Genomic DNA, 91512 nt, shown 5'->3' on the forward strand with positions numbered 1-91512 from the left:
ACAACCATTACTGGCAAACACATCCGCCCGCACCACCAGGCACATCACCGACACACCTACCGCCCCAATCCACAACAGGGGTCGATCGGCTACGCCGATCAACCCCTGTTTAACACCAGTCACCTAGGCCGGCCACGCCTCGACGATTAGCTTGCGGGTGTCGTCGAGCAACTGGGGCAGCACCTTGGTGCGGCTCACCACCGACATGAAGTTGGCGTCGCCGCCCCACCGGGGCACCACGTGCTGGTGCAGGTGGGCGGCGATGCCCGCACCGGCCACGGCGCCCTGGTTCATCCCCAGGTTGAAGCCGTGCGGGCTGCTCACCGAGCGGATCACCCGCATCGCCGTCCGGGTGAAGGCGGCGACCTCGGCGGTCTCGTCGTCGGTGAGGTCGGTGTAGTCGGCGACGTGCCGGTAGGGGCAGACCATCAGGTGCCCCGGGTTGTACGGATAGAGGTTGAGCACCGCGAACACCAGCTCACCACGCGCGACGACGAGCGTGCCGTTCCCGGGCGCCTGGCAGAACGGGCAGCCCGACGGCTTCTCGTACCCGCCCTCGGGCTGCTCCTCGCCGGTGACGTAGCCCAGCCGGTGCGGTGTCCACAGCCGATCCAGCCCGTCGGGGTCCCCGGTGCCGGCGTACCGGTCGTCGTCGCTCACAGGCCGAGCTTAGGGGGCGGACGGGAAGGCGGCACCGATCATCCGGCGGTGGCTGCGGCCAGCCAGGCGGGCAGCGGCTCGCGGGCCGACCGCCAGGCCGCGGGGATGCCGTCGGCGCCGGTGTAGGCCGCGACGATGCCGCCGGCGATCGCGCAGGTGGTGTCCACGTCGCCGCCGGCCCGTACGCAGGCCCGGATCGCGGCCGGATAGTCGTCGAGGAACCGATCGGCCACCCAGACGGCGAACGGCACGGTGTCGCGGGCCAGCGCCCGGGCGCCGGTGCCCAGCTCACGGGCCGCCTCGATCGGATCGGTCAACCGGCCGGCCACCCGCAGACCGTCGCGGACGCGGCCCTCGGGCGTGTGGGTGGTCACCGCGCGCAGCAGAGCGGGCCGGCGCCCGTCGAGCCGGCCGGCGGTCGCGACGGCCGCGGCCACCGTGACCGCCACTCCCCCGGCGATGCCCTCGGGGTGGGCGTGGGTGACCTCGGCGGCGCGGACGCCCTGGGCCGCCGCGTGCGCGATCGAGTCGGCGTGCCAGGCGCCGAGCGGGGCGGCCCGCATGGCGGCGCCGTTGCCGGCCGAGCCCTGCCCGTCGAAGGCCGCGGCCGCCGCGATCGGCCAGGGCAGCCCGTCGCGGATCTCGCGGAGCAGCCCGGCGGCGCCGGAGCCGTAGCCCCGGGCGGGATCGTGCCGGCGGCCCAGCTCGTCGGCGAACGCGTCGCGATCGAAGTCACCCTCAGCGAGCACGGTGATCAGGCAGCACGCCTGTTCGGTGTCGTCGGTCCACGACCACGGCGCGGGCGGGACGCCGGCCGGATCGCCCGCGTCCGCGAACGAGCCGAGCGGGCCGGCCGAGCTGAGCTGTGCGCCCAGCGCGTCACCGACGCTCAGGCCGGTCAGGCTCTCGAGCGCCAGCGCCAGGCGCGTACCGGGAAAAAGTATGAATGACATCGGCACAACGGATGGTAATCGGTTACCCATAGTGATCGAAGGGTGTCCCTGCATCACCGGTTAGGCCCTGCTTGCCAAGGGCAGTACCTTCTTCGCATGGCCACGGTGTTGCTCGTCGAAGACGATCACGTCGTGCGTGGCGCCATGCTCCGCTCGCTCGCCGACCGGGGGCATGCCGTGCACGCCGTCGGCACGGCGCTGGACGCGCTGCGCCGGGTCGCCGCCGAGACCCCCGACCTGGTCGTGCTCGACCTCGGGCTGCCCGACCTCGACGGCTCCGACGCGCTGCGCATGCTGCGGGGCATCACCGACGTGCCCATCATCATCGCCACCGCGCGGGACGACGAGCAGACCGTCGTCCGGCTGCTGCGGGCCGGCGCCGACGACTACATGGTCAAGCCGTTCACCGGCGCCCACCTCGACGCCCGCATCTCCACCGTGCTGCGCCGGGTGGGCCGGGCCAGCCGCACGGCCCAGCCGGCCGTGCACGAGGTCGGCGAGCTGCGGGTCGACGTCGGTGAGCGCAGCGCCACCCTGGCCGATCAGCCGCTCGCGCTGACCCGCAAGGAGTTCGACCTGCTGGCCTACCTGGCGGCACGCCCGGGCCGGGTGGTGTCGCGACGCGAGCTGTTGGAGGAGGTATGGCGACAGCCATCGGTCGGCGAGGACCAGACGATCGACGTGCATCTGTACTGGCTACGCCGGAAACTGGGCGAGTCCGCGGCGAAACCTCGCTACCTGCGCACCGTGCGGGGGGTCGGATTCCGGTTGGTGGCGCCGGACTGAGAGGCCGCCTGGCCTACATCACCGCCGCGACCACCGCCGTCGCCGCTCTCGCGTTCCTCGTCCCGCTCGGCTTCGAGCTGCGCCACGACCACCGCGAACAGGTGATCGGCGCGGCCGAGCGGCAGAGCTCGCGCATCGTCGGCGCGCTCTCGGCCGGGGCCGGCGCCAAGGGGCTGGCCGCGGCCCGGGCCGGCGTCAGCGACCGGGTCACCGTGTACGCCCCGGGTGCGACCGCGGCGGCCGGCGGCCGGGCCCCGGGCGACGAGGTGCGGCACGCCGCGAGCAGCGGCTCGACCGTGACCGAGGACGTCGACGGCGGCCTGGTCCGGCTCGAGCCCATCACGGTCGCCGGCCGTACGTCGGTGGTCGAGGTCTTCGTCCCGGACAGCGACCTCGAAGGCGCGGGCGGTGACTGGTGGCTGCTCTTCGGCATCGCGCTGGTCCTGGTCGCCGGCAGCGTCATCGTGGTCGACCGGCTCGCCCGCGGCGCCGTCAACTCGGCCCGCAACCTGGTCCACGCGGCGATGGCCGTCGGCGGCGGCGACCTCGGCGTCCGCATCCAGCCGTCCGGCCCCCGCGAGCTGGCCGAGGCCGGGTACGCCTTCAACCGGATGGCCGACCGCCTGGTCACCTCGCGCACCAACGAGCGGGAGATGGTCGCCGACCTGTCCCACCGGCTGCGCACGCCGCTGACCGCGCTGCGCCTCGACGCCGAGGCGCTCGACCCCGACGACACCCAGATCATCAGCCTCAGCCCCGACGAGATCGACCGCCGGCGCGGCATCCGGCGCATCCGCCAGGCCATCGTCACGCTCGAGGGCGAGGTCAACCAACTGATCAACACCACCCGCAAGGCGGTCGCGGCCCAGGTCGCGGCCGCGCCCGAGACCGGGGTGTGCGATGTCAGCGAGATCGTGCGGGAGCGGATGACCTTCTGGTCGGCGCTGGCCGGCGACCAGAACCGCAACTATCGGGTGGTCGGCGCGCAGATGCGCATCCCGGTCCCGGTCGCCCGGGCCGAACTGGCCGCGGCCCTGGACGCGATTCTCGGTAATGTGTTCCGCTACACCCCCCAGGGAACGGCGTTCGAGGTGGGCATCTCACGGCGTGACGGCTGGGTCGCCGTGCGTGTCGACGATGCCGGGCCCGGCATCGAAGATCCGGAGAAGGCAATGCAGCGTGGCCAGAGCGACCAGGGTTCGACGGGGCTCGGGCTCGACATCGCCCGTCGCGCGGCGCAGTCCGCGGGCGGCTCGGTCAGTCTCGACCGCGCGGCCATGGGCGGGGCCAGCGTCGTGATGCTGTTCGCCGACGCCGAGGCGACGCCGAAACAGGCGAGCCGGTTCGGTCTGGTCGGGCGTCTGGCCCGGGAGCGCGCGGGCCGCCCTGCCCGATCCGAGTGAAGCGGGCCGGGTTCTTGCTTAGATCTGTATTAAAGGCGTTCCGCTCGCCGGGCCGGACTGGCAAGGTTCCCACCGATCCCATCCGGCTTCCCGGTTCCCCGCCCGCGAACGTGAACCGGCGAAGCTCCCGCGCCAGGCAAGGAGAGGTCTTGTCCACGCACCGCCGGACGGAACCGCGGGGGCACCGCCGGGCCGTTTCCCGGCAGCCCCACCGGTTGCTGCCGGTCGTCCTCGGGCTGGCGCTGCTCGGCGTCGGCGGCGTGGTCGGCCCGAGCGTGGTGGAGAGCGTCTCGGACGGCCCCGGTTCACGGAGCCTCTCGCTGACCTCCGTGCCGGCCGACAAGCCCGACCAGGGTCTGGTCTACGACGGGCTCAAGCCGGCCAAGGCGGGCACGCTGTGCGCGGGATCGTACGAACTGGACCAGCAGAACTGCACGCACGGCCCGGACAGCGCGCCGGCCGGGCTGCAGGTGCGCCGGGATGTCACCCCGGTCACCGCGAAGGCGCCCGAGCCCCGGCCGCCGGTCCGCGAGAGCGCCGCGGCCACCCCGACCGACGCCGAGATCGCCCGCGACGAGGGCGGCAGCGCGCTGACCGCCGACGCGCCGGCCCTGGTGCCCGACGCGGCCCCCGGCGAGGCCGACTTCATCATGGGCGCGCACGACGTGGCCTGCGAGGGCGACGGGCGCGCGGGCAAGCGCGTCCAGGTGCTCTATCTGCACGAGTTCGGCACTCCCAGCCGCTACACCGACTTCCTCGGGTCGATCCGCACCTGGTCGTCCGGTGTCGACCAGACCTTCGACGAGAGCGCGGGCGAGACCGGCGGCTCACGCCACGTGCGCTTCGTGACCACCCCGCAGTGCCGGGTCGACGTCTCCGAGGTCGAGCTGCCGGCCGGCGGGCTCACCTCGTTCACCCGCAACATCGACGAGCTGCGCAAGCTCGGCTACAACCGCACCGACCGCAAATACCTGATCTTCGCGGACGCGAACGTGTACTGCGGCATCGCGACCTACATCGCCGACCGCCGTCCCGGGCTGGGCAACCGCAACAACGGCGGCCCCTCGTACGGCCGGGTCGACGCCGGCTGCTGGAGCTCGGCGATGGCCGCCCACGAGCTCACCCACACCCTGGGCGCGGCCCTGATCGACTCGCCCAACTCGAGTGGCGCGGGTGGCTGTCTCGACGAGCACGATCTGCTCTGCGGGCCCGACCGCTCGGGCAAGAAGGTGCGCACGGCCTGCCCCAAGAAGCACGAGACGCGGCTCGACTGCAACCACGACGACTACTTCAACACCAACCCGAAGCCCGGCAGCTATCTCGACGAGAACTGGAACGTCGCGAAGAGCGAGTTCCTGCTGCGCGGCGACGGCGGCGACGACATCCCGGACGCCGGTGGCGCCCCTCAGCCGACCACGCCGCCGAGCTCCGCTCCGGCCGAGCCCGCTCCGAGTCCCAGCGTGAGCGCCCAGCCCTCGCCGGCCGTGACCGGGACGGCCCCGGCCGACAGCGGCGAGGTTCCGCCCTCACCCGAGGTGGGCCCGAGCGAGTCGGCCCCGGCCGGCGAGCCGGGCGCCGAGCCCACCGCGCCGGTCGAGACCCCGGCCCCCGAGGTGCCCGAGGTGCCGGTGGCGGCGACCACGGCGCCGCCGGCCAAGCCCGCGAAGAGCGTGACCGCCGAGCCGGTGCAGGCGGTGCTCGAGGTGCGCGACGCGACCAGCGGCTCGGTCCGGCTCACCTGGAGCGCCGCCTCGGCCACGGCCACCTACCAGGTGTCGGTGGAGGGACAGCCGGTCGCCACCACCAAGGCCACCCGGGCCCGGCTGATCGGCCTCAAGCCCGACGCGAAGTACCGGGTGATCATCAAGTCGGGCAGCCGGTACACCGCGCGGGCCACGGCCGAGACGGCGCCCGCGGCCCGTCCGGCCCAGAACTCCTGGTTCACGCTGACCAACGCGCTCACCGGCGGCGCGGCCGACCTCTACGGCGCCCGTACCGCGCTCGGCACCCCGGTGACCCTCGACGGTGGCAGCGACGACGACGCCCAGCAGCAGTGGAAGCTGGTGCCGGCCGGCAAGAAGAGCTACACGCTGGTCTCGCGGGCCACCGGCAAATGCGTCGGCCCGGTCGGCGGCCGGCCCGTCGCCGGTGCGCCGCTGGTGCAGACGGCCTGCGACGGCAGCGCGGCCCGGTGGGTGCTGCAGGCCTCGGCGTACGGCTTCACCCTGCGGACGGCCGAGGGCGACCTCGTGGCCGGCGTGGGCGATCAGCGCTTCGGCGCGCACCGCGTGCTCGTCCTGCAGACGGGCAGCGGTCAGCGTTACCAGAGTTGGACGGCGGTTCCCGACTAGGCGGAAGGCAAGGCTGTGCGTGAGACTTTGGATCGGCCCCTGACCGAGCCCGAGGAGGGCCCGGCCAGGTTCAATCGGCGGCGGCTCGTGCGCTGGGTCTCTGTGCTCACCATCGGCATCGTGGTGGTGCTCGCGATCTGGCAGGACCCGCTCTACGCGCTACGGGCGGTGTAGGCGCGGGCTACGCGTTGCGCGCGGCGTAGGCGTCGATCTCGGCGAGCAACCGGGCCTGACCGGACGAGTCGAGGAAGCTCTGCGAGACGGCCGCGCGGGCCAGATCGGCCACGCCGTCGTCGTCGAGGCCGAGCAGCCGCGCGGCCACCGCGTACTCGTTCTCGAGCGTGGTGCCGAACATCGGCGGATCGTCGGAGTTGATGCTGACCGGCACGCCCGCACCGACCAGCGTGGCCAGCGGGTGCTCGTCGAGCGAGGCGACCGCCCGGGTCCGCAGGTTCGACGTCGGGCTGATCTCGAGCGGGATGCGGTGCTCGGCCAGATAGGCCATGAGCGCCGGGTCCTGGGCGGCCGAGATGCCGTGCCCGATCCGCTCGGCCCCGAGCTCCCGCACCGCGTCCCAGATGGTCTGCGGGCCGGTGGTCTCGCCGGCGTGCGGCACGCTGTGCAGCCCGGCCGCGCGGGCCTGATCGAAGTACGGCTTGAACTGCGGCCGCGGCACCCCGATCTCGGGACCGCCCAACCCGAAACTGATCAGGCCCTCGGGTCGCTCCTCGAGGGCGATCGCCAGGGTCTGCTCGGCGGCGGCCAGACCGGCCTCGCCCGGGATGTCGAAGCACCAGCGCAGGTCGATCCCGAACTCGGTGAAGGCCCCGCGGCGGGCGTCCTCGATCGCCTCGCAGAACGCCTTGGCCGGGATGCCGCGCTTGACGCTCGAGTACGGCGTGATGGTCAGCTCGGCGTAGCGGACCTGTTGCCGGGCCAGTTCGCGGGCGATCTCGAAGGTCAGCATGCGCACGTCCTCGTCGTCCCGGATGAGGTCGACAACGCTGAGGTAGACCTCGATGAAGTGCGCGAAGTCGCGGAACGCGAAGTAGTCGGCCAGCGCGGCCGGGTCGGCCGGCACCGGCGAGGAGCCCTCGTGCCGGGCGGCCAGTTCGGCCACGATGCGCGGCGAGGCCGAGCCCACGTGGTGCACGTGCAGCTCGGCCTTGGGCAGGCCGGCAATGAACGATGTCACCGTACGTCCCCTCCTGATGGGGCGGTCCTGGCCACCACGAAGACGCGGCGGAACGGGAACGCGACGTGTTCCCCGGTCGCCGGGTAGGCGCCGGTCAGCTCCCGCGCGAGGTCGGCGCGGAACGACTGCCAAGCATTGTCGTCCAGCGCGGCCTTGACGGGACGCAACGCCGTGCCCTCCATCCAGCGCAGCACCGGGTGCTCGGGCCCGTCGACCGGCAGCAGATGCAGGTAGGTGGTCTCCCAGGCGTCGACCTCGGCGCCGGCACCGGTGAGCAACGCCGCATACTCGGCGGGATCGCCGACCGGCGCCTCCCGCAGCACATCGCCGACGCCGTAACGCTTCCCGACCTCGCGCAGCAGCACGTGGGAGGGCGCGCCGAAGTTGCCCGGCACCTGCAGGGCGAGCCACGCCCCGGCCGGCAGGTCCCGGGCCCACCGGGTGAGCAGGTCGCGATGCCCGGGCACCCATTGCAGGGTCGCGTTGGTGACCAGCACGTCGACGTCGGGCTCCGGGTGCCAGTCCCGCACGTCGCCGACCCGGAACTCGGCCGGACCGCCGTGCGCGCGCGCCTTGGCGATCATCTCCGGTGAGGAGTCGACGCCGGTGACGCGTGCGCCGGGCCAGCGCCCGGCCAGGCTCAGGGTCAGCTCGCCGGGGCCGCAGCCCAGATCGACGACGGCCCGCGGCTCGCTCGCGCCGACGCGACCGAGCAGGTCGGCGAACGGGCGCGCGCGCTCGGCGCCGAAACGGCGGTACACGGCCGGATCCCACATGCGAACCTCCCAAACCGTACGTACGTTTTGCATGCAGGTTACCGCAATCCCGGTAGTGTCGTCACTCGTGGAGAAACGCACTTTTGGCAGGTTGGGACGGACGGTCGGCGTGGTCGGCCTCGGCGCGTGGCAGCTGGGCGCGGACTGGGGCGACGTGAGCGAGTCCGACGCGCACGAGACGCTGCAGGCCGCGGTCGATGCCGGCGTCACGTTCATCGACACGGCGGACGTCTACGGCGACGGCCGCAGCGAACAGATCATCGGCTCCTTCCTCAAGGACAAGCCGCAGCTCACCGTGGCCACCAAGATGGGCCGGCGGGTCGACCAGGAGCCCGGCAACTACACCCTCGACAACTTCCGGGCGTGGACCGACCGGTCGCGGGCCAACCTCGGCGTCGACACGCTCGACCTCGTGCAGCTGCACTGCCCGCCGACCCCGGTCTTCTCCTCCGACGCCGTCTACGACGCTCTCGACACGCTCGTCCAGGAGAAGCGCATCCGGGCGTACGGGGTGAGCGTCGAGAAGGTCGACGAGGCGCTCGCCGCGATCGCCCGGCCGGGCACCGCCAGCGTCCAGATCATCCTCAACGCGTTCCGGCTCAAGCCGCTCGAGCGGGTGCTGCCGGCCGCCGCCGAGGCCGGGGTCGGCATCATCGCGCGGGTGCCGCTGGCCAGTGGCCTGCTCTCCGGCCGCTACGACGAGCACACCACCTTCGGCGCCGACGACCACCGCAACTACAACCGGCACGGCGAGGCGTTCGACGTCGGCGAGACGTTCTCCGGCGTGGACTTCGCAACCGGGCTCGAGGCCGTCAAGCGGCTGCGCCCGCTCGTGCCCGAGGGCTTCACCATGGCCCAGTTCGCGCTGCGCTGGGTGCTCGACCAGGCCGGCCTCACCGTCGTGATCCCCGGCGCCCGCAATCCCGAGCAGGCCCGCGGAAATGCCGCTGTGGCCGGGTTGCCGCCGCTGAGCGACGAGGCCAAGGCCGGCGTCCGCAAGGTCTACGACGACCTCGTCCGCCCGCAGGTGCATGACAAATGGTGAATAATCCGGCGGCGGCTCCGAAAAGGCTCCACGGATGGCTACCGATGGCCCTCGGCGTGCTGGCCGTGGTTGTCGGTGCTCTGTGGACACTGCAGGGTCTTGACATTCTGGGCGGCAGCCGGATGAGCGGGACCGGAATCTGGGCGGTCATAGGCCCGATCGTGGCGGTCGGCGGACTGATTTTGATCATTCTTGGAGAGCGGTCCCGGGCCCGGGCCAAACGCGGCGAAGCGCCGACCTCGACCCCGATGGAACCGCCGGCCGGTCACCGGTAAAAGGTAAGACAATAAACGGTTGAACAAAGCCCCCGCATCCCTGAGGGATGCGGGGGCTTTCGCGTCGTAGCCGACCTCCGCCAGGCGATCGGCAGCCGGTCCGAGGACCGGCGTCGCTTGTCAGAGCGGGCGAACCTGTTCCGCCTGCGGGCCCTTCTGGCCCTGGGCGATCTCGAACTCGACCCGCTGGTTCTCCTCCAGCGAGCGGTAACCGCTCGACTGGATGGCCGAGAAGTGGACGAACACGTCAGCACCCCCGCCGTCAACGGTGATGAAGCCGAAGCCCTTGTCTGCGTTGAACCACTTCACGGTTCCTTGCGCCATGCTGAACTCTCCTTCTGAAAATGCCGACCCCGCTACACCCCGGGCCGATGACCGTTTTCGAGCAGCGGCGCCGTGAGGCGGCCTTTCAGAGGACGTCCCATCCGCCTGATCTCCTGACCCCGGCCGGTAGGCCAGTCTCCCTTGATCGGGTGGAAGCAGCGAACCACATACGCAAAAACTGGCCACACTGTACCCGAAAAACGGGCCATAAAGCTGCCCCTCGCGACCACCGAATAAACACCCGTGGATACGGAAAAGGCCCCCCACTTCGCTCTCGCGATGTGGGAGACCCGCTCCTGTCGATCAGGCGTCAGTCAGGCCATTGGCCGGTCAGTTTGCGCACGCCGACAGCGCCACTGCGATCGACCGCCGCCTTCACGATCGCGAAGATTGCGCCTTGCAGAGCGGCAGCCGCGATGATCTCGCCCCAGCCACGATCCTCGTCGGTCGCGTTGGGGGCGTCGTCGTCTCCGGAGGCCAGTTTCCAGATCTCCTTGAAGACGAACCCGGCCACCGTGCCGGCGCCGATGCCGAGCAGCAGACCGACCGGCTTGTAGGCCAGCTTGGAAACCTTGCCGCTCACCGGCGCCTCCCTCGGATGATCAGAATGACCCCGACGATCGCCACCACTCCGGCGACGACGAGGGGGAGCGGCACCGGGCTGTTCCGGACCGTCTCGCGGACATCGACCTCGTCGGCCTTGGCGGCGGTCTGGTCGGCCACCTCGTGGACCTTGCCGCTGACCGCGCCGGCGGCGGCCACGGCCGCGCCGCGGACCCGCTCGGTCGCCTCGACGGCCTGGGCCTTGACCTTGAGCTTGGTCTGCTCGACCTGCTCCTTGGCCCGGGCCTTGACGTCGGCCTTGGCCGCGAGCGCCTGCACGGTCTCGCCCAGCTCGGCCCGCGTCTGCTTGATGTCCGCCCGCAATTCGTCGATCGACGGCTTGTCGGCCGGCGAACCGTTCTTCTCGCTCATGCGCGACCACGCTCCACGGCGTGCTTGACCTCGTCGACGTCGGCTTTGACGCTTTGGATGGCCGCTGAGGGCTCGGGCGGGACCGCCTTGGTCACCTGCTTCTTGCCGATCAGGGCCAGGACGCCGGCGACCGCGAAGAGCACGACCGTGATGATCAGGGCGGCCAGCCACAGCGGCAGGAACAGGTCGAAGATAATGATCAGGGTCGCCACGAGGGCACCGACGCCGTACATGGCGAGAACTCCGCCACCGCCGAAGAGGCCGATGCCGATACCGGCATGCTTGCCCTTCTCGGCGAGCTCGGCCTTGGCCAGCGCGATCTCGTCCCGGACGAGGCGACTGATCTGCTCACTCGCGCGCTGCACCAACTCGGCTGTGGACTGATCGGCGCCTGTGCTCGGCTGGCGGCCGTTCAGAACATCGGCCATGGTGTCCTCCTTTCCATGACCCGGTGTATGCCCTGATCACCCGCGCGTCAATCCTGTTGCCGAAAACCCGCCGGAACGCGTCAGCGGTCGGCCCGGACCGCTACGGGTTCGTCCGGCCCGCCGAACGCCGCGGCGCGCGCGTCCCCGTCCTCACCCGTGAAGAAGCGGCCGTCGTCGGCGTCGGCGCGGGGGGCCGGTCGCGCCGGCTCGCGCTCGATCCGGCGGCCGTCCAGGAGGTCGGCGCGGTATCGCGGCAGGGCGTCGCGCTGGTGCGACCAGATGAACGTCACGAGCCTCTCGCGCACCAGGCACCGCAGGTCCCACAGCGACGGCGCGTCGCTCGCGCTCACCAGGGCCCGCAGGCGGACCGTCCCCTCGATCGCCCCGGTCACCTGGAGCACGCAGACCCGGCCGTCCCACAGCTCGGAGCCTTCGCAGGTGGCCTTCAGCTCCTCGCGCAGCGGCTCGATCTCGGTCGACCAGTCGACGTCCACCTCGGCGGTGCCCAGCACGGCCGAGCTCGACCGGGTCCAGTTCTGGAACGGCTTGGTGGTGAAGTAGGACGTGGGCAGGATGAGCCGGCGGTCGTCCCAGATCTGCACCGCCACGTAGGTGAGGGTGAGCTCCTCGATGCGCCCCCACTCCCCTTCGACCACCACCACGTCGTCGACCCGCACGGCGTCGCTGAAGGCCAGTTGCAGGCCCGCGAACACGTTGCCGAGGGTGCTCTGCGCGGCGAGCGCGGCGATGACGCTGATGATGCCGGCCGAGGCCAGCACGCTGGCGCCGAGCGCCCGGATGCCGGGGAAGGTCATCAGCACCACGCCGAGGGCGAGGACGACGATCGAAGCCACGGTGACCCGCCGCAGGATCACGACCTGGGTCTTGAAGCGGCGGCGGCGCAGGTTGTCGGGAACGTCGGTGCGCCACCGCGACAGCGCCGCGTCCTCCAGGACCAGCAGCAGGGCGGCGACCAGCCAGGCGAACGCGCCGATGAAACCGATGACCAGGGCGTGCAGCACGCCGGCGCGGCCCGGGAAGTCGCCGGCGGCGGCGCGCAGCGACTGCTGGACCGCGAACAGGGTGACCGTGGCCAGGAACGGCTTGTGTGCGGTGCGGGCCAGATCGGCGGCCAGCTCCGACCGGCGTCCGATGCGGCTGAGCAGCCAGTGCAGGACCTCGACGGCCACGAGCGCCGCACCCGTGGAGGCCACGACGACGAGCAGGGATTCCAGAACGCTGGGCACGTCTCTCCTTCCAGCAGAAAGTGCTGATGCCAGCGACCCATCCTGCCCGGGTCACCGGCACCAACGACTTTCCCGTCCGAAGGTCAGACCTTGCTCACACTTTCCGGTACTTGGCCTGGGCGATGCAGTACACCCCGAAGCAGGCGATGCCGAGGGCGATCAGCCCGAGCACCCACACACCCCACGAGTTGCCGGCCAGCGTCTTGAGGGCGGCGTCGAGACCACGGGCCTTCTCGGGGTCGTAGTTGACCGCGGCCACCACCACGAGCACCCCGGCGATCGCGTACGCCGTGCCCTTGGCCATGTAACCGGCCATGCCGAGCCGGATGATCGGCTGGCGGGTCCCCTGCGTCATCTCACCGGTGTTGAGGTGCTTGGTGAACTTCTTCTTGTAGCCGTAGATGAACATCCCGACGCCGACGCCGAGCACCACGAGACCGACGAAGCCGATGAGCCAGCGACCGCCGGTGCTGTCCATCAGGGACGACGTCTTGCTCTCGGAATTGTCGCCCATCGAGGCGTTCGAGCCCTGGATGACCTTGATCGCCGTCCACGCCAGGTAGAGGTAAAGCAGAGCGCGCGCGCCGGAGAGGACCCGCTCGGCGATCGCGGCGCGGTCCTGCTTGCCGCTCTCGCCGATCGCGGCCTCGAAGGCCTGCCAGATCGCCATGGCGATCATGCCGATGGCGATGACGACGAGAAGCGTCTTGCCCAGGCCGTTGCCGGCCAGCGACTGGAGCGCGCCGGACTGGTCGCTCTCCTGCGACGAGCCCTGGAAGGCCACCTGGAAGGCGATCCAGGCGAAGATGAGGTGGATGATGCCGTAACCGATGAAGCCGCCCCGGGCGAGATATTCGAGCGGCTTGCTGTCGGCGGCCCGCGATGCGGAGCTCTTGACGTTCGAGGCGGCGGAATTCATAGGAGGAAAATGACCCGTCCCGGGTTTTCTCAAACCCAGGACGGGAACACCGCCAGGTGCTAGGAGGGGCTAGGCCCGGGCAACCTCGAGGCCGATCTTGTCACTGGTCACGCTGTCCAGCGACACCTGCAGACCGGCCACCTCGACCGCCTGCTGGCCCTTGGTCAGGCTGATCTGCTCGCCGGCCACCTCGAGCGTCACCGTGTCGGCGTCGGCGCTGAGGAACTTGGCCTCCACGCCCAGGAAACTGGCGCTCGCGTTGGTCTGCCGGTCGATCGAGACCGAGCACTGGTCGAGGCCGCAGCTGACGTTGTCGCTGCTGCACCCGGCGAGGAGCGCGCCGAGGAGAGTGGCTGAGCTGAGGGCGACGGCAAGGCGCGAGGTGGGTTTCAACACCCTTCCAGCGTACGGTGCCCGCGCGACCCTAAGCTGAGCCGATGAGCGACGTCGATGTGCGTGACAACCCCGCCGAGAAACGTTTCGAGCTCAGGATCGGCGACGACGTGGCCGGCTTCGCCGCCTACCGGGTGCGCGACGGCATCACCGTCGTGACCCACAGCGAGATCAACCGGCGGTTCCGCGGGCAGGGCCTGGGCTCCGTGCTGGCTGGGCAGACGCTCGACCAGCTGCGGGCCCGGGGCGCGCGGGTCTATCCGGCGTGCCCCTTCTTCGCCAAGTACGTCGCCGAGCACCCCGAGTACGACGACATCATCGAGGACTGAGGCGCCTCACGCGGCCAGGGGTTGCGGAGCGGGCGCGGGGACCCGGGTGCCGGCGATCAGCTCGGCCGCGGCCCGGCCGCAGGCCCGCGTCGCCCCGAAGGTGGAGATGTGCACCGCGCCCAGCACGGTCTCGGGCACACCCATCTCGACGACGACCGCGTCGGGCCGCCGGGCCAGCACACCGTGCAGCACGTCGGCCAGCCAGGCGTGCCGGTGCACGTCGCGCACCACGAGCACCAGCGGGCGTCCGGCCGAACCGTCCAGCACGGTCGCGACCGGGTCGGCGCCCAGGTCGCCCTCGGTCAGCCGCACCGACGTGGTGCCGGGCAGCAGCTCGCCGAGCGGCTCACCCAGGCCCCACGGCGTCTCGGCCCCGATGGCGATGTTGCGCGGCGGGGCGAACTCGACCACGTGGGCCGGCTCGCGGATCGGCAGCTCGGCGGAGCCGCCCGTGACGGTCACCCGGATCGCCCGTCGGGCGGCGTCGAAGCCCACGCTGGTGGTCGAGGCCGGCGCCGGGACCGCGGGGGCGGCGTCGGCGATCGCCCGCGCGCCCGAGGCGGTCTGCGTGGCGGTCGTCCACTCGCTGAGGTGACGCACCCGCGCGGCCGCGGCGCGCAGCCGTTCCTCGGCCAGCTCGCCGGAGCGTACGGCGTCCACAATGGCGTCCCGCAGCAGCGCGGCGGTCTGCTCGTCGGCGTGCTCGCCACCGACGCAGATCGCGTCCACGCCGGCGGCCAGCGCCCGCACGGTCGCGCCGGCCAGCCCGAAACGGCGGCGGACGGCCTGCATCTCGATCGCGTCGGTGACGATCAGGCCGTCGAAGCCCAGCTCCTCGCGCAGCAACCCGGTAAGGATCCGGGGGCTCAGCGTGGCCGGGAGGTCCGGGTCGAACGCGGGCACGAGCAGGTGACCGGTCATGACGACGCGGACGCCGGCCGCGATCGCGGCCCGGAACGGCACGAGCTCACATTCCTCGAGCTGGGCGCGGTCCCGGTCGATCAGCGGCACGTCGTGGTGCGAGTCGACGCTGGTGTCGCCGTGGCCCGGGAAGTGCTTGGCACAGGCCGCGACGCCGGCCGCCTGGAGCCCGCGCACGAAGGCGGCCGACTGCCGGGCGACCAGCTGGGGCTCGGCGCCGAACGAGCGGACCCCGATGACCGGGTTGGCCGCGTTGCTGTTGACGTCGGCGTCGGGCGCGTAGTCGAGCGTGATGCCCGCGTTGGCCAGATCGCAGCCCAGGTCGCGCGCGACCTCTTCGGTCAGCCGGACGTCGTCGATCGCGCCCAGGGCCAGGTTGCCGGGCCGGGAGCTGCCCAGCCGAGACTCGAACCGGGTGACGTCGCCGGCCTCCTCGTCGATCGCGACCAGCACGTCGGGGCGCTCCGCGCGCAACTGCGCGGTCAGCGCGGCCACCTGCGCCGGCGACTCGACGTTGCGGGCGAACAGCGCCACGCCGCCGAGACCCTCGCCGAGCCACCGCCGGACCCAGTCGGGCGCGGTGGTGCCGACGAATCCCGGCTGTAGCACCGCCGCGGCGAGTTCCGGCAATTCGCCATGATTCGGCATAGGCCCCCGTACCTCCGGTGACGTCCGGCGCGCCCTGTGGGAGCGCGCCCCCCGTTTGTGCGGACCAATGGTCACACCCCGGAGCTGTTTCAGTCAACAAACCTTTCTATTAGCTCCGGGTTAAGTCGGGTCGATACCATGCCTGCGTGACCACCACCGTGCTCGCCGCCGCCACCGTCGACTGGTCCGAGGTGCACGCCGTCCGCCTGCTCGGTGTCGCCCTCGCCTTCCTGCTGCTCCTGTGGGCGATCCGCCGCATGTTCGGCGGCAAGAAATAGGGGTACACCAGCGCGTATGCGCATCGGATACTTCTTGTCGTGCGAGGAATACACCCCCGCAGAGCTGCTCGAGCAGGCCCGCGGCGCCGAGCGCGCCGGCTTCACCGGCCTCTGGATCTCCGACCATTACCACCCCTGGGTCGACGCGCAGGGCCAGAGCGCGTTCGTCTGGTCGATGATCGGCGCCCTCAGCGAGGCGACCAGCCTGCCGATCACCACCGCGGTCACCTGTCCCACCGTCCGCATCCACCCCGCCGTCATCGCCCAGGCCGCGGCGACCAGCGCGGTGCTCACCAAGGGCCGCTTCCGGCTCGGCGTCGGCACCGGCGAGGCCCTCAACGAGCACATCTTCGGCGACGCCTGGCCCGAGGCCGACGTACGGCTGGAGATGCTCGAGGAGGCCGTCGAGATCATGCGCGGCCTGTGGCAGGGCGGCAACTACTCGTACCGCGGAAAGCACTACACAGTGGAGAACGCGCGCGTCTACACCCTGCCCGAGACGCCGGTCGAAATTCTCGTGTCCGGGTTCGGGCCCAAGGCGGTCGACGTGGCCGCCCGCATCGGCGACGGCTACGTCAGCACGATGCCCGACAGCGACCTGGTCCAGCGGTTCCGCGACAACGGCGGCGGCAAGCGCGTCGCCCAGGCCGGGTTCAAGGCCGCGTTCGCGCCCACCGAGGAGGAGGGCGCGCGGATCGCGTACGAGAAATGGCCGAACTCGGGTGTGCCCGGCGAGCTGTCCCAGGTGCTGCCCACGCCCAAGCACTTCGAGCAGGCGTCCCAGCTGGTCACCCAGGACATGGTCAAGGAGTCGTTCGTCTGTGGCAACGACCCGGCGGCCCACCTCGAGATGATCGACAAGTACCGGCAGGCCGGCTTCGACGAGGTCTACGTGGCCAACACCGGGCCCAACTATCAGGGCCTGTTCGACCTCTATCAGAACGAGATCCTGCCCAAGGCTTCGTGAGCGTTTGTCTGCCCCGCCGTCCGGGAAATCTGGCCGCTCGATGAAACTTCCCATCTACGGTCCGCGCCTGCGGAGGGTCGCCCGGCACCACTTCGGGTGGCCCTCCCTGCGCCCAGGCCAATTCAAACCCATGCGCGCCGTGCTGCGCCGCCGTGACGCCCTGGTCGTGCTCCCCACCGGAGCCGGCAAGTCGGCGATCTACCAGATCCCGGCGGTGCTGCTGCCCGGCCCGACAGTGGTGATCTCGCCGCTGCTGGCCCTGCAGCAGGACCAGATCGCCGCCCTCAACGAGCGTGACGATCCCCGGATCCGCGCGGTGCGGGTGAGCTCGGCCGAGACGCCGGCCCAGCAGCGCGAGGCGATCCGGGAGATCCGCGAGGGTCGCGCCGAGTTCCTGTTCATCACGCCCGAGCAGCTCAGCGACCCCGAGCGGATGGCCGAGGTCAAGGCGCTCAAGCCGGGCCTGGTCGCCGTCGACGAGGCGCACTGCATCTCGGCCTGGGGCCACGACTTCCGCCCCGAGTTCCTGGCCCTGGGCGACATGATCAAGGGCATCGGCCGCCCGCCGGTGCTCGCGCTGACCGCGACGGCCTCGCCGCCGGTGCGCGACGACATCATCGAGCGTCTGCAGCTCGACAAGCCCGAGATCCACGTCTCGGGCCTCGACCGGGGCAACCTCTTCCTCGAGGCGACGTACTGCCCCGACGAGGCCTACCGCTGGCGCCGGCTCACCGCCCTGCTCGACTCGGCGCCGCGACCGGGCATCATCTACGTCGCCACCCGGCGCTCGGCTGAGGAACTGGCCGAACGCCTGACCGACGCCGGCTACCCGGCCGACTTCTACCACGGCGGCATGGCGGCGGGCGCCCGCGAGCAGAAGCACGAGGCCTTCACGGCCGACAAGGTCGACATCATGGTCGCCACGTCGGCGTTCGGCATGGGCATCGACAAGGCGAACATCCGCTGGGTCGCGCACATGGCCCTGCCCGACTCCCCCGACAGCTACTTCCAGGAGATCGGGCGGGCCGGCCGCGACGACGAGCCGGCGCAGGCGTTGCTGCTGTGGCGGTCCGAGGACGAGGCGATCCAGCGCTTCTTCACCGGCGGCGCCCCCGACGAGATCGAGCTGCGCGAGCTGGCGGCGGCCCTGCGGTCGGGCCCGCAGACCAAGGCCGAGCTCAAGGAGAAGACCGGCCTGGGCCCGCGCAAGCTCGGCTCGTACCTGAACCTGCTGGAACAGGTCGGGGCGATGACCGCCGGCCGAGGCAACAAGCTGACCGTCCCGATCTTCGCCCCGCTGCCCGCGGCCGCGGCGGCCGCCGCGGTCAAGGAGCAGGAGCGCCAGCAGATCGTCTCGCGCTCGCGCACCGACATGATGCGCGGCTTCGCCGAGACGCGGGCCTGCCGCACCCAGACCTTGCTGGCCTACTTCGGCGAAGACCTGTCCAAGCCCTGCGACCACTGCGACAACTGCGCCGAGGGCACCGCCGCCGAGACGATCGAGGCCACCACCGACGAGCCCTTCCCCGTCCACGCCAAGGTCCGCCACGGCGAGTGGGGCGTCGGCACGGTGATGGGCTACGAGGAGGAGCGGATGACCGTCCTGTTCGACGAGGTCGGCTACAAGACCCTTTCCGTCCCGGTCGTGGTCGAGAACGAGCTGTTGACCGTCCAGTAGGGACGCCGCCTTCTCAGACGACGTCCCGCCGGACGGTAGTCAGCGTGGCCGCCACCGTGAAGATCAGGGCATACCCGGCCAGCGCCAGACCGGCCAGCCACTGCGGTGGGCCGTCGGACGCGGTCGGCAGGGTGCCGAGGGCCGAGCCGAGCGCGAACGGGAGCCAGGCGGCAGCGTCGCCGACGAGTTGACCGACGACGCCCTCGACCAGGGCGACCCAGGCCAGCGCGGCGGCGATCGCGCCCATCAGGTTGGTGATCAGGGCGCCGACGCCGACGCCGATGGCGCCGAAAAGGGCGTTCCACAGAATGCCGCCGGCGATGGTCTGCCACAGCTCGCCGGAGGTGACGAGTGGCGACTCGTTCTCTGCGGCCAGCCAGACGGCGGCCGAAGCCAGGGCGGTCACCGCGGCGGCCACGCCGAGGACGAGGCCGGCCATCGCGTGAACGACGAGCTGGGCCAGGACGACGCGGGCGCGGTCGGGGGTGGTGAGGTAGGTGTCGGTGATCGTGCGATGCCGGTACTCGCCGGCCACCGCCAGGATGCCGAGCACGAGCGCGAACAGCGCCACCAGGCCGATGTGGGCGACGGCGGCACGCTGCGTCGCGATCGTGGCGGCGTCGTCCCGCCGGGCCATGGTCCCGGAGATTCCGGCGATGACCAGGAGCTGCGCCGCGGCGAAGAGGAGCAGAGGCGTACGGGTGGTGAGCAGTCTCCGGATCTCGGCGCGGATCGTCATCGCTGAGCCTCCTCGGTGAGCCGGAGGAACGCAGCTTCGAGCCCGTCGGCGGCCAGTCCGTCGAGCGGTCCGGCGTGGCGCAACCGGCCACCGCTGATCACGATCGCGCGGTCGGCGGTCCGGGCCACCTCGGCCAGCACGTGGCTGGAGATCAGGACCGTGCGACCCTGGTCCGCCAGGTCCCGCAGCAGACCCCGCAGCCAGGCCATGCCGGCCGGGTCGAGTCCGTTCGCCGGCTCGTCCAGGATCAGCAGGCCGGGATCACCCAGCAGCGCGCCCGCCAGCCCGAGCCGTTGGCGCATCCCCAGGGAGAAACCGCCGACCCGGCGCCCGGCGGCATCGGCCAGACCGACCCGGCCGAGCACGTCGTCCACACGGGACGACGGCAGCCCCGCCCCGAGGGCCAGGATCTGCAGGTGCCGGCGGGCGGTACGACCAGGGTGGAAGCCGGTCGCTTCGAGGACCGCTCCGACCGTTCGGCGAGGATGGGACAGGGAGGCGTAGGTCCGGCCGTCGATGGTCGCCCGGCCGGCTGTCGGGCGGATCAGCCCGAGCAGCAGACGCAGGGTCGTGGTCTTGCCGGCGCCGTTGGGGCCGAGGAAGGCGGTGATGCCGGGTGTCACCTCGAAGTCGAGGTCCCGGACGGCTTCCACGGCACCGAAGCGTTTGGTCAGGCCGGTCACGTTCACAGTGCTCATGAACCAGCACTGTGTCCGAACCGGCCCGTCGATCGCGTCGCCCAGCGGCGGCATCTTCGGCGTACCGCATCGGCGGTATCGTGCCGAGCCGGTCGCCCGCCTACGGTGAAGCTCATGAAGACCCTCGCGGACGGCGCCGTGGCCGGCGCGGTCTTCCTCGCCACCCTGTTCGGCCGGGCCGGCGGGGAGCATCAGCTGGACGGCCTCTCCGTCCTGCTCGCCGCCGCGGTCGCCGCGCCGTTGCTGCTGCGCCGGCGATTGCCGTACACGGTTCTGATGGTCAGCACCGTCGCGGCCGAGCTCTACATGTTCCGCTACCACGGCGGCAACGGGATCCTCGCGCTGAGCGCCCCGCTGGTCGCGCTGTACACGGCGACCGAGCACTCGGACCGCCGCCTCTCGCTGCTCTTCGGTGGCGTGGTCGTGCTGGCGATCGGCGCCTTCCACACGTTCGGCGCGCCGCAGCGCGTGCTCGGCCCGGAGAATCTGACGCTGGTCGCCCTGGGCGGGCTCGCGGTGGCCGCGGGGACGGCGGCCCGGCATCGCCGCCGCTACCTGGCCGAGGTGGTCCGCCGGGTGCGGGAGACCGAGCACGGCCGCGAGCTCGACGCCCAGCGGCGGGTGGCCGAGGAACGCCTGCGCATCGCCCGCGACCTGCACGACAGCGTCGGCCACCAGCTCGCCCTGGTCACCGTGCAGGCCGGGGTGGCCGCTCACCTGCTCACCGACCCGGCGCCGGAGGTACGCGAGGCGTTGCGGCACGTACGGGCGGGCAGCCGGGCGGCGCTCGAGGAGCTGCGCGACTCGGTGGGTCTGCTGCGCCAGGCCGGCGAGCCGGCCCTGATCGAGCCCACGGTGGGCCTGGACGGGCTGGACGACCTGCTCGCCGCGTACCGGGCACAGGGTCATCAGGTCGATCTGCGCGGGACGCCGATGAGCGTGTCACGGCCCGCGGACCTGACGGCGTACCGGGTGATCCAGGAGGCCCTGACCAACGCCTGCAAACACGCGCCCGGCGAGCCCGTGCGGATCACCGTCGGACGGCACCGGGGCGACCTGACGCTGGCCGTCGAGAACGACGGAGCACCCGCGTCCTGCACCCCCGGTCACGGGATCACCGGGATGCGGGAGCGGGTCGCCGCCGTCGGCGGGTCGCTGCGGGCCGGTCCCCGGCCGACCGGCGGATTCCGGGTGACCGCGACCCTGCCGGGCGGCGCCGGGTGATCCGGGTCGTGATCGCCGACGACCAGCCCGTCGTCCGGGCCGGGTTCGCGACCCTCCTCCGCTCCGCGCCCGACCTGGCCGTGGTCGGCGAGGCCCGCACCGGCGCCGAGGCGGTCGCCCTGGCGCGCACCGAGCGCGCCGACGTCGTGCTGATGGACATCCGGATGCCCGAGCTCGACGGCCTCGGCGCCACCCGCCTGATCACCGCCGACGACGACCTGGCCGGCGTCCACGTGCTCATCCTGACCACCTTCGAGATCGACGAGTACGTGTTCGCGGCGCTGCGCAGCGGGGCCAGCGGCTTCCTCGGCAAGAGCGCCGAACCGGAACAGCTCCTGGACGCCATCCGTACCGTGCACCGCGGCGAGGCCCTGCTGAGCCCGGCCGCCACCCGCAGTCTGATCGCCCGCTTCCTCGCCCGGCCCGACCCCCGGCTCGTGCCACCGGCCCGGCTGGCCGGCCTGACCGACCGCGAACGCGAGGTGCTGTCGCTGGTCGGCGCCGGCCTGCCCAACGACGAGATCGCCGAGCGCCTGGTGGTCAGCCCGCACACGGTCAAGACCCACGTCAACCGGGCGATGGCCAAGCTCGGCGTCCACGACCGCGCCCAGCTGGTCGTCGTCGCCTACGAGAGCGGGCTGGTCACTCCCCCGTCGACCTGAGCCGGGGATCCCGCACAGCGGGTCCGGCACGGGCTCGGGGGAAAGGTCAAGAATCTTGGTGTGCGGACGTCGTTCGGCCGGAGGCTCAGGCTCGTGCTCGCCGGAGCGCTTCTGGCCGGTGGCTGTGTGGCGTGCGATCGGGGCCCCTCGGCGCCGGAGGCGCTGGTTCGCGTCGATCAGGTGGGGTACGCGCCCGGAGAGACCAAGGTGGCCTATCTGCTGTCGCCCCGGGCGGCCGCCGACGTGCGGGTGACCGTCGTGGACGCGTCCGGGAAAGTGGTCCTGTCGCCGGCGGTGGGGGCCGGCCGCGGTCCTTGGAACGCCGGATTTCCCGACGTGCGGCCGATCGACCTGAGCGGGCTTCGCGAGCACGACGTCTACCGGGTGCGGGTCACCGGTGCGGTGCGGGCCGAGTCGCCGCCGTTCCGGGTGGCGCCGGCCGCCGACCTTCTCGGGCCGCTGACCGAGGGGTCGCTGGAGTACTTCCGCAACCACCGGGACGGCGCGGACCAGGTGGCGACGCCCTGGCGCCGCCGGCCCGCGCATCTCGCCGATCGAGTGGCCACTGTGTACGCACGACCGTCGTTCGACGAATCCGGCCGGGTGACTGCCGGCCTGGAGCGCGACGGCGGGCCGGTCGACGCCGAGGGCGGCTGGTTCGACGCCGGCGACTTCCTCAAGTTCACCCACACCACCGCGTACGCCCTCAGCGCGATGCTGATCGCGCAGCGCGACGGCCTCGCCGGGGAGGGCCTGGACGCCGAGACGCGGCACGGCACGACGTGGCTGCACAAGATGTGGGACGCCGACAACCAGGCGCTTTACACGCAGGTCGGCATCGGCAGCGGAAGCCGGGCCGCCGGGTTCCTGGGCGATCACGACAGCTGGCGGCTGCCCGAGACCGACGACCAGCTCGACGTCGAGCCGGGCGACGAGCGCTACTACCAGCGGTACCGGCCCGTGTTCCGCGCCGCGGACCCGGGTGACCCGATCAGCCCCAACCTGGCCGGACGGGTCGCCGCCGCCTTCTCGCTCGCCGCGCAGGTCGAGGCGCGGACCCGGCCCGACGTGGCCCGGACGCATCTGGACGCCGCCGCGAGGGTCTTCGGCCTCGCCCGTACGGAAGATGTCGCCGAACTGGTGACCGCCGAGCCGCGCAGCTTCTATCCCGAGGACCGGTGGACCGACGATCTGGCCTTCGGCGCGGCCGAGCTGGCCCTCGCGGGCCGGGCCCTGGGCGACCCGCGGGCGGCGGAGTGGGCCGGCACTGCGGCGAAGTGGGGCCGGGTGAACGCCGAGCGGGGCGGGACCGAGGCGCTCAGCGTCTACGACGTCAGCGCGCTGGCCGACGCCGAGCTGATCCGGCTGGGCGCCGGCGGCAAGGACGAGCTGCTGCGCGACCTGCGACGGCGGCTCGACGCCGGGCTGAGGAAGGCGGCCGGCGACCCGATGGGCGCGGCGGCCGGCGCCGGCGGCTACGACTACGCGGCCCGTCAGCTGGGCTACGCGGCGACCGCCGAGCTGTACGAGCACGTGTCCGGCGACCAGCGGTACGCCGCCTTCGCGACCGCCCAGCGCGGTGTCGTCCTCGGCGCCAACGGCTGGGGCACCTCCCTGGTGGTCGGCGCGGGAACCACGTACCCCCGGTGCCCGCACGACCAGATCGCCGGCCTGACCGAGACGGGGGTGGAGGGGCTGAGCATGACGGGCGCCGTGGTCAACGGCCCGAACAGGGCCGACCGGGTGCACGAGCTGCAGTCCACCAGCGGGCCGGCGACATGCCGGAACGACGCGTTCGCGGCCTTCGACCGGGACGACGCGCACTACGCCGACGACAGCCGGATCTCGGCCAACACCGAGCCGTCGATCGACTTCAGCGCCACCGGGCTGCTGGCCTTCGCCCTCATGGGCCGGCCGCACTGACCTGACGGCGGACCTTCCCCGACCAGCCCGGCCGCATCGGCTTCGGGACCAGCTGCGACGTCACTGCCTTGACAAACCGCTGGAGGTTATCGATAGTCGATACATCGACTATCGATAACCGAAGGGTGTTGTCATCATGCGAACGTCCTTGCGGCGACCCGACTGGCTGAACGAGCTTCACGGACTGCTGACGATCGGGGTGGTGCTTACCGGCATCGCGGGGGCAGTGACCACGATCGGGATCGTCGCGGGCCGACCCTTCGACGTGGAGGTGAGCAGCAAGGGCTTGCTACCTTCCGATGCGCTGCTCAACGTGCCGCCAGGAGTCAGCATCGACGGTGGGCTCCGCCTGCAAGTGGAGGAACCGACCGGTGCGCAGCGAGGCTGGGAGCTACTGGCGACGCTCCCCGGTCTCCTCCTGTTGCTCCTGGTGCTGTTCCTGCTCTGGCGCCTGGTCGGCCGGGCACGGCATGACGACCCGTTCACCGGAAACATCGTCAGCCGATTTCGTGCGCTCGGCCTGCTGTCCGTCATCGGCGGTCCGACGGTGTGGGTGCTCGAGTCGGTCGGCGAGTTTGCGCTCGGTCTCACGCTGAAACCCATGGAGACCTCTGCGCTGCTCGACTTCGCGATCCCTGGAACATGGGTACTTTGGGGCTTCGGCATGTTTGCGATCGGCGAGATCGTGCGCCGGGGCCGCTCGCTTCGTGCCGATCTCGACGGAGTGGTCTGATGCCACCGGAGGGCGAGCACCGCGTCGAGGTCCACATCGACAAGCTCCTCGCTGCCCGCGGCCTCACACTGACCGAACTCGCCGACCGCGTCGGCATCACCCTGGCCAACCTCTCCGCGCTCAAGAACGGACGCGTGAGGGCCGTGCGTTTCAGCACTCTCACGGCACTGTGCGACGCGCTGCAGTGCCAACCCGGCGACCTGTTCACCGTCCACCAGCCAGCACAGGTCCAGGTGCCGACGTAACGCCCACCGAGCTCGATCCGCGCGTGCCACCTTCATCAGGGCGGTGCCGGCGCGGTCAGCGCTCGATCAGCTGCATCTGCTCGTCGGTGTGGTGGCCGCCCTCGGCGACGGGCAGCGCGTCAAGGGTGGCGATCTGGTCGGGCGTGAGGGTGACGGCGTCGGCGGCGGCGTTCTCCTCCACCCGGCTCACCCGCTTGGTGCCGGGAATCGGGACGATGTCGTCGCCCTTGGCCAGCAGCCAGGCCAGCGCCACCTGTCCCGAGGTGACTCCGGCCTGGTCGGCGACCGCCTGCACCTGGTCGGCCAGACGCACGTTGCGCTGGAAGTTCTCGCCGGTGAAACGCGGGTGGTTCTTGCGGAAGTCGCTGTCGTCGAGCTTCTCGACGTCGGCGGGGGTGCGCAGGGCGCCGGTGAGGAAGCCGCGGCCGAGCGGGGAGTAGGCGACCAGGCCGATGCCCAGCTCGCGCAGGACCGGCAGGATCTCCTCCTGGTCGCGGGTCCACAGGGAGTATTCCGACTGCAGCGCGGTCACCGGGTGCACGGCGTGGGCCCGGCGGATGGTGTCGGTCCACGCCTCGGACAGGCCGATGTACCGGATCTTGCCCTCGGTCACGAGCTGCGCGAGAACGCCCATGGTGTCCTCGATCGGGGTGCCCGGGTCGACGCGGTGCTGGTAGTACAGGTCGATGTGGTCGGTGCCCAGCCGCTTCAGCGAGCCCTCCACCGCCGTACGGATGCTGTCCGGGCTGCTGTCCGGTTTTCCCGCGCCGCGTCCGGTGTGCGAGATCAGCCCGAACTTGGTCGCGAGCACCACCTGGTCGCGGCGGCCGCGCAGGGCGCGACCGACGAGCTCCTCGTTGACGTACGGGCCGTAGACCTCCGCGGTGTCGATCAGCGTGACGCCGAGCTCGATCGCGCGGTGGACGGTGCGGACGGATTCGGCGTCGTCGCTGCCGGCGCCGCTGTAGCCGTCCGACATGCCCATCGCGCCGAGGCCGATCCGGCCGACTTCGAGTGCGCCTAGCTTCGCGGTACGCATGGTCTTTCCTCCGGGTCGTGGTTCGTGGTGCGTCGGGGAGGCCGGTGGATCAGGCCTCGGGGATCTCGCGGCCGAAGGTCTCGAGGGTGACGGCTTGCGGCTCGGGGCCGCCGCGCTTGCCGGTGTCGAGCGCGTCGATCGCGGCGAGTTGCTCGCCGGTGAGGTCGAAGCCGAACACGTCGAAGTTCTCGGCGATCCGCTGCGGCTTGGTCGACTTGGGGATGACCTGACGGCCCTGCTGCAGGTGCCAGCGCAGCATGACCTGGGCCGGGGTCCTGCCGCAGGCCTTCGCGATCTCCCCGATCACCGGGTCCTGCAGCGCGTTGGTGTGCCCGCTGTCGCGGTAGAACGTGATGCCGCCGATGGGCGACCACGCCTGGTCGAGGATGCCGTGCTCGACGTCGAACGCCTGCACCTCTCGCTGCTGGAAGTACGGGTGCACCTCGATCTGGTTCACCGCCGGCACGACCGTGGCCGTGTCGAGCAGCCGGGTCAGATGGTCGACCATGAAGTTGCTGACCCCGATGGCCCGGACCTTGCCGTCGGCCAGCAACTTTTCCAGGGCGCGGTAGGCCGCCAGGGTCTTGTCGAACTCCGACGGCAGTGCCTGGTGCAGGATCAGCAGGTCGATCTGGTCGACGCCCAGCTTGCCGGCGCCCTTGCCGAATGCGTGCAGGGTCTCGTCGTACCCGTAGTCGTTGATCCAGACCTTGGTCTCGATGAAGACCTCGGAGCGGTCGAGGCCGGACTTGGCGATCGCCTCGCCGACCTCCCGCTCGTTGCCGTACGCGGCGGCGGTGTCGATGTGCCGGTAACCGGTCGACAGGGCGGCCAGGACGGCTTCGCGGGTCTCGTCGGGCGGGGTCTGGAAGACGCCGAGGCCGATGGCGGGGATCTCGACGCCGTTGTTCAGCGTCAGGTCAGGCACGGTGGGCATAAGCAGTTCCCTCGGTTCCGGGCGACAGGCGGACGGTGATCCCCCTCGACGTACCCGGCCTGACGCCGGCAAACATCGGTGTCAGTTCAGGCAGAGGCAGAAGGGGTGACCGGCCGGGTCCAGGAAGACCCGGTAGGACGTACCGGGCTGGTCCGGATGCCTGGTCGCGCCCAGCTCGATCACCGCCGCCTCGGCCGCGTCGAGATCGTCGACGAGCAGATCGAGGTGCATCTGCTGGGGCCGCTCCTGGGTCGGCCACGTCGGGGGCCGGTAGTCGTCCACCCGATGGAAGGAGAGACACCGGCCTTGCTGACCCTCCTCGCTGCAGGCCGAGGCCCGGTCGGCGGAGACGTCGATCGTCCAGTCCAGCATCGCGCCGTAGAACCGGGCCAGCGCTCCGGGTTCGGGGCAGTCGAGGACGATGAGAGGCGAGTGAGCGATGGCCATGCGGACCACGATATCGACGTCTGTCGCCGGTCAACCGTCGCGGCGGGCTTGTCTGCGGGCGCCGGCCGCCCGCGTCGAGGCGTGGCGCTTCGGCAGGCCGCCATGGTCGGGTTGCCGGTCGCGGCGCTGGGGTGACCGGGCCTCGTTGCGCGGGCGGGGCGGGGGCGGCGGGTCGACGTTGCCCGGCTGCCGGGCCTCGGCCAGGCGCTCGGCGCGCAGCGCCTCGACGCTGGCCCGGGCGGCGGCGGACACCGCGTCGCTGACCCGGGCGAGCGCGTCCTCGAACACTTCGGCCTTGGCGCGGCTGCGGGTGCTCTTCGGGTACGCCCGGCCGCGGGCACCCACCTCCCCGACGCGGGTGGCGGCCTGTCTGCGGTAGACCTTCTGATGCTTGTCGCGGGCCCGGCGGATGCGGGTGTGCACGTCGAGCAGCCCGTCCTCGTCCAGCCCGGCCAGGTTGTCCGGCTCGGACTCCCGGAACAGCAGCAGCTCGGTCTCGGTCAGCGAGTTGACCATGCCTTGCAGGTCGCTCATCGATCCTCTCCTGTCTCAGTCGGCTATCAGATCGGTCAGGGCGGCCGTACGTTCCGCGGTCCAGCCGGGCGGCGGCGCGATCTCGGCCCAGGCGGTGACCGGGGCGGCGCCGAAGTTGTGGCCGTGGCCGGGCGGCACGTCGTTCGAGACGGCCATGTCGGCGGAGACCTGCGCCCAGGTGATCAGCGGGTACCAGCGCATGGCCGGCAGCACGTCGTGGCCGCGTCTCTCGGCGAGCCAGTCGGGGCGGCTCAGCGCGAGACCGGGCGACCACCAGGTGATCGGGTCCGAGGGGTATTGCAGGTAGACCACCCGCGGCCGGTCCCACGGGGTCGCCGGGCGGGCCAGGTCGGCGGCCGGGTCGGCGGCGAACCGGATCATCCGGCCCCGCTCGTAGTGCGGGAGCACCTCGGGCGTACCCGGGTCGCGGTCCTCGACGAACCGGCGCCACAGCTCGTTGCTGGAGGGTGGACCGACGAGCAGCATCCCGTCGACCCGGTTGCGGATGTCGCCGTCGCCGCTGAACGCCGCCTCGGAGCCGAACGAGCCGAGGCTCTCGCCGAAGACGAGCAGTTTCGGGCGCCGGTCGGCCGGCAGTCTCGACCACACCCCGTAGACCTCGTCGACCAGCGCCCGGCCGGCCGCCCGGGCCCGGTCCCGGTCGACCAGGAACGAGATGACGCTGGGCAGGTAGGAGTACTGCATCGAGACCAGAGCGGTGTCGCCGTTGTAGAGGTACTCCAGCGGGTCGACGCCCTGCGCGTTGACCCATCCGGTGCCGGTGGTGGTGATCAGGCACAGCACGGCCCGGGAGAATCCGCCCGTACGCTCCAGCTCGCGCACGGCCAGCTCGGCGCGTTCGATCGGCGTGCCGGCCGAGTCGAGGCCCGCGTACACCCGGATCGGTTCCGCGGGCGGACGACCCGAGAAGTCCCGCAGGTCGGCCGCGCTCGGTCCGCCGCCGATGAAGGTCCGCCCCTGGTTGCCGAGCGACGCCCAGCTCAACAGCGATCCGGGCCCACCCGAGCGGTACGCCGAGACCGGCGCGGCCACGTCCGGCTGCGTCTCGGAGTTGACCGCCGCGAACGTCCGGTCGGCCGCCCGGAAGAGCCCGCGGACGAGCAGGCCGTTGGCCACGACCACCAGCAGAACGGCCATCGCGGCCACGCCCAGCGCCCGGGCCGCCGGCGCCGCCACTCCCCGGCCGAGCAACCCGGTCAGCGCGTGGGTGCCCCGGCGGACGAGGCGCGCGAGCCCGATGACGACGACGAGCAGGACGGCGGCGGGCAGCAGGCTCAGCAGATAGACGGCGCGGGGCGGCGGTGACAGGCCGACCAGCCGGTGGATCTGCGCCTGCCAGCCCGAGCCCAGCCAGAGGAACACCACGATCAGCACGGCGGCCGCCCCGGCCAGCACCCGCCAGGCCGTCCGGCTCGGGACCGGCAGCGCCGGCCGTCCCGAGATCCACCGGGCCAGCCAGCCACCGAGCACGCCGGCGCCGTAGCCGACCGCCGCGAGAAGACCACCGATCAGTCCCTGGAAGAGCCACCCACGAGGCAGCAGGGACGGGGTGAGCGAGGCGCAGAAGAACAGCAGGGCCCCGGCCAGCCCGAGGTAGGTGTAGCGAAGACGCGCCACAGCTCTCCCTTCCGGCCGGCGTAGGCCGGTCGTCTCGGAGCATCCCCGCCCCCGGGCCCGGCCGCCTCACCCCTTCCGGGTGAGAGCCGGGCCGGTACGGGGTGGCGCCGGTAGGGTCGGGCGGTGTTTCCCAGTCCCCGGTGGCGGCAGCTGATCGACGAGGGCGACGCGGACAGCTGGGCGGCCCGGCAGGCGGTCGGCGAGCCGGTGACCGAGGCGCAGAATGCTCGGGACCAGCACGCCGCATACGCCCTGCATGTCGCGCGCAAGCGGCCCGACCTGGACGGGCCGTGGACCGGGACGCCCGAACCGCGCCTGGACACGTACCGGTCAGATCTTCACCGTGTGATCGAGCTGACCGCCGGTGGGGTATAGGACTGCCAGACATTACCGATCGTGAGGATTCACCGTGAGTGACGAACCGCTGTACTCGATGCTCGGTTTCACCGATTCGGAGTGGGGGCTGCTCGTCGGCCTGCCGCAGTCGGTGCTCACCGCGGCCAGCGCGGCCTCGCCCGACAGCACGCGCAAGACCCGGGCCGAGACGGCCGCCGGCCTGGACGTCATCTCGGACGCGCGGGCGTCGGCCAGCCCCATGGTCGCGGCGGTCGCCGGGGCGATCCTGTCCCGCGCGGGCGACCCCGAGCTGGGTGAGGAGCCGCCGGTCATCGAGCCGAGCGACCCCATCGCGTACGTCGAGGACGTGCTCGGCCGGGCCGCCGAGGCCAATGCCCTGCTGGTCGCCAAGGCCGAGCAGGCCGACGCCGAGACCTACAAGCACTGGCTCGTCGAGATCGCCGAGAGTGTCGTCGGCGCGGCCTCCACGGGTGGCGTGCTGGGCCTCGGCGGCGAGACGGTCACCGACAGCGAGCGGGCGTTCCGCGACGACCTGGCCAAGGCCCTGGCCGACTGACGCGGGGATGGAGCCGGCTCCAGCGGTACCAACGCTTGGAGCCGGCTCTCGCCGCGCGGCGGTCGGCATGGGCCGGGTTGGCTACTGTTCGGGCATGTATCGCTGGAACGAGCCGGGTTCGATACCGACGGCCGACGCCTGGCGGGAATCTTTCATCGACCTGCACGGGGCGAGCCGGGTCACCCTGACGGATGCCGGCCCGTGGGCGGGGCGGCTGGAATGGCAGCGGTCACGGTCGTACGGCATCGCCCTGTGCGGCAACGTCCGCGAGGAGTTCGTACGGGAGCGGCGGCACATCCGGACGGACCCGCGCGGCGCTGTCGAGCTGCTGGTGCCGACGGCCGGGAGCGCCCAGGTGGAGCAGGCCGCGGCCGCGGGCGAGATCCGGCCGGGCACCCTCGCGCTGTGCGACGTGGACCGCCCGGTGACCTTCGCCCACGGCGAGACGTTCCAGTCGGTCGCGCTGATCTTCCCCGGTGAGGCGATGCACCGGCGCAATCCCGCCGCGGCCCGCAATGCGCAGGTCTTCGACGGCACCGCGGGGCTCGGCCGGCTGATCCGGCAGACGGTGCTCACCCTCCAGCAGGAGCGGGAACACTTCTCCGAGGCGACCTTCGACATCGCCTGCGACCAGTTGCTCGACCTGCTCTGCCTGGTCGCCGACGGCGCCGGCGACTCGGCGCCGACCGCCCAGCGACGAGAGGTCGAGGCGCAGGTGAGGCAGTACGTCCGCCGTCACGCGGCCGACCCCGGCCTCTCCATCACCGGCATCGCCCGGGTTCTGGGCTGGTCGGCCCGATACCTGCAGGATGTGTTGCAGGCCGTCGGCACCACCTCCCGCGACCTGATCCGCTCGGAGCGGCTGCGGCTGGCCCGGACCCGACTGGCCAGTTCGACCTGGGACAACCGGTCGATCGCGCAGGTCGCGCACGCGTCCGGGTTCGCCAGCCACGCCTCGTTCGCCACCGCCTACCGTCGCGAGTTCGGCGTCACACCCCGCGAGACCCGCGGCGACCGCCGCGGTGAGCCCTGAGCCGGACCTCAGGCGAGGGCGCCACCGTCGACCCGAACGATGCTGCCGGTGATGTAGCCGGCATCCGGCCCGACCAGGAACGCCACCACACCGGCGACCTCGTCGGCCCGGGCGTAGCGGTGCATCGGGATGACCGCCTGAAGCATGAACTGGCCGCCCTCGGAATCCTTCGGCATGGCCATGTCGGTGTCGATGATGCCGCACTCGATGACGTTCACGTTGATCCCGCGCGCGGCGTAATCCTGGGCCCACCCGCGGGTGTACGCCGTGACCGCAGCCTTGGTCGCCGCGTAGTCGGACATGCCGGCTGCGAAGGTCTTGCTGGCAACACCGGACGACAGGTTCACGATCCGGCCGCCCTCGCGCATGTGCCGCACGGCCCGGTAGGTCGTGTCGGCGACACCGGTCAGGTTGATCGCGACCTGCTCATCGCGGACGGCGTCGGTGTTCTCCCCGGGCCGGAAGACGCCGGCGCTGTTGACCAGGATGTCGATCCGGCCGAACTGCTCAGCGACCGCGTCCACCATGGCCGTCACCTGGGCCCGGTCGGACTGGTCGGCCTGAATGCCCTCGGCGCGCACGCCCTGAGACCGCAGTTCCTCGACCACCGTCTTGGCCTTCTCCGCCTGTGCGGCGTAGGTGATGACCACGTCCGCGCCCAGCGCAGCCAGCCGCCGGGCCGTCGCCGCGCCGATCCCCCGGCTGCCCCCGGTCACCAGCGCCACCTTGCCCGACAGAATCTTCTCGCTCACGAGCCACTCACTCCTTGTGAAATCCGCGCCTACCCCGTGCCCGGTCCACTCTCCCGGCCGGGGCGCGCGCGGTCTTTCGCTGCGGCGCACAGCGCTTGCGCCGGGGCGCAGAGAAACCAGCGGCTGGGTCAGGTGGCGACCACACTGGACGAAGACAGGGCCGGCGTCGGCCGACGCGGAGCCGGCCGACGCGGAGCCGGCCGACGCCGGGCCGGTCAGGTGGGCGGGCGCCAGGTGAGCACCGGGTCCATCTGGCGGAGGACCAGGCTGGGCCCGAGCTTTCCGGCGAGCGCCATCCCCGCGTTCCGCAGCGCGGCGGCCGGGCCGTGCAGCCCGGCCAGGTGGGCGATCCGGCGTGAGGCGGCGGCCACCGCCGAGGTTCGCGGGACGCGCTCGGCCGAATAGCGATCGAGCGAGCCGGCGTGGGTGGCCAGCACCACCGCGTCCTCGAGAGCCTGGCATGCGCCCTGGCCCAGATTGGGTGTCATGGCGTGGGCCGCGTCGCCGAGCAGGGCGACCCGTCCCCGGTGGAAGGTCGGCGGCGTGGGATCGAGGCAGCGGATGTCGGTGCGGATCACGTCGCCGGCCGCCTCGATCAGCGCCGGGATGGGCGCGTGCCAGCCGGCGAAGTGCCGCGCCAGCTCGGCCCGCTCGTCGGCCGCGGTCTGCTGGGGTGGGGCCGGCGCGGTGGCATAGCAGTAGACGCGTCCGTCGCCGAGGGCCACGACGCCGAACACCTTGCCGTCGCCCCACGTCTCGCTCAGCTTCAGCTCCCCGGCCGGCCGGCCGACGATGAGACGCCAGCTCGTCACGCCGGCGTAGACCGGGGGCGCCACCTGAGGGAAGAGCTTCTGCCGGACGGCCGACCGCAGCCCGTCGGCCGCGACCACCAGCCCGGCGGTGAGCGTGCCGTCAGCGGTGACCACCGTGCCGTCGGCCGACACGTCCGAGACCGCCCGGCCCAGGCGCAGCGTGCCCGGGGCCAGCGCGTCGGCGAGCACCCGGACGAGCGCGGGCCGGTGCACCACGATCGTCGGCTCACCGAACCGCCGTTCGGCGGCGGCCGCGTCGGTGCGCGCGATCCACCGGCCGTCGGGACGCCGCACGCCGGCCGTGCCCTGCAGCGCCGCGAGCGAGCGAACCGGCCCGCCCACGCCCAGGTGGTCGAGGGCGCGCAGGGCGTTGGGGGCCACGGCCAGGCCCGCCCCCACGTCCTCCAGCGCCGCCGCCCGCTCGAGGACGGTGACCGACCAGCCGCGTCGTTGCAGCGCCAGGGCCGCCGCCAGCCCTCCGATGCCCGCGCCCACCACCACCGCGTCCGCCATGTCCCGATCCTTGCACCTCGGCACGGCCCGGTCGGCCCCTGTGGACAACCGGCCCGGCACCCGTCGGACCGGAGCGGGACGTCAGGGCGCCCGGACCCCGGCCACCCTCACCCGGAAGGACCACGCCGGGCCGGGCGTCGGCGTCACCTTGCGGGCCAGCTCGTAGTCCGGCGGGTCGAGGCGCAGGTCGAGGCGGTGGAACAGGCGGGCCATCGTGACCATCATCTGCACGTCGGCCAGGGTCTTGCCGAGGCACACGTGCTGTCCCCGCCCGTACGGTGAATAGGCCCCGGCCCCCAGGTGCTCCGCGCGCGGCTTCTCGTAACGGTCGATGTCGAAGCGCATCGGGTCGGGGAAGTGCTCCTCGAGGAAATGCGGCACGGTCGTGCCGACGTAGAGGCTCTCGCCGGCCGCTATCCGGTGGCCCTGGAACTCGAAGTCACGGGTCGCGGTGCGCATCTGCACCACCGCGATCGGATAGAGCCGCATCGTCTCCATCAGGGCGCCGCGGATCGACGGGATGCCGCGCAGATCCTTCTCGGTGAGTGTCCCGCGGGCAAAGAGCTCGTCGGCCTCGGCCCGCACCCGCGCGAGCACGTCGGGGTGTTTGAGGACGGCATAGACGAACGCGGAGATGGTGTTGGCGACGGTGTCGAGGCCGGCGACGTACGGGCCGGTGACGCTGATCATCAGGTCCGAGGCGGGCATCGCGTCCGGTCGTTCCCGGTGGGCCCGCAGCAGGTCGTCGATGAGCACCGCGGGCTTGCCGCCGGACCGGCTCCTCTCCTCGATCATCTTGGTGGCGAGCTCGGCCACCCGGGCCTTGGCCCGCCGGTAGCGCGGGTCGCGCAGCAGGATCCGCGGCCGTTGCCGGGTGACCAGCACGTTGAGGATGTACTGGGTGGCCAGCCGGATGTCGGCGACGTACTCGGGCCGGGAGGCGCCGGTGAGCAGCTCGCCGAGCTGATCGGTGACCAGTTCCTGCATCGAGCGCAGCACGGGCACCGTGGTGCCGGGCCGCCAGGCGCGGTCGAGGTTGCGGTCGGTGATCGCCACGACCTCGTCGAGCCGGTCGGCGATGGCCTCGCGGGAGTAGCCGCGCCGCATGATGTCGCGCAGCTCCTTGTGAGCGGGGCCGTCCTCGCCGGGCAGGGTGCGGGTGGCGCCGTACTCGTCGACCAGCCCCCGCCAGAACTCCTTGGACCGCAGGCACTCGCGGCCCTCGCGGGTGCCCAGGAACTCGGCCGCCACGGGCCCGGCGATCACCGGATGCTCGCGGCCCATCACCCGGACGCGGAAGACCGGCCCGTGCTCGCGATAGCAGTCGACGAAGAACCGCGCGGGGTCCTTGGCCATCGCCACCGCGTTCCCGACCACCGGAAGCCCCCGCACAACTGGAGTCGTCACGTCACGGATCGTATCGACGCCGGGCAGATCGAATCGACGGCCCGGGCATGCCAACGTAGGGTCGCAGGATGGTCGTCGACGAGTATGTGCAGGTCCGGCCGGGGGCCGGGCTGGCTCCGTTCGTCGCGGTCTATTCGGGTTACCGGCAGCGCGGCGTCGCGCCGATGCGGCACCTCGGGCTGCCGTCGCCCTATCTGACGATGATCCTGACCCTGGACGAGCCGCTCGTGATGGCCGCCCATCCCGATCCGCGGCAGCGGCCCGGCAGCTACGACGCGCTGGTCGGCGGTCTGCACCTGGCGCCCGCGGTGATCATCCACGACGGGCGGCAGTCGGGTGTCCAGGTGGCTCTGCGCCCGCTGGGCTGCCGGGCCCTGCTCGGCGTGCCGGCCGCCGAGCTGGCCGGCCTGGACGTGGACGCGGCCGCGCTGTTCGGCGAAGCCGCCGTGGCCGAGATCCGGGAACAGCTGTGCGCCGCCCCGGACTGGCCGAGCCGTTTCGCCCTGCTCGACGACACGCTGCGGGCCAGGCTCACCGATCGTCGCGTCCGGCCCGAGATCGCGTACGCCTACCACCGCGTCACCGGGGGCGCCTCGATCAGGAGCGTGGCGGCCGAGGTGGGCTGGAGCGGCCGTCACCTGACCGGCCAGTTCCGCGCCGAGGTCGGGCTCCGGCCCAAGGAGGCCGCCCGGGTGGCCCGTTTCGACCGGGCCCGCCGCGCGCTGCGACCCGACCGGCCGATCGCCGCGGTGGCCGCCGCGCACGGCTTCGCCGACCAGTCCCACCTGGTGCGCGAGTTCCGGGCGCTGGCCGGCTGCACCCCGTCCGAGTGGCTGGCCGACGAGTTCGCTTTCGTCCAAGCGCTGGGCCTGCCGGTCACCGCAGAATCGAGCCATGACTGATGCGAGGACACCGCCACCACAGGTGTGGCCGACCCTGCGGGCCACCGACGCCCGCGCGCTGATCCGGTTCCTGGTCGACGCGTTCGGCTTCGAGGAGGTGGTCGTCCACGGCGACGGCGACCGGGTCGAGCACGCCCAGCTGGCCTGGCCGCTGGGCGGCGGCATCATGCTCGGCTCGGATCGCGGCGATGGCGACGACGCGTGGCCGCTCAGGCCGGGGACCTTCGGCTGCTATGTGGTCGCCGACGACATCGACGCGCTGCACGAGCGCGCGGCCAAGGCCGGCGCGGAGATCCTGGAGGGGCCGTCCGACACCGATTACGGCTCGCGCGATTTCCGGGCCCGCGACCCCGAGGGCAATCTCTGGTCGTTCGGCACCTACCGCGGCGAGCCCGTGGGCTGACCGGCCACTCCGCCCTACCGCCGCGAGCCGTGGGCCGACCGGCCGCTCCGCCCTACCGCCGCGAGCCCGTGGGGCGACCGGCCACTCCGCCCTACCGCGGCGAGCCCGTGGGCCGGGGGTGTCTCAGCTCTGCAGCAGGCCGCGTTCGAAGGCCACGGCCACGGCGGCCGCCCGATCGCGGACACCCAGTTTCGCGTACGCGTGGAGCAGGTGGGTCTTGACCGTGGCCTCGCTGATGAACAGCCGGCTCGCGGCCTCCTTGTTGGAGTTGCCCCGCGCGATCAGCGTGAGGACCTCGAGCTCGCGCTGGCTCAGCGGCTCCTGCGCGGGTGAGCGCAGGCTGCCCATGAGCCGTCCGGCGACCGCCGGGGAGAGCACCGACTCGCCCCGGTGGGCCGCCTCGACGGCCCGGAAGAGCTCGTCGCGGGAGGCGTCCTTGAGCAGGTAACCGGTGGCGCCCGCCTTGATCGCGGGAAGCACGTCGGCGTCGGTGTCATAGGTCGTCAGCACGAGCACCCGGGCCCGCGAGCCCTGCGCCTGCAACGCCTTGATCGCCGACACGCCGTCCATGCCGGGCATGCGCAGGTCCATCAGCACGACGTCGGGGTCGACCGACCCGGCCACCGCGAGCGCCTCGCGCCCGTCGCCGGCCTCGCCGAGCACCTCGAAGCGGGCGTCCCCGGTGAACATGCCGCGCAGCCCGTCGCGCACCACGGGGTGGTCGTCGACGATCACCAGGCCGATCACGCGGCCGCTCCGACCGCGATGGCCGGCACGCAGGCCGACAGCGCCGTGCCCGCGCCGGGCTCGGACTCGACCTCGAGGCTGCCGGCGATGCGGGCCAGCCGCTCGCGCATCGCGGCCAGGCCGTACCCGCCGGTCTCGGAGAACTCACGCGGCAGAGCGGGATCGAAGCCGCCGCCGTCGTCGCGGACGTCCAGGGTCACCACGTCCTCCATGTAGGACAGGGTCAGACCGACCCGGCCGGCGCCGGCGTGCCGGGCCACGTTGGCCAGGGCTTCCTGGGCCGTCCGGAGCAGAGCCGCCTCGATCTCGGGCAGCAGCGGCCGCCGCGTGCCGGTCGTGATCAGCTCGGCGCTGACCTCGTGCACCCGGGCCCACTCCCGGACGACCTCGCCGATCGCCTCGGGCAGCCCGGCGCCGTCGAGCGTGTGCGGGCGCAGCGCCTGCACCGACCGCCGCGCCTCGGTGAGGCTCTCGCGGGCCAGGCCCTTGGCGTTGTCGAGGTGCCGCCGCCAGTCACCCGGCCGGTCGGCCGCCGCGTCGGCCGCCTCGAGCTGGGTGACGATGCCGGTGAGGCCCTGGGCCAGCACGTCGTGGATCTCGCCGGCCATCCGTTGCCGCTCGTCGAGCACGCCGGCCTCGCGGGCCTGGGCCAGCAGCTGGGCGTGCAGGCCGGCGTTCTCCTTGAGCGCCGCGGCCAGCTTGGCGTTGGCCTCGCCCAGCTCGTCGATCATGCGGGCCCGCTTCTCGCCCTGCTCGTGGGTCCACATGGTCACCCAGATCATCACGTTGGCGACCCCGATGTTGATCGCCAGCACGACCAGGAAGACCGGGATGACGTCGGGCTCGGCCAGGACCGGGAAGCCCCCGATCTGCGAAATGGCCCCGGCTCCGGCGACGAGCGTGCCGGCCGCCAGCCGTCGCCAGCTCTTCAGCCCGTACGTGGTGAGCAGGTAACCGCTCCAGACGAAGAAGCCGAACAGCGGGCTGACCCAGACGAGCAGGTAGATCAGGGCGGCCAGACCCAGGAAGAACACGACCATCTTGCGTTCGTCCTGCTCCCACCGCGGGTGCAGGGGAATCCACCAGATCAGCCAGCCGGCTGTGGCGGCGACGGAGAGGCCGACGATCAGCCAGGACTTGTGCGGGACACCGACCGTGGAACCGGCCACCAGCAGGACGAGCGAGGCGCCCAGTGCGATGTACGGCAATCGGCCCATGATCCGGTCGACCCGGAGCGTCGTCGGCCCCTCCGTCATTTCACCCCACCCCCCGTTATGACCAGCGGAACGAACGGACCGCGGCGAACCCGAACACGGCCACGTAGCCCAGGAGAACGGTAGCGGAGAGCAGGCTGGGCCAGCTTCCCGTCATCGCCTCGTTGAGCGCCCGTTCGCCCGCTCCCAGCGGGGTGAAATCGGCGATCCGCTGCAGCACCTCGGGCATGACCTCGCGCGGCGTCCACAGCCCGGCGAAGAACATCAGCGGAAAGAACAGGATCGTGCCGACCGAGTTGCCGGCCTTGCCGCTGGGCACCACCGCGGCCACGAAGATGCCGATGGCCAGCGTCCCGGCCGCGGTGAGCAGAAAGGCCAGCACGAACGCGGGGAAGTTGTCGGCCAGCCGCACGTCGAAGGCCAGGCGGCCGACGGCCAGCACCAGGGCGGTGGAGGCGATCGCGGCCAGCCCGAACATCGCCAGCTGGGCGCCGAGCAGCTTGAGCGGGGACACCGGGGTGGTGGCCAGCCGGCGCAGCACGCCGCGCTCACGATAGGTGGCCAGCACGGCCGGGGTCACCTGGATGGCCACCATGGCCAGGGTGAGCGCCACCGCGATGCCGACGTAGAGGTCGATGACGCGGGCGCCGCCGAGATCGGCCTGCGGCTCCCGGAAGGACGGGATGCTGCCGAGGATCACGACGAGCAACGTCGGGAAGAACAGGACGAAGAAGGCGGAGATCGGCTCCCGCAGGAAGAGCTTGATCTCGGTCAGGGTCAGCTTGGCGAAGACAGGCATCGGGTCATTCCTTCCCGAACCGGCCGGTCAGCTGGACGAACGCGTCGTCCAGACTGGCCTGCTCGATCCGCAGGTCGGCGGCGATGATCTCGTTGACGGCCAGCACCGAGGTGACCGCGTGCAGCAGGTTGCCGGTGCCGACGACCTCGAGCTGCGAACCGTGGTGGGTGACCTGACGCACCTCGGGGCGGGCCAGGAGCAGCACGTCGTCGATCGGGGCGGACGGCCGGAAGCGGATCCGCTGCTCGCTGTCCATCCCGGCGATCAGCCCGGCCGGGGTGTCCAGCGCGACGACCTCGCCGCGGTCGATCACGGCGAGCCGGTCGCAGAGCCGCTCGGCCTCCTCCATGAAGTGGGTGACCAGCACGATCGTCACGCCACTGGCCCGTACCGACTCGATCAGGTCCCAGGTGTCCCGGCGGGCCTGCGGGTCGAGCCCGGTGGTCAGCTCGTCGAGGATGGCGATCCGCGGGCTGCCGATCAGCGCGAGGGCGATCGACAGCCGCTGCTTCTGGCCTCCCGAGAGCTTCACGTACGAGGTGGAGAGCTTCTCACCGAGGCCGAGCTCGCGGGTGAGCGCGCGCCAGTCGGCCGGCTCGGCATAGAAGGAGGCGTAGAGCTCGAGCGCCTCCCGGACCGTCAGCTTGTCCGGCAGGCCGCTCTCCTGCAGCTGGACGCCGACGTCGGACCGCAGCGACCGGTCGTCCGGATCGCGGTCGAGCACCCGGATGACGCCGGCGTCGGGCCGGCGCAGTCCGGAGACGCACTCGACGGTGGTGGTCTTGCCGGCGCCGTTGGGACCGAGAATGCCGAAGATCTCGCCGGCTTCCACCGTGAACGAGACGTCCCGCACCGCAAGCGTGTCCCCGTACGCCTTGCGCAGGTTACGGACCTCGATGACTGTCATGCATAGAGCGTCACACCGGCCCCGGGGGTCCCGAATCGACCAGCTCGCTCCACCGTGGATCCACCGGTTGGTGGATGCCGCCCTACGCCATCGCTTCTTCGGTGCTGCTCGCGGCGTTGTTGTTGCTCTTGCCCAGACCGGTGACCGTCGAGTAGACCGAGCCGACCTGAGCGGCGACGCGCTTCCAGGAGTACGCCTGCCGGGCCCGGTCGAGCGCCGCCGTGGCGTACGCGAAGCGCCGCACCTTGTCGTTGACCAGGCGCCGCAGGGCTCCACCGAGCGCGCGCGGGTCGCGGGCGGGCACCAGGTCGCCGGTCAGCCCGTCGACCACCGTCTCGTCGAGGCCGCCCACCGAGGTGCCGATCACCGGCACGCCACAGGCCATCGCCTCGAGCGCGGACGCCTCGAACTGCTCCTCCCACGGAGCCGCGACGAGCAGGTCGGCCGAGCGGTACCAGCGCGGCATGTCCCGTGCGGGCACGCTGCCGACCAGGCGGAACCGGTCGGCCACGTCGAGCTTCTCGGCGAGGGCGCGCAGCTTGCGGGCGCCCGGGTCGGTGGTCAGCTGGTCGGCCGGCGGGCCCCCGACCACGACCACCTCGGCCGTGGGGACGTAGCGCATGGCCTGCAGGACGTCGCCGAAGCCCTTGCGCTCGACGAGCCGCCCGACCGACAGGATGCGGGGCCGGTCGTGGTCGCGCTCGACGGCCGGGCCGTCGGGGCTGAACCGGACGCTGTCGACGCCGGCGGGCACGACGGTCAGCTGGGCGCGGGGCACCCCGATGCGGACGAGCCCCTGCACCTCGTCCTGGCTCTGGGCGACGACCCGGTCGACCGCCCGGCCCAGGGCGCGCTCGTAGCCCGTGCGGGAGGGACGGCCGGTGCCGGCCTGGATCTCGCCGAGCTCGTGGAACGACTGCACGACCGGAATGCCGAACCGGCGCGCGGCGGTGACGGCGGCCAAGCCGCTGGTCCAGAAGTGGGCGTGCACGACCTCGGGCACCCAGTGCCCCGAACGCCAGTTCTCCTCGAGCCGGCGGGCGAACTCGCCCATGTGCGGGAGCAGCAGGTCGGGCGGGAGGAACTTCGGCGGGCCGGCGGTGACGTGGACGACGCGGAGGCCGCCGGGCGTGCTGACCACCTCGGCCACGGCCGGGTCGTCCCGGCGGGTGTAGACGCACACCTCATGACCGAGCTCGGCCAGGGCGGCCGACAGACCCGCGACGTGGGTGTTCTGCCCGCCGTCACCCAGGGGGCTGGCGTGCTCGGAAATCATGGCAATGCGCACGAGGTCCCCTCCGTATTGCTGCAGTTCGCGGGAGGCTGATGCCCGGCAGCCGGATCCGTAAACCTGCGCCGATCGGTTGCGGCGGCGATTACAGGGGCTTTACGCAGGGTATGCCCCGGGCGTGGCTACCGTTCAGCGTACCCTCCAAGCTTCCCCGGACCGTGTCTTCGCCGTGCTGGCCGACGGCTGGACCTACAGCGACTGGGTCGTCGGCACCGTGCACATCCGCGATGTCGAGGCCGCCTGGCCGCAGGTCGGCTCGAAGCTGCACCACAAGGCCGGGCCGTGGCCGTTCTCCCTGCACGACAAGTCGGTGGTGCTCGACATGGAGCCCGACCGCCGGCTGCGCCTGAACGCCGGCCTGTGGCCGCTGGGCGAGGCAGTGGTCGACATCCACCTCGAGCCCGCCGGCCCCGGCGCCACCAAGGTCACCATCCAGGAGGACTTCGAGCGCGGGCCGCTGCTGGCCCTGCGCAACAAGCTCAACGACCTCGTCCTGCACCGCCGCAACATCGAGACGCTGCGCCGCCTGGCCGACATCGCCGAACGCTCGCCGAAGACCACCGAGAAGCCGTAGCCCGGCCGCGGCGGCCGTTTACGACCGCCGCGAGGCTGTCGCTAGTCGGCGTAGATCAGCTTGTGGCCGGCGTTGATCACTCCGCGGTAGGCGCCGCCCAGCAGGGCCCGGTCGCGGGCCAGGGCGGCGCGGGCCGCGTTGCTGCCGGGAGCGCCGTGCACGCCGCCGCCCGGGTGAGCCGACGAGCTGGCCATGAACAGCCGGTCGACCGGGGTGTCGGCGCGGCCCAGGCTGGGGATCGGGCGCAGGAACAGCTGCTGGAACGCGGCCGCCGTGCCTCCGCCGAGCGCGCCGCCGACCAGCGACGGGTTCTCGCGCTGCAGGTCGGCCGGGGAGAAGACGTTGCGGCCCACGACCTCCTGCTTGAAGCCCGGGGCGTGCTCCTCGACCACCGTCTCCATGCGCTCGACGTGGGCGGCGATCTCGTCGGGTTCCCAGTGGTCGCGGTGCGGCAGATGCGTGTACGCCCAGAGCGACTCGGTGCCCTCCGGCGAGTGCTCGGAATCGGCCGTGGTCATCTGGCCCAGCAGCAGGAACGGGTGCGGCGGCATCTCGTCGGTGGCCAGGTAGGACGCGTACCGGGTCAGGCCGTTGAGGTCGGCGCCCAGGTGCACCGTTCCGGCGCCGTTCGCGGCCGGGTTCTTCCAGGGCATCTTGCGGCCCACGGCCCAGTCGACCTTGACCGTCGCGCCGTCCCAGCGGAAGTGGGCCAGGTCCTCCACGAGCCGCGGCGGGAGCCAGCGCTCGCCCACCAGGTCGAGATAGAGGGCCGGCGCCGGCACGTCGGCGACCACGGCCCGGTAGGCCCGGTGCGGCTCCCCGGCGGCCAGCACGCCCATGGCCCGGCCCCGGGCGATCAGCACCCGCTCGACGGGCGCGTCGTAGATGATCCGCCCGCCGCGCTGCTCGAGCCGGGCGACGAGCGCGTCGGTGATCCGCTGGGCGCCACCGACCGGCACCGGCCAGCCGTACTGCTGTCCCAGCATCGCCAGCAGCCAGCCGTAGACGCCGCCGCCCGCCTCCTCCGGCGAGAGGTCGGTGTGCAGCGCGCACCCGGCCATCAGCAGCGGCCCGCCGTCGCCGGCGAACATCTCCGAGCCCATCTCGCGCACCGACAGCAACAGGCGGCGGGCCAGGCGCAGGGCGCCCCCGGTGCGCAGCCGGCGCACCAGCGAGACGCCGTGGCGTACCGGTGGGAAGGGGGTCAGGATCGTGTCGAGCATGGTGTCGGAGACCGAGAGCCATTCCTCGTACGCTGTCTTCCACTTCTCGCCGTCACCCGGGGCGAAGGCCTCCAGCGACTCCATCGTGCGGGCCAGATCGCGGTTGATCGTGGCCGCCCGGCCGTCCGGGAACAGGTGGGTCAGCACGTCCGGCGAGTGGGTCCAGCTCAGGCCGTGGTCGCCCAGATCGAGACCGTTGAGCACCGGCGAGGCGAACCCGAGCGGATAGAACGAGCTGAAAAGATCACTGAGGTAGCCGGGCGCGGTGACGTAGCCCGACCGGACGGCGCCGCCCGGATGCGGCGTCGCCTCCAGCACCAGCACCGACCAGCCCGCGTCGGCGAGCAGATTGGCAGCCACCAGGCCGTTGTGCCCGGCACCGACCACGATCGCATCCGCGCTTTCCATGCCCACCCCCTGCGTTTGCCGCCAGACGTGCCCGGGTAGCTGCCGTCAAAACCTGTCAGGAGCCGGCATGGACACCGAGCCCACCGTCGACCGGGAGTCCGAGGCGCTCGCCGACGACGTTACGCCCCGTCCCCTCCCCCGCAAGATTCGTCAACTTCGCTGGCGCAGCTGGCGTTCGGTGCTGTGGCGCAGCGTGGCCGGGTACATCGAGGACGACTGCTCCGACTACGCGGCGGCCATGACGTATCAGACCTTCACCGCTCTGATCCCGTCGCTGGTCGTCATCGTCGCCCTGATCAACCTGGTCACCGACGGCTCGACCGTGCTGACGGCCACCGTGGGCATCCTGCGTGACCTGGGCCTCGGCGCGGTGGTCGACAACGACAGCCTGCTGTCGGTCATCCAGGCGCTGGTCGTGCAGCAGAGCTCGGCCAAGGTGCTGTTCGGCTTCGGTCTGCTGCTCGCGCTCTGGTCCGCCTCCGGGTACGTCTCCACGTTCACCCGGGCGTCCAACCGCATCTACGGCGTCCAGGAGGGCCGGGCCTGGTGGAAGCTGCAGCTGCTGGAGATCGCGCTGGCCGCCGTGGCCCTGGTGCTGCTGGCCTCCATCGGCGCCGGCCTGATCATCAGCGGCCCGCTGGTGGACGCGGTCGGCAACGCGCTCGGCGCGGGCGAGACGGCCCGGCAGTTCTGGTCGGTCGGCCGCTGGCCGGTGCTGGTCGCCATCGCCACGATCGTGCTCTCGCTGCTGTTCTGGATCGCTCCGAACGTGCGTCAGCCCCGGTTCCGCTGGCTGACCGTGGGCGGGACGGTGTCGCTGGTGGCGTGGAGCGCGGCGTCGTCCGCCTTCGGGCTCTACGTGGCCAACTTCGGCTCCTACAACCGCACCTACGGCAGCCTGGGCGCGATCATGGCGTTCCTCGTCTGGATCTATCTGTCGAACATCGCCGTGCTGCTCGGGGTGCAGGTCAACGCCGAGGTGCAGCGGGCCCGGCTGCGTCAGGCCGGGGACGAGAATCCGAAGACTCCGCTCGCTCCCCGTTTAGCCTCCTCCGACCCGGGCACCATCTGAGACGTAAGGCGGGGTAACACAACCAGGAGGAGTTCACCCAGTGAGCACCGTGACCGAGTCCGTTGACGTAGAAGTTCCCGTGCGCACCGCGTACAACCAGTGGACCCAGTTCGAGGAGTTCCCCCGGTTCATGGAGGGCGTGCAGGAGATCCGTCAGCTCGACGCGACCCACACGCACTGGAAGACCGAGATCGCCGGGGTCAAGCGCGAGTTCGACGCCGAGATCACCGAGCAGCTGCCCGACGAGCGGGTGGCCTGGAAGTCGACCGAGGGCGAGAAGCAGGCCGGCGTGGTCACCTTCCACCGCCTCGACGACACCAAGACCCGCGTGACCGTGCAGATGGACTTCGAGCCGCAGGGCGTCGTCGAGAACGTCGGTGACAAGCTGGGCGTCCTCGACCGCCGCGTGAAGGGCGACCTCAAGCGGTTCAAGGAATACATCGAGGGCCGTGGCGGCGTCGAGACCGGCGCCTGGCGTGGGCAGGTCGACCGCCCCGGCCAGTGACACCAGGCCTCTCAAGGATCAGGAACGGCCGCCCGGTCTCCGGGCGGCCGTTTCCGTGTCCCGCTCGCGGGTACCCCTGGGCCATGACTCATCCAACTGACGACGGCGTGTGGCGCGACGAGTCGAAGCTGCCGCTGAGCGAGCTCGACAAGGCCATGGCGACCTGGGACACCGACGGCCAGAACGATGCGACCGGTAACGACTCGGGCCAGGAGCCGATCCAGGAGGGCGCCCGGCCGTCCACGACACCGCACACCGGCCCCAACTAGCGTCAGCGGGGATCGCGGCGCAGCGTGAGCAGGCCGATCGGCGATCGGGCCCGCAGCCAGTACCGATGTCGGGCGGTGGGCCAGATCGCCGGGGTGAGAACCGTGGCCCGGGGCAGTTCCTCGTCGGCCGTCCACGGGGTCAGGGCCGAGCCCACTCCGCCGGCGAGTTGCAGACGCAGGGGCGTGGTCCGCGGGGTCGAGACGGTCAGCGTGCCGATGCTGCCGGTGAGCACCAGCGGCACAGTGCCCACGGGCGCGGGCAGGCGCAGCTCGACCAGGCCGGAGGGCCCCACGACCAGCCGGGTGACCCGGCCCCGGTCGAGATCCAGGCGTTGTTCGCCGGCGCCGGCGGGCAGACGCAGATCCCAGCGAACCGCGCGGTTTAGCACGATCCGCAGCTCGTGAGCCCCGTCCGCGCCGGTCGGCCGCAGAGCCACCAGCACCGTCCCGCCCCGGCGGGTGACCGACGGCGCCAGCCCCGAGCGACCGGGCGTGGTGATGCGGTAGAGCAGACCCGGGAGGGTGGCCAGCACGACGTGGATCCGCGAGGCCGCGTCGGGGACGATCAGACGAGCGCCGGTACGCCTCTGTAATGGGCCGGTAACGACGCGTTCACCCGGATCGGGTGCGCCGACCGGCACGGGTCTCTCACAACCCGTAATTGCCAGCGCGCTGACCAGCAGCAATGCCATAATTGAGCGGTGGCGACGCAACGCTGGGGGCACGATCGGACAACGGAGAATCGGCCGAATGGGTGACGGCGATCCGCCCGATGCGCGCCAGACTGTCCGAATGCGTTCTGCCGGTTTCCTCTCCGAGCGTCAGCGTCGTCTCGCTTGGGTGGGCTTCATGCTCGCCGCATTTCAGGCTCCGCTGGCCGCGAAGCTGATCGATGACGCCTCCTGGCTTTTCGCCGTGGTCGTGGCCATGGTCGTCGCTACCGTGATCCTCGCCGACGACGCCCAGCGCCGCCGCCCGGCCCAGGTCGAGATGGAATAACGGCTCTCAGCGCGCTTCATGCCCGGCCTTGCCGTGGGTGCGGCGCCGTTCCTTGAGCTCGGCCTCGAAAAGGTGCCGCCGGCCCCCCGCCAGCTCGTCGCGGGCCGCGCGCTCGACCGTACGGAACTCGGTCCAGTAGGTGTCGTCGTACTCCTCGATGATCTGGAACGTCCAGTGGCCCGGGATGACGTTGCGCCCGATCAGGTCCTGCTGGATCCGATCGGCCAGGGCGTCGTGACCGGCCTTGCGGAACAGCGCGACGGCCTCGTCCAGCTCGAAATCGGCCTTGCCGGTGAGCTGGTGGAACGAGTGCAGATGGCCGCGGGCGCGGTCCGTGGTCTCCAGGGCCGAGCTGAGCTTGCCCAGGGCCTCCACGGTCGTGTCGTCCATCCCCGCCGGTCGCTGGTGGTCGGTCATGACGGCCTGTTTTCCCCGTTCTTCGAGCTTCAACCGAGCTGCACCTGTGCGAAGAACCGTTGGCTACCCCGGGCTCCTTAACGTTTCTTCTCATGAATGGCCTGTTCAGCGGCGCTGCCGCCCGCGCTGCCCACCGCTCCGCCCACGCCAGCCTCGCCGAGCTGCACGACACCGTCGGTGCCGGCGGCCTGGAGGCGGCCGACACCAACCCCGGCCTGATGGCCCTGATCGACCAGCACGCCGCGGGCATCCGCGACAGCCTGTCGGTGGACGTCCGCCCGCTCACCGCGGTGCTGCTCGCCGCGTACGCCGAGGGCGTGCGCGACGCCGCCTTCACGCACGGCTGGCGCCCGCCGGCCGACGAGATCGACTGGACCGCGAACGACTGGGTGCTGCGCCGCCTGCTGGCGGTCTGCGTCCTCGCCCGGGCCTTGCCCCAGCCGGCCTGACCGTCCCGCTTCCCCGCTGATCGACCCTTCATTCGAAGGCCGGCACCGAGTTCCTTCGGTGCCGGCCTTCCTCATGTCCGCTGTCTTACCTGTTGTCGGGCTTACTTGTCGCGGCCGGGCTTACTTGTCGTCGGCCTTACTTGTCGTCGTCGTCGGGCGGGAGGGCCCGGGTGCTCTCGATCTCCTCGGCGCCGCGCCCGATGACCAGGGTGTCGTTCGGGCCCGGGTCGACGACGGCGGTGTCGCCGGGCGCGGGGCGGGCCGCCTGCCGCGGGGCGATCACCTGCGTCTCGTCGACCCCCGCGGCCGGCGCCGCCTGCGTCGGCGTGGTCGCCCAGCTCGGCGCGGCCCCGTTCCCGTTCCCGCTCCCGGTCCCGCTCCCGCTCCCGGTCCCGCTCCCGCTCCCGCTCCCGGTCCCGGTCCCGGTCCCGGTCCCGTACGAGATGACCTGGGTCGCCCCCGGGTCGGGCGGCGAGCCGGCGGACCGGGCGGCGGTATAGGCGCCGACGTGCTCGCGGATCACCGCCGACTCCGCGTCCGCGCGCTCCAGCCACGTCTCCCAGCGCCGCTGCATGGGCCGGATCAGGCCGCCGCCGACGCCCACGACGACCACACCGGCCACGGTGGCCAGCACCGTGATCAGCAGCGGCCGCGTCACCGAGGTGGCGATCCGCAACTGGTCGAGCGCGGCCACCACGCCCAGCGCGACGATCACGACCGAGACGACCCGGCCCACCGACCGGCCGTAGGACAACCCGCCGAGGGCCCCGGCGACCAGGTCCTCGGCGGCCCGGGCGACTGCCGCCGCGACGATCATCAGCACGATCGCCACGAAGAGCCGCGGCAGCCACCCGAGCACGTCTTCGAGCAGGTCGCTGACCGGGTTCGGGCCCCACACCCCGAACGCCAGCTGCAGCGTGAGCAGCAGCACGCCGGCGAAGGCCAGCTTTCCGCCCAGCTCAGCCGGGCCGGCGCGGCCGGCGCCGAACCAGCGGCCGGCGGCGCTGCGCTCGACCACCCGGTCGAGGCCGGCCCGGCGCAACCCGCGGGACACCGCCGTCCGCAGGAGCCGCGCGACCAGATAGCCGATCAGCAGGATGCCGGCGAAGACCAGCGCGGTGGGCACGGTCAGCACCACCGAACGCCATATGTCGCTGAGCCCCCGGCTCAGCCCGTCCCCGGTCATCGCGCACTCCCTGCTGCCGGCCGGGCGGCATCCTGCCGACCCGTGGTGACCACAGAACGCAACGACCGAGGCCGGAGCCCGACGGTTGATTGGCGTTCTCGTCACACGACCGCAACCACCGGCGGCGTCCCGATCGGTCGCCGGTCGCGGGCCGGGGAGAGCCGATCGGTCAGTCGCGGGGCGCGGGGCTGAGCCGGGCCGGGTCGGCGGCGGCGGCCGGAATGCCGGCCCGCCCGAGCAGCGACGGAGGGCCCGGCGGTTCCGCGGCGAGGGAGGGCGACGCGGCGGCCGGGGGCCCGGGAACGGCTTCCGGCGCGGTGGCGCCCAGAGCCGGACGCACCGCGGCATAGCCGGCGGCCCCGGTGAGGACGGCCGCGAGCGCGAGGACGGTCAGGGCGGCAGCGTCCCGGCGGCGCCGGGCCAGCGGGCTGTGCGCGATCGGTGACCGCATCGCGGACAGGTCGATCACCGGCTCGGAGAAGGGCTCGCGCTGGGACATCGGGCGACTCTAAGTGACGCCCAGCCGTCCTGGCCAGCTCAGGAGAGCGAGCTGACACTACGCATAGTGAGATCACAACGAGAACGTACGAGAGGGATCAGGGGGTCGTACCGTCAAGAATCGGACGGTCGGCCGGTGCGGCATCGTCCGAATGGCCGAGCCGGGCTACTCTTTGGTCATGGCCGGGACGGGTGGGGTGAGCCCCTCAGTGATGCCCGCTTTGCCCGCGCAGCCTGCCGCCGCCGGGTCGGGCCGGGTGAGTTGCGCCGATCTCGTGCACGGACGCGACTGGAGCGACACCGAGCTCGGCCCCCGCGACCACTGGGATCCGGCCGTCGCCGCCACCATCGAGCTCGTTCTCGCGTCGCCGATGCCGATGGCCTACAGCCACGGCGCCGGCTTCCTGCTGATCTACAACGACGCGTACGCGGATCTGTTCGGCACCCTGCACCCGGCCGCGCTGGGCCGGCCCGCGGCCGAGGTGTTCGGCGACCTGTGGGAGTCGCGCGGCCTGGGCGGCGTGGTCGAGGAGGTCTACCGCAGCGGCCGGCCGTTCCTCGAGGCCGAGACCCAGCTGACCGTCGCGCGGGGCCAGCACGGCCGGCCCGAGCAGGCGTTCTTCACCCGCGGTCACTCGGTGGTCCGCGACGTGCGCGGCGAGGTGGCCGGGGTGCTGACCGTCGCCGCCGAGACCACCCAGGTGACCCGCCGCCTGCAGAACCTGGGCGACCTGACGTCGCGCCTGGCCGGCGCGCTGACCGTCGACGACGTGGCCCGGGTCGTCCTGGGCTACGCGATGACCTCCTTCGACGTCGACCACTGCGCCTTCGCGGTCGACGACGGCGGGGCCTACCGCTACGTCCGCCGCATCCGGGGCGAGATGCTCGACGAGGCCGACGAACGCCTGCCCCCGGTGTGGAAAAGGGTGCCCAACGACCAGCGGGCTCCGATCGTGGCCGCCGCGCAGACCGGGACGGCCACGTTCGTGGCCGATGGCGAGCCGTTGCTGGAGCTGGCCTCCGACCGGCACGAGCGGCGGATCCGGGCCCTGGCCGCGCTGCCGTTGCGCACGCCCCTGCTGACCGGCGCGCTGACGATCGGCTATCGCGAGGCCCACCGCTGGCTGCCGGCCGAGCGGGCGCTGCTGGACGCGGCCGCCCAGCTGGTCGCCCAGGCGGCCGAGCGGGCCCGCCGGTTCGAGGCCCAGCACGGCACGGCCCAGCTTCTGCAGCGCAGCATGCTGCCCGAGCACCTGCCCGAGCTTGAAACGTTCCGGATAGCCGCCCGCTACGACGTGGGCGTCGACGGCAACGCGGCCGGCGGCGACTTCTACGACGCTTTCCGGCTGCTCGACGGGCGCCTGGCCATGGTGCTGGGCGACGTGGCCGGGCACGATGTGCGCGCGGCCGCGGTGATGGGCCAGGTGCGGGCCGCGCTGCGGGCGATGGCGCTGACCGATCCGGCCCCGCCCAGCGTGCTGGCGGGTCTCGACCGGCTGGTCGGGTCGCTCGGCGCCGAGTCGCGCAACGAGGAGATCTTCGTGACCGTCGTCTACGGGGTGCTCGACCCGGCCGACGGCACGATCACGATGGCCAGCGCCGGGCATCCGCCGCCGGTGCTGCGCCGCACCGGGCACGGCGGCGAGCCGCCCACGGCCGAGCTGGTCAAGGTGCCGCCGGGCGCCCCGCTGGGACTGGGCGGGCGCTGGCAGACCGGTCAGGTGCGGCTCGAGCCGGGCGACACGATCCTGCTGTTCAGCGACGGTGTCGTGGAACGACGCGGTCACGCTCTCACCGAGGGCCTGGACGCGCTGGTGGCGGCGGCGGCCGGGGCGGCCGGTGGCGACCCGCGCAACCTGTGCGCGCTGGCGACGTCCGCGGTGGCCGGCTCGACCGACGACGACGTCGCCGTGCTCGCGGTCGAGCACGCGGTGGCGATGAGCCGGTCGGACACGATGCTGGTGCCGGCCGAGCCGACAGGGCCGAGTCGCGTACGCCAGTGGATGACCACCCGCCTGCGGGAGTGGTCGGTGCCCGAGCCGGTCATCGGCGCGGCCATCCTGTGCACGAGTGAGCTGACCACGAACGCGCTGCTGCACGCGGGCACGCCGGCGCGGGTCCACATCGACCTCAATGCCGAGCGGCTGCTGGTCTCGGTGGCCGACGAGGGCACCCGGGGCAGCGTGATCCGCGCGCACGCCGACACGATGAGCAGTCGCGGCCGGGGGCTCGGCCTGATCGAGGAGCTGAGCGACTCGTGGGGCACCGACCCGAGCGTGCGGGGCACCACGGTGTGGTTCGAGATGCTCATTCCGCACACCACGGCCGATCGACCGTCGTGACTGGACGCGCTCCCACGACAGGCAACTTGCCGAACCGTTAACGCTCGCGTGACACCTAACCTACAGGCAGTCACTTTAGGTAGCGGAAAGCCATTCCAAACCGGACATTGAACCCCCAGGTAGTGACGGCGCGTATAGATTGCCGTAGAGTCGTCGTCATTCGGGGACGTCCACGTTGGAGTGCTATATGCGGATCAGGGGCTTTGCGCCGTCGACTCCCTGCTGGGTGGAGCTGACGACATCGGACCGGGACGACGCGGCCGGTTTCTATGCCGGGCTCTTCGGCTGGCAGGTCGAGGGTGATCGATTCCTGCTGGACGGCAAGGCGGTGGCCGGCATCGGCCGCACCCGCCCCGAGCAGCCGCCGGGATGGCTCACCTATCTGGCCGCGCCCGACCTGGCGGCGACCGTCGAGCGGGTGACCCAGGCGCACGGCCGGCAGCTGACCTGGCCGGAGGAACGGCACGGCGCCTGCACGGCGATCGTGTCCGACACCAACGGCGCGGTCTTCGGCCTGTGGCAGGCGGCCGGGTTCGCCGGCGCCCAGCTGCGCGGCGAGCCGGGCACGATGGAGTGGTCCGACCTGCTGGCCGGCGACGTGTCCGCGGCGACCTCCTTCTACGGCTCGGTCTTCGGCTGGACGCTGACCCACGAGTTCGGCAGCGGCGAGTGGCTGAGCGAGGCCCACGATTCCGTGGCCGGCCTGATCACCGGGCGCTACGACGCCCGCTGGCAGCCGTCGTTCCAGGTCGCCGACACCTCCGAGACGATCGACCGGTGCGCCGGGCTGGGCGGCCGGGTCGTCGCCGGGCCGGTCGAGATGGGCCTGGGCAGCTACGTCGAGATGCTCGACCCGCATGGCGCCCCGTTCGCGGTGACGGCGCCGGTGCATCGCCCGGTCGAGTTGAATGTCGCCTACAACGACATCATCGGCATGGAGTTGACCTACGGCGGGTAGAGGAACAGGTGTTCGAACATCGAAGCCTGATCACCACCGGAGGCATGCCGTCATGACCGACCAGTCGAACGCCGAGAAGGACCCGTCGGACTGGGTGACCGGTGACGAACCGGCAACCGGCGCCCAGGAGTCGTACCTGCACACCTTGGCCGGCGAGGCCAAGGAGGAATTGCCGGACGACCTGACCAAGGCCGAGGCGTCGCAGAAGATCGACGAACTGCAGCAGAAGACCGGCCGCGGTCAGTGATCTCCCGGAAAGCCGGCCCCCCGACGGGGCCGGCTTTCTTTTTTGCCTCGTGTGTCAACTCGGGTTGACGACAGACGGTCCGTCAACGTACGTTGACAGCATGACCGAAGCAACCGATCTCGCCGCGGCGGCGAGCAGTGCCGACCCCCGGGTCGGCCTGCGCGCGGTGGTGGCCCTGCGCCGCCTGCTCGAGGGTCTCGAGCACCTGCAGGTGGCCAACGCCCGCCGCAAGGGCTGGTCCTGGCAGGAGATCGCCGACGCGCTCGAGGTGACCCGCCAGGGCGTGCACAAGAAGCACGCCCGCCTGATGCCGGCGCCCGACCCCCGGGAGGACTGAAGATGTTCGAGCGATTCACCGCCGAGGCGCGCGCCGTCGTGACCAACGCCCAGATCGAGGCCCGCTCCCTGCACCACGATCACATCGGCACCGAGCACGTGCTGCTCGCGCTGCTGACCGACCCGGCCGGCCCGGTCGCCCGGTCGACCGGCCTGGACGCGGACACCGTCCGGGCCGACATCCTGCAGCGGATCGGCGGCCACACGCAGGACGGCCCGGTGGTCAGCGACGCCGACGCCGAGGACGCGGCCGCGCTCAAGGCGATCGGCATCGACCTGGCCGCCGTGCGCGAGGCGATCGAGGCCAACTTCGGCGCCGGGGCGTTGCGCCTGCCCCGCCCGGCGAAGAAGCGGGGCCTGTTCAGCAAGATCTACGCCGGCAGCAACCACATCCCGTTCACCAACCGCAACAAGAAGGTGCTCGAGTTGTCGCTGCGCGAGGCCCTCCGGCTCAAGCAGAAGTTCATCGCGCCCGAGCACATCATGCTCGGCCTGCTGCGCGAGGGGCACGGCCTGGCCATGCTCATCATGGCCGACCGGGGCGTCGACTTCGACCGCGTCCGGGCCGACCTGGAACGCTCGGTGGGCGCGACCGCCGCCTGACTCAGGGCTGGAAGTACACCCGCAGCTGGTGGCCGTCGGCGGTGTGATGCCAGCCGACGTCCCCCAGGGTCGTGATGTCCGGACGGCGCCGCAGCCAGGCGGCGGCCATCGCGAAGGCCTCGGCCGGGGTCTGCCCGACGAAGACGACGCGGCGCTCCCACTCTTCCCAGACGGCCGGCGAGGGGCCTGAGACCACCGCGGTGGGCCCGATCCGGCGGCCGTTGCGCACACCCCGGACATACCAGTCGTTGACGTCCTCGTCGTGCTCGACCGACCAGCCGTCGATGTGGCCGAGGTCGTTCACGATCGCGCTGCGGGCGCAGTCCAGCGCGGCATCCAGCGAGGCGAATTCCACCTCTTCACCCTCGTACTCCACCCGGTACGCCATGCATCGCCCCCTGCCCCGGCCGACCCAGGGGCACGATCTTAAGCGATTCTCCGAGTAAGTTTCAGATCATGCCTGCTCACGTCCTCGTCACCGGGGCGGCCGGCCTCATCGGCACCGCCGTGCTCGATCACCTGGCCTCCGACGGCGTCTCCACCACCGCCCTCGTCCTCGAACCCACCGACACCCGAGCCGACCGCACGCTGGTGGGCGACGCCCGCGACGTGTCGCTGGTCGACGACGCCCTCGACGGCGCCGAAGCCGTCATCCACCTCGCTGCCATCTCCCACCCGGGCAGCGATCCCGACGAGGAGGTCTTCGGCCGCAACACCCTGGCCACGTTCACCGTGCTCGACCGGGCCGCGCGGCGCGGCGTGCGCAACGCCGTGATCGCCAGCAGCTACGCGATCGGCGGGCTCCCGTTCGCCCGCCGGCCGCTGCGCCTGCCCTACCTGCCGATCGATGCCGCCGTGCCGCTGCAGATCACCGACCCGTACGCCCTCTCGAAGCGCGCCGACGAGGCCACCGCCGACATGATCCATCGCCAGTACGGCATGACCGTGGTGGCCCTGCGCCTGCCGTTCGTGGGCGCGGCCGACGACCGTCTGGGCCCGATGGCCGAGCTCTTCGCGCGTGATCCCGGCCGGGGCGCGGCCGACGTGTGGAGCTACCTCGACGTCCGGGACGCGGCCCGGGCCCTGGTGGCGGCCCTGCAGCCGGCCTTGTCGGGCAACCACGTGCTCTACGTGGCCGCCCCTGACACGCTGGCCCCGCAGTCCACGGAGTGGCTGCTCGACGAGTTCCATCCCGGGGTGCCCCGCCCCGGCTTCCCCGGCCGCGCGGTGCCGATCGACCTCCGGCCGGCCCGCGAGCTGCTCGGCTTCACGGCCCGCTACGAATACCCGGTCGCATGAGCGCGCCCTCGATCACCGGCGTCCGGGTCTTCGTCACCGCCCCCGAGGGGGTCAACCTCGTCGTCGTGCGCGTCGACACCTCCGAGCCCGGCTTGTACGGGCTGGGCTGCGCGACCTTCCACCAGCGGTTCGCCGCCGTGGTCGCCGCGCTCGAGACGCACGTCGCCCCGTTGCTGACCGGGCGGGACGTCAGCCAGATCTCCGACATCGGCCGGATGCTGCACTTCTCGTCGTACTGGCGGGGCGGCCCGGTCCTCAACAGTGCCCTCTCCGGGATCGACATGGCGCTGTGGGACATCGCCGGCAAGCGCGCCGGGCTGCCCGTCCACGACCTGCTCGGCGGCCGGCTGCGCGGCGCGGCGCCGGTCTATCTGCACGCGTCGGGAGCCACGATCGAGGAGACCCTCGACCACGCCGAGTCCCTGGTGGCGGCCGGTCTGCGGCATGTGCGGCTGCAGACCGGGCAGCCGGGCCTGGGCGCGTACGGGGCTCCGGGCACGCCGGGCGGCTACCCCGGCGCGCCTTACCCGGACGGCTGGGACGTCCACCACTACCTCGCGCAGACGCCACGCCTGTTCGCCGCGGCCCGCGAGCGGCTGGGCGACGACGTGGAGCTGCTGCACGACGTGCACAGCCGGCTGACGCCCAAGCAGGCCGCCGTGCTGGCCCGCGCGCTCGAGCCGTACCGCCTGTTCTTCCTGGAGGACGTGGTGGCGCCCGAGCACTACGACCGGCTGCCGGAGGTGCGCGCGGCCTCGCCCGTACCGCTGGCGGTGGGTGAGTTGACCGCCTCGGTGACCGACGCCGCCCGGCTCGTCACCGGCGGCGGCGTCGACCTGCTGCGATGCCACATCTCGGCGATCGGCGGCCTGACGCCCGGGCACAAGCTGGCCGTGCTCTGCGAGCTGCACGGCGTGCAGACCGCGTGGCACGCCCCGGCCGACGTCTCCCCCATCGGCGCCGCGGCCAACCTGGCCCTCGACCTGACGAGTCCGGCGTTCGGCATCCAGGAGGGGCACGTGTACGCCGACGTCGTCCACGAGATCTTCCCGGGTACGCCGGTGATCGCGGCCGGCTATGCGCAGGCCTCCACCGGGCCGGGGTGGGGCCTCGAGTTCGACGAGGCCGCCGCGGCCCGGCATCCGCCGGTGCTGGGTGGTCACGAGCGGTGGGCGGCCACGGTCCGCCGCCCGGACGGCGCCATCGAAGCTCCGTGACCGCCCCCGGCGCCTGTTCTCGGAGCGCCGCCGAGCCGTGGCGGGACCTCAACCGCACCGTGACCCGGCCCCGACGGGGAGCAGGCGTCAGAGCTGCTCTGCGGGCCCGCCGGCCGACGGCGTGGCGTCGTACCGGATCGGGGGTGTCAGCGGACCGTCCACCAGTGCGGCGATCCGCGGGATCTCGGAGGCGATCGAGGCCTGGTGCCTCTCGAACGCCTCGGCCGACGCAAAGGCCATGACCGCCAGGAGCGGGCCGTTCTCGTCATCGAGAGGGCTGCGCACCGAGTACTCCAGATTTCCGGGCTCGGCCCGGATCCGCGGGGCCAGCTCGGCCAGGACGGCGAGGAGGTCGCCGCGCCGGCCGGGCCGGGGCCGCAGCGGCGACGCGAGGAAGACCGGGCGCGACGCCGTCCCGCCCCGGAGCAGGGTGAGGGCGCGCGCGGCCGAGGCCGGGTCGGGCAACCGGATCTCGTGGCCGGCCAGCTCACTCACCGAGGCGGCCACGGCGACCTCGCCGATCTGACCGGGCGTGATCCACTCCGGCTGGGCGTCGCCGACCGACCGGGTCCGCACGGGCCCCAGCACGAGGGTGAAGACCCGTGGCCGGCCGGCGGCCTCGGCCACGAGCACCTTGCCCATCATCAGCAGGGCGGACTGCTCCATGCTGAGCAGGCCACTGCCGGGCACCGGCCGGAACCCGGACTCGCCGGCCACGATCTGGTACGTGCCGGTCGGGCTCAGCCGGGGCAGGACGGCCCGCATCACGGCCGCGTGCGTCGTCACGGGATCGACGAAGGCCGCTTGCCAGTCGGCCGGGTCGATCTCCCAGAGCTTGCGCCCGCCCCAGTAGCCGCCGATCGGCGCGACGACGTCATCGAGGCCGCCGAGCCGATCGGTCATCTCGGCCGCCAGCCGATCGGCCCCGTCGAACGTGGTGTAGTCGTGCACGACGAGGTGCAGCCGATCGGTGACGGCCTCGCCGAGCACCTGCCGGAACTCCGCCGCGCGCCGCTCATCGCGGCTGGGCACGACGACGTGGGCCCCGGCGGCCAGGTAGGCCCGCACGATCCCCTCGCCGACTCCTCCTGTTCCACCCGGAATCAGAACCCGCCGTCCGTCGACCCGGGTCTGCACGGCACTGGTCATAGCCCACCTCTTCCGTATTCGTTGGTAGCCCCAACGTTGGTTTACCCAACGTAACACCTGTCGTTGGGAAGCCCAACGGCTAAGATGACGGCATGCCGGAGACGAAGGACACCCCCCAGCCCCCGGCCCGGCTGCGCACCCTGGCCAGCTGGCAGGCGAGCAAGATGTCGACGATCGGCACGCGCCTGTTCGCCCGGCGGATGAAGCTGAGCGCCCGGGCCGACTTCGCCGTCCTGGCCGTTCTCGAGGAGTCCGGGCCGCTGAGCCAGGCCGACATCGGCCGGCGCCTGGGCCTCGATCGCAACGACGTCAACGGGATTCTCAACCGGCTGGAGAGCGAGCACCGCGTCCGGCGCGAGACCGATCCGGCCGACCGCCGCCGCAACGTCGTCCTGCTCACCGGCGAGGGACGCCTCTACCTGGACGAGCTGCAGGAGTACACCGAGGCCGTGCAGGACGAGCTCCTCGCCGGCCTGAGCGCCGCCGAGCGCCGGCACCTGCGGGAGCTGCTGACCAAGCTGCTCGGCGGCCACCGCCAAGAGCCCGCGTGACAGAGTTGTTATTTCAGATTTGAAGGAGTTACAGTTCCCGTATGGCCGATCCGCTGACCGACACCCAACAGCTCGCGTGGCGCACCTTCGTCGAGAGCTCCTGGGCCCTGCACACCCACCTCGAGGATGAGCTGCGCGCGCAGACCGGTCTCAGCATGAACGACTACCACGTGATGGTCACCCTCTCGGAGGCTCCGGACCACCGGCTCCGCATGGGCGAACTGGCCAGCCGGCTGGTCTTCTCCCCCAGCCGCATCACGTACCAGATCAGCTCGATGGTCAAGCGCGGCCTGGTGCGCAAGCAGCCCTGCCCCGAGGACGGCCGCGGCCAGGAGGCCGTGCTGACCGACGAGGGCATGGCCGCGCTCGAGGCCGCCGCGCCGATGCACCTCATCACCGTCCGCGACAGCTTCATCGACCGCCTCGACGACGATGAGCTGGCGGTCATCGGACGGGTCTTCGACAAGATCCGGAAGCCCTGACCCGGCGCTTCCGGCTTCCCGGATCCAGCACACGCGCCTAGGAACGGCAGCACACTACTATTTCAGATTTGAAAGAGTTAGAGTGTGAGCACGGCCGAGTCGGCCTGCGTGATCGACAGCTTAGGAAGGCCCGCCATGCCCGCCATCACCGTGGACGACGTTCTGGTCCTGCCCCGCCTGCCGCGACTCGACCCCGACACCACCGTCCGGCCGGTCCGCCGCCTCACGACCGCGCCCACCGGCTACGAGGGTGAGGGCTTCCCGGTCCGCCGCGCGTTCGCCGGGGTGCCGGTCAACGAGCTCGACCCGTTCATCCACCTCGACCAGATGGGCGAGGTCGACTACGCGCCGGGCGAGCCCAAGGGGACCCCGTGGCACCCGCACCGCGGGTTCGAGACCGTGACCTACATGATCGACGGGATCATGGACCACCAGGACTCGCTGGGCAGCGGCGGCACCATCGCCAACGGCGACACCCAGTGGATGACCGCCGGTCAGGGCATCCTGCACATCGAGGCGCCGCCGGAGCACCTGGTGACCAGCGGCGGCCTCTTCCACGGGCTGCAGCTGTGGGTCAACCTGCCCCGCGCGGCCAAGATGATCACGCCGAAGTACCAGGACATCCGCGGCCGGGAGTCGGCCTTGCTGACCACGCCGGACGGCGGCAGCCTGATCCGGGTCATCGCCGGTGAGGTCGGCGGGCACGCCGGACCCGGCTCGACGTTCACGCCGATCAACCTGGCCCACGTCACCCTGCAGCCCGGCGCCCAGCTCGATCTGCCGTGGCAGCCCGATTACAACGCGCTGGTCTACGTGCTGGCCGGCCGGGGCACGGTGGGCGCCGAGCAGCGCCCGATCCAGATCGGCCAGCTGGCCGCCCACGGCAAGGGCGACGCGATCCGCGTCACGGCTGACGCGGTCCAGGACTCGAACATCCCGGCGATGGAGCTGTTCATCATGGGCGGCCGCCCGATCCGCGAGCCGGTGGCCCACTACGGCCCCTTCGTGATGAACACCCAGGCCGAGCTGCGGCAGGCCTTCGAGGACTTCCAGAAGGGCCGGCTGGGCGTCATCCCGGCCGATCGACTCCCGCACACCGACTGACCACGGCGACAGAAAACCCCGCCCGGAGGCCCCGGGCGGGGTTTTTCGCGTGGGCGATCAGGCGCGGGAGCGGGGCAGGCAGTCCTTCTTGTACTTGAGCCCGGAGCCGCACCAGCAGGCGCCGTTGCGCTCCGGCGGCCACGGGATCTGACTGGGGGAGGCGGCCAGCGTGTCCACGTACGCCGACCGGGTCGCGGCATCGGTCGGGTCGCCCTGCTTGTCCAGGTCGTCGACCTTGCCGGGCAGCACGGCCAGGCCGGTGCGGCCGGTGGCGGTCAGGCGCACCAGTTCCTTTTCGAGGCGGGCGCGGTGCTCGTCCCAGTCGGCGCCGTACTGCTCGGACAGGGCCGGCCACTTCTCCAGCAGGCGGTCGAACTCGGGCTTGGGCCAGAACACCAGGTCGACGTCCGCGGCGGCGGCGGCCGGGGCCGCGCCGGCGTTGGCCAGCCGGGTCTCGAGCCGCTCGGCCAGGTTGTCGTTGTGGTCGTGCTGCAGGCCGAGGGCGTGCCGCAGGCGGTGCCGCTGCTGCAGCAGGAAGAACAGCGTGCCGGCGTCGTCCGCGCTGGCCGGCTCGGACGACTGGTCGGCCGCGGCGCGCTCGGCGAACGCGAGCTTCACCGCCTCGGTCAGCCACTCCTCGGCCTGCCGGGAGCGCTTGCCCACGACCAGGGCGGCGGTGATGAACGCGGCCGCGTCCGGGTGCACGGTCAGCTGGGGCCGCAGCGCCTCGATCTCGGCCAGCGCCTCGTCGTCGCGGCCGGCCCGGAACAGGATGCGGGCCCGCACGGCGCGGGTGGTGGCGACCTGATTGTCGTCGCGGTTGCCGTACGCCTCGATGGCGCCGTCGGCGTAGCGGAGGGCGGCGTCGAGCTTCGAGCGGCTCTCGGCGATCTCGGCGGCCAGCGTCAGCGCCTGGCCGGCGTCCTGCGGGTCTTCCAGCCGGCCCGACTCCACCGCGTCGGCCACGTCGGCCGCGACGCCGAGAGGGTTGGCCGCGCCCAGGGCGGACTGCCGGATCTCTTCTAGGTCTGCGCTGGTCAGCACGGTTTTAGTCGCCACGTCGTCAACTTACTGCTACTTGTGCATCTGTGGCTGTTGATCTGAGTCTCACTTCGGCGCGGCGAAAACGCCGGACATGGCAGGGCAGACCGCGCGCGCCGTTTGTTCTACCCTGCACCGCATGGCGCTGATCGAGCGATTCGCGGACCTTGTGGTGCGGGGCGGCATCAACGTTCAGCCCGGTCAGGGCGTGGTTCTGCACACCGGCACGGCCCATGTCGAGATCGCCCGGGCGGTCACCGAGGCGGCGTACGCGGCCGGGGCGGCCTGGGTCGAGCCGATCTGGAGCGACGGGCCGATGCGCCGCTCGGCTGTGACCCATTCGAGTGTCGAACAGCTTTCCGCCGTACGCCCGTGGGCCCTCACCCGGATCGCGGAGTGGCGCGAGGCCGGCGCGGCGTGGATCAGGCTGCTCGGCGAGGCCGACCCGCACCTGCTCGACGGGCTCGATCCGGCCCGGGTGGCCGCGTACCCGGCCGAGGAGTCGCAGGCGATGCGCCGGGCGATCTTCGGGGGCATGCGCTGGACGGTGGTCGGGGCGCCCAACCCGGGCTGGGCGCGGCAGGTGTTCGGCGAGCCCGACGTCGAGCGGCTGTGGCAGGTGGTCGGCACGGCGATGCGGCTCGACCTCGACGACCCGGTGGCCGCCTGGCAGCAGCGGGCCGAGATGCTGGCCGAGCGGGGGCGGCGGCTGGACGAGCTGGAGCTGACCGAGCTGCGGTACGTCGGCGAGGGCACCGACCTGACCGTGGGGCTGCTCCCGGGCACCCGGTGGACGGGCGGCGGGGTGGTCGACGACGCCGGCATCCCCTACCTGCCCAACATCCCGACCGAGGAGGTCTTCACCAGCCCCGACCGCACCCGCGCCGACGGTGTGCTGCGGATGACCCGGCCGGTGGTGATCAGCGGTCAGGTGGTCACCGGGCTGCGGGTGACGCTGGCCGGCGGGCGCATCACCGAGGTGTCGGCCGACGAGGGCGCCGACGTGGTGCGCGCCCATCTCGAGACCGACGAGGGCGCGCGCCACCTGGGCGAGGTCGCGCTCGTCGACAAGGACAGCCGGATAGCCCGGGCCGGCGTCGTCTTCCACAACATGCTCTTCGACGAGAACGCGGCCTGCCATGTGGCCTGGGGTCAGAGCTTCCCGTTCGCCGTCGCCGGGGGCGCCTCGATGACCGAGCAGCAGCGCGTCGGCCTGGGGCTGAACATGTCAAGCGTGCACACCGACGTGGTGATCGGCGGCGAGGGCATCTCGGTCGTCGGCCGCGGGCCGCGCGGGAGCACCGACCTCATCCGGAACGACGAATGGGTGCTGTGAGATGACACCGGCGGCGGCGTACGACGAGATCGCGGACTGGTACGAGAACGACTTCCTGCCGACGACGGGGCCGGGCGACCCGATCGGCATCCGGCGGCAGCTGGGCGAGCTGCTCGGCGCGGGCAGCGGCCGGTGCCTCGAGGTGGGCTGCGGCACGGGCGTGCACGCGGCTCAGCTGCGCGACCTCGGGTGGTCGCCGGTGGGGGTCGACCTGTCGGCGGGCATGCTCTCGTACGCCAAGGAACGCCTGCCGATCGCCCGGGCCGACGCGACGCGCCTGCCGGTGCGGGACGAGGCCATGCCCGCGGTGGTGGCGATGCTGGTGCACACCGACATGCCGGACTACCCGGCCGTGCTGCGGGAGATCGGCCGGGTGCTGCGCCCCGGGGGCATCTTTGTCCACGTCGGAGTGCATCCGGCCTTCTGCGGCGGTTTCGCCGACCGCGGCGACCCCGAAGCGGTCGTCATCCGGCCGGGTTATCTCGACGGTCACTGGACCAAGCAGTCCTGGACGACCCAGGGCGTGCGCAACCGGGTCGGCGCCGCACACTTCCCGCTGCCCGTGTTGTTCCAGGCCGTGCTCGACGCGGGTCTGACGTTCACCGGCTTCGCCGAGGGCGGCGCCCCGACGCCGACGACCCTGGCCTTCCGGGCCACCAAACCGCTCCCCGGTGACCGATCGTGATCAAGATCATGTGAGGTCTAGATCATGAACAGCATCGCTCCGACACCCATCAGGACCAGCAGCAGGACCACGACGAGAAGGCCCTTTTCGGCGGCGGCGGCGGTGTCGGCAGGGGTGACGGACTCGGTGATCGGCTCGGCGCTCATGGGCTGATCCCTCCGGGGAGACGACGGACATGCGGCGTGGCGTAGGTTCATGGGCGTGCCTCTGCCGGACTGGTTCCTCACTGAGGAGGAGCGTGGCAACCCGGACTCCTCCATACCCACCTGGTGCACCGGAAACGCGGTGGAACCACTGATTCACGGCAAAACATATTTTGACCGTTTGGTAACGGAAGTGGAAAGTCTCCGCGAGGGTGACCACCTCTTCTTCACCGACTGGCGCGGCGACCCCGACGAGCGGATGCGCGACGACGGCCCGACCATCGTCGAGCTGTTCTCGAACGCGGCCAAGCGCGGCGTCGTCGTGAAGGGTCTGCTCTGGCGTTCGCACGTCGACAAACTCGCGTACAGCGAGGAGGAGAACCGCAACCTCGGCGACGAGATCCGCGCGGCCGGCGGTGAGGTGCTGCTCGACCAGCGCGTCCGCCGCGGCGGTTCGCACCACCAGAAACTCGTCGTGCTGCGGCACCCGGGCCGGCCCGAGCTCGACGTCGCCTTCGCGGGCGGCATCGATCTGTGCCACAGCCGCCGCGACGACGAACGTCACCTGGGCGACCCGCAGGCGGTTGTCATGGCCAAGGCCTACGGGCCGCACCCGCCCTGGCACGACGTGCAGCTCGAGCTGCGCGGGCCGGTGGTGGGCGTGCTCGACTTCACCTTCCGCGAGCGGTGGAACGAGCCCGACGACCTCGACCAGCACGGTCCGATCTCGACGGTGACCGACAAGCTCAAGCACGCCGACATGAGCGCCGACCGCCTGCCGCCGCAGCCACCCGACCCGCCCGAGGCCGGGCCGATGGCCGTGCAGACCCTGCGCACCTATCCGGCGATGCGGCCGCAGTACGACTTCGCGCGCAACGGCGAGCAGACGGTGGCCCGCGGCTACACCAAGGCGATCAAGCGGGCCCGGCGGCTCATCTACCTCGAGGACCAGTACCTGTGGTCGGCCGAGGTGGCCCGGCTCTTCGCCGACGCGCTGCGGGACAACCCCGAGCTGCACCTCATCGCCGTCGTCCCGCGGTACCCCGACGTCGACGGCCGGTTCGCGCTGCCGCCCAACCAGGTCGGCCGGGAGAAGGCGATCTCGCTGTGCTCGATGGCCGCGCCCGACCGCGTGCACGTCTTCGACCTCGAGAACGAGGCCGGCACGCCGATCTACGTGCACGCCAAGGTGTGCATCGCCGACGACGTGTGGTGCAGCGTGGGCAGCGACAACTTCAACCGTCGTTCGTGGACGCACGACAGCGAGCTGTCCAACGCGATCCTCGACGACACACGCGACGAGCGCGAGCCGCGCGACCCGGCCGGGCTGGGCGACGGCGCCCGGCGCTTCCCGCGTGAGCTGCGGCTGGCGCTGACCCGCGAGCACCTCGGCCGTGATCTGGACGTCGTCGATCCGGCCGACGCCGTACGGGAGATGACCGAGGCCGCCGACAAGCTGAAGGCCTGGCACGACGGGGGCCGGCAGGGCACCCGCCCGCCCGGCCGCCTGATGCCTCATCAGACCGAGAAGCTGCCGTGGTATCAGAGCCTGTGGGCGACTCCGGCCTACCGGCTGATCTACGACCCGGACGGTCGGTCGTGGCGGGACAGGTGGGCTAACCGCTGGTGAGCTCCCAGCTCGACGGCAGCAGGATCGGGGCGTCCGGGTCCCCGCCCGGTCCGAGGCCGACGCGCCACGCCCCCAACGGCGGCCGCCCGGCCTCGAGCCAGCGGTCGAGGATCGCCAGCGCGTCGGTGGCGTAGCGATCGGCCTCACCGCCGCCGGCCAGCACGCTGCCGTCGGGCAGGACAATCGCTCCCCCGGTGCGCTCCTCGTCGAGCAGCATGAGGCAGTTCTGCTCGTGGCGCGGCACCGCGGCGTAGGTGGCGCGGCGGTGCCAGACCCCCGCCGCGTACCACAGACCGCGATAGGCCAGCGGCTCCAGCGGCGGGTCGAAACGGCCCTCGGCGTACGGGACGAGTCTGGTCAGCGTGCGCGGCATGGCGGGCGCCGGGAACGGGTGGGCGGCGGTCAGCGGGCCGGCCGCCGTCATGAACCCGGACGGGCAGACGACCCGGGCCCGCAGATCCCGGGTGACGCGCAGGACGGGATGGGTGCCGGCGTGCTCGACCGGCGCCACGACCACCCCGTCCGGCGCGTCGCCGAGCTGCTCGATCCACCGCGGCGACAGTCCCGCGACCCCGACCGTGACGATCACCCGATCCACCCGTACGCCGGGTGGCGCATAGCCGTCGCCGTGCACCACCCGGACACCCTCGGCACCGGCCCGGGCCAGCGCGGAGCGCGCCCGGTCGGCCACGTCCTGCTGCACGTCCACGCTGATGACCGAGGCGCCGAGGCGGGCCAGCAGCGCCGCGTTGTAGCCGGTCCCGGCCCCGATCTCGAGGACCGTGTGTCCCGGCCGCACGTCCAGCGCCGCGATCATGAGGGCCATGAGCGAGGGCTGGCTCGACGAGCTGACCGGGGTGCCGCCGTCCACCTTGGTGACCAGCACGTCGTCGTCGTAGACGAGATCGAGGAAGTCGGCGTCGGACGGCCCGGCCCAGCTGCCGTCGCGCCGCTGGAAGCCGTCCGGGACGAAGACCTCGCGGGGCACCTCGGCGAAGGCGGCCGCCAGCTCCGGCGAGAGGGCCACGTCCCCCTGCCGGATCCGCTCGACGAACGCCTCCCGGCTCACGCTCCTCACCTTACGGCTCCGCACGACCCCGGAACCGAACGCGCGAGGGGCCGGTCGGCCGTGGCCCTTCCGCCGTCGCAAGCGTGTGCCACCGGCCGCCCGGCAGTTTCGTCGCGACCTGCCCCCGGGGCCCCTCGATCGGATGCCCGGCCGATCAGCAGCGTCTCCTCCGCGGACGAACGCCCAAGCGTTCCGATCCGCGGGCCGCTCGACCGGACGCCCAGCGGCGTCGTCGTGAGCGGGCGGCTCGGCCGCCGGGCTCCGGCGGCGTCCTCATCCGCGGGCGGTAGCGACGGCGGCGGTCAGGCCGGCGGGCACGTCGGCGGCGTGGTAGGGCCACTCGGTGGGCTCGATGTTCTCGAGGAACTGGGAGTAGATCAGGGCGCCGCGCAGATCGGCGACGGGCAGCATCAGCTCGACGGCCCGCAGCGGATCGGAACCGGGCACGGTCTCGCGCCAGCGTGCGGCCCACTCGGCGAGCAGCCGGTCGCGGCCGGGCAGGCCACCGCCCCGCTCCCCGCCGCCCGTGTCGGCGTCGGTCAGGCGCAGGATGTCGAACGCCGGGTGACCGAGTACGCAGTCGCCCCAATCCATGATCGTCAGCCGGCCGGCGTCGTCAGTGCGGACGTTCCCGGGGTGCAGGTCGCCGTGGACGAGCGTGTCGGGCAGGCCGCACTCCTCGATCGCGGCGAACCGCCGGGGCAGGTCGTCGATGAGCTCGCGCAGACCGGCGATGGCCTCGAAGTACGGCTCGGCGATGCGCACGTAGTCGGCGAGTGTCCGGGACAGGCGGGCGTCGGGGATCCGCGCCAGCGGGGCGGGATCGGCGGCCAAGTGGGCCTGGATCGGGTGGAAGGCGGCGGCGATCTCGGCGCACAGCTCGGTGCCGGCGCCGTAACGGTCCTCGCCGGGGGCGTGGGCGAGCAGCATGCGGCCGTGCTCGCCCGCGGCGATCAGCCGCGGAACCCGGTGGGGAGCGATGCCGGCGACCAGGCTGATCGCGTACGGCTCGTGCGCGAAGAAGGACGGCACCTGCTTGAGCCAGGCCACGGGGCCGTGCTCGTCGTCGAGCCGCCAGATGGCCGAGAGGTTCCAGGTGCGGCACTGGTGGGCGGTCGTGCCGGGGACCAGGCCGGTGGCCCAGGCGATCGAGGCGGTGGGACCGCCCAGCTCGGCGTAGGGCGCGCGCTTGGGGTGCGGCTCGCGCGCGCTCTCGACGTACGCCGGAAAGGTCTTGGACCCGGCAGCCCCCCGGCTTGTCGCGGCCGGCGTGGCGCCGCCGCCGACGCCCTGCTTCCCGATATCGCCGTCCCGCGAGCCGATGCCGGCGTCAGCGCTCTGTGTGCGGGACTCGCCGCCGGGCTTCTCGGCGACTTTCCGGATGTTTCTCGCTTCGTCGGTCACTTCGGCGAGGTAAGTAACGTGGCCACCGGGCGGGCCGGGGCGGTCGCTGTGCAACAGGCGCAGCACCTGGAGCCCCGGGCCGAAGTCGTCGACCGGCTGCCACCACGGGCTCGCCGGCTCGAACGGGTCCGTCTCCCCCAGCAGCTCACCGTCGGGGTCGACCAGCACCAATGTCACGGTTCTCGTCACGACCGCACACCGTAGCCGAGAACCCGGGATCTCCTCGCGGCATTTCCCGCCGGCCGGACCTCGCGCCGGCGCCGGTCTGGTGCCCGCATCGGCGCCGGTCTGGTGCCCGCATCGGCGCCGGTCTGGTGCCCGCATCGGCGCCGGTCCGGTGCCCGCATCGGCGCCGGTCCGGTGCCCGCATCGGCGCCGGTCCGGTGCCCGCATCGGCGCCGGTCCGGTGCCCGCATTGGCGCCGGTCTGGTGCCCGCGGCCCGGGCGCAACTACGATGCGCTGATGTCCGGACGCTCCGCCACCGCCCTGCCCGAGCTCTGCACCGGTCTGGCCGAGGCGGTGATCCGGCTCGACACCCGAGCGTCCACCAAGATCTACCGCGCCATCGTGGAACGCCTCCCGCACGCCGATCGGGCCGAGCTCAGCGAGGGGCTGCCACCGCTGGTGCCGGCGCTCGAACAGGTCGCGCTCGGCAACGGCGCCCTGCTGGCCACGCTCGTAGCCGGGCTGATCGAGCAGGGCGCCGACCCGCTGCCGGTGCTGCCGGTGCTGGTCGACCGGGTCTCCACCGGTCTCGAGCTGGCCGCGCAGTTCGGCGTGCTGGCCGACAAGCTCGGCGGTCCGGTCACCGCGCCGACGTCGCCGGACGAATACCTGGAGCTGCGCGAACGCCTCGTCCGGGCGGCGCCGGAGGCCGAGCTGACCATGGGCGAGGCCGGCGAGATCGCGCAGGCCTGGTTCACCGTGAACGACTGGATCCCCAGCCTCCTCCTCCCGCTGCAGCAGAAGGCCGCCCGTCAGGCCCTGCCCGCCCGGTCCCGGCTGACCGCCGCGGCGGCCGCGATGACGCCGCACGCCGAGGACGCGGCCTGGCTGTTCGGGCTGCTCGAGGTGCTCGACGACGAGCCGCTGCTGGTGCTGCACCGCCCGACCAGCCGCGCCTACGACCTGACGATCAGCGGGGTGAGCGACAACTTCCAGCTGCACACGCTGCTGGCCGCGACGCTGATCGGGGACGAGTCCCGCGGTCTGCTGCCGGGCGAGCCGCCCGACGCGGCCTGGGTCGCCGCCGCCACCGACGGCGACCTGATGCCGGCCGAGGCGATTCACGCGCGGTTCTACCTGGCCGACGCGGCCGGCGAGACCATCTGGAACGAGGGCCGGCCGGCCGACATCGCGCTGCTCGGCGACCACCGGGTGATCGTGCTCGACCCACCACCGTACGAACGAAGCTGGAATCTCGGCCGCGCCTACCCACTGATGAGGCCCGAGGTAGTACTCAACCGCATCCTCCCCGCCGACGAGGCCACGCAGTGGGCGGCCCGGGTGGCACCCGCGTCATAGGCCCGGCCGATTCCGCTGTGCACCCCGGCCCGCCATTCGCCGAGCAAGCCGGCAGGTGATCGCCTTGCCGGGGGCCGATCTTCCGGAACCGATCATCGGTAGGACTGGCCTTGTTCTGCGGTCCGGCATCGAGCTCCTCGGCCTGACGTCGCGGGCGATGAACCGCTCCGGGGCAGTCAGCCACCCGTGGACGATGGACCGCTGCCAGGCCGAGGCACTATTCAACGGAAGATGGACCGCTGGCTGGCCGGGGCAGTCGACCACCCAGCGAACGATCGACCGCTGCCTGGGCGGGACACGACCACCAGCCGTCGATGGACCGCTGGCTGGCCGGGGCAGTCGACCACCCGGCGAACGATGGATCGCTGCCTGGCGGGACACGACCACCAGCAGTCGATGGACCGCTGCCTGGCCGGGCAGTCGACCACCTGGCGAACGGTGAACCGCTACTCAGCCGCGGCGCCCGGCCCCCAGCGATGGCTCCCGCGAACGCGACCACTACCGGCCCGTGTCGGTTAGCCCAAGTCGGTCCGCGCGGGGACTTCCAGGGTGACAAGCTCCCCCACGGGTGCGAAGCCGAGCGCCGCGTGCCCGGCCACGTCGGTCGTCAGCAGCACGACGTGGCGGGCCACCCCGACGGCCTCCGCGCAGGCCGCGGCGAAGACTGCCTGGCCGTACCGGTCGCCGCCCGGCGCATAGGTGGCGCCGACCCTCGTCATCCCCGCGACGACGCGGCTGCGACCCGCCATGGCCACGGGCACGCCGTCGACCTCCCACACCGTGATGCCGCCATAGTCCAGCGGGTCGTCGATCACGTAGGCGAGGTCGCTCGCATCATCGGGCTTGGCCGCCATCAGCTCGTGAAACCATCCGACGAGCAACTCACGATCGCCCGGCCCGGCCCGCCGAGCCCGCCCGGACGAAGGCGCCGGCAGACGCGGCGCAGCCAGTCGGCAGAGCGTGACCCGAGAGCGTTCCGTCAACGTCACGCCGGAGCAGCCGCGCCAAGCCGCCACCACATCTCCGGCGTTGCGGGCGTCCACACTCAGCCGCGTCACACCAGGCAGCAATCCGGCCAGCCCCCACAAAGCCTCACCCGAAGCAGTCTTGCCCCCGCCATCAATCCGGCCGTCCACAGTGTCCCCCGGCACAACCCTCCGAAGCCCAGCCGCCGACCGCGAAGCATCCTCCACCGAAGCCCCACGCGACCCGGCACCCTCCGCCACAACGCCACGTGAGCCGGCAGTCTCGGCTGAAACGCCACGCGACCCAGCGCTTTCGGCTGAAACGCCAAGTGAGCCGGCATCCTCCGGTGAAACGCCAAGTGAGCCGGCATCCTCCGCCGGAATCCCATCCGACGCCACACTCCCCGCCGAAGCCTCGCGCGACGCGACATCCTCCCGCACAGGTGACAGGACCGGCGAGTGATCGGGAGCCTGGAGGAAAGCGGCTGTCACGGCGCCGGAGACATCGGTCCACCAGCCGTAGAGCTGGTTCCTCGGAGTGGGGCGGGCTTCCAGGTACGCGGCTTCGCTCAGCAGCAGCGTGTTCCCGACCGGGTCCTCCCGGAGGAAGTCACCGGCGGCCACCAGGAATTCGCGCACGTCGGTAGACGTCGACCAGGGCACAACCCGATCCTCGGCCGCCGTTCCGCATCAGCGCAACACACAACGGGGTGACAGCAACACCGCTACGCCCGCTGCCCGCTACGCCTCAGGTCTCACCAGCTAAGCGACAGCGTGCGTGAGGAGTTTTCGCGTCGACACTTCTGTCGAGCCCACTGGACGCACGACCAACGGTTGGTCAGGAATCAAGAAGCATGACCCAGCTCGCCGGACCTAGCGTGACAAGCACAGACATCGCGTTCAAGGAGGCTTTCGATGAGCAAGTCGATGCGGCAGTTCCACCGCTGGGTGGCCGTCGCTTTCACGATCACCGTGCTGGCCACCGTCGTCGCCCTCGCACGGGAGGAGCCGCTGGTGTGGGTTTCCTACACACCCCTGTTGCCGCTCACCCTGCTGTTCCTCTCCGGCGCATATCTGTTCGCCCTGCCCTACTTGGCCAAGCGCCGCACCGCCGCAAGACGCTGACGCACCAAACGACCGAACACCGCACCGCAGCAAGACGCAGACGCGCCGACCGGCCAACACCACGCCGCCTCGAAACGCCACTGCACCGACCGGCTGAACGCCGCACCAGCGTCCCGACAGTCCTATGTCTACTTTGGTGGGAGGGTGGTGACGTAGTCGTGGGCTTCGGCCAGCCAGCCGTCCAGCTCGGGGTCGTCGAGGTGGTCGCCGGCGACCAGGATCCAGCCGCGCATCGAGCGCCCGCCCGACTCGAACGGCCGTACCCCGGGCCGGGTGAGGGCCTCGGCGATCTCGTCGGGGCCGAGGCGAACGATCAGTTCGTCGGCGTGGACCCCCACCGTCATGTTGCCGTTGGTGAAGAACGCCAGCCCGCCGAACATCTTGCGCTCGGTCACGGCCGGGTCGGTCAACCGGTCGCGCAAGCGTTGAGCCAGGGTTTCGTCGTACGCCATCGCGCTTCCTTCCTACCGGTCGGCCGGTGGTCTCGGGGGTGTTCCGGCCTCGACGCCGCCTCGGACGATCACCGGGACTCGCCGTCGCCAGAGTGCCTGCGGAACTGGTCGTCGAGGTAGCCGGCGGCCGGGCGGCCGTGCAGGCGGAGCCGGGCCATGCCGCCGTCCGGGTAGATGTCGAGCCGGACGTGGGTGGCGACGCGCCCGGGGCGTACGGGGAAGCGGTGCGGTGTGTCGGGGCGCAGCGCCACCCGGGGCAGGATGTCGAACCACTCCTGACCGTCCTCGCTGCCGCGCAGACCGGCCGCACCCGGGGCGTTGCCCTTGAAGTGGGTGGTGTCGAGGTCGGCCAGCAGGATCTCGGCCGGGGCGGCCAGGCGCACGGTCACCCAGTCGTTCGCGTCGTCGCGGCGGCGCGACGTCTCCCATCCGTCGCCCATATGCTGGGCGAGGCCGGGCATCAGCATGTGCCCGGGATGGCCGTAGAACATGTCGCTGCACCCGGTGACCTGAGCCCCGTGAGCGAGGGCGGCCACGTCGAAGACCTCGGGCAGCAGCCGGGGGTCAGGCACGACGGTGCCGTGCACGCGCAGCCGGGCGACGCCGCCGTCGGGATGGATCGTGAGGCGTACGTGGGTGAAGCGGCGCGTGTCGGTGACCGTGAACAGGTTGCGGCTGTCGCCCCGCAGCGGCGACTTGGGCACGAGCGGGATCCAGTCGGCGGCGGCGAGGTCGGCCGGTGACGGATAGCCGTCGACGGCCAGCCCGGCGACCTCGGCGTGGGGCGGGTAATTGCCGGTGAAGAACGCGGTGTCGATGTCGACGCCACGGATGACGCCGGGCGCGCCGAGCCGCACGATCGCCACGTCCTCGCCGGGCTCGCGGCGACGGCGGGTCTCCCAGCCGTCGTACACCTGGCCCTTGTGGTCGAACGTGCGGGGCGCGAAGACCGGCGGCTGGGGCAGCACGAGATGGTCGGCCGCGGCGAAGAACTCGTCGTTGGCGTGGACGACGCCGCCGCCGAGCGCGCGGGACGCCAGGTCGGGCAGGGTGGCGAAGTCTTCCATCAGGTGTCCTTCCGGAGCAGGAACCGTCCGTGCGGCGTCTCGCCGGTGACGGCGTGGCCCCGCAGCCAGGTGGTGCGGACGACGCCGTGCAACTTCTGGCCCGCGTACGGCGTCACGGGATTCTTGTGATGCAGCTTGTCCGGCTCGACGACGAAGGTGTCGTCGGGATCGAAGGCGACCAGGTCGGCGTCGGCCCCCACGGCGATGCGGCCCTTGTGGCGCAAGCCCACCAGGTCGGCCGGGCGGCGCGCCATCCAGTCGATCACGTCGGCCAGCGCCAGGCCGCGGGTGCGGGCCGACGTCCAGATCACCGGCAGGCCCAGCTGCACCGACGCGATGCCGCCCCAGGCCGCCGCGAAGTCGCCGGTGTCGCGTTTCTTGAGCTCGGGCGTGCAGGGCGAATGGTCGCTGACGACGCAGGTGATCAACCCGTCGGCCAGCGCCTGCCAGAGCCGGTCGGCGTTCGCGGCGTCGCGGATGGGCGGGCAGCACTTGTATTCGGTTGCGCCGTCGGGGATGCGGCCGGCGTCGAGAGTCAGATAGTGCGGGCAGGTCTCGGCGGTGACCCGGAGACCCTCGTCCTTGGCCGCGGCGATGAGCGGCAGAGCCGTCGCGGCCGAAAGATGCAGGATGTGGACGCGCCCGCCGGTCGCGCGGGCGGCGTCGATGGCGGTGGCGACGGCGGCGTGCTCGGCCTCGGCCGGTCGCGAGCCGAGGAACGCGGCGTAGCTCGCCGGACCGGGCAGATCGCCGAGATGGTCGGGATCTTCGGCGTGGACGACGAACTGGGCGTCGACCGCGCCGAGGGCCTGGCGCAGCTCGGCGGCCGACACGGGTGGGAACTCGGGCACTCCCGAATCGGCCAGGAAGGCCTTGAACCCGAACACGCCGGCGTCGTGCAGGGCCGGCAGCTCGGCGGCGTTGCCGGGCACGGCCCCGCCCCAGAAGCCCACGTCGACGTGAGTCTGCCCGGTCGCGGCCGCCTGCTTGACCCGCAGCGCCTCGACATCGACGGTCGGTGGCAGGCTGTTGAGCGGCATGTCGACGATCGCCGTGACGCCACCGGCCGCCGCCGCCCGGGTCGCCGACGCAAAGCCCTCCCACTCGGTGCGCCCCGGCTCGTTGACGTGCACGTGCGTGTCGACCAGGCCCGGCAGCAGCGCCGTCGCGCCCAGATCGGTGTCGACGGCCGTCTCGAACACGTCGTCGTAGCCACCCACCGCCACGATCCGGCCCGCCTCGACCGCCACCGCGGCCGGCCGCTCACCATCACCCGTGACCACCCGCCGCGACCGCAACACCAGCTCGACCATGCGGCGAGCCTAGCCCCGCCCTATGACACAAACGTGAAGATCAGCCGCGGCCGCGGTGGTGGCGCCTACAGAACTGTTTCGGCCAGTTCGACGAGGTCGTCCAGGTCGGCTGTGGCGGGATTGAAGATGAGCTCGTCGGCGCCGATCGCCTCGAACTGCCGCACCGCGGCGCGGAGCCCATCGCGGTCGGCCCACACGCCGGCCGCCGTGGCCTGGGCGAAGTCCTCGTTCATCAGGCTGTAGTAGTCGTAGATGTTCGCCCGGCCGGCCTCGGAGTTGCTCAGGGCGAAGTAGCAGATGGCGACCAGCCGTGGACCTCCCTGGCGTCCGGCCTCGCTCCAGGCCGCCCGCGCCTGGGCGAACGTCCCCTCCATCGCCACCGGTGGGATCGACGCACCGATGTAGCCCTGTCCCCAGGTGGCCATCCGGGTCATGGCGGCCGGCGCGAACCCGCCGAACATCAGCGGCACCTCACGAGTCCCGGCCGGCACCGCGGGGTTGGGCCCGTCGCCGATGGCCTTGCCCTGCCACACGTCGCGATAGACCGCCAGGTCGCGGTCCAGCCGCTTACCCAGGCCACGGGGCCCGTGCGCCTCGGCGACGAAGTCGTCCGGGCGGGCGCCGATGCCCAGGCCCAGCGTCAGCCGGCCGCCGGACACGCCGTCGATGCCGGCCGCCTCCTTGGCCAGCAGCGCCGGCGGCCACACCGGCCCGAGCAGAACATTGGAGAAGAGACCGATCCGGGACGTCGCGCCGGCCGCCGCGGCCAGCGCGACGGTGTCCATGACGCCCGGATAGGCGATGCGGCCGACGGTGCCGAGGGTCGAGAAACCCGCCTCCTCGGCCATCCGCGCCCAGCGGGGCAACAGTGAGGCGTCCACATCGCGTACCTGGTTGGGCAGTCCGATGCCGATCTTCAAGACAGGTCCTCTTCGTTCACGGTGATCGAGCCGGGCACCACCGGGCGGTCGGCGCGCGGCTTCGCGATCCCGGCTGTACGGCTCGCTTGCGCCGTGAACAGTAGTGAGAGAACCGCTCAGAAAAATTGAACGAGAGCGCCTATTTCCTGCGAAATCGGCGTCGGATCGGCCGGCCGGATCGTGCCCGGCTCACGTCCACCGTCAGAGGAAGGTCAGCAGCTCCTCGCGGGTGAAGGTGGCGTCGGTCAGGGCGCCGCAGTTCAGGCCCCGCAACAGATAGGTGGCCAAGGCGCGGGCGCTCGCGGGTTCGTCGGCGATGCCGCTCTCCTGACGATCGACGTACCGGCGCAGCCGGGTGACGGCGGCCTCGCGTCCCTCGCGGAAGAACGCGTACGTCGCCGCGTAGCGGGTCGGCAGCTGGGCCGGATGCAGATCCCAGCCCTGGTAGAAACCGCGTTCCAGCGAGCGGCCGACCAGACGGTGGTGCACCTCCCAGGCGGCCTGGACGTCCTCGCGCGAGCCGACCGGCAGGATGTTCGTCGAGCCGTCGGAGAGGCGGACCCCGGTCTGGGCGGCGGCGGCCTGCATGACCGCCTTGGCGTAATCCGCGGCCGGATGATCCATCGCCTGGAAGCCCGCGGCCACTCCGACGGCGGCGCTGTAGTCGTACGTGCCGTAGTGCAGACCGGTGCAGCGGCCACCGGCCGCGGTGATCAGCCGGGCGACGGTCGCGGTGCCGTCGGCGGCGAGCACGGCGGCGGGCAGCTCGACCTGGATCTCGAAGCGCAGCGTGCCGGCCGCGAGCCCGTAGCCGTTCTCCAGCCGCTCGAGCAACGTGACCATGGCCGCGACCTGGTCGGCCCCGCTCACCTTGGGCAACGTGACGAGGAACCGATCGTCCTGATAGGACGACAGGAACAGGTCGAGCGTGCGCAGGGACCGGTGGCGCGTCGCGGCCTCGAGCGACTTGACGCGCAGGCCCAGGAAGGGCGGCCGGTCGCCGGCGCTGAGGATGGCCGCCGCCTTGCGGACGGCCGCGTCCTCCTGATCGTCGTCGCGGACGCCGTAGCCGTCCTCGAAGTCGACCCGCAGGTCTTCGATCGGCTCGCTCGCCAGCTTGTCCCGGACTCCGGGCACCGACCACGGGAAGTCGTGCAGATTCATCACCCGCAGCGCCTCCGCGCCCCACTCGCGGAAGCCGTCGAGCCGGTCGGCGGGGATGTAGACGGTGTGCACGGGCTGTCGGTCGGCGCTCTCGCCGGGGTACCGCGCGGCGAGGAAGGCGTCGTGCGGGGCGAGCTGCTCGTCGAGGTCGCCGTAGTCGGCGCCGGTGAGCCGCATCAGTCGATCGAGTCGTAGGCGGCGGTGGTCAGGAAGTCGGCGAAGTCGTCGGCCAGGGCGACCCGCTCGAACAGCTTGCGCGCGTCGTCGAAGCGGCTCGCGGCCCACGCCTCGTCGCCGATCGCCTCCCTGATCTTGGTGAGCTCCTCGTCCTCGACCCGGCCGACGAGGTCGGCGGTGATCTCGGTGCCGTCCGGCAGGCGTACGCCGTTGTGGATCCATTGCCACACCTGGGATCGCGAGATCTCGGCCGTGGCCGCGTCCTCCATCAGGTTGTTGATCGCGACGGCGCCGTTGCCGCGCAGCCACGCCTCCAGATATTGCAGGGCCACCGACACGTCGGAGCGCAGCCCGGCCTCGGTGACCTCGCCCGGCGTCGCGGCGACGTCGAGCAACTGCTCAGCGGTGACCGAGACGTCGGGGCGGAGGCGGTCGAGCTGGTTGGGCCGGCCGTCGAGCACCCGGTCGAAGATCTCGCGGCAGACCGGCACCAGGTCGGGGTGGGCCACCCAGGACCCGTCGAAGCCGTCGCCGGCCTCACGTTCCTTGTCCTCACGCACCTTGGCCAGCGCGACCTCGTTGACCGCGGGGTCGCGGCGGCTGGGGATGAAGGCCGCCATGCCGCCCATGGCGAAGGCGCCTCGGCGGTGGCAGGTCGAGACCAGCAGCTCGGTGTAGGCCCGCATGAACGGCGCGGTCATCGTGACCGAGGCCCGGTCGGGCAGCACCATCGACGGGTTGTCGCGGAAGTACTTGATGATGCTGAACAGATAGTCCCAGCGGCCGGCGTTCAGTCCGGAGATGTGCGGGCGCAGCGCGTGCAGGATCTCTTCCATCTCGAACGCGGCGGGGATCGTCTCGATCAGCACGGTGGCCCGGATGGTGCCCACCGGGATGCCGAGCGCCTCCTGCGCGTACGTGAAGACGTCGTTCCACAGGGCGGCTTCCTTGTGGGACTCCATCTTGGGCAGGTAAAGGTAGGGTCCGCTGCCGCGTTCGAGCAGTTCCTTGGCGTTGTGGAAGAAGTAGAGCCCGAAGTCGACCAGTGCCCCGACGGCCGGCTCGCCGTCGACCGGCAGGTGGCGCTCGTCGAGATGCCAGCCGCGCGGACGCATGACGATCGTCGGGTAGGGGCCGCCGTTGAGCTCGTACTTCTTCTGTGGCGTCTCGAGGCTGATGGTGCGCCGGATCGCGTCGTAGAGGTTCTGCTGACCGTCGACGACGTTGGACCAGTGCGGGGTGTTCGCGTCCTCGAGGTCGGCCAGCCACACCTTGGCCCCGGAGTTGAGCGCGTTGATGGTCATCTTGCGCTCGGTCGGGCCGGTGATCTCGACCCGGCGGTCGCGCAGGTCGGCCGGGGCGGGCGGCGCGCTCCACTCGGCGGCACGGATCTCGACTGTCTCGGCCAGGAACCCGAGGGACCCGCCGGCGGCGATCTCGGCCCGGCGCGCGGCCCGGGCCCGCAGGAGCTCGTCCCGGCGGGGCCGGAAACGCCTGTTCAGATCGGTGACGAACGCGACGGCCTGGTCGGACAGGATCTCGGTCATCGTCGACGGCTCCCCTCGTACGGCTGGTTCCTCAAACCGTAGTGGAGCCGCACGCCCTCGCAAGCGGCTGTGGATAAACGTGGGGGTGCGGGCGCGCCTTGGGGACGGTTGGAGCGCGCCCGCACCGGTCCATCAGTGGTTGCCGAACGTGTCGCACTTCGCGCTCTGGACGAGGCAGTCCTTGACCCGGTGGCCGAGGGCGGCGTTGTCCCAGGCGAAGAACGCGTCGCCGTGCATGGAGCTGGCGTTGCCCGAGCTGAGCTTGAAGCCGGCGCTGGTGCCCGAGGTCGGGTATCCGATCACGAACGACAGCGACGGGATCGCGACGGGGAACTTGCCGCTGCACTTGCCGGAGCCGTCAGCCGGTCCGACGTGCGACTTGTGGTCGGGGCTGTCCAGGTGCACGCCGTCCCAGCAGTCGGGGAAGGTCAGCTGGAAGGTGAGCTCGGCGGTCTTGGCGCAGACCGGCCAGTTGCCGTCGGCGCTGCGGCCCGTCTCGCCACCGGCGCCGGCGCACCAGAACTGGCCGGGAGCACCCTGGGGCGTGGCCACCTGCTTCTTGGCGTCGCCGACGATCATGCGGAAGCCCTGCGGGAACGGCATCGTCTTGCTCGGGTCGGGCAGCCGGGAACCGTAGTACACGGTGACCCCGTGCGGCTCGATCTTCTTGCCGTCCTCGATGAGGCTCGGGATCCAGTACGCCGACCGGTCCTCGAGCGGCTTGCAGCTGGAGCCCGCGTTCTTCAGCAGCGTGTCGGCCGTCGAGAAGGCGTCGGTCGAGTCGTTGCCGAGGAACGAGTGCATGTGCGAGCCGCCCGGCAGGCCCGGCAGCACGATCGGGTCGTCGGCCAGCGCGTGGCTGACCGTGCAGGCGGCGTTGAACTCCGGGACCCGTACGGGGTTGCCGGTGATCGCCTTGGGGGTCATCGCGTTGAACTCGGCGACCTGGGCCTTCCACTTCGCCTGGTCGACCTCGACCCAGCCGGCGCCGCTGTTCGCGGGCGGCGCGCTGCTCGACGGCGCGGCGGTAGGCGCGGCCGTGCCGGGCGTGGTCGGAGCCGTGGTCGACGCCGTGGCACCCAGCGTGAACCAGTTGATGTTCACGAAGTCGCCGGCTTGCTTGCTCTTCATGACGGCGACGAGCTTCTGCTTGCCCGCCGGGGCCTTGACGGTCGCGGTCTTGGTGACATAGCTCTGCCAGCCGCCGGTCTTGGCCACGTCGATGCTGGTGAGCAGCGTGCCGGTCGGCGAGCCGACGCGCAGCTCGATCGAGCCGCCCGCGGCGTTGTCCGACGCGATGCGCGCGGACACCGTGCCGCCGATGGTCACGTCGTCGTAGCTCAGCCAGTCACCGTTCGCGAGCCAGCCGACGTTCTTGCCGCCGTCCTGGTCGCCCGTGTTCTCGGTCTGGGCGCCGGACTGGGCGGTGAACGCCTCGGCCTGTACGCGGCCGGGCACGACGGTCTCGGCGGCGTTGGCCGTGGCGATGTAGACGCCGCTGGCACCGAGCGCGACGGCGACGGTCGAGCCGAGGACCGCGCGGGTGACCCGACGACGGGTCCGGGGGTTGGGCGGGGCGACGTGGAGGGGATCGGTCCGCATTTCTGAATCTCTCGTCTCTGCCGTTTCTGGTGATTCACGGGGCAGTTTCACCAGCGAGTATGCACAGCTCAGAGACTTCATTCAATCCATGGAGAAAGACTTAGGAATTGCTACTCGGAGCGCCCCAGGTGGCCGCGATATCCCTTGCCGATAACATTTTTCGGCCGACCTCGCCTTAAGTCTTCCTTAAATGCGCTGAGGTGTTCGGCGGCTGCGCAGGGCGACGAAGGCCGCTCTCCCCGGGTGCCGCGCCGCGATGAGGGCCTGAGCGTACGCCGATCACTGCCGGCCCAGCAGGCGGCGGTGTGCCCCGGCGGCGTCACGAGCCAGCGTCTCGGCGTCGGCGTTCACAAGCTCACCCCGCTCGACGACCGGGCGCCCACCGACCAGCGCCAGCTCGACCGGGGCGGCCGGACCGAACACGAGGGCGGCCAGCCGGTCGTCGATGCCCGCGTGACCGAGCCCGTCGAGCCGCCAGAGCACCAGGTCGGCCAGCTTGCCCGTCTCGAGTGAGCCCAGGTCGTCCTGCCGCCCCAGACAGCGGGCCCCGCCCATGGTGCCCATCCGCAGCGCCTCGCGAGCCTTCAGGGCGGTCGGTCCGCCCCGCTGCCGGGCTGTGTAGAGCGCCTGTCGCAACTCCTCGCCCAGGTGGCTCGCCTCCTGGGACGCCGAGCCGTCGACGCCGAGACCGACCGGCACCCGGTGGTCGAGCAGCTCGCGCACCCGGGCCGCGCCCGCGCCCAGCCGCGCGTTCGAGCTCGGGCAGTGGGCCACGCCCGTCCCGGTCGCACCCAGCCTGGCGATCGCCGCGTCGTCGAGATGCACACCGTGGGCCAGCCACACGTCCTCGCCCAGCCAGCCGAGCCGCTCGGCGTACTCGACCGGGGTGCAGCCGAACCGCTCGCGGCAGAAGTCCTCCTCGTCGTCGGTCTCGGCGAGATGCGTGTGCAGCCGGACGCCCTTGCGCCGGGCCAGCGCGGCGGCCTCGCTCATGAGCCGCTCGGTGACCGAGAACGGCGAACAGGGCGCCACCGCGATCTGCAGCATCGCCGCCGGTGACGGATCGTGCCAGCGGTCGATCGCCGCCTCGGTGGCCCGGAGCGCCTCGTCGGTGGTCTCGACGATGTTGTCGGGCGGCAGGCCACCGTCCTTGTGGCCGAGATCCATCGAGCCCCGCGTGGGGTGGAACCGCAAGCCGATGCGCCGGGCCGCCTCGATCTCGGCCTCGAGCACGTCGCCGCCGTCCCGCGGGAAGACGTAATGATGATCCATCGAGGTGGTGCAGCCGGAGAGCGCCAGCCAGCCCAGCCCGGCGCCGGCCGCCGCCCCGACGATCTCGGCGTCGAGCCGGCCCCAGATCGGATAGAGGGTCCGCAGCCACCCGAACAGGGTCTCGTCGAGCGCGAGGCCGCGGGTCGCCCACTGGTAGAGGTGGTGGTGGGTGTTGACCAGGCCGGGCGTGACCAGGCACCCGGCGCCGTCGACGCGCCGGCCCTCGGTCGCGGGTGCGGCGCCCGGGCCGACAGCGGCGATGCGCCCGTCGTCGCCGACCACGACGTGGCCGTCGGCGTGATAGGTGTCGGACGCGTCGACCGTGGCGACCGCGACGTTCTCGATGACGATCACGGATACCACTCCGTGATCGCCGGCGGGACGTCGTCGCGGGTCACGGTGCCCTCGATCAATCCGTACGGCCGGTCGCCGGCGATGAAGACCTCGTTGTCGTTGGCGAGGTCGAACGGCGACAGGTCGACCAGGTAGTGGTGCTTGTTGGGCAGAGCCAGCCGGATCTCGGCCACCTCGGGCAGCTCGGTGAGCACCCGGCTGCCCATCGCGAACAGCGTCTGCTGCAGCGAATAGCTGTAGGTGTCGACGAAAGCGGCGGTCAGCGCCTCGACAGCGGTGGTGAAGGACTTGCCCCAGTCGGTGTCGTCCCGCAGATGCCGCCAGCGGGCGTCGACCGCCGTGGCCAGGATGCGGTCGGTGGTCTCGGGCAGGGTCGTGTAGCGGTCGCGCGGAAAGCCGTGGAACTCCGAACCGGTCGCGTTCAGCAGCGTCAGGCCGGCCAGACCACTCACCACCTGGGTCTGCTCGACGGTGACGGTGACCTCGGCCGTCCGGGTGTGGTCGCCCTGCCGGCGGAACGAATGCGGACCCAGCCGGGCCCAGCCGAACGACTCGATGCCGACCCGGGCCGCGCGGATCTGGGTATGGGTCTCGACGAAGTGACGGGCGAGGAGCAGCGCGAACTCCTCGGGCTCGCCCACGCCGTGTTCCTTGGCGAAGGCGTACACCGTGTTCTTCATGGTGTCGGTGGGCAGCACACCCGCGTTGTCGCCGGTCAGGTGGGTCGCGGCGAGGTCGCCGGAGAGAGCGACGCTGACGTTGAGATCGGCCAGCGTGTGCGTCTCGCCGTCGCGGGTGACGCGGACCAGCCGCGTCTCGGCCTTGCCGTAACGGTTTTCTCCGAGCACGATCGCCACGCGCTTTCAGCTCCCTCGATAGGTGGTGTATCCGTAGCGGCTGAGCAGCAGCGGCACGTGATAGTGCCGCTCGGGGTCGCGGACGTGGAAGGCGACCGTGATCTCCGGGAAGAAGCAGTCGGCGCCCAGGTAGGGCTCGACGTAGAACGACAGGCGGTAGCCGCCCGCCTGCCACTCCTGCATCGGCACCCGGTAACGCAGCCGGCCGTCGTCGTCCGTGCGCCCCTCGGCGATCGTCCCCCACCCCTGCGAGTCGCGGCGCTCCAACCGAACATAAACATCGCGGGCGGGCTCGCCGCTGACCGTGTCGAGGATGTGCGTGGAGATGCTGGCGTGGTGGGGCGCCGTCCCGTCGTCAGAGGGCATCGAGCACCCGCTCCAGTCGCAGCAGCGCTATCCGGCGCAACTGGTCGGCGACGATCACGCGCTCGGCCTGGTCGTCGTTGGTCAGCCGCTCGCGGGCGGCGGCGAGGATCTCCTCCGGCCCGCGGCCACTGGCGAAGATCAGGAAAACGTGCCCGAACCTTTCCTCGTACGCCCGGTTGGCCTCGATCAACGCGGCGGCGACCGGGTCGTCGGCGTCGCGGGCGGCGGCGGACTGCTCGCGACGGGACCAGGCGGCCTCCCGCGAATCGCCGGTGGGGCGCTCGCCGATGCGGGGGTGGGCGGACAGCGCCGTCAGCACGTCGGGCCAGCTCAGCGCCCGGGAAGCGGCCTCGGCCGCGGCCAGCAGCCCGGCGCGGCCCGGATAGGGCCGGCCGGCCATGATCGCGGCACCCCACGCGGGCGTGGCACAGCACGCGTGCAGATCCTGCTCGAGGCGGGCGGCGGGCAGCGAGTTGAACACCTCGACCGCGTCCATCGGCACCCCTTCCTTGTCGATCAGTCAAGCAGCCGGGCTCGCGCCGGTGCAGTCTTTCGGCCCGGAATTACCGCCGGGTTTCGTGGGTGCCGCCAACCCTGCCATGCCGGTCCGACAGTTTCTCGTCGTCCACATTCCGGCGTTGTCCACAGGCCGGCGTGCTCCGGCGCCGAACTGTCGGACCCGTGCGCCAGGATGGTCCCGTGCTGATCGCCGACGACGCCCTGCCCGACCTCCCGATCCGCGCGGTGCTGCCGCGGGTCCGCGAGGCGCTGTCCGGCGCCGGCGCGGCGGTGCTCGTGGCCCCGCCCGGCACCGGCAAGACGACGCTGGTGCCGCTCGCGCTGCCCGGCCGGGTCGTGGTGGCCGAGCCCCGCCGCCTGGCCGCCCGGGCCGCCGCCCGCCGGATGGCGTCGCTGCTGGGCGAACGGCCCGGCGAGCAGGTCGGTTACACGGTGCGCGGCGACCGCCAGGTCTCCCGGCGCACGCGGGTCGAGGTCGTGACGACCGGCGTCCTCGTGCGCCGCCTCCAGCGTGATCCCGAGCTGGCCGGCACGGCCGCCGTGATCCTCGACGAGTGTCACGAGCGGCATCTCGACACCGACCTGGCCCTGGCGTTCCTGCTCGAGGTGCGGGCCGCCCTGCGTCCCGACCTGCACGTGCTGGCCACCTCGGCGACGGCCGACGCGGGCCGGCTGTCCGAGGTGCTCGGCGGGGTCCCCGTGGTGACCGCGACGGCGCCGCTCTTCCCGGTCGAGCAGCACTGGGCGCCACCGGCCGGGCCGATCACACCGCCGCTGGGGCTGCGCGTCGACCCGCGCCTGCTCGACCACGTGGCCGCCACGACCCGCCGGGCGCTCGCCGAGGGCGAGGGCGACGTGCTCGTCTTCCTGCCCGGCGCCCGCGAGATCGACGCGGTGGCGACCCGCCTGGCCGGGGTGGCAGCCGAGGTCATCCCGCTGCACGGCCGTCAGCCCGGCGCGGTGCAGGACGCGGCGCTGCGGCCCGGTTCCGGCCGGCGCGTGGTGCTCTCCACGGCGGTCGCCGAGAGCAGCCTGACCGTTCCCGGCGTGCGCGCGGTGGTCGACGCCGGGCTCAGCCGGGTGCCCCGCATGGATCACGCCCGTGGCCTGGGCACGCTGGCGACGGTCGCGGTGTCCCGGTCGTCGGCCGTGCAGCGGGCCGGACGCGCCGGTCGTGAGGCGCCCGGCCGGGTCTACCGCTGCTGGTCGCCGGCTCAGCACGACCGCCTGGCCGCGCAGCCCGAGCCCGAGGTCGCCGCAGCCGATCTGACCGGCTTCGCGCTCGACCTGGCGCTGTGGGGCCATCCCGACGGCACCGGTCTGTCCCTGCCCGACCAGCCGCCACCGGGCGCGCTGCAGGCCGCCGTGGCCACCTTGCGCGACCTGGGCGCGGTCGACGCGGCGGGCCGGGTGACCACGCGCGGCCGGGCGCTGGCCGACGCGGGCCTGCATCCGCGTCTGGCCCGGGCCCTGCTCGACGGCGCCCCGCTGGTCGGCGCCCGCCGGGCGGCCGAGATCGTCGCCCTGCTGGACGACGAGCGCTCCCTCACCGACGACCTGACGGCCGCGTGGCGCCGGGCCCGCGGCAGCCGGGATCCCGCGTGGCGCAGCGAGGTGAGCCGGCTCTCCGCCGCCCTGACCCGCAACCCGGCCGACGAGACAGTCCCCGACGTCGCCGACGCCGCCGCGGCCGTCGACACACCGGGCAGGCGCGGAAACAGCACCTCACGAGGCGGGCCCCGGAACGCGTCCGGCTCGCGCTTCCCGGAGCAGAAGGCGGGGGCGCTGCCCGACGATCTCGCGGCCGGGCTGGTGGTCGGCCTGGCCTATCCCGAGCGGGTGGCCCGGGTGCGCGAGGCCGGGGGCCGGGACTACCTGATGGCCGGCGGGACAGCGGCCGAGCTGACCGGTGGCAGCGGGCTGGCCGGGGTCGAATGGCTCGCCATCGCGTCGGCCGATCGCGCCGCCGGGGCGCGCACGGCCCGGGTCCGGGCCGCCGTCCCCCTTGACGAGGCGACCGCGATCGAGGCGGCCGGGACCCTGCTGGCCGAGGTGACCGAGATCGGCTGGACCGACGGCGACGTGGTCGCGCGCACGGTGCGGCGGTTGGGGGCGATCACGCTGCTGGAGCGGCGGATCGCCGATCCCGATCGGAAACTGGTGCGGGCGGCCCTGCTCGACGGGCTGCGGCGCGAGGGGCTGAGCCTGCTGAACTGGTCGCGCGGCGCGGTCGAGCTGCGAGAACGGCTGGCCTTCGCGCACGCGGCGCTCGGCGAGCCGTGGCCGGACGTGTCCGACGAGGCCCTGATCGAGCGGATCGACGACTGGCTCGACCTGGGCCAGGCCCGGCGCCGGGCCGATCTGGGCCGGATCGACGTGACCTCGAGTCTGCGCCGGCTGCTGCCGTGGTCGGTGGCCGGCCGGATCGACGACGTGGCTCCGGAGCGGCTCCCGGTGCCCAGCGGGTCCCGGGTCCGGGTCGACTACGCCGATCCGGCCGCGCCGGTGCTGGCCGTCAAGGTGCAGGAGGCGTTCGGGTGGCGGGACGCCCCGCGCCTGGCCGACGGGCGCGTTCCCGTGCTGCTGCATCTGCTCTCACCGGCCGGGCGGCCGGTCGCCGTCACCCGCGATCTGGCCTCGTTCTGGGCTCAGGGTTATCCGCAGGTGCGGGCCGAGCTGCGCGGGCGCTACCCCCGCCATCCCTGGCCCGAGGACCCGACCACGGCCGAGCCGACGAAGCGCACCAAGCCCCGATCGCGATGACGACGGCGGCGCGGGCAAAGGAGTGGTGATGAGTTTCCTGGTCGAGATCGAGCATCGGTTCCGAGCGGTGCAGGGGTTGCCCTCGCCGGTCCGGGCGGCGGGGGGACTGTCGCTGCTCGCCGGCGGGGAGGGTGTGGAGGTCATCGTCCGGGCCGGCGTCACGTTCGAGGACGACCAGCTGACCGGACGCGGATGGTTCTTCGACACCGATGCGGCCGCCGCCGAGCTGGCCGGCTGCTGCGCCGGCCTCGAGGCTCGGCCGTGGACAGAGATTTTCGACTTCCGGCCGACCTTCGAGCTCGTCGCGCGGCATCTCTTCGGTCGTCTCGCCGGGCAATTGCCCCAACTGGCCTACGTCGAGATCCGAGACGTGCATTTCGGCGTCACAACCAGATACGTGCCGGGGTAGGTGAGGGCGCGGCACGGTCACCGGGGCAGCACAGCCAGGGGAAGGCGCGGCGCGGTCAGCGGCAGCGGCAGCGGCAGCGGCAGCGGCAGCGGCAGCGGCAGCGGCAGCGGCAGCACGGTCGGAGGCGCGGCGCAGGCGGCGCAGTCTGCCTTCGGTCGGTGGCCGGCGGGCTCAGGTGGCCAGGTGGGCGGCTGACGACGGCGGGATGTGCTGGGACGGGATCATGGGGGGCTGCTGGCGGTGGAGTGGGGCGGGCTGGCCGAACAGGTAGCCCTGGCCGACCGGGCAGCCCAGCTCGGCCAGGGCGTGTGCTCGCGCGGGGGTCTCGATGCCCTCGGCCACCACGACGATGCCCAGGTCGGTGCAGATGGTCAGCACCGACCGGCACAGGGCGCCGGCCCGTTCCGGGGCCACGTCCACGTCGGTCAGCGTCGCGTCGAGCTTGACGATGTCGACGGGGAGCGAGTGGAGCTGGGCCAGCGCATTGAAGCCGCTGCCGAAGTCGTCCAGTGCGATCCGAATGCCGTACGAGCGCAGCCGCTCCACGACCGTGGCGGCCGACGGCAGGTCCTGGATGCGGCGGGTCTCGGTGATCTCCAGGACCAGCCGCGACGCCGGCAGGCCGGTGCGGGCCAGGGCGCCGGCCACCGACTCCTCCAGGCCGGTCTGGCTCAGGCGGGCCGCCGACACGTTCACGTGCATGTCGATGGGGCGGCCGTAGACGATGGCCAGGGCGGCCGCGTCCACGCAGGCCTGGTTGAGCACGAAGTCGTCGATGGCGGCGACCAGGCCGGTGCGCTCGGCCACCGACACGAAGACGTCGGGGTGGACCGGGCCGGCCACCGGCGACGTCCACCGGGCCAGGGCCTCGACGGCCACCGTCGCCCCGTCGGTGAAGCGGACGATGGGCTGGTAGAAGACCTCGAAACCGGACGCGGCGGGGCGGCCGGACTCCAGTGCCTGGGCCAGCAGGTGCGGCAGGTCCGCGTTCGCGCCGCCGTCGTTCGCGCCGGCGTACCGGGCCATCGCGCCCTTGCCCCGGCGCTTGCTCGAATACATCGCGGCGTCCGCGCGGCGCAGCAGGGCATCCGCGGTCAGGGGTTCCTCGCGGTCGGAGGCCACCAGCCCGATGCTCGCGCCCACCCCGAGGGTGCGGCCGTCGATCACGAACGGCTCGCGCAGCGCCGCCAGGATGCGCCGGCCGGTGTCCTCGGCGCCGGCCGGCGTGTGGTCGAGCAGCACGGCGAACTCGTCGCCGCCGAGCCGGGCCACCAGGTCGTCGGGCGATACGCAGCGCTGGAGGCGTTCGGCGATCGCGCGCAGCACGCGGTCGCCCATGGCGTGGCCGAAGCTGTCGTTGATCAGCTTGAAGTCGTCGAGGTCGGCGAAGAGCACCGCGACCGGCTTGGCGCCGAGCGCCCCGGTCAGCCGCTCGCGGAACAGGGCCCGGTTGGCCAGGCCGGTCAGCGGATCGTGGTAGGCCTGGTGGTGCAGTCGCCGCTGCCCCTCCGAGACCCGTTCGAGCAGCACCGTGTTGTCGACGATCGTGAACATCTGGCGGGCCACGACCAGACCCAGCCCGAGCCAGCCGAGGTATGCCTCGAACGGCGACAGCGGCTTGCCGGCCCCGCTGTTGATCGCGATCATCATGCCGGTCGCGGTCACCGGCACGTACGGGAGAAGCAGGTGAAGCCACTCGCGCTCGCCCTCGTCGACGGGCGCCGGCCGCCCGGCCGACGGGCGGGACACCGCGGCCAGGGCGAGCAAGGCGGGGCCGAGCAGGTGCCCGGCCGACTGCCAGGGCGCGAGTGGACCGTCGGCCAGGTGGATCAGCCGCAGGGTGTCGGACACGCCGAAGGCCAGCAGGGCCAGCCCGCCCAGCGCCAGCGGCCGGCGGCCGGCGCGCGAGTCGGGCCGGATGAGCAGCAACAGCCCGACCATGGTGACCAGCACGAGATCGGCAACGGCATAGGCGGCCGCGGCCACGATCAGACCGGTCGGCTGCCCGGACCAGTGGAACCAGTCGCGCGGGACGACCGACCAGATCAGCGCGAGCAGCGACCCGGCGATCAGCACACTGTCGATCAGCAGGGCGATCTGGTCACGCCGGGCCGAGGTGGGCACCGGCCGCGGGCGGGTGTACGGGGCGTGGAGCAGCGCCAGCAGGAAGCACGCGGGCAGCACGAAGAACCCGAGGTCGGACAGCATCGTGACCGGCCGATCGGGAAGCATGACGTCCTGGACGAGCCACCACAGCCGGATCAGCGCCCACGCGGCCAGCCCGAGGCCCATGAGCACCCGCCACCGCCGTTGCAGCCCCGACCGCCCGCGCGCCGCCGCGAGGCAGATCGACGCCGCGGCCGCGCCCACGACCAGTTGAGCGGCGTCGGTGTAGAGACGCCAGCCCTGCGGCTCGATCAGCTCACCGAGCGCCGTGACCCCCAGGACGACCGCCAGCGTGACGAACAGACGCGCCGTCATCATCACCACCCAGTCGAGCCGCGGGCCCCCTGATCCGCGACCGCTGTAACCTACCGCAGCCCTGAGCAGGTGCAAGTGGCTCGAAGGGTCAGTCGACCTCGGTCAGATCGGCGACCAGCACCGTGACGTTGTCGGGACCGCCGCCGCGCAGCGCGAGATCGATCAACCGCTCGCAGCACGACTTGGGGTCGGCCGCGGCGAGCATCTCCTGCTCGATGGTCTCGTTGGTGACCACCGCGGTCAGGCCGTCGCTGCACAGCAGCCACCGGTCGCCCGGCTCGGGCTCGACGATCACGTAGGCCGGGCTGACCGGCTCACCCTGCAGCACCCGGGTGACCACCGAACGGCGCGGGTGCCCGGCGGCCTCGTCGGGACGGATCAGCCCCTGGTCGACGAGCATCTGGACGTACGTGTCGTCCTTGGTCAGCTGGTTGAGCCGGCCGCCGCGCAGCAGGTAGGCCCGGGAGTCGCCGACGTGGGCCATGGCCGCCCGGGTGCCCGAGAACAGCACCGCGGTGAGGGTGGTGCCCATGCCCTGCAGGGAGTTGTCGGCCTCGACCTGCTCGGCGATCCGGCCGTTGGCCATCTCGAGCGCCTTGTGCAGCGCGTCCATCTGGTGCTCGTTGTCGATCGGGACGTCGAGCGGTGTCATCGCCTCGATGGCGAGACGGCTCGCCAGGTCACCGGCGGCCATCCCGCCCATGCCGTCGGCCACGACGAGGAGTCGGTCACCGGCGTAGTAACAGTCCTCGTTGTTGCTCCGGACATGTCCTTGATCGGTGCCGGCGGCCCACCGCAGGTGCAAGGTCATGGCGTGCAGCTTCCCAGATCATCGCAACCCTGTCTGCACGCGGTCCGCGGCGTTTCGCGCGAAAGCACGTCCCGCGTCCCGTTTGCGGTGGTGGGCAGCTCGGCGGAACGGGTCAGCGGGGCGTCAGCGGTCGCCCTAGGCATCGTGGATCGACCTCCGTCACACGGCGTGTCGGCGCTATCCAAGACAGAGCGGAGTCGGTCACCGCCCACCCGCGCACCGAGGCGGCGCTGTCGGGCGGCCGGGCCGGTTCCGGGCAGAGCGTCTTGGAAACCACCTGTTCATTGGGGATGAACTTCACCAGTCCACCATCTTCGAGGACCGTCGTCGAGGTGTCGTCCACAGCGATCAGCTGTCCGCGTAATACCTTGGCCGATTCGCCCGGCTCGCCGACCTCGACCGCGCTGCTCGGCAGCACCGGGGCTCGCAGGAAGACCACCCCGATCGCCAGCGGCGCGACCAGCGCCGCGGCGACCGCCGGCCAGTGCGTGACCAGGCGCGCGGCCCGGGCCGGCACCGGGCCGGTCAGCAGCGGACCCAGCAGGGGCGGCACTCCCAGCAGCAGAGCCGTGGACGTCTCGCCGAGGCGCAGCGCCTGGACGATGCCCGGCCACACGAAGATCAGCACGAGCACACCGGCCAGCACCGGTACGCCGATCGTGATCCAGACCATCAGCCACCGCTCGGTGTGGAAGCGCTGCACGGCGGTGAGCCCGAGGATCGCGACGATCAGCATGCCCAGCAGCGGCAGCAGGCGCAGCTGCCAGGTGAACGCGGCCAGCATGGCGGCGAGCAGCACCACCCAGTCGGGCATGCGCAGCGCGGTCACCGCGACCAGGGACCGGCCCGCGTCCTCGGGCGCGCTGACCAGCAGGACACTGCCGAGCAGCCGCAGCACGAGCACGACGGCGGGCACGCTCCAGATCAGCGTGATGAACAGCGCGCTGATCATGCCGAGCGGCGAGATGTACTGCACCAGCAGCAGCATCGTGGGCAGGTCCTGCCGGCTGAGATACCAGAGCCGCAGCACCAGCAGCACGAGCGGGAACGCGGGCAGGATGGTGAGCAGGTAGTTGAGCTGCGCTCGACGACGCCGGGCCGGGATCGGGCCGCCCTTGACGTAGATGCTGTCGCTCATCCGAAGACGTCCTCCCACGGCTGCTCCCGGATGTCCGGCCGCACGACCCGGGGCTGCTCGCCGACCGCGATCGGAGCGCCCTTGTTCGCGTCCATCTCGGAGCGGAAGTTCCGGTCGTACGCCTCCTCCCACCGGGCGTCCTTCGGATCCGCGTACGACCGGTAGAGCGTCAGGTCGACCAGCCGCTGCAACGCCGGGTTGTCCCCCACGTTGACGCCCCACGTCTCGTTCGCCGGCTCACCGACGTCCCAATGGTCGAACTCGTTCCGAGAGCGTGATTTGAAGCCGGCCAGGATCGCGGCATCCGTCGTCACCGCGCTCACGCGGCCCGCGCGCAAATCCTCGATGCACTGGCTGATCCGGTTTCGGGGAATGACGATCGCGCCCGCGGCGCCGGGTGCGATCACGCTCGTCGACGCCGAGATGGAGCACACACGCTCGCCGTCCAGATCCTTCAACGTCGAGACGCGCGGATGCTTGGCGCTGCGCAGTGTGAGAACCGACTGCTCGGTGTAGAGGTACGGCTCCGAGAACCGGACCCCGGCCGTGGCCTTTCGAGCGGCATTGATGCTGAAGCTGGCGATCACCAGCTTCACCGGGACCCTTCCACCGTTCGCGTCGGTGGCCTGCATCCGCGGCCGGTCCTCGCTCTCGATCGCGAAGAACTTCACCTCGTCCCGCCGGAACCCGAGATCCTCGGCGATCATGTACGCGATGTCGACGTCGAAGCCGCTCCACCGCCCGTTCCGGTCCCGGAAAGCCGTACCCGGCTGATCGTCCTTGACCCCGATCGGCAACTCGGTCCACGACTCCACCCCGGCCTGCGCCCGCAAGTCAGCCACGGACGGCGGCCCGCCCACGAACAGCCGCACCATGGCCAGCCCCAGCGCCAGCACCAGCGCGAGCCCCAGCGCGGCCAGCCGGAACGCCGCCAGGTTGAACCGCGGCGGCTCGATCAGCGGCTCGGGCTCGGGCGGCGGCAACCGCTGCTCGGCGGCCTCGCGCTCGGCCAGATCCTGCACCGCGATGTCCTCGGCGGTGCCCTCCGGCCCCGGTGGCGTACGGCGTCGCACCGGCCACGTGAAGCGGCCGGTCACCCCGCTGCGATCGGACCCCATGGGCGCCTATCGTGCCGCACGAACGTCACGTCTGCGTACCCGCGCGAGTTCACCCGCCCGTTCCGGGTAGACCGAAGGCATGAAACGCCCCCTGCTCGCCGCCGTCGCCGTCGCCCTGGTTGTCCGGGTCGTCCACTCCCGCCACCAGCGCTTCCTGCACCCGGACGGCCGTTCCTTCACCGGTGAGCTGATCGTCTGGGGTTCCGGCCGGAAGGAAGGCGCCGACCTGCTCGACCGGCCGGGCCGGCACCCGGCCGTCGTCCGGATCTCCAAGGGGGTGGGAACGAGAGGTGAGCGGGCGGACATCCGCGGAGTCGCCGTGCGAGTCGCGGGTGAGAGGCCGCTCGACCTGCTGATGTCGACCTCCGGAGAAGGCCGTTTCACCCGGCACCTGCCGGCGCCCCGGCGCACCTTCGACACGTTCTACGGCTCGATCGTGGCGTACCGGACGGGGTCCGAGCGCAAGATCTACCTCGGGGCGCGCGCCGACGAGGAGACGCCCCTGGGGCGCGATTTGGCGGGGCTCTCCGGCGGGGCGCTCGTCCTCTACGCCGACGACCGCGCCTTCGGCAGGGTCACGTTCGGAAAGCAACTTCCCTCCCGTACGGATGAGGAGCTCGCGTTCGACCCGGTCCGAAACACGACTCCCGACCTGCACCCGACCGGGACGATCCACTTCACGCGGGCGTTGGCTTATCGGGTCAGTCAGCGATGGCGCGGGGTGCGGCCTGCAGCGCCGGCTCCCGAGGCGGTGGAGAGGACGGGGCTGCACCGCTGACCCTGTCCGGGCGTCGGTGCTGCTGGTAAACCCTGGGGCTCTGCCCCAGACCCCGGCCATCGCTGGAGAGCTCTCTGGCGATGGTTGCGGTGAGGGGCTTGGGGGCTCTCCGGGCAACGACAGGCGCAAGCGAATCGCAAGCAAGGGCAGAACGCAAGCACACCCCGCTTGCGTCCTGCCCTTGCTCACGATGAGCGGCGACTGCCGTCGCCCGGAGAGCCCCCAAGCCAAGACCCCGGCTTAGAAAAGACCAACCCCAGCCGTTTACGACGGAGCCGAAGGCGGACGCAACCGGCGCGGTGCGTCCGCTTGACCCACCACCTAGCCCAGCCTGCCCGAGATGACCGCCTGGCTTCGACCCCAACGCGGCAGCCAGACCACAGACCCGTCAGGGGACCGCCTCCGCAACCCCGCACTCAGCAGCGAGTGACCCACCACCTGCCCGCCGGTTGACTCCCGGCAAGGCCGGGGCCGAGGGTGGCCACGCAGGGCATAAAACGCTCCACAGCCCAGCGTGGCCACCCTCGGCC

General features: G+C 72.1%; 98 protein-coding genes. 44 read left to right on the top strand and 54 right to left on the bottom strand.

The window, feature by feature from the left end; translation table 11 throughout:
* Positions 1–123: 123 nt before the first annotated feature.
* On the bottom strand, positions 124–660 hold the full coding sequence (locus HJC40_RS40280; protein WP_250008912.1) for an HIT domain-containing protein: 537 nt from the start codon (positions 658–660) through the stop codon (positions 124–126).
* A gap of 38 nt (positions 661–698) precedes the next feature.
* Entirely contained in the window at positions 699–1613 is a 915-nt protein-coding gene (locus HJC40_RS40285) for an ADP-ribosylglycohydrolase family protein (RefSeq protein ID WP_250008913.1), read from the bottom strand.
* A 96-nt stretch (positions 1614–1709) separates the two neighbouring features.
* On the opposite strand from HJC40_RS40285, the gene HJC40_RS40290 reads away from it, so the two are divergent.
* The 4 genes from HJC40_RS40290 to HJC40_RS40305 all read left to right on the top strand — a co-directional run bounded on the left by HJC40_RS40290 (position 1710) and on the right by HJC40_RS40305 (position 6327).
* Positions 1710–2399 (top strand): response regulator transcription factor, encoded by a 690-nt coding sequence (locus HJC40_RS40290; RefSeq protein WP_250008914.1) that lies wholly within the window; start codon positions 1710–1712, stop codon positions 2397–2399.
* A 17-nt stretch (positions 2400–2416) separates the two neighbouring features.
* A complete protein-coding gene (locus HJC40_RS40295) occupies positions 2417–3802 on the top strand; it encodes a HAMP domain-containing sensor histidine kinase (RefSeq protein WP_250009013.1) in 1386 nt (461 codons plus the stop codon).
* Positions 3803–3951: 149 nt separating this feature from the next.
* Complete coding sequence (locus HJC40_RS40300; RefSeq protein WP_250008915.1) at positions 3952–6153, top strand: RICIN domain-containing protein; 2202 nt, start codon at positions 3952–3954, stop codon at positions 6151–6153.
* Between the two features lie 15 nt (positions 6154–6168).
* Positions 6169–6327 (top strand): hypothetical protein, encoded by a 159-nt coding sequence (locus HJC40_RS40305; RefSeq protein WP_250008916.1) that lies wholly within the window; start codon positions 6169–6171, stop codon positions 6325–6327.
* Between the two features lie 7 nt (positions 6328–6334).
* On the opposite strand, the gene HJC40_RS40310 is transcribed toward HJC40_RS40305, so the two are convergent.
* Together HJC40_RS40310 and HJC40_RS40315 are read right to left on the bottom strand one after the other, a co-directional pair.
* A complete protein-coding gene (locus HJC40_RS40310) occupies positions 6335–7348 on the bottom strand; it encodes an adenosine deaminase (protein ID WP_250008918.1) in 1014 nt (337 codons plus the stop codon).
* Entirely contained in the window at positions 7345–8124 is a 780-nt protein-coding gene (locus HJC40_RS40315) for a trans-aconitate 2-methyltransferase (protein WP_250008919.1), read from the bottom strand. Before HJC40_RS40315 ends, HJC40_RS40310 begins: the two co-directional genes overlap by 4 nt.
* A gap of 67 nt (positions 8125–8191) precedes the next feature.
* Here HJC40_RS40315 and HJC40_RS40320 point away from each other — a divergent pair, with 67 nt between their 5' ends.
* Both HJC40_RS40320 and HJC40_RS40325 read left to right on the top strand, forming a co-directional pair.
* Positions 8192–9169 (top strand): aldo/keto reductase, encoded by a 978-nt coding sequence (locus tag HJC40_RS40320; protein WP_250008920.1) that lies wholly within the window; start codon positions 8192–8194, stop codon positions 9167–9169.
* Between the two features lie 44 nt (positions 9170–9213).
* Positions 9214–9444 carry a hypothetical protein gene (locus HJC40_RS40325; protein WP_374273659.1) on the top strand — a complete coding sequence of 77 codons (231 nt, stop codon included), beginning with the start codon at positions 9214–9216 and terminating at the stop codon, positions 9442–9444.
* 120 nt (positions 9445–9564) lie between these two features.
* Here HJC40_RS40325 and HJC40_RS40330 read toward each other — a convergent pair whose 3' ends face one another.
* From HJC40_RS40330 to HJC40_RS40360, 7 genes are all read right to left on the bottom strand, one after another.
* Positions 9565–9768 (bottom strand): cold-shock protein, encoded by a 204-nt coding sequence (locus HJC40_RS40330; RefSeq protein WP_067306996.1) that lies wholly within the window; start codon positions 9766–9768, stop codon positions 9565–9567.
* A gap of 310 nt (positions 9769–10078) precedes the next feature.
* Positions 10079–10351, bottom strand: coding sequence for a DUF4235 domain-containing protein (locus tag HJC40_RS40335; RefSeq protein ID WP_250008922.1), 273 nt, complete (start codon positions 10349–10351; stop codon positions 10079–10081).
* Positions 10348–10743, bottom strand: coding sequence for a DUF3618 domain-containing protein (locus HJC40_RS40340; RefSeq protein ID WP_250008923.1), 396 nt, complete (start codon positions 10741–10743; stop codon positions 10348–10350). Before HJC40_RS40340 ends, HJC40_RS40335 begins: the two co-directional genes overlap by 4 nt.
* Entirely contained in the window at positions 10740–11171 is a 432-nt protein-coding gene (locus tag HJC40_RS40345; protein ID WP_250008924.1) for a phage holin family protein, read from the bottom strand. Before HJC40_RS40345 ends, HJC40_RS40340 begins: the two co-directional genes overlap by 4 nt.
* Before the next feature lie 80 nt (positions 11172–11251).
* Complete coding sequence (locus HJC40_RS40350) at positions 11252–12418, bottom strand: mechanosensitive ion channel family protein (protein WP_250008926.1); 1167 nt, start codon at positions 12416–12418, stop codon at positions 11252–11254.
* 94 nt (positions 12419–12512) lie between these two features.
* Entirely contained in the window at positions 12513–13337 is an 825-nt protein-coding gene (locus tag HJC40_RS40355; protein WP_250008927.1) for a DUF1206 domain-containing protein, read from the bottom strand.
* 69 nt (positions 13338–13406) lie between these two features.
* Positions 13407–13733 carry a hypothetical protein gene (locus HJC40_RS40360; RefSeq protein WP_250008928.1) on the bottom strand — a complete coding sequence of 109 codons (327 nt, stop codon included), beginning with the start codon at positions 13731–13733 and terminating at the stop codon, positions 13407–13409.
* Positions 13734–13774: 41 nt separating this feature from the next.
* Between HJC40_RS40360 and HJC40_RS40365 the strand changes: the two genes are divergently transcribed.
* Entirely contained in the window at positions 13775–14059 is a 285-nt protein-coding gene (locus tag HJC40_RS40365; RefSeq protein ID WP_250008929.1) for a GNAT family N-acetyltransferase, read from the top strand.
* 6 nt (positions 14060–14065) lie between these two features.
* Here the strand turns inward: HJC40_RS40365 and HJC40_RS40370 are convergent, their stop codons facing one another.
* Entirely contained in the window at positions 14066–15628 is a 1563-nt protein-coding gene (locus HJC40_RS40370; protein ID WP_250008930.1) for a glycoside hydrolase family 3 protein, read from the bottom strand.
* A gap of 146 nt (positions 15629–15774) precedes the next feature.
* Between HJC40_RS40370 and HJC40_RS45885 the strand changes: the two genes are divergently transcribed.
* Genes HJC40_RS45885 through HJC40_RS40380 form a run of 3 tightly spaced genes read left to right on the top strand, consistent with a single transcriptional unit; the run spans position 15775 to position 18551 of the window.
* On the top strand, positions 15775–15906 hold the full coding sequence (locus HJC40_RS45885) for a hypothetical protein (protein ID WP_284044436.1): 132 nt from the start codon (positions 15775–15777) through the stop codon (positions 15904–15906).
* 16 nt (positions 15907–15922) lie between these two features.
* Entirely contained in the window at positions 15923–16873 is a 951-nt protein-coding gene (locus HJC40_RS40375) for a TIGR03557 family F420-dependent LLM class oxidoreductase (RefSeq protein WP_250008931.1), read from the top strand.
* A 40-nt stretch (positions 16874–16913) separates the two neighbouring features.
* Positions 16914–18551: an ATP-dependent DNA helicase RecQ gene (locus HJC40_RS40380; protein WP_250008933.1), complete on the top strand. Its 1638-nt coding sequence runs from the start codon at positions 16914–16916 to the stop codon at positions 18549–18551.
* A gap of 13 nt (positions 18552–18564) precedes the next feature.
* On the opposite strand, the gene HJC40_RS40385 is transcribed toward HJC40_RS40380, so the two are convergent.
* Together HJC40_RS40385 and HJC40_RS40390 are read right to left on the bottom strand one after the other, a co-directional pair.
* Positions 18565–19290 carry an ABC transporter permease subunit gene (locus HJC40_RS40385; RefSeq protein ID WP_250008934.1) on the bottom strand — a complete coding sequence of 242 codons (726 nt, stop codon included), beginning with the start codon at positions 19288–19290 and terminating at the stop codon, positions 18565–18567.
* Positions 19287–19988: an ABC transporter ATP-binding protein gene (locus tag HJC40_RS40390; protein WP_250008935.1), complete on the bottom strand. Its 702-nt coding sequence runs from the start codon at positions 19986–19988 to the stop codon at positions 19287–19289. The genes HJC40_RS40385 and HJC40_RS40390 overlap by 4 nt, the downstream gene beginning before the upstream one ends.
* A gap of 114 nt (positions 19989–20102) precedes the next feature.
* Here HJC40_RS40390 and HJC40_RS40395 point away from each other — a divergent pair, with 114 nt between their 5' ends.
* The 5 genes from HJC40_RS40395 (at position 20103) to HJC40_RS40415 (ending at position 24775) form a co-directional block, all read left to right on the top strand.
* Positions 20103–21212: a sensor histidine kinase gene (locus HJC40_RS40395; RefSeq protein WP_250008936.1), complete on the top strand. Its 1110-nt coding sequence runs from the start codon at positions 20103–20105 to the stop codon at positions 21210–21212.
* Positions 21209–21874, top strand: coding sequence for a response regulator transcription factor (locus HJC40_RS40400; RefSeq protein WP_250008937.1), 666 nt, complete (start codon positions 21209–21211; stop codon positions 21872–21874). Before HJC40_RS40395 ends, HJC40_RS40400 begins: the two co-directional genes overlap by 4 nt.
* Positions 21875–21967: 93 nt before the next feature.
* Positions 21968–23797, top strand: coding sequence for a glycoside hydrolase family 9 protein (locus tag HJC40_RS40405; RefSeq protein ID WP_250008938.1), 1830 nt, complete (start codon positions 21968–21970; stop codon positions 23795–23797).
* A gap of 136 nt (positions 23798–23933) precedes the next feature.
* The gene (locus HJC40_RS40410; protein ID WP_250008939.1) at positions 23934–24530 is read left to right on the top strand and encodes a DUF2975 domain-containing protein; all 597 of its coding nucleotides are present in this window, start codon (positions 23934–23936) and stop codon (positions 24528–24530) included.
* The gene (locus HJC40_RS40415; RefSeq protein ID WP_250008941.1) at positions 24530–24775 is read left to right on the top strand and encodes a helix-turn-helix transcriptional regulator; all 246 of its coding nucleotides are present in this window, start codon (positions 24530–24532) and stop codon (positions 24773–24775) included. Before HJC40_RS40410 ends, HJC40_RS40415 begins: the two co-directional genes overlap by 1 nt.
* Before the next feature lie 55 nt (positions 24776–24830).
* On the opposite strand, the gene HJC40_RS40420 is transcribed toward HJC40_RS40415, so the two are convergent.
* From HJC40_RS40420 to HJC40_RS40440, 5 genes are all read right to left on the bottom strand, one after another.
* Positions 24831–25814 carry an aldo/keto reductase gene (locus HJC40_RS40420; protein ID WP_250008943.1) on the bottom strand — a complete coding sequence of 328 codons (984 nt, stop codon included), beginning with the start codon at positions 25812–25814 and terminating at the stop codon, positions 24831–24833.
* Between the two features lie 49 nt (positions 25815–25863).
* Complete coding sequence (locus HJC40_RS40425; RefSeq protein WP_250008944.1) at positions 25864–26751, bottom strand: aldo/keto reductase; 888 nt, start codon at positions 26749–26751, stop codon at positions 25864–25866.
* An 81-nt stretch (positions 26752–26832) separates the two neighbouring features.
* Complete coding sequence (locus HJC40_RS40430) at positions 26833–27198, bottom strand: VOC family protein (RefSeq protein WP_250008945.1); 366 nt, start codon at positions 27196–27198, stop codon at positions 26833–26835.
* Positions 27199–27228: 30 nt separating this feature from the next.
* Positions 27229–27732: a hypothetical protein gene (locus HJC40_RS40435; protein ID WP_250008946.1), complete on the bottom strand. Its 504-nt coding sequence runs from the start codon at positions 27730–27732 to the stop codon at positions 27229–27231.
* 15 nt (positions 27733–27747) lie between these two features.
* Positions 27748–29370 (bottom strand): alpha/beta-hydrolase family protein, encoded by a 1623-nt coding sequence (locus tag HJC40_RS40440; protein WP_250008947.1) that lies wholly within the window; start codon positions 29368–29370, stop codon positions 27748–27750.
* A gap of 123 nt (positions 29371–29493) precedes the next feature.
* Between HJC40_RS40440 and HJC40_RS40445 the strand changes: the two genes are divergently transcribed.
* The 3 genes from HJC40_RS40445 to HJC40_RS40455 all read left to right on the top strand — a co-directional run bounded on the left by HJC40_RS40445 (position 29494) and on the right by HJC40_RS40455 (position 31316).
* Positions 29494–29745 carry a hypothetical protein gene (locus tag HJC40_RS40445; protein ID WP_250008949.1) on the top strand — a complete coding sequence of 84 codons (252 nt, stop codon included), beginning with the start codon at positions 29494–29496 and terminating at the stop codon, positions 29743–29745.
* A gap of 34 nt (positions 29746–29779) precedes the next feature.
* Complete coding sequence (locus HJC40_RS40450) at positions 29780–30283, top strand: hypothetical protein (RefSeq protein WP_250008950.1); 504 nt, start codon at positions 29780–29782, stop codon at positions 30281–30283.
* A gap of 94 nt (positions 30284–30377) precedes the next feature.
* Positions 30378–31316, top strand: a complete 939-nt coding sequence (locus HJC40_RS40455; protein ID WP_250008951.1) for an AraC family transcriptional regulator — start codon at positions 30378–30380, stop codon at positions 31314–31316.
* A gap of 8 nt (positions 31317–31324) precedes the next feature.
* On the opposite strand, the gene HJC40_RS40460 is transcribed toward HJC40_RS40455, so the two are convergent.
* The 3 genes from HJC40_RS40460 to HJC40_RS40475 all read right to left on the bottom strand — a co-directional run bounded on the left by HJC40_RS40460 (position 31325) and on the right by HJC40_RS40475 (position 34800).
* The gene (locus HJC40_RS40460; RefSeq protein WP_250008952.1) at positions 31325–32068 is read right to left on the bottom strand and encodes an SDR family oxidoreductase; all 744 of its coding nucleotides are present in this window, start codon (positions 32066–32068) and stop codon (positions 31325–31327) included.
* A 215-nt stretch (positions 32069–32283) separates the two neighbouring features.
* Positions 32284–33393: an FAD-dependent monooxygenase gene (locus HJC40_RS40465; RefSeq protein WP_284044437.1), complete on the bottom strand. Its 1110-nt coding sequence runs from the start codon at positions 33391–33393 to the stop codon at positions 32284–32286.
* A gap of 81 nt (positions 33394–33474) precedes the next feature.
* Entirely contained in the window at positions 33475–34800 is a 1326-nt protein-coding gene (locus HJC40_RS40475) for a cytochrome P450 (protein WP_250008953.1), read from the bottom strand.
* A 68-nt stretch (positions 34801–34868) separates the two neighbouring features.
* On the opposite strand from HJC40_RS40475, the gene HJC40_RS40480 reads away from it, so the two are divergent.
* Both HJC40_RS40480 and HJC40_RS40485 read left to right on the top strand, forming a co-directional pair.
* Positions 34869–35702, top strand: a complete 834-nt coding sequence (locus HJC40_RS40480; protein WP_250008954.1) for a helix-turn-helix transcriptional regulator — start codon at positions 34869–34871, stop codon at positions 35700–35702.
* Complete coding sequence (locus HJC40_RS40485; RefSeq protein WP_250008956.1) at positions 35695–36105, top strand: VOC family protein; 411 nt, start codon at positions 35695–35697, stop codon at positions 36103–36105. The genes HJC40_RS40480 and HJC40_RS40485 overlap by 8 nt, the downstream gene beginning before the upstream one ends.
* A gap of 123 nt (positions 36106–36228) precedes the next feature.
* On the opposite strand, the gene HJC40_RS40490 is transcribed toward HJC40_RS40485, so the two are convergent.
* From HJC40_RS40490 to HJC40_RS40510, 5 genes are all read right to left on the bottom strand, one after another.
* Positions 36229–36852: a response regulator transcription factor gene (locus HJC40_RS40490; RefSeq protein WP_250008957.1), complete on the bottom strand. Its 624-nt coding sequence runs from the start codon at positions 36850–36852 to the stop codon at positions 36229–36231.
* Positions 36849–38108, bottom strand: coding sequence for a sensor histidine kinase (locus HJC40_RS40495; protein WP_250008958.1), 1260 nt, complete (start codon positions 38106–38108; stop codon positions 36849–36851). Before HJC40_RS40495 ends, HJC40_RS40490 begins: the two co-directional genes overlap by 4 nt.
* A 16-nt stretch (positions 38109–38124) precedes the next feature.
* Positions 38125–38865 carry an ABC transporter permease gene (locus HJC40_RS40500; protein ID WP_250008959.1) on the bottom strand — a complete coding sequence of 247 codons (741 nt, stop codon included), beginning with the start codon at positions 38863–38865 and terminating at the stop codon, positions 38125–38127.
* A gap of 4 nt (positions 38866–38869) precedes the next feature.
* Positions 38870–39772: an ABC transporter ATP-binding protein gene (locus HJC40_RS40505; protein WP_250008960.1), complete on the bottom strand. Its 903-nt coding sequence runs from the start codon at positions 39770–39772 to the stop codon at positions 38870–38872.
* An 82-nt stretch (positions 39773–39854) separates the two neighbouring features.
* Positions 39855–41060 carry a glycosyltransferase gene (locus HJC40_RS40510; RefSeq protein ID WP_250008961.1) on the bottom strand — a complete coding sequence of 402 codons (1206 nt, stop codon included), beginning with the start codon at positions 41058–41060 and terminating at the stop codon, positions 39855–39857.
* A gap of 121 nt (positions 41061–41181) precedes the next feature.
* Here HJC40_RS40510 and HJC40_RS40515 point away from each other — a divergent pair, with 121 nt between their 5' ends.
* Positions 41182–41637: an SRPBCC family protein gene (locus HJC40_RS40515; protein WP_250008963.1), complete on the top strand. Its 456-nt coding sequence runs from the start codon at positions 41182–41184 to the stop codon at positions 41635–41637.
* Between the two features lie 41 nt (positions 41638–41678).
* Here the strand turns inward: HJC40_RS40515 and HJC40_RS40520 are convergent, their stop codons facing one another.
* Positions 41679–43268, bottom strand: a complete 1590-nt coding sequence (locus HJC40_RS40520) for an NAD(P)/FAD-dependent oxidoreductase (protein ID WP_250008964.1) — start codon at positions 43266–43268, stop codon at positions 41679–41681.
* Positions 43269–43335: 67 nt separating this feature from the next.
* Between HJC40_RS40520 and HJC40_RS40525 the strand changes: the two genes are divergently transcribed.
* The 3 genes from HJC40_RS40525 to HJC40_RS40535 all read left to right on the top strand — a co-directional run bounded on the left by HJC40_RS40525 (position 43336) and on the right by HJC40_RS40535 (position 45114).
* A complete protein-coding gene (locus tag HJC40_RS40525; protein ID WP_250008965.1) occupies positions 43336–44340 on the top strand; it encodes a YihY/virulence factor BrkB family protein in 1005 nt (334 codons plus the stop codon).
* Positions 44341–44380: 40 nt separating this feature from the next.
* On the top strand, positions 44381–44845 hold the full coding sequence (locus HJC40_RS40530) for an SRPBCC family protein (protein ID WP_250008966.1): 465 nt from the start codon (positions 44381–44383) through the stop codon (positions 44843–44845).
* 83 nt (positions 44846–44928) lie between these two features.
* On the top strand, positions 44929–45114 hold the full coding sequence (locus tag HJC40_RS40535; RefSeq protein WP_250008967.1) for a hypothetical protein: 186 nt from the start codon (positions 44929–44931) through the stop codon (positions 45112–45114).
* A 2-nt stretch (positions 45115–45116) separates the two neighbouring features.
* On the opposite strand, the gene HJC40_RS40540 is transcribed toward HJC40_RS40535, so the two are convergent.
* Positions 45117–45806: a hypothetical protein gene (locus HJC40_RS40540; protein ID WP_250008968.1), complete on the bottom strand. Its 690-nt coding sequence runs from the start codon at positions 45804–45806 to the stop codon at positions 45117–45119.
* Positions 45807–45864: 58 nt separating this feature from the next.
* Here HJC40_RS40540 and HJC40_RS40545 point away from each other — a divergent pair, with 58 nt between their 5' ends.
* On the top strand, positions 45865–46113 hold the full coding sequence (locus HJC40_RS40545; RefSeq protein WP_250008969.1) for a hypothetical protein: 249 nt from the start codon (positions 45865–45867) through the stop codon (positions 46111–46113).
* Positions 46114–46119: 6 nt separating this feature from the next.
* Here HJC40_RS40545 and HJC40_RS40550 read toward each other — a convergent pair whose 3' ends face one another.
* Complete coding sequence (locus tag HJC40_RS40550; protein WP_250008971.1) at positions 46120–46530, bottom strand: hypothetical protein; 411 nt, start codon at positions 46528–46530, stop codon at positions 46120–46122.
* Between the two features lie 92 nt (positions 46531–46622).
* On the opposite strand from HJC40_RS40550, the gene HJC40_RS40555 reads away from it, so the two are divergent.
* Positions 46623–46979: a DUF6401 family natural product biosynthesis protein gene (locus HJC40_RS40555; RefSeq protein WP_250008972.1), complete on the top strand. Its 357-nt coding sequence runs from the start codon at positions 46623–46625 to the stop codon at positions 46977–46979.
* A 136-nt stretch (positions 46980–47115) separates the two neighbouring features.
* On the opposite strand, the gene HJC40_RS40560 is transcribed toward HJC40_RS40555, so the two are convergent.
* Together HJC40_RS40560 and HJC40_RS40565 are read right to left on the bottom strand one after the other, a co-directional pair.
* Positions 47116–48165, bottom strand: a complete 1050-nt coding sequence (locus HJC40_RS40560; protein ID WP_250008973.1) for a hypothetical protein — start codon at positions 48163–48165, stop codon at positions 47116–47118.
* A 169-nt stretch (positions 48166–48334) separates the two neighbouring features.
* Positions 48335–48664, bottom strand: coding sequence for a hypothetical protein (locus HJC40_RS40565; protein WP_250008974.1), 330 nt, complete (start codon positions 48662–48664; stop codon positions 48335–48337).
* 178 nt (positions 48665–48842) lie between these two features.
* Between HJC40_RS40565 and HJC40_RS40570 the strand changes: the two genes are divergently transcribed.
* The 5 genes from HJC40_RS40570 (at position 48843) to HJC40_RS46795 (ending at position 53149) form a co-directional block, all read left to right on the top strand.
* A complete protein-coding gene (locus HJC40_RS40570; protein ID WP_250008975.1) occupies positions 48843–51005 on the top strand; it encodes an ATP-binding SpoIIE family protein phosphatase in 2163 nt (720 codons plus the stop codon).
* A gap of 226 nt (positions 51006–51231) precedes the next feature.
* The gene (locus HJC40_RS40575; RefSeq protein ID WP_250008976.1) at positions 51232–51963 is read left to right on the top strand and encodes a VOC family protein; all 732 of its coding nucleotides are present in this window, start codon (positions 51232–51234) and stop codon (positions 51961–51963) included.
* Positions 51964–52015: 52 nt separating this feature from the next.
* Positions 52016–52210 (top strand): DUF3072 domain-containing protein, encoded by a 195-nt coding sequence (locus HJC40_RS40580; protein WP_250008978.1) that lies wholly within the window; start codon positions 52016–52018, stop codon positions 52208–52210.
* Positions 52211–52310: 100 nt separating this feature from the next.
* Positions 52311–52547 carry a helix-turn-helix domain-containing protein gene (locus HJC40_RS40585; protein ID WP_184956233.1) on the top strand — a complete coding sequence of 79 codons (237 nt, stop codon included), beginning with the start codon at positions 52311–52313 and terminating at the stop codon, positions 52545–52547.
* 2 nt (positions 52548–52549) lie between these two features.
* Positions 52550–53149 (top strand): Clp protease N-terminal domain-containing protein, encoded by a 600-nt coding sequence (locus HJC40_RS46795; protein WP_374273660.1) that lies wholly within the window; start codon positions 52550–52552, stop codon positions 53147–53149.
* A gap of 1 nt (position 53150) precedes the next feature.
* Here the strand turns inward: HJC40_RS46795 and HJC40_RS40600 are convergent, their stop codons facing one another.
* Positions 53151–53537: a hypothetical protein gene (locus HJC40_RS40600; protein WP_250008979.1), complete on the bottom strand. Its 387-nt coding sequence runs from the start codon at positions 53535–53537 to the stop codon at positions 53151–53153.
* 68 nt (positions 53538–53605) lie between these two features.
* Here HJC40_RS40600 and HJC40_RS40605 point away from each other — a divergent pair, with 68 nt between their 5' ends.
* Together HJC40_RS40605 and HJC40_RS40610 are read left to right on the top strand one after the other, a co-directional pair.
* Entirely contained in the window at positions 53606–54448 is an 843-nt protein-coding gene (locus HJC40_RS40605) for an NAD(P)-dependent oxidoreductase (protein ID WP_250008980.1), read from the top strand.
* Positions 54445–55665 carry an enolase C-terminal domain-like protein gene (locus HJC40_RS40610; protein WP_250008981.1) on the top strand — a complete coding sequence of 407 codons (1221 nt, stop codon included), beginning with the start codon at positions 54445–54447 and terminating at the stop codon, positions 55663–55665. The genes HJC40_RS40605 and HJC40_RS40610 overlap by 4 nt, the downstream gene beginning before the upstream one ends.
* 87 nt (positions 55666–55752) lie before the next feature.
* Here HJC40_RS40610 and HJC40_RS40615 read toward each other — a convergent pair whose 3' ends face one another.
* A complete protein-coding gene (locus HJC40_RS40615; RefSeq protein ID WP_250008982.1) occupies positions 55753–56814 on the bottom strand; it encodes an SDR family NAD(P)-dependent oxidoreductase in 1062 nt (353 codons plus the stop codon).
* 92 nt (positions 56815–56906) lie between these two features.
* On the opposite strand from HJC40_RS40615, the gene HJC40_RS40620 reads away from it, so the two are divergent.
* From HJC40_RS40620 to HJC40_RS40630, 3 genes are all read left to right on the top strand, one after another.
* Positions 56907–57365 (top strand): MarR family winged helix-turn-helix transcriptional regulator, encoded by a 459-nt coding sequence (locus HJC40_RS40620; RefSeq protein WP_250008983.1) that lies wholly within the window; start codon positions 56907–56909, stop codon positions 57363–57365.
* Between the two features lie 41 nt (positions 57366–57406).
* A complete protein-coding gene (locus HJC40_RS40625) occupies positions 57407–57847 on the top strand; it encodes a MarR family winged helix-turn-helix transcriptional regulator (RefSeq protein WP_250008985.1) in 441 nt (146 codons plus the stop codon).
* Positions 57848–57982: 135 nt separating this feature from the next.
* Positions 57983–58951, top strand: coding sequence for a pirin family protein (locus HJC40_RS40630; protein ID WP_250008986.1), 969 nt, complete (start codon positions 57983–57985; stop codon positions 58949–58951).
* Positions 58952–59008: 57 nt separating this feature from the next.
* Here HJC40_RS40630 and HJC40_RS40635 read toward each other — a convergent pair whose 3' ends face one another.
* A complete protein-coding gene (locus tag HJC40_RS40635) occupies positions 59009–60010 on the bottom strand; it encodes an SEC-C domain-containing protein (RefSeq protein WP_250008987.1) in 1002 nt (333 codons plus the stop codon).
* A 121-nt stretch (positions 60011–60131) separates the two neighbouring features.
* Between HJC40_RS40635 and HJC40_RS40640 the strand changes: the two genes are divergently transcribed.
* Both HJC40_RS40640 and HJC40_RS40645 read left to right on the top strand, forming a co-directional pair.
* Complete coding sequence (locus HJC40_RS40640; RefSeq protein WP_250008988.1) at positions 60132–61328, top strand: aminopeptidase; 1197 nt, start codon at positions 60132–60134, stop codon at positions 61326–61328.
* Position 61329: 1 nt separating this feature from the next.
* Complete coding sequence (locus tag HJC40_RS40645; RefSeq protein ID WP_250008989.1) at positions 61330–62013, top strand: class I SAM-dependent methyltransferase; 684 nt, start codon at positions 61330–61332, stop codon at positions 62011–62013.
* A gap of 17 nt (positions 62014–62030) precedes the next feature.
* On the opposite strand, the gene HJC40_RS45890 is transcribed toward HJC40_RS40645, so the two are convergent.
* The gene (locus HJC40_RS45890) at positions 62031–62159 is read right to left on the bottom strand and encodes a hypothetical protein (RefSeq protein ID WP_284044441.1); all 129 of its coding nucleotides are present in this window, start codon (positions 62157–62159) and stop codon (positions 62031–62033) included.
* A gap of 55 nt (positions 62160–62214) precedes the next feature.
* Here HJC40_RS45890 and HJC40_RS40650 point away from each other — a divergent pair, with 55 nt between their 5' ends.
* Entirely contained in the window at positions 62215–63786 is a 1572-nt protein-coding gene (locus tag HJC40_RS40650) for a phospholipase D-like domain-containing protein (RefSeq protein WP_250009016.1), read from the top strand.
* On the opposite strand, the gene HJC40_RS40655 is transcribed toward HJC40_RS40650, so the two are convergent.
* Positions 63773–64855, bottom strand: a complete 1083-nt coding sequence (locus HJC40_RS40655) for a methyltransferase domain-containing protein (RefSeq protein WP_250008991.1) — start codon at positions 64853–64855, stop codon at positions 63773–63775. The genes HJC40_RS40650 and HJC40_RS40655 overlap by 14 nt on opposite strands.
* Positions 64856–65128: 273 nt before the next feature.
* Positions 65129–66448, bottom strand: a complete 1320-nt coding sequence (locus tag HJC40_RS40660) for a phosphotransferase (protein WP_250008992.1) — start codon at positions 66446–66448, stop codon at positions 65129–65131.
* Between the two features lie 274 nt (positions 66449–66722).
* Between HJC40_RS40660 and HJC40_RS40665 the strand changes: the two genes are divergently transcribed.
* Complete coding sequence (locus HJC40_RS40665) at positions 66723–67784, top strand: hypothetical protein (RefSeq protein WP_250008994.1); 1062 nt, start codon at positions 66723–66725, stop codon at positions 67782–67784.
* 515 nt (positions 67785–68299) lie between these two features.
* On the opposite strand, the gene HJC40_RS40670 is transcribed toward HJC40_RS40665, so the two are convergent.
* The gene (locus tag HJC40_RS40670) at positions 68300–69412 is read right to left on the bottom strand and encodes a hypothetical protein (RefSeq protein WP_250008995.1); all 1113 of its coding nucleotides are present in this window, start codon (positions 69410–69412) and stop codon (positions 68300–68302) included.
* Positions 69413–69664: 252 nt separating this feature from the next.
* Here HJC40_RS40670 and HJC40_RS40675 point away from each other — a divergent pair, with 252 nt between their 5' ends.
* Positions 69665–69874 carry a hypothetical protein gene (locus tag HJC40_RS40675; RefSeq protein ID WP_250008996.1) on the top strand — a complete coding sequence of 70 codons (210 nt, stop codon included), beginning with the start codon at positions 69665–69667 and terminating at the stop codon, positions 69872–69874.
* Positions 69875–70002: 128 nt separating this feature from the next.
* Here the strand turns inward: HJC40_RS40675 and HJC40_RS40680 are convergent, their stop codons facing one another.
* The 11 genes from HJC40_RS40680 to uraD form a co-directional block, all read right to left on the bottom strand.
* The gene (locus HJC40_RS40680) at positions 70003–70326 is read right to left on the bottom strand and encodes a TfoX/Sxy family protein (RefSeq protein ID WP_250008997.1); all 324 of its coding nucleotides are present in this window, start codon (positions 70324–70326) and stop codon (positions 70003–70005) included.
* A 68-nt stretch (positions 70327–70394) separates the two neighbouring features.
* Complete coding sequence (gene alc, locus HJC40_RS40685) at positions 70395–71393, bottom strand: allantoicase (protein ID WP_250008999.1); 999 nt, start codon at positions 71391–71393, stop codon at positions 70395–70397.
* The gene (gene allB, locus HJC40_RS40690; RefSeq protein WP_250009000.1) at positions 71393–72706 is read right to left on the bottom strand and encodes an allantoinase AllB; all 1314 of its coding nucleotides are present in this window, start codon (positions 72704–72706) and stop codon (positions 71393–71395) included. The genes alc and allB overlap by 1 nt, the downstream gene beginning before the upstream one ends.
* 65 nt (positions 72707–72771) lie before the next feature.
* Positions 72772–73626: an LLM class flavin-dependent oxidoreductase gene (locus HJC40_RS40695; protein WP_250009001.1), complete on the bottom strand. Its 855-nt coding sequence runs from the start codon at positions 73624–73626 to the stop codon at positions 72772–72774.
* 201 nt (positions 73627–73827) lie between these two features.
* A complete protein-coding gene (locus tag HJC40_RS40700; RefSeq protein ID WP_250009003.1) occupies positions 73828–74967 on the bottom strand; it encodes an aldolase/citrate lyase family protein in 1140 nt (379 codons plus the stop codon).
* Entirely contained in the window at positions 74967–76577 is a 1611-nt protein-coding gene (gene aceB / locus HJC40_RS40705) for a malate synthase A (protein ID WP_374273662.1), read from the bottom strand. Before aceB ends, HJC40_RS40700 begins: the two co-directional genes overlap by 1 nt.
* Before the next feature lie 69 nt (positions 76578–76646).
* Positions 76647–78116: a DUF1996 domain-containing protein gene (locus tag HJC40_RS40710; RefSeq protein ID WP_250009006.1), complete on the bottom strand. Its 1470-nt coding sequence runs from the start codon at positions 78114–78116 to the stop codon at positions 76647–76649.
* A gap of 279 nt (positions 78117–78395) precedes the next feature.
* A complete protein-coding gene (locus tag HJC40_RS40715; RefSeq protein WP_250009007.1) occupies positions 78396–79742 on the bottom strand; it encodes an 8-oxoguanine deaminase in 1347 nt (448 codons plus the stop codon).
* Positions 79739–80599 carry a factor-independent urate hydroxylase gene (gene pucL, locus HJC40_RS40720; RefSeq protein ID WP_250009008.1) on the bottom strand — a complete coding sequence of 287 codons (861 nt, stop codon included), beginning with the start codon at positions 80597–80599 and terminating at the stop codon, positions 79739–79741. Before pucL ends, HJC40_RS40715 begins: the two co-directional genes overlap by 4 nt.
* Positions 80600–80605: 6 nt before the next feature.
* Complete coding sequence (gene uraH / locus HJC40_RS40725) at positions 80606–80965, bottom strand: hydroxyisourate hydrolase (RefSeq protein WP_250009009.1); 360 nt, start codon at positions 80963–80965, stop codon at positions 80606–80608.
* A complete protein-coding gene (gene uraD, locus HJC40_RS40730; protein ID WP_250009011.1) occupies positions 80955–81461 on the bottom strand; it encodes a 2-oxo-4-hydroxy-4-carboxy-5-ureidoimidazoline decarboxylase in 507 nt (168 codons plus the stop codon). The genes uraH and uraD overlap by 11 nt, the downstream gene beginning before the upstream one ends.
* Positions 81462–81670: 209 nt before the next feature.
* Here uraD and hrpB point away from each other — a divergent pair, with 209 nt between their 5' ends.
* Together hrpB and HJC40_RS40740 are read left to right on the top strand one after the other, a co-directional pair.
* Positions 81671–84247, top strand: coding sequence for an ATP-dependent helicase HrpB (gene hrpB / locus HJC40_RS40735; RefSeq protein WP_250009018.1), 2577 nt, complete (start codon positions 81671–81673; stop codon positions 84245–84247).
* Between the two features lie 28 nt (positions 84248–84275).
* Positions 84276–84656, top strand: coding sequence for a hypothetical protein (locus tag HJC40_RS40740; protein WP_250009012.1), 381 nt, complete (start codon positions 84276–84278; stop codon positions 84654–84656).
* A 171-nt stretch (positions 84657–84827) separates the two neighbouring features.
* On the opposite strand, the gene HJC40_RS40745 is transcribed toward HJC40_RS40740, so the two are convergent.
* The 4 genes from HJC40_RS40745 to HJC40_RS40760 all read right to left on the bottom strand — a co-directional run bounded on the left by HJC40_RS40745 (position 84828) and on the right by HJC40_RS40760 (position 90204).
* The gene (locus tag HJC40_RS40745; RefSeq protein ID WP_250006935.1) at positions 84828–87137 is read right to left on the bottom strand and encodes a bifunctional diguanylate cyclase/phosphodiesterase; all 2310 of its coding nucleotides are present in this window, start codon (positions 87135–87137) and stop codon (positions 84828–84830) included.
* A gap of 88 nt (positions 87138–87225) precedes the next feature.
* Positions 87226–87948 carry a PP2C family serine/threonine-protein phosphatase gene (locus HJC40_RS40750; RefSeq protein ID WP_250006937.1) on the bottom strand — a complete coding sequence of 241 codons (723 nt, stop codon included), beginning with the start codon at positions 87946–87948 and terminating at the stop codon, positions 87226–87228.
* Positions 87949–88060: 112 nt separating this feature from the next.
* Positions 88061–89086 (bottom strand): hypothetical protein, encoded by a 1026-nt coding sequence (locus HJC40_RS40755; protein WP_250006939.1) that lies wholly within the window; start codon positions 89084–89086, stop codon positions 88061–88063.
* Positions 89083–90204, bottom strand: coding sequence for a transporter substrate-binding domain-containing protein (locus tag HJC40_RS40760; RefSeq protein WP_250006941.1), 1122 nt, complete (start codon positions 90202–90204; stop codon positions 89083–89085). Before HJC40_RS40760 ends, HJC40_RS40755 begins: the two co-directional genes overlap by 4 nt.
* A gap of 79 nt (positions 90205–90283) precedes the next feature.
* On the opposite strand from HJC40_RS40760, the gene HJC40_RS40765 reads away from it, so the two are divergent.
* The gene (locus HJC40_RS40765; RefSeq protein ID WP_250006943.1) at positions 90284–90982 is read left to right on the top strand and encodes a hypothetical protein; all 699 of its coding nucleotides are present in this window, start codon (positions 90284–90286) and stop codon (positions 90980–90982) included.
* The last annotated feature ends 530 nt before the right edge of the window (positions 90983–91512 follow it).

Origin of the sequence: Actinoplanes sp. M2I2 (genome assembly GCF_023544445.1) — a bacterium.
Classification (GTDB): Bacteria; Actinomycetota; Actinomycetes; order Mycobacteriales; family Micromonosporaceae; genus Actinoplanes.

Excerpts from the sequence above, each read along its gene's own strand:
- HJC40_RS40610 (WP_250008981.1), top strand. The coding sequence starts at position 54,445 with ATGAGCGCGCCCTCGATCACCGGCGTCCGGGTCTTCGTCACCGCCCCC.
- HJC40_RS40390 (WP_250008935.1), bottom strand. The coding sequence starts at position 19,988 with ATGAGCACTGTGAACGTGACCGGCCTGACCAAACGCTTCGGTGCCGTG.
- HJC40_RS45890 (WP_284044441.1), bottom strand. The coding sequence starts at position 62,159 with ATGAGCGCCGAGCCGATCACCGAGTCCGTCACCCCTGCCGACACCGCC.
- HJC40_RS40385 (WP_250008934.1), bottom strand. The coding sequence starts at position 19,290 with ATGACGATCCGCGCCGAGATCCGGAGACTGCTCACCACCCGTACGCCT.
- HJC40_RS40505 (WP_250008960.1), bottom strand. The coding sequence starts at position 39,772 with ATGACAGTCATCGAGGTCCGTAACCTGCGCAAGGCGTACGGGGACACG.
- HJC40_RS40325 (WP_374273659.1), top strand. The coding sequence starts at position 9,214 with ATGGCCCTCGGCGTGCTGGCCGTGGTTGTCGGTGCTCTGTGGACACTG.
- HJC40_RS46795 (WP_374273660.1), top strand. The coding sequence starts at position 52,550 with ATGTTCGAGCGATTCACCGCCGAGGCGCGCGCCGTCGTGACCAACGCC.
- HJC40_RS40290 (WP_250008914.1), top strand. The coding sequence starts at position 1,710 with ATGGCCACGGTGTTGCTCGTCGAAGACGATCACGTCGTGCGTGGCGCC.
- HJC40_RS40555 (WP_250008972.1), top strand. The coding sequence starts at position 46,623 with ATGAATGGCCTGTTCAGCGGCGCTGCCGCCCGCGCTGCCCACCGCTCC.
- HJC40_RS40380 (WP_250008933.1), top strand. The coding sequence starts at position 16,914 with ATGAAACTTCCCATCTACGGTCCGCGCCTGCGGAGGGTCGCCCGGCAC.
- alc (WP_250008999.1), bottom strand. The coding sequence starts at position 71,393 with ATGGAAGACTTCGCCACCCTGCCCGACCTGGCGTCCCGCGCGCTCGGC.
- HJC40_RS40345 (WP_250008924.1), bottom strand. The coding sequence starts at position 11,171 with ATGGCCGATGTTCTGAACGGCCGCCAGCCGAGCACAGGCGCCGATCAG.
- HJC40_RS40430 (WP_250008945.1), bottom strand. The coding sequence starts at position 27,198 with ATGGCCATCGCTCACTCGCCTCTCATCGTCCTCGACTGCCCCGAACCC.
- HJC40_RS40540 (WP_250008968.1), bottom strand. The coding sequence starts at position 45,806 with ATGGCATTGCTGCTGGTCAGCGCGCTGGCAATTACGGGTTGTGAGAGA.
- HJC40_RS40355 (WP_250008927.1), bottom strand. The coding sequence starts at position 13,337 with ATGAATTCCGCCGCCTCGAACGTCAAGAGCTCCGCATCGCGGGCCGCC.
- HJC40_RS40620 (WP_250008983.1), top strand. The coding sequence starts at position 56,907 with ATGCCGGAGACGAAGGACACCCCCCAGCCCCCGGCCCGGCTGCGCACC.
- HJC40_RS40625 (WP_250008985.1), top strand. The coding sequence starts at position 57,407 with ATGGCCGATCCGCTGACCGACACCCAACAGCTCGCGTGGCGCACCTTC.
- HJC40_RS40315 (WP_250008919.1), bottom strand. The coding sequence starts at position 8,124 with ATGTGGGATCCGGCCGTGTACCGCCGTTTCGGCGCCGAGCGCGCGCGC.
- uraH (WP_250009009.1), bottom strand. The coding sequence starts at position 80,965 with ATGCCCTCTGACGACGGGACGGCGCCCCACCACGCCAGCATCTCCACG.
- HJC40_RS40370 (WP_250008930.1), bottom strand. The coding sequence starts at position 15,628 with ATGCCGAATCATGGCGAATTGCCGGAACTCGCCGCGGCGGTGCTACAG.
- HJC40_RS40580 (WP_250008978.1), top strand. The coding sequence starts at position 52,016 with ATGACCGACCAGTCGAACGCCGAGAAGGACCCGTCGGACTGGGTGACC.
- HJC40_RS40600 (WP_250008979.1), bottom strand. The coding sequence starts at position 53,537 with ATGGCGTACCGGGTGGAGTACGAGGGTGAAGAGGTGGAATTCGCCTCG.
- HJC40_RS40645 (WP_250008989.1), top strand. The coding sequence starts at position 61,330 with ATGACACCGGCGGCGGCGTACGACGAGATCGCGGACTGGTACGAGAAC.
- HJC40_RS40565 (WP_250008974.1), bottom strand. The coding sequence starts at position 48,664 with ATGTCCCAGCGCGAGCCCTTCTCCGAGCCGGTGATCGACCTGTCCGCG.
- HJC40_RS40520 (WP_250008964.1), bottom strand. The coding sequence starts at position 43,268 with ATGGAAAGCGCGGATGCGATCGTGGTCGGTGCCGGGCACAACGGCCTG.
- HJC40_RS40675 (WP_250008996.1), top strand. The coding sequence starts at position 69,665 with ATGAGCAAGTCGATGCGGCAGTTCCACCGCTGGGTGGCCGTCGCTTTC.
- allB (WP_250009000.1), bottom strand. The coding sequence starts at position 72,706 with ATGGTCGAGCTGGTGTTGCGGTCGCGGCGGGTGGTCACGGGTGATGGT.
- HJC40_RS40630 (WP_250008986.1), top strand. The coding sequence starts at position 57,983 with ATGCCCGCCATCACCGTGGACGACGTTCTGGTCCTGCCCCGCCTGCCG.
- HJC40_RS40550 (WP_250008971.1), bottom strand. The coding sequence starts at position 46,530 with ATGACCGACCACCAGCGACCGGCGGGGATGGACGACACGACCGTGGAG.
- HJC40_RS40605 (WP_250008980.1), top strand. The coding sequence starts at position 53,606 with ATGCCTGCTCACGTCCTCGTCACCGGGGCGGCCGGCCTCATCGGCACC.
- HJC40_RS40535 (WP_250008967.1), top strand. The coding sequence starts at position 44,929 with ATGACTCATCCAACTGACGACGGCGTGTGGCGCGACGAGTCGAAGCTG.
- HJC40_RS40585 (WP_184956233.1), top strand. The coding sequence starts at position 52,311 with ATGACCGAAGCAACCGATCTCGCCGCGGCGGCGAGCAGTGCCGACCCC.
- HJC40_RS40435 (WP_250008946.1), bottom strand. The coding sequence starts at position 27,732 with ATGAGCGACCTGCAAGGCATGGTCAACTCGCTGACCGAGACCGAGCTG.
- HJC40_RS40410 (WP_250008939.1), top strand. The coding sequence starts at position 23,934 with ATGCGAACGTCCTTGCGGCGACCCGACTGGCTGAACGAGCTTCACGGA.
- HJC40_RS40375 (WP_250008931.1), top strand. The coding sequence starts at position 15,923 with ATGCGCATCGGATACTTCTTGTCGTGCGAGGAATACACCCCCGCAGAG.
- HJC40_RS40700 (WP_250009003.1), bottom strand. The coding sequence starts at position 74,967 with ATGCGGCTCACCGGCGCCGACTACGGCGACCTCGACGAGCAGCTCGCC.
- HJC40_RS40560 (WP_250008973.1), bottom strand. The coding sequence starts at position 48,165 with ATGACCGGGGACGGGCTGAGCCGGGGGCTCAGCGACATATGGCGTTCG.
- HJC40_RS40750 (WP_250006937.1), bottom strand. The coding sequence starts at position 87,948 with ATGACCTTGCACCTGCGGTGGGCCGCCGGCACCGATCAAGGACATGTC.
- HJC40_RS40525 (WP_250008965.1), top strand. The coding sequence starts at position 43,336 with ATGGACACCGAGCCCACCGTCGACCGGGAGTCCGAGGCGCTCGCCGAC.
- HJC40_RS40495 (WP_250008958.1), bottom strand. The coding sequence starts at position 38,108 with ATGACGGAGGGGCCGACGACGCTCCGGGTCGACCGGATCATGGGCCGA.
- HJC40_RS40340 (WP_250008923.1), bottom strand. The coding sequence starts at position 10,743 with ATGAGCGAGAAGAACGGTTCGCCGGCCGACAAGCCGTCGATCGACGAA.
- HJC40_RS40365 (WP_250008929.1), top strand. The coding sequence starts at position 13,775 with ATGAGCGACGTCGATGTGCGTGACAACCCCGCCGAGAAACGTTTCGAG.
- HJC40_RS40285 (WP_250008913.1), bottom strand. The coding sequence starts at position 1,613 with ATGTCATTCATACTTTTTCCCGGTACGCGCCTGGCGCTGGCGCTCGAG.
- HJC40_RS40745 (WP_250006935.1), bottom strand. The coding sequence starts at position 87,137 with ATGACGGCGCGTCTGTTCGTCACGCTGGCGGTCGTCCTGGGGGTCACG.
- HJC40_RS40760 (WP_250006941.1), bottom strand. The coding sequence starts at position 90,204 with ATGGGGTCCGATCGCAGCGGGGTGACCGGCCGCTTCACGTGGCCGGTG.
- HJC40_RS40755 (WP_250006939.1), bottom strand. The coding sequence starts at position 89,086 with ATGAGCGACAGCATCTACGTCAAGGGCGGCCCGATCCCGGCCCGGCGT.
- HJC40_RS40545 (WP_250008969.1), top strand. The coding sequence starts at position 45,865 with ATGGGTGACGGCGATCCGCCCGATGCGCGCCAGACTGTCCGAATGCGT.
- HJC40_RS40455 (WP_250008951.1), top strand. The coding sequence starts at position 30,378 with ATGTATCGCTGGAACGAGCCGGGTTCGATACCGACGGCCGACGCCTGG.
- HJC40_RS40680 (WP_250008997.1), bottom strand. The coding sequence starts at position 70,326 with ATGGCGTACGACGAAACCCTGGCTCAACGCTTGCGCGACCGGTTGACC.
- HJC40_RS40570 (WP_250008975.1), top strand. The coding sequence starts at position 48,843 with ATGGCCGGGACGGGTGGGGTGAGCCCCTCAGTGATGCCCGCTTTGCCC.
- HJC40_RS40665 (WP_250008994.1), top strand. The coding sequence starts at position 66,723 with ATGTCCGGACGCTCCGCCACCGCCCTGCCCGAGCTCTGCACCGGTCTG.
- HJC40_RS40425 (WP_250008944.1), bottom strand. The coding sequence starts at position 26,751 with ATGCCCACCGTGCCTGACCTGACGCTGAACAACGGCGTCGAGATCCCC.
- HJC40_RS40485 (WP_250008956.1), top strand. The coding sequence starts at position 35,695 with ATGACTGATGCGAGGACACCGCCACCACAGGTGTGGCCGACCCTGCGG.
- HJC40_RS40465 (WP_284044437.1), bottom strand. The coding sequence starts at position 33,393 with ATGGCGGACGCGGTGGTGGTGGGCGCGGGCATCGGAGGGCTGGCGGCG.
- HJC40_RS40765 (WP_250006943.1), top strand. The coding sequence starts at position 90,284 with ATGAAACGCCCCCTGCTCGCCGCCGTCGCCGTCGCCCTGGTTGTCCGG.
- HJC40_RS40640 (WP_250008988.1), top strand. The coding sequence starts at position 60,132 with ATGGCGCTGATCGAGCGATTCGCGGACCTTGTGGTGCGGGGCGGCATC.
- HJC40_RS40420 (WP_250008943.1), bottom strand. The coding sequence starts at position 25,814 with ATGCGTACCGCGAAGCTAGGCGCACTCGAAGTCGGCCGGATCGGCCTC.
- HJC40_RS40740 (WP_250009012.1), top strand. The coding sequence starts at position 84,276 with ATGAGTTTCCTGGTCGAGATCGAGCATCGGTTCCGAGCGGTGCAGGGG.
- HJC40_RS40710 (WP_250009006.1), bottom strand. The coding sequence starts at position 78,116 with ATGCGGACCGATCCCCTCCACGTCGCCCCGCCCAACCCCCGGACCCGT.
- HJC40_RS40395 (WP_250008936.1), top strand. The coding sequence starts at position 20,103 with ATGAAGACCCTCGCGGACGGCGCCGTGGCCGGCGCGGTCTTCCTCGCC.
- HJC40_RS40500 (WP_250008959.1), bottom strand. The coding sequence starts at position 38,865 with ATGCCTGTCTTCGCCAAGCTGACCCTGACCGAGATCAAGCTCTTCCTG.
- uraD (WP_250009011.1), bottom strand. The coding sequence starts at position 81,461 with ATGGACGCGGTCGAGGTGTTCAACTCGCTGCCCGCCGCCCGCCTCGAG.
- HJC40_RS40480 (WP_250008954.1), top strand. The coding sequence starts at position 34,869 with ATGGTCGTCGACGAGTATGTGCAGGTCCGGCCGGGGGCCGGGCTGGCT.
- HJC40_RS40330 (WP_067306996.1), bottom strand. The coding sequence starts at position 9,768 with ATGGCGCAAGGAACCGTGAAGTGGTTCAACGCAGACAAGGGCTTCGGC.
- HJC40_RS40615 (WP_250008982.1), bottom strand. The coding sequence starts at position 56,814 with ATGACCAGTGCCGTGCAGACCCGGGTCGACGGACGGCGGGTTCTGATT.
- HJC40_RS40415 (WP_250008941.1), top strand. The coding sequence starts at position 24,530 with ATGCCACCGGAGGGCGAGCACCGCGTCGAGGTCCACATCGACAAGCTC.